General features: G+C 62.7%; 110 protein-coding genes, 2 tRNA genes and 6 pseudogenes (2 of these 118 cut by a window edge). 57 read left to right on the plus strand and 61 right to left on the minus strand.

Features of this window, described 5'->3' with window-relative positions; genetic code table 11:
- Both WJU18_RS22245 and WJU18_RS22250 read right to left on the minus strand, forming a co-directional pair.
- Positions 1-90, minus strand: partial view of an arsenate reductase ArsC gene (locus tag WJU18_RS22245; protein WP_011804684.1) — the 5' end (the start) only. The gene continues 405 nt to the left of window position 1, outside the view; only the first 90 of its 495 coding nucleotides appear in the window; the start codon lies at positions 88-90; the stop codon falls past the left edge of the window.
- 2 nt (positions 91-92) lie between these two features.
- Positions 93-431: an ArsR/SmtB family transcription factor gene (locus WJU18_RS22250; RefSeq protein ID WP_220638725.1), complete on the minus strand. Its 339-nt coding sequence runs from the start codon at positions 429-431 to the stop codon at positions 93-95.
- Positions 432-581: 150 nt separating this feature from the next.
- Here WJU18_RS22250 and WJU18_RS22255 point away from each other — a divergent pair, with 150 nt between their 5' ends.
- The 7 genes from WJU18_RS22255 to WJU18_RS22285 are packed head-to-tail and all read left to right on the plus strand — an operon-like array spanning position 582 to position 6,582.
- The gene (locus WJU18_RS22255; protein ID WP_011804682.1) at positions 582-1,148 is read left to right on the plus strand and encodes a PilL N-terminal domain-containing protein; all 567 of its coding nucleotides are present in this window, start codon (positions 582-584) and stop codon (positions 1,146-1,148) included.
- Complete coding sequence (locus tag WJU18_RS22260) at positions 1,145-1,780, plus strand: hypothetical protein (RefSeq protein WP_011804681.1); 636 nt, start codon at positions 1,145-1,147, stop codon at positions 1,778-1,780. Before WJU18_RS22255 ends, WJU18_RS22260 begins: the two co-directional genes overlap by 4 nt.
- Positions 1,781-1,796: 16 nt before the next feature.
- The gene (locus tag WJU18_RS22265; protein WP_011804680.1) at positions 1,797-2,522 is read left to right on the plus strand and encodes a TIGR03759 family integrating conjugative element protein; all 726 of its coding nucleotides are present in this window, start codon (positions 1,797-1,799) and stop codon (positions 2,520-2,522) included.
- Positions 2,504-3,094 carry a transglycosylase SLT domain-containing protein gene (locus tag WJU18_RS22270; protein WP_024767279.1) on the plus strand — a complete coding sequence of 197 codons (591 nt, stop codon included), beginning with the start codon at positions 2,504-2,506 and terminating at the stop codon, positions 3,092-3,094. The genes WJU18_RS22265 and WJU18_RS22270 overlap by 19 nt, the downstream gene beginning before the upstream one ends.
- Positions 3,091-3,639 carry an integrating conjugative element protein gene (locus tag WJU18_RS22275; protein WP_033961852.1) on the plus strand — a complete coding sequence of 183 codons (549 nt, stop codon included), beginning with the start codon at positions 3,091-3,093 and terminating at the stop codon, positions 3,637-3,639. Before WJU18_RS22270 ends, WJU18_RS22275 begins: the two co-directional genes overlap by 4 nt.
- Positions 3,640-3,643: 4 nt before the next feature.
- Positions 3,644-5,836 carry a type IV conjugative transfer system coupling protein TraD gene (traD, locus tag WJU18_RS22280; protein WP_023108452.1) on the plus strand — a complete coding sequence of 731 codons (2,193 nt, stop codon included), beginning with the start codon at positions 3,644-3,646 and terminating at the stop codon, positions 5,834-5,836.
- Positions 5,833-6,582 (plus strand): TIGR03747 family integrating conjugative element membrane protein, encoded by a 750-nt coding sequence (locus WJU18_RS22285; RefSeq protein WP_023108453.1) that lies wholly within the window; start codon positions 5,833-5,835, stop codon positions 6,580-6,582. Before traD ends, WJU18_RS22285 begins: the two co-directional genes overlap by 4 nt.
- 40 nt (positions 6,583-6,622) lie before the next feature.
- Here WJU18_RS22285 and WJU18_RS22290 read toward each other — a convergent pair whose 3' ends face one another.
- From WJU18_RS22290 to WJU18_RS22325, 8 genes are read right to left on the minus strand one after another with little or no spacing between them, the layout of a single operon-like run.
- Complete coding sequence (locus WJU18_RS22290; RefSeq protein ID WP_110159228.1) at positions 6,623-9,247, minus strand: AAA family ATPase; 2,625 nt, start codon at positions 9,245-9,247, stop codon at positions 6,623-6,625.
- A gap of 9 nt (positions 9,248-9,256) precedes the next feature.
- Positions 9,257-9,982 (minus strand): CBASS effector endonuclease NucC, encoded by a 726-nt coding sequence (nucC, locus tag WJU18_RS22295; protein WP_003050273.1) that lies wholly within the window; start codon positions 9,980-9,982, stop codon positions 9,257-9,259.
- Positions 9,983-10,020: 38 nt separating this feature from the next.
- Positions 10,021-10,923, minus strand: a complete 903-nt coding sequence (locus tag WJU18_RS22300) for a CBASS oligonucleotide cyclase (RefSeq protein WP_003090158.1) — start codon at positions 10,921-10,923, stop codon at positions 10,021-10,023.
- Positions 10,923-11,423: a type III CBASS phage resistance system CD-NTase-associated protein Cap7 gene (gene cap7 / locus WJU18_RS22305; protein WP_003090159.1), complete on the minus strand. Its 501-nt coding sequence runs from the start codon at positions 11,421-11,423 to the stop codon at positions 10,923-10,925. Before cap7 ends, WJU18_RS22300 begins: the two co-directional genes overlap by 1 nt.
- Positions 11,420-11,890, minus strand: a complete 471-nt coding sequence (gene cap8, locus WJU18_RS22310; RefSeq protein ID WP_003090160.1) for a type III CBASS phage resistance system CD-NTase-associated protein Cap8 — start codon at positions 11,888-11,890, stop codon at positions 11,420-11,422. Before cap8 ends, cap7 begins: the two co-directional genes overlap by 4 nt.
- Positions 11,887-12,801 carry an AAA family ATPase gene (locus tag WJU18_RS22315; protein ID WP_003050256.1) on the minus strand — a complete coding sequence of 305 codons (915 nt, stop codon included), beginning with the start codon at positions 12,799-12,801 and terminating at the stop codon, positions 11,887-11,889. Before WJU18_RS22315 ends, cap8 begins: the two co-directional genes overlap by 4 nt.
- 17 nt (positions 12,802-12,818) lie before the next feature.
- Positions 12,819-13,394, minus strand: coding sequence for a PIN domain-containing protein (locus tag WJU18_RS22320; RefSeq protein ID WP_003153636.1), 576 nt, complete (start codon positions 13,392-13,394; stop codon positions 12,819-12,821).
- Positions 13,391-13,861, minus strand: coding sequence for a helix-turn-helix domain-containing protein (locus WJU18_RS22325; RefSeq protein WP_003050245.1), 471 nt, complete (start codon positions 13,859-13,861; stop codon positions 13,391-13,393). The genes WJU18_RS22320 and WJU18_RS22325 overlap by 4 nt, the downstream gene beginning before the upstream one ends.
- A 203-nt stretch (positions 13,862-14,064) precedes the next feature.
- On the opposite strand from WJU18_RS22325, the gene WJU18_RS22330 reads away from it, so the two are divergent.
- The 16 genes from WJU18_RS22330 (at position 14,065) to WJU18_RS22405 (ending at position 28,117) form a co-directional block, all read left to right on the plus strand.
- Positions 14,065-14,448: an RAQPRD family integrative conjugative element protein gene (locus WJU18_RS22330; RefSeq protein WP_423455724.1), complete on the plus strand. Its 384-nt coding sequence runs from the start codon at positions 14,065-14,067 to the stop codon at positions 14,446-14,448.
- Positions 14,445-14,678 (plus strand): TIGR03758 family integrating conjugative element protein, encoded by a 234-nt coding sequence (locus tag WJU18_RS22335; protein ID WP_423455726.1) that lies wholly within the window; start codon positions 14,445-14,447, stop codon positions 14,676-14,678. Before WJU18_RS22330 ends, WJU18_RS22335 begins: the two co-directional genes overlap by 4 nt.
- Positions 14,679-14,694: 16 nt before the next feature.
- A complete protein-coding gene (locus tag WJU18_RS22340) occupies positions 14,695-15,054 on the plus strand; it encodes a TIGR03745 family integrating conjugative element membrane protein (protein WP_423455728.1) in 360 nt (119 codons plus the stop codon).
- 12 nt (positions 15,055-15,066) lie between these two features.
- Positions 15,067-15,477 carry a TIGR03750 family conjugal transfer protein gene (locus WJU18_RS22345; protein WP_423455730.1) on the plus strand — a complete coding sequence of 137 codons (411 nt, stop codon included), beginning with the start codon at positions 15,067-15,069 and terminating at the stop codon, positions 15,475-15,477.
- Positions 15,474-16,166 carry a PFL_4703 family integrating conjugative element protein gene (locus WJU18_RS22350; RefSeq protein ID WP_423455731.1) on the plus strand — a complete coding sequence of 231 codons (693 nt, stop codon included), beginning with the start codon at positions 15,474-15,476 and terminating at the stop codon, positions 16,164-16,166. Before WJU18_RS22345 ends, WJU18_RS22350 begins: the two co-directional genes overlap by 4 nt.
- Positions 16,163-17,071 (plus strand): TIGR03749 family integrating conjugative element protein, encoded by a 909-nt coding sequence (locus WJU18_RS22355; protein WP_423455732.1) that lies wholly within the window; start codon positions 16,163-16,165, stop codon positions 17,069-17,071. The genes WJU18_RS22350 and WJU18_RS22355 overlap by 4 nt, the downstream gene beginning before the upstream one ends.
- Positions 17,061-18,491 carry a TIGR03752 family integrating conjugative element protein gene (locus WJU18_RS22360; protein ID WP_009516218.1) on the plus strand — a complete coding sequence of 477 codons (1,431 nt, stop codon included), beginning with the start codon at positions 17,061-17,063 and terminating at the stop codon, positions 18,489-18,491. Before WJU18_RS22355 ends, WJU18_RS22360 begins: the two co-directional genes overlap by 11 nt.
- Positions 18,472-18,921 (plus strand): TIGR03751 family conjugal transfer lipoprotein, encoded by a 450-nt coding sequence (locus tag WJU18_RS22365; RefSeq protein WP_009516217.1) that lies wholly within the window; start codon positions 18,472-18,474, stop codon positions 18,919-18,921. The genes WJU18_RS22360 and WJU18_RS22365 overlap by 20 nt, the downstream gene beginning before the upstream one ends.
- Positions 18,921-21,812 carry a conjugative transfer ATPase gene (locus WJU18_RS22370; RefSeq protein ID WP_423455734.1) on the plus strand — a complete coding sequence of 964 codons (2,892 nt, stop codon included), beginning with the start codon at positions 18,921-18,923 and terminating at the stop codon, positions 21,810-21,812. The genes WJU18_RS22365 and WJU18_RS22370 overlap by 1 nt, the downstream gene beginning before the upstream one ends.
- 24 nt (positions 21,813-21,836) lie before the next feature.
- Positions 21,837-22,601, plus strand: coding sequence for a DsbA family protein (locus WJU18_RS22375; RefSeq protein WP_023098544.1), 765 nt, complete (start codon positions 21,837-21,839; stop codon positions 22,599-22,601).
- Positions 22,602-22,776: 175 nt separating this feature from the next.
- Positions 22,777-23,271: a RadC family protein gene (gene radC, locus WJU18_RS22380; protein ID WP_009518518.1), complete on the plus strand. Its 495-nt coding sequence runs from the start codon at positions 22,777-22,779 to the stop codon at positions 23,269-23,271.
- Positions 23,272-23,434: 163 nt separating this feature from the next.
- Positions 23,435-23,881, plus strand: coding sequence for a TIGR03757 family integrating conjugative element protein (locus tag WJU18_RS22385; RefSeq protein WP_009518519.1), 447 nt, complete (start codon positions 23,435-23,437; stop codon positions 23,879-23,881).
- Complete coding sequence (locus tag WJU18_RS22390; RefSeq protein WP_023108457.1) at positions 23,878-24,825, plus strand: TIGR03756 family integrating conjugative element protein; 948 nt, start codon at positions 23,878-23,880, stop codon at positions 24,823-24,825. The genes WJU18_RS22385 and WJU18_RS22390 overlap by 4 nt, the downstream gene beginning before the upstream one ends.
- A 9-nt stretch (positions 24,826-24,834) precedes the next feature.
- Complete coding sequence (locus WJU18_RS22395) at positions 24,835-26,229, plus strand: integrating conjugative element protein (protein ID WP_009518521.1); 1,395 nt, start codon at positions 24,835-24,837, stop codon at positions 26,227-26,229.
- The gene (locus WJU18_RS22400; RefSeq protein ID WP_009518522.1) at positions 26,226-26,585 is read left to right on the plus strand and encodes a hypothetical protein; all 360 of its coding nucleotides are present in this window, start codon (positions 26,226-26,228) and stop codon (positions 26,583-26,585) included. The genes WJU18_RS22395 and WJU18_RS22400 overlap by 4 nt, the downstream gene beginning before the upstream one ends.
- 14 nt (positions 26,586-26,599) lie before the next feature.
- A complete protein-coding gene (locus WJU18_RS22405) occupies positions 26,600-28,117 on the plus strand; it encodes a conjugal transfer protein TraG N-terminal domain-containing protein (protein WP_011804664.1) in 1,518 nt (505 codons plus the stop codon).
- A gap of 15 nt (positions 28,118-28,132) precedes the next feature.
- Here the strand turns inward: WJU18_RS22405 and WJU18_RS22410 are convergent, their stop codons facing one another.
- From WJU18_RS22410 to WJU18_RS22420, 3 genes are read right to left on the minus strand one after another with little or no spacing between them, the layout of a single operon-like run.
- Complete coding sequence (locus WJU18_RS22410; protein ID WP_011804663.1) at positions 28,133-28,510, minus strand: DUF3742 family protein; 378 nt, start codon at positions 28,508-28,510, stop codon at positions 28,133-28,135.
- 26 nt (positions 28,511-28,536) lie between these two features.
- Positions 28,537-28,995: a type II toxin-antitoxin system YhaV family toxin gene (locus WJU18_RS22415; protein WP_011804662.1), complete on the minus strand. Its 459-nt coding sequence runs from the start codon at positions 28,993-28,995 to the stop codon at positions 28,537-28,539.
- Complete coding sequence (locus WJU18_RS22420) at positions 28,995-29,312, minus strand: type II toxin-antitoxin system PrlF family antitoxin (RefSeq protein ID WP_038204260.1); 318 nt, start codon at positions 29,310-29,312, stop codon at positions 28,995-28,997. Before WJU18_RS22420 ends, WJU18_RS22415 begins: the two co-directional genes overlap by 1 nt.
- 298 nt (positions 29,313-29,610) lie before the next feature.
- Between WJU18_RS22420 and mobH the strand changes: the two genes are divergently transcribed.
- Positions 29,611-31,494 (plus strand): MobH family relaxase, encoded by a 1,884-nt coding sequence (gene mobH, locus WJU18_RS22425; protein ID WP_009518527.1) that lies wholly within the window; start codon positions 29,611-29,613, stop codon positions 31,492-31,494.
- 395 nt (positions 31,495-31,889) lie between these two features.
- Here mobH and lspA read toward each other — a convergent pair.
- Together lspA and WJU18_RS22435 are read right to left on the minus strand one after the other, a co-directional pair.
- A pseudogene (gene lspA / locus WJU18_RS22430) lies at positions 31,890-32,983 on the minus strand (signal peptidase II).
- Positions 32,980-35,379, minus strand: coding sequence for a heavy metal translocating P-type ATPase (locus tag WJU18_RS22435; RefSeq protein ID WP_009518529.1), 2,400 nt, complete (start codon positions 35,377-35,379; stop codon positions 32,980-32,982). The pseudogene lspA and the gene WJU18_RS22435 overlap by 4 nt, the downstream one beginning before the upstream one ends.
- A gap of 93 nt (positions 35,380-35,472) precedes the next feature.
- Here WJU18_RS22435 and cadR point away from each other — a divergent pair, with 93 nt between their 5' ends.
- Both cadR and WJU18_RS22445 read left to right on the plus strand, forming a co-directional pair.
- Positions 35,473-35,907, plus strand: a complete 435-nt coding sequence (gene cadR, locus WJU18_RS22440; protein ID WP_011804660.1) for a Cd(II)/Pb(II)-responsive transcriptional regulator — start codon at positions 35,473-35,475, stop codon at positions 35,905-35,907.
- A gap of 172 nt (positions 35,908-36,079) precedes the next feature.
- A complete protein-coding gene (locus WJU18_RS22445) occupies positions 36,080-37,969 on the plus strand; it encodes a cytochrome c/FTR1 family iron permease (RefSeq protein WP_315539553.1) in 1,890 nt (629 codons plus the stop codon).
- 211 nt (positions 37,970-38,180) lie between these two features.
- Here WJU18_RS22445 and WJU18_RS22450 read toward each other — a convergent pair.
- A pseudogene (locus WJU18_RS22450) lies at positions 38,181-38,830 on the minus strand (IS3 family transposase); the annotation flags it as partial.
- A gap of 61 nt (positions 38,831-38,891) precedes the next feature.
- Complete coding sequence (locus WJU18_RS22455; protein ID WP_011804656.1) at positions 38,892-39,551, minus strand: heavy metal response regulator transcription factor; 660 nt, start codon at positions 39,549-39,551, stop codon at positions 38,892-38,894.
- Between the two features lie 243 nt (positions 39,552-39,794).
- Between WJU18_RS22455 and WJU18_RS22460 the strand changes: the two genes are divergently transcribed.
- Genes WJU18_RS22460 through WJU18_RS22475 form a run of 4 tightly spaced genes read left to right on the plus strand, consistent with a single transcriptional unit; the run spans position 39,795 to position 43,522 of the window.
- Positions 39,795-41,687 carry a copper resistance system multicopper oxidase gene (locus tag WJU18_RS22460; RefSeq protein ID WP_423455741.1) on the plus strand — a complete coding sequence of 631 codons (1,893 nt, stop codon included), beginning with the start codon at positions 39,795-39,797 and terminating at the stop codon, positions 41,685-41,687.
- A gap of 25 nt (positions 41,688-41,712) precedes the next feature.
- The gene (locus WJU18_RS22465; RefSeq protein WP_005408883.1) at positions 41,713-42,693 is read left to right on the plus strand and encodes a copper resistance protein B; all 981 of its coding nucleotides are present in this window, start codon (positions 41,713-41,715) and stop codon (positions 42,691-42,693) included.
- Between the two features lie 37 nt (positions 42,694-42,730).
- Positions 42,731-43,216 (plus strand): DUF411 domain-containing protein, encoded by a 486-nt coding sequence (locus WJU18_RS22470; RefSeq protein ID WP_003090303.1) that lies wholly within the window; start codon positions 42,731-42,733, stop codon positions 43,214-43,216.
- Between the two features lie 33 nt (positions 43,217-43,249).
- Entirely contained in the window at positions 43,250-43,522 is a 273-nt protein-coding gene (locus WJU18_RS22475; protein ID WP_003097518.1) for a DUF2933 domain-containing protein, read from the plus strand.
- A gap of 302 nt (positions 43,523-43,824) precedes the next feature.
- On the opposite strand, the gene WJU18_RS22480 is transcribed toward WJU18_RS22475, so the two are convergent.
- From WJU18_RS22480 to WJU18_RS22500, 5 genes are all read right to left on the minus strand, one after another.
- On the minus strand, positions 43,825-44,109 hold the full coding sequence (locus WJU18_RS22480) for a CopK family periplasmic copper-binding protein (protein WP_187725748.1): 285 nt from the start codon (positions 44,107-44,109) through the stop codon (positions 43,825-43,827).
- A 544-nt stretch (positions 44,110-44,653) separates the two neighbouring features.
- On the minus strand, positions 44,654-44,944 hold the full coding sequence (locus WJU18_RS22485; protein ID WP_423455744.1) for a heavy-metal-associated domain-containing protein: 291 nt from the start codon (positions 44,942-44,944) through the stop codon (positions 44,654-44,656).
- A gap of 228 nt (positions 44,945-45,172) precedes the next feature.
- Complete coding sequence (locus tag WJU18_RS22490; protein WP_423455746.1) at positions 45,173-45,520, minus strand: DUF4148 domain-containing protein; 348 nt, start codon at positions 45,518-45,520, stop codon at positions 45,173-45,175.
- Between the two features lie 328 nt (positions 45,521-45,848).
- Positions 45,849-47,258, minus strand: a complete 1,410-nt coding sequence (locus tag WJU18_RS22495) for a heavy metal sensor histidine kinase (protein ID WP_043387413.1) — start codon at positions 47,256-47,258, stop codon at positions 45,849-45,851.
- Between the two features lie 2 nt (positions 47,259-47,260).
- The gene (locus WJU18_RS22500) at positions 47,261-47,944 is read right to left on the minus strand and encodes a heavy metal response regulator transcription factor (protein WP_038213848.1); all 684 of its coding nucleotides are present in this window, start codon (positions 47,942-47,944) and stop codon (positions 47,261-47,263) included.
- A 157-nt stretch (positions 47,945-48,101) separates the two neighbouring features.
- Between WJU18_RS22500 and WJU18_RS22505 the strand changes: the two genes are divergently transcribed.
- From WJU18_RS22505 to WJU18_RS22565, 13 genes and pseudogenes are all read left to right on the plus strand, one after another.
- Positions 48,102-48,440 (plus strand): hypothetical protein, encoded by a 339-nt coding sequence (locus WJU18_RS22505; RefSeq protein WP_423455748.1) that lies wholly within the window; start codon positions 48,102-48,104, stop codon positions 48,438-48,440.
- Positions 48,437-49,867 (plus strand): TolC family protein, encoded by a 1,431-nt coding sequence (locus tag WJU18_RS22510; RefSeq protein ID WP_423455750.1) that lies wholly within the window; start codon positions 48,437-48,439, stop codon positions 49,865-49,867. The genes WJU18_RS22505 and WJU18_RS22510 overlap by 4 nt, the downstream gene beginning before the upstream one ends.
- Positions 49,868-49,883: 16 nt before the next feature.
- A pseudogene (locus WJU18_RS22515) lies at positions 49,884-51,295 on the plus strand (multicopper oxidase family protein).
- A 33-nt stretch (positions 51,296-51,328) separates the two neighbouring features.
- Positions 51,329-51,826 carry a cupredoxin domain-containing protein gene (locus tag WJU18_RS22520; protein WP_038213835.1) on the plus strand — a complete coding sequence of 166 codons (498 nt, stop codon included), beginning with the start codon at positions 51,329-51,331 and terminating at the stop codon, positions 51,824-51,826.
- A 113-nt stretch (positions 51,827-51,939) separates the two neighbouring features.
- Positions 51,940-52,281 (plus strand): copper-binding protein, encoded by a 342-nt coding sequence (locus WJU18_RS22525; protein WP_349159956.1) that lies wholly within the window; start codon positions 51,940-51,942, stop codon positions 52,279-52,281.
- 91 nt (positions 52,282-52,372) lie between these two features.
- Positions 52,373-52,639 carry a DUF2933 domain-containing protein gene (locus WJU18_RS22530; protein WP_084217375.1) on the plus strand — a complete coding sequence of 89 codons (267 nt, stop codon included), beginning with the start codon at positions 52,373-52,375 and terminating at the stop codon, positions 52,637-52,639.
- 267 nt (positions 52,640-52,906) lie between these two features.
- A complete protein-coding gene (locus WJU18_RS22535) occupies positions 52,907-53,410 on the plus strand; it encodes a cytochrome c (protein WP_349159958.1) in 504 nt (167 codons plus the stop codon).
- A gap of 117 nt (positions 53,411-53,527) precedes the next feature.
- Complete coding sequence (locus WJU18_RS22540) at positions 53,528-56,131, plus strand: copper-transporting P-type ATPase (RefSeq protein WP_423455754.1); 2,604 nt, start codon at positions 53,528-53,530, stop codon at positions 56,129-56,131.
- A 105-nt stretch (positions 56,132-56,236) separates the two neighbouring features.
- A complete protein-coding gene (locus WJU18_RS22545) occupies positions 56,237-56,692 on the plus strand; it encodes a hypothetical protein (RefSeq protein WP_423455756.1) in 456 nt (151 codons plus the stop codon).
- Positions 56,693-56,767: 75 nt separating this feature from the next.
- A complete protein-coding gene (locus WJU18_RS22550; protein ID WP_423455758.1) occupies positions 56,768-58,075 on the plus strand; it encodes a TolC family protein in 1,308 nt (435 codons plus the stop codon).
- A 15-nt stretch (positions 58,076-58,090) separates the two neighbouring features.
- Positions 58,091-59,602 carry an efflux RND transporter periplasmic adaptor subunit gene (locus tag WJU18_RS22555; protein WP_423455760.1) on the plus strand — a complete coding sequence of 504 codons (1,512 nt, stop codon included), beginning with the start codon at positions 58,091-58,093 and terminating at the stop codon, positions 59,600-59,602.
- A complete protein-coding gene (locus WJU18_RS22560; protein WP_423455762.1) occupies positions 59,599-62,718 on the plus strand; it encodes an efflux RND transporter permease subunit in 3,120 nt (1,039 codons plus the stop codon). The genes WJU18_RS22555 and WJU18_RS22560 overlap by 4 nt, the downstream gene beginning before the upstream one ends.
- 208 nt (positions 62,719-62,926) lie before the next feature.
- Positions 62,927-63,817 carry a LysR family transcriptional regulator gene (locus WJU18_RS22565; RefSeq protein WP_196995157.1) on the plus strand — a complete coding sequence of 297 codons (891 nt, stop codon included), beginning with the start codon at positions 62,927-62,929 and terminating at the stop codon, positions 63,815-63,817.
- 31 nt (positions 63,818-63,848) lie between these two features.
- Here WJU18_RS22565 and WJU18_RS22570 read toward each other — a convergent pair whose 3' ends face one another.
- Entirely contained in the window at positions 63,849-64,142 is a 294-nt protein-coding gene (locus tag WJU18_RS22570; protein ID WP_035624306.1) for a helix-turn-helix domain-containing protein, read from the minus strand.
- A 119-nt stretch (positions 64,143-64,261) separates the two neighbouring features.
- On the opposite strand from WJU18_RS22570, the gene WJU18_RS22575 reads away from it, so the two are divergent.
- Entirely contained in the window at positions 64,262-64,897 is a 636-nt protein-coding gene (locus WJU18_RS22575) for a LysR substrate-binding domain-containing protein (RefSeq protein WP_035624309.1), read from the plus strand.
- 24 nt (positions 64,898-64,921) lie between these two features.
- On the opposite strand, the gene WJU18_RS22580 is transcribed toward WJU18_RS22575, so the two are convergent.
- Positions 64,922-65,911, minus strand: coding sequence for a GlxA family transcriptional regulator (locus tag WJU18_RS22580; protein WP_009516242.1), 990 nt, complete (start codon positions 65,909-65,911; stop codon positions 64,922-64,924).
- Between the two features lie 404 nt (positions 65,912-66,315).
- Here WJU18_RS22580 and WJU18_RS22585 point away from each other — a divergent pair, with 404 nt between their 5' ends.
- Positions 66,316-66,651, plus strand: a complete 336-nt coding sequence (locus WJU18_RS22585) for an isochorismatase family protein (protein ID WP_244889981.1) — start codon at positions 66,316-66,318, stop codon at positions 66,649-66,651.
- Positions 66,652-66,714: 63 nt separating this feature from the next.
- On the opposite strand, the gene WJU18_RS22590 is transcribed toward WJU18_RS22585, so the two are convergent.
- The 9 genes from WJU18_RS22590 to WJU18_RS22630 form a co-directional block, all read right to left on the minus strand.
- On the minus strand, positions 66,715-68,658 hold the full coding sequence (locus tag WJU18_RS22590; protein ID WP_423461073.1) for a tyrosine-type recombinase/integrase: 1,944 nt from the start codon (positions 68,656-68,658) through the stop codon (positions 66,715-66,717).
- A gap of 227 nt (positions 68,659-68,885) precedes the next feature.
- Positions 68,886-68,961, minus strand: a tRNA-Gly gene (locus WJU18_RS22595).
- An 86-nt stretch (positions 68,962-69,047) separates the two neighbouring features.
- The gene (lon, locus tag WJU18_RS22600) at positions 69,048-71,483 is read right to left on the minus strand and encodes an endopeptidase La (RefSeq protein ID WP_423455766.1); all 2,436 of its coding nucleotides are present in this window, start codon (positions 71,481-71,483) and stop codon (positions 69,048-69,050) included.
- Positions 71,484-71,715: 232 nt separating this feature from the next.
- Complete coding sequence (clpX, locus tag WJU18_RS22605) at positions 71,716-72,978, minus strand: ATP-dependent Clp protease ATP-binding subunit ClpX (protein ID WP_423455767.1); 1,263 nt, start codon at positions 72,976-72,978, stop codon at positions 71,716-71,718.
- A gap of 212 nt (positions 72,979-73,190) precedes the next feature.
- On the minus strand, positions 73,191-73,799 hold the full coding sequence (gene clpP, locus WJU18_RS22610; RefSeq protein ID WP_423455768.1) for an ATP-dependent Clp endopeptidase proteolytic subunit ClpP: 609 nt from the start codon (positions 73,797-73,799) through the stop codon (positions 73,191-73,193).
- A gap of 137 nt (positions 73,800-73,936) precedes the next feature.
- Complete coding sequence (gene tig / locus WJU18_RS22615; protein WP_423455769.1) at positions 73,937-75,250, minus strand: trigger factor; 1,314 nt, start codon at positions 75,248-75,250, stop codon at positions 73,937-73,939.
- 31 nt (positions 75,251-75,281) lie between these two features.
- Positions 75,282-75,367 (minus strand) — tRNA-Leu (locus WJU18_RS22620).
- Positions 75,368-75,514: 147 nt separating this feature from the next.
- Positions 75,515-75,688, minus strand: a complete 174-nt coding sequence (locus WJU18_RS22625; protein ID WP_423455770.1) for a hypothetical protein — start codon at positions 75,686-75,688, stop codon at positions 75,515-75,517.
- Positions 75,685-76,785 (minus strand): alanine racemase, encoded by a 1,101-nt coding sequence (locus WJU18_RS22630; protein WP_423455771.1) that lies wholly within the window; start codon positions 76,783-76,785, stop codon positions 75,685-75,687. The genes WJU18_RS22625 and WJU18_RS22630 overlap by 4 nt, the downstream gene beginning before the upstream one ends.
- A 237-nt stretch (positions 76,786-77,022) precedes the next feature.
- On the opposite strand from WJU18_RS22630, the gene WJU18_RS22635 reads away from it, so the two are divergent.
- Positions 77,023-77,325, plus strand: a complete 303-nt coding sequence (locus tag WJU18_RS22635) for a hypothetical protein (RefSeq protein WP_423455773.1) — start codon at positions 77,023-77,025, stop codon at positions 77,323-77,325.
- Between the two features lie 318 nt (positions 77,326-77,643).
- Complete coding sequence (locus WJU18_RS22640; protein WP_423455774.1) at positions 77,644-78,576, plus strand: LysR family transcriptional regulator; 933 nt, start codon at positions 77,644-77,646, stop codon at positions 78,574-78,576.
- A 44-nt stretch (positions 78,577-78,620) separates the two neighbouring features.
- On the opposite strand, the gene WJU18_RS22645 is transcribed toward WJU18_RS22640, so the two are convergent.
- The 5 genes from WJU18_RS22645 to WJU18_RS22665 form a co-directional block, all read right to left on the minus strand.
- Complete coding sequence (locus tag WJU18_RS22645; protein ID WP_423455775.1) at positions 78,621-79,583, minus strand: Bug family tripartite tricarboxylate transporter substrate binding protein; 963 nt, start codon at positions 79,581-79,583, stop codon at positions 78,621-78,623.
- Between the two features lie 34 nt (positions 79,584-79,617).
- On the minus strand, positions 79,618-80,745 hold the full coding sequence (locus WJU18_RS22650) for a CaiB/BaiF CoA transferase family protein (protein WP_423455776.1): 1,128 nt from the start codon (positions 80,743-80,745) through the stop codon (positions 79,618-79,620).
- Positions 80,729-81,883 (minus strand): acyl-CoA dehydrogenase family protein, encoded by a 1,155-nt coding sequence (locus WJU18_RS22655; RefSeq protein ID WP_423455777.1) that lies wholly within the window; start codon positions 81,881-81,883, stop codon positions 80,729-80,731. Before WJU18_RS22655 ends, WJU18_RS22650 begins: the two co-directional genes overlap by 17 nt.
- 73 nt (positions 81,884-81,956) lie before the next feature.
- The gene (locus WJU18_RS22660) at positions 81,957-82,961 is read right to left on the minus strand and encodes an acryloyl-CoA reductase (RefSeq protein WP_423455778.1); all 1,005 of its coding nucleotides are present in this window, start codon (positions 82,959-82,961) and stop codon (positions 81,957-81,959) included.
- 43 nt (positions 82,962-83,004) lie between these two features.
- Complete coding sequence (locus WJU18_RS22665; RefSeq protein WP_423455779.1) at positions 83,005-84,219, minus strand: CaiB/BaiF CoA transferase family protein; 1,215 nt, start codon at positions 84,217-84,219, stop codon at positions 83,005-83,007.
- Positions 84,220-84,537: 318 nt separating this feature from the next.
- On the opposite strand from WJU18_RS22665, the gene rpoH reads away from it, so the two are divergent.
- Entirely contained in the window at positions 84,538-85,479 is a 942-nt protein-coding gene (gene rpoH / locus WJU18_RS22670; protein WP_423455780.1) for an RNA polymerase sigma factor RpoH, read from the plus strand.
- Positions 85,480-85,543: 64 nt separating this feature from the next.
- Here rpoH and WJU18_RS22675 read toward each other — a convergent pair whose 3' ends face one another.
- The 5 genes from WJU18_RS22675 to WJU18_RS22695 are packed head-to-tail and all read right to left on the minus strand — an operon-like array spanning position 85,544 to position 89,725.
- Positions 85,544-86,155 carry an SCO family protein gene (locus tag WJU18_RS22675; RefSeq protein ID WP_423455781.1) on the minus strand — a complete coding sequence of 204 codons (612 nt, stop codon included), beginning with the start codon at positions 86,153-86,155 and terminating at the stop codon, positions 85,544-85,546.
- Between the two features lie 48 nt (positions 86,156-86,203).
- Positions 86,204-87,148 (minus strand): heme o synthase, encoded by a 945-nt coding sequence (gene cyoE, locus WJU18_RS22680; RefSeq protein WP_423455782.1) that lies wholly within the window; start codon positions 87,146-87,148, stop codon positions 86,204-86,206.
- Positions 87,145-88,356 (minus strand): COX15/CtaA family protein, encoded by a 1,212-nt coding sequence (locus tag WJU18_RS22685; RefSeq protein ID WP_423455783.1) that lies wholly within the window; start codon positions 88,354-88,356, stop codon positions 87,145-87,147. The genes cyoE and WJU18_RS22685 overlap by 4 nt, the downstream gene beginning before the upstream one ends.
- A gap of 6 nt (positions 88,357-88,362) precedes the next feature.
- A complete protein-coding gene (locus WJU18_RS22690; protein WP_423461074.1) occupies positions 88,363-88,998 on the minus strand; it encodes a hypothetical protein in 636 nt (211 codons plus the stop codon).
- A 46-nt stretch (positions 88,999-89,044) separates the two neighbouring features.
- Positions 89,045-89,725, minus strand: a complete 681-nt coding sequence (locus WJU18_RS22695) for an SURF1 family protein (protein WP_423461075.1) — start codon at positions 89,723-89,725, stop codon at positions 89,045-89,047.
- 69 nt (positions 89,726-89,794) lie between these two features.
- Here WJU18_RS22695 and WJU18_RS22700 point away from each other — a divergent pair, with 69 nt between their 5' ends.
- A complete protein-coding gene (locus WJU18_RS22700) occupies positions 89,795-90,031 on the plus strand; it encodes a twin transmembrane helix small protein (protein WP_423455784.1) in 237 nt (78 codons plus the stop codon).
- 106 nt (positions 90,032-90,137) lie between these two features.
- Here WJU18_RS22700 and WJU18_RS22705 read toward each other — a convergent pair whose 3' ends face one another.
- The 8 genes and pseudogenes from WJU18_RS22705 to WJU18_RS22740 form a co-directional block, all read right to left on the minus strand.
- Complete coding sequence (locus tag WJU18_RS22705) at positions 90,138-91,019, minus strand: cytochrome c oxidase subunit 3 (RefSeq protein ID WP_423455785.1); 882 nt, start codon at positions 91,017-91,019, stop codon at positions 90,138-90,140.
- An 80-nt stretch (positions 91,020-91,099) separates the two neighbouring features.
- A complete protein-coding gene (locus tag WJU18_RS22710) occupies positions 91,100-91,333 on the minus strand; it encodes a DUF2970 domain-containing protein (protein WP_423455786.1) in 234 nt (77 codons plus the stop codon).
- Positions 91,330-91,944 (minus strand): cytochrome c oxidase assembly protein, encoded by a 615-nt coding sequence (locus WJU18_RS22715; protein WP_423455787.1) that lies wholly within the window; start codon positions 91,942-91,944, stop codon positions 91,330-91,332. The genes WJU18_RS22710 and WJU18_RS22715 overlap by 4 nt, the downstream gene beginning before the upstream one ends.
- A gap of 17 nt (positions 91,945-91,961) precedes the next feature.
- Positions 91,962-92,075, minus strand: a complete 114-nt coding sequence (locus tag WJU18_RS22720; protein WP_423455788.1) for a cytochrome oxidase small assembly protein — start codon at positions 92,073-92,075, stop codon at positions 91,962-91,964.
- 20 nt (positions 92,076-92,095) lie between these two features.
- On the minus strand, positions 92,096-93,730 hold the full coding sequence (gene ctaD / locus WJU18_RS22725; protein WP_423455789.1) for a cytochrome c oxidase subunit I: 1,635 nt from the start codon (positions 93,728-93,730) through the stop codon (positions 92,096-92,098).
- 83 nt (positions 93,731-93,813) lie between these two features.
- Complete coding sequence (gene coxB, locus WJU18_RS22730) at positions 93,814-95,004, minus strand: cytochrome c oxidase subunit II (protein WP_423455791.1); 1,191 nt, start codon at positions 95,002-95,004, stop codon at positions 93,814-93,816.
- Between the two features lie 51 nt (positions 95,005-95,055).
- Entirely contained in the window at positions 95,056-95,520 is a 465-nt protein-coding gene (locus WJU18_RS22735; protein ID WP_423461076.1) for a DUF2244 domain-containing protein, read from the minus strand.
- A 134-nt stretch (positions 95,521-95,654) separates the two neighbouring features.
- Positions 95,655-96,580, minus strand: a pseudogene (locus tag WJU18_RS22740) (biotin synthase).
- 82 nt (positions 96,581-96,662) lie between these two features.
- Here WJU18_RS22740 and WJU18_RS22745 point away from each other — a divergent pair.
- Positions 96,663-97,394, plus strand: coding sequence for a phosphoribosyltransferase family protein (locus tag WJU18_RS22745; RefSeq protein WP_423455793.1), 732 nt, complete (start codon positions 96,663-96,665; stop codon positions 97,392-97,394).
- A gap of 35 nt (positions 97,395-97,429) precedes the next feature.
- Positions 97,430-97,894, plus strand: coding sequence for a tRNA (uridine(34)/cytosine(34)/5-carboxymethylaminomethyluridine(34)-2'-O)-methyltransferase TrmL (trmL, locus tag WJU18_RS22750; RefSeq protein WP_423455795.1), 465 nt, complete (start codon positions 97,430-97,432; stop codon positions 97,892-97,894).
- 87 nt (positions 97,895-97,981) lie between these two features.
- Here trmL and WJU18_RS22755 read toward each other — a convergent pair whose 3' ends face one another.
- Together WJU18_RS22755 and WJU18_RS22760 are read right to left on the minus strand one after the other, a co-directional pair.
- Entirely contained in the window at positions 97,982-98,434 is a 453-nt protein-coding gene (locus WJU18_RS22755) for a MaoC family dehydratase (protein ID WP_423455797.1), read from the minus strand.
- Between the two features lie 167 nt (positions 98,435-98,601).
- The gene (locus tag WJU18_RS22760) at positions 98,602-99,219 is read right to left on the minus strand and encodes an AAA family ATPase (protein WP_423455799.1); all 618 of its coding nucleotides are present in this window, start codon (positions 99,217-99,219) and stop codon (positions 98,602-98,604) included.
- A 44-nt stretch (positions 99,220-99,263) separates the two neighbouring features.
- On the opposite strand from WJU18_RS22760, the gene kefC reads away from it, so the two are divergent.
- The gene (kefC, locus tag WJU18_RS22765; RefSeq protein WP_423455800.1) at positions 99,264-101,138 is read left to right on the plus strand and encodes a glutathione-regulated potassium-efflux system protein KefC; all 1,875 of its coding nucleotides are present in this window, start codon (positions 99,264-99,266) and stop codon (positions 101,136-101,138) included.
- 7 nt (positions 101,139-101,145) lie between these two features.
- On the opposite strand, the pseudogene WJU18_RS22770 reads toward kefC, so the two are convergent.
- A pseudogene (locus tag WJU18_RS22770) lies at positions 101,146-101,837 on the minus strand (sulfite exporter TauE/SafE family protein).
- 198 nt (positions 101,838-102,035) lie between these two features.
- Between WJU18_RS22770 and WJU18_RS22775 the strand changes: the two are divergent.
- Entirely contained in the window at positions 102,036-102,686 is a 651-nt protein-coding gene (locus WJU18_RS22775) for a trimeric intracellular cation channel family protein (protein ID WP_423455802.1), read from the plus strand.
- A 122-nt stretch (positions 102,687-102,808) separates the two neighbouring features.
- Here WJU18_RS22775 and pcaF read toward each other — a convergent pair whose 3' ends face one another.
- Positions 102,809-104,011 (minus strand): 3-oxoadipyl-CoA thiolase, encoded by a 1,203-nt coding sequence (pcaF, locus tag WJU18_RS22780; protein WP_423455803.1) that lies wholly within the window; start codon positions 104,009-104,011, stop codon positions 102,809-102,811.
- 103 nt (positions 104,012-104,114) lie between these two features.
- Here pcaF and WJU18_RS22785 point away from each other — a divergent pair, with 103 nt between their 5' ends.
- A complete protein-coding gene (locus WJU18_RS22785; RefSeq protein ID WP_423455804.1) occupies positions 104,115-104,546 on the plus strand; it encodes a DUF1841 family protein in 432 nt (143 codons plus the stop codon).
- A gap of 138 nt (positions 104,547-104,684) precedes the next feature.
- Here the strand turns inward: WJU18_RS22785 and WJU18_RS22790 are convergent, their stop codons facing one another.
- Positions 104,685-105,356 (minus strand): c-type cytochrome, encoded by a 672-nt coding sequence (locus WJU18_RS22790; RefSeq protein WP_423455805.1) that lies wholly within the window; start codon positions 105,354-105,356, stop codon positions 104,685-104,687.
- 109 nt (positions 105,357-105,465) lie between these two features.
- Here WJU18_RS22790 and WJU18_RS22795 point away from each other — a divergent pair, with 109 nt between their 5' ends.
- From WJU18_RS22795 to WJU18_RS22805, 3 genes are read left to right on the plus strand one after another with little or no spacing between them, the layout of a single operon-like run.
- Positions 105,466-106,308 carry an AAA family ATPase gene (locus WJU18_RS22795; RefSeq protein WP_423455806.1) on the plus strand — a complete coding sequence of 281 codons (843 nt, stop codon included), beginning with the start codon at positions 105,466-105,468 and terminating at the stop codon, positions 106,306-106,308.
- A gap of 10 nt (positions 106,309-106,318) precedes the next feature.
- Complete coding sequence (locus WJU18_RS22800) at positions 106,319-106,582, plus strand: hypothetical protein (protein WP_423455808.1); 264 nt, start codon at positions 106,319-106,321, stop codon at positions 106,580-106,582.
- Positions 106,583-106,586: 4 nt separating this feature from the next.
- Positions 106,587-107,204 (plus strand): GNAT family N-acetyltransferase, encoded by a 618-nt coding sequence (locus tag WJU18_RS22805; RefSeq protein WP_423455810.1) that lies wholly within the window; start codon positions 106,587-106,589, stop codon positions 107,202-107,204.
- Here WJU18_RS22805 and WJU18_RS22810 read toward each other — a convergent pair.
- The 5 genes and pseudogenes from WJU18_RS22810 to WJU18_RS22830 all read right to left on the minus strand — a co-directional run.
- A complete protein-coding gene (locus tag WJU18_RS22810) occupies positions 107,201-107,641 on the minus strand; it encodes an acyl-CoA thioesterase (RefSeq protein ID WP_423455812.1) in 441 nt (146 codons plus the stop codon). The genes WJU18_RS22805 and WJU18_RS22810 overlap by 4 nt on opposite strands.
- A 13-nt stretch (positions 107,642-107,654) precedes the next feature.
- Positions 107,655-109,289, minus strand: a complete 1,635-nt coding sequence (locus tag WJU18_RS22815; protein WP_423455814.1) for an ATP-dependent acyl-CoA ligase — start codon at positions 109,287-109,289, stop codon at positions 107,655-107,657.
- Positions 109,276-110,010 carry an ABC transporter ATP-binding protein gene (locus WJU18_RS22820; protein ID WP_423455815.1) on the minus strand — a complete coding sequence of 245 codons (735 nt, stop codon included), beginning with the start codon at positions 110,008-110,010 and terminating at the stop codon, positions 109,276-109,278. Before WJU18_RS22820 ends, WJU18_RS22815 begins: the two co-directional genes overlap by 14 nt.
- A pseudogene (locus WJU18_RS22825) lies at positions 110,007-111,793 on the minus strand (ATP-binding cassette domain-containing protein). The gene WJU18_RS22820 and the pseudogene WJU18_RS22825 overlap by 4 nt, the downstream one beginning before the upstream one ends.
- Positions 111,790-112,208 carry the final stretch of a branched-chain amino acid ABC transporter permease gene (locus WJU18_RS22830; protein ID WP_423455816.1) on the minus strand. 637 nt of this gene lie beyond the right edge of the window, so the window shows 419 of its 1,056 coding nt (coding positions 638-1,056); its start codon lies beyond the right edge, outside the window; the stop codon is at positions 111,790-111,792. The pseudogene WJU18_RS22825 and the gene WJU18_RS22830 overlap by 4 nt, the downstream one beginning before the upstream one ends.

Here is a 112,208-nt window from a genome sequence, read left to right on the forward strand (position 1 = left end):
GCCTATGTCGTTGAGGATGCCTTCGGCGAGGATGGAGCGGGCCGAATTGCCCGTACAGATGAACAAGGCGTTGTAAGTGGTATCGGTCATGGTCAGCAGCAGGTCTTGGATGGAGAAACCTCGCATACGCCACCTTGGCAGCAATGCTCGGTCAGGTAACCGATCAGACCGTCCATGCGGCCGTACTCGGCGCGATAAATCAGGTTGCGACCCTGCTGCTCGATGCTGACGAGGCCAGCATGGGCCAGCTCCTTCAAGTGGAACGACAAGGTGTTGCGGGCCACGTCGAGCTGGTCGGCTAGCGTGCTCGGGGTCAGTCCGCCCGGCCCAGCAACGACCAAGGCGCGGAACACGCGCAGGCGCTGGGTGTGAGCCAGGGCGTTTAAGGCGGAAATGGCTTGATCTTCTTGCATGATTCGATAATACAACAAGTATTGAATCAATGTGCAAACCACGGTTGGGTTTGCGGGTTGCGCTATGTGTTGGACTGCAAAAGCGGGTAGCTCCGAGTTCGCATTCCTGACTGACCGCGCCGCCGCGCGCGGCCAAGGTATCGGCATCGCAACAGAAGAGCCGATGCCATGCCCGCAATCCATGTATCCCGGCACCTGGTCGGCGCCGGCCTCCTGGCCGCAGCCTTGGCCAGCGGCTGCGCGACCACCACGGCGCCGCTCGCACCCGATGCCATCGAGGAAGTCTCGGCCGCGCCCGAACCCGAGGCGCCCGAGTACATCCCGGTCGTGCGCTACGGCCGCTACACCCTGGTCGAGTTGGCACCCACGGCGGCGCAGCGCGACCTGCTGTTGCAGACCATCGACGTGTCCATGCCCGAGGATGCCCGCGCCACGGTTGGCGACGGGCTGCGGCATGTGCTCAAGCGCAGCGGCTATGGCCTTTGCGAGACCGCGCATGCCGTGATCGAGCTGTACGCGCTGCCGTTGCCTGCGGCACATCTGCACCTCGGCCCTATGACCTTGCGCGATGCGCTACTCACCCTTGCCGGCCCGGCCTGGGACCTGCACGCCGATGACCGGACGCGACAGGTCTGCTTCGAGCGGCACGGCCGCGATGCAGATGCCGATCCGGTTCCCGAACCACTCGCCACCGAGGCGGTGCAGACGTTCCCGCTCGCGGGAGGTCAGCCATGAACAACGCACCACGGCCTTCCCAGCGCTCGACCGCCGCCGTGATCGTGCAGAGCCTGCTCTGGCTTTGGCTGATCGGCCTGAGCGTCTTCGTTGCCCTGAACCACCAGGCGATGAATGGCCTGGCCGACCAGGAACGGGTGGATTCCGGCCTGCAGCAGCTCGAAGCACAGGTGGTCGGGCTGACCGAGACCGTACAGCAGCGGCCGGCTACCGCAACCGCGGCGGAATTGCAGCACATCCGGCAGGCGCTGGAAGCCCGCATCGCGCAGGTTGAACAGGCGCTGGGCGGCCATGCCTCCAACGACGACCTTCAGGCCCTGCGCGCCGAGGTCGAGCAGGCCAAGGCTCGCCAAGCGACGGTTCGTGCCGCTGTGCCTGCGCAGCCGCGCTCACCAAGCAAGGCCGCCGCCAAACCTGAGCCTTTCCCGTTGCCGCTCCGCATCGTGGGTGCCGAACTGCGAGCCGGCCAGCGCAGCCTTTCCGTTGCACCAGCGACGGGCGAGTTCACTGCCGACCAGGTTCACGTGCTGCTGCCCGGCGATGCGGTCGGCCCGTGGCGCTTGCAGGCGATCGAGGGCAACACCGCCGTCTTCCAGGCCGGCGAGCAGACCCGCCGTTTGGCGATTCCCTGACGGAGACCGTCCCGCCATGAAGCCCTCGATCTTGCTCACCCTGTTCCTGCTGGCCGCAGCGCAGTTGCCCGTCTGGGCGCAGCAGCCCGCCACGGCCCAGTCCCGCAATGCCCAGAGCCAGGAGCGTCCCGTGATCGGCCGCATCCTGGACGACCGCGTGGCGAGCGACTGGGGACTGCAACCGCAGGAGTGGGCGCGCTACCGCGAACTGATGGAGGGGCCGCTGGGCATCTACTCGCCCAACCTGGACCCGCTTTCCGCGCTGGGCGTCGAGGCTCGCTCCGATGAAGAGCGGCGCCGCTACGCCGAAATGCAGGTGAAAGCCGAGGCAAGGCGCGTCGAGAAGTTGCTTGCCTACCAGCGCGCCTACGACGAAGCGTGGCAGCGCCTGAACCCCGGCATGCAGCGAGTGAACCTCCCCGATGATCTGCCGACCGCCGCAGGCGTGCGCGGCAGTAGCCGCACGGCGGTGTTCGTCAAGGACGGCTGCGCGGCCTGCGGGCAACTCGTGCAGCGCCTGCAATCCTCGGGCGCCGAGTTCGACCTCTACATGGTCGGCAGCCGCCAGGACGATGCGCGCATCCGCGACTGGGCCAAGCGCGCGAACGTCGATCCGGCGCGCGTGCGCGCCGGCAGCATCACGCTCAACCACGACGGCGGCCGCTGGCTGTCGCTGGGCCTGCCCGGCGATCTGCCCGCCGCCGTGCGCGAAGTGAACGGCCAATGGCAGCGCCAGCCGTAGCCGTGTCCCTGCGCGCACTGATGCTCGCTGCCGGCCTGTATGCCGGTGCCGCCCTGGCCCAGGAGGTTCCGCCACCGGCTTACCAACTCGCTGCCCAGCGCGCAGGCATCTCCTCGACCGTGCTCTACGCCGTGGCCTTGCAGGAGAGCGGCATCCGGCGCAACGGGCGCCTGGTGCCATGGCCGTGGTCCCTCAACGTCGCCGGCCAATCGCGCCGCTTCGCCACGCGCGCGGACGCCTGCGCTGGCCTGCAGCAGGCGATGCGCGCCACGCCGCACACGCGCATCGACGCGGGCCTGGGCCAGATCAACCTTGGCTACCACAAGCACCGCTTCACCGGCGCGTGCGACCTGCTGGACCCGTACCGCAACCTGGCCGTTGCCGCCGAGATCCTGAAGGAGCAGCACACCCCCAGCGAGGACTGGCTGCTGGCGATCGGCCGCTACCACCGCCCCGCAGGCGGCGAGCCCGCCGCCCGCTATCGGCGCAGTGTGTCCCGCCACCTTGCCCGCGTGCAGGGCACGCGCCCAACCGCCGCGGTCTTCGCCGCGCGCCAGGAGACCTCCCCATGACGGAACCACATCCGGTCCATCTCGCGCTCACGGGCCTGCTCATGCTGCTGGCAGGCCTGCCGCTAGTCTCGCGTGCCGGCGAGCCGCTGATCGTGGTCGAAGACTGCGGCGGCACGTCGGCGCTGCCATACTACGAGGCCCTCAACCTCCAGCCGCGCGCCAATGCCTCGGCCCGGCCACCCATCCCGACGCCCCAGGTTCCCGCCACGCCAGTGGACGAAGCCGCGATGCTGCCGGTGCGCAGCGCCAAGCTCACACCCGGCACCGTCGCGCGGCGCGTGATCGAAGCACCCGGCCTGCGGCCGTTCGTGGTCATCGGCGACGACGAGGCGTCCCAGGCCTGGCTGCGCCGCCACGCGGACGCGTTGCGCGAGCGCGGCGCGGTCGGCCTGGTGGTCAACGTCGAGACCGCGCAGGGCCTGGCGCGGCTGCGCGCCCTGGTGCCGGGCGTACCGCTCGCGCCCGTGGCCGGCGACGACCTGGCCGATCGCCTGGGCCTGCGACACTACCCGGCGCTGATCACGGCCACCGGCATCGAGCAATGACGCCATGTCAGGCAAACAGCCGGTCGAGGTTCTGCTACGCCCAGCGGTGGAGCTATACACCGTCGCGGCGTGTGCAGGCGCCGCGTTTCTGTGCCTGGTGGCCCCATGGTCGCTCGCGCTGAGCCCTTCGATGGGCGTCGGCAGCGCCTTGGCATTCGGCGCCTACGGCGCGATCCGCTACCGCGATGCCCGTGTCATCCTGCGCTACCGGCGCAACATCCGCCGCTTGCCGCGCTACGTGATGACGAGCAAGGACGTGCCGGTCAGCCAGCAGCGGCTGTTCGTGGGGCGCGGGTTCCTCTGGGAGCAGAAGCACACCCATAGGCTGATGCAGACGTACCGGCCGGAGTTCCGGCGGTACGTCGAGCCGACGCCGGCCTACCGGCTGGCCAGGCGCCTGGAGGAGCGGCTGGAGTTCGCGCCATTCCCGCTGTCCCGGCTGCCCGCGCTCACGGGCTGGGACGTGCCTTTCAACCCCGTGCGCCCGTTGCCGCCTGTCGGTGGCCTGCCGCGCCTGCACGGCATCGAACCCGACGAGGTGGATGTCAGCCTGCCGCTGGGCGAGCGCGTCGGCCACTCGCTGGTGCTGGGCACCACGCGGGTGGGCAAAACGCGCCTGGCCGAGTTGTTCGTCACGCAGGACATCCGCCGCAGGAATGCTGCCGGCGAGCATGAGGTCGTCATCGTCATCGATCCCAAGGGGGATGCCGATCTCTTGAAGCGGATGTACGTCGAAGCCCAGCGCGCTGGCCGCGAAGGCGAGTTCTACGTCTTCCACTTGGGCTGGCCGGACATTTCGGCACGCTACAACGCGGTGGGCCGCTTCGGCCGCATCAGCGAAGTGGCGACCCGGGTGGCGGGGCAGCTCTCCGGCGAAGGCAACAGCGCGGCGTTCCGCGAGTTCGCATGGCGCTTCGTGAACATCATCGCCCGCGCCCTGGTGGAACTGGGGCAGCGCCCGGACTACATGCTGATCCAGCGCCACGTCATCAACATCGACGCGCTGTTCATCGAGTACGCCCAGCACTACTTCGCCAAGACGGAGCCCAAGGCCTGGGAGGTGATCGTCCAGATCGAGGCCAAGCTCAACGAGAAGAACATCCCAAGGAACATGATCGGGCGCGAGAAGCGCGTGGTGGCGCTGGAGCAGTACCTCTCCCAGGCGCGCAACTACGACCCGGTGCTCGACGGGCTGCGCTCGGCGGTCCGCTACGACAAGACCTACTTCGACAAGATCGTTGCATCGCTTCTGCCGCTGCTGGAAAAGCTCACCAGCGGCAAGATCGCCCAGCTCCTGGCGCCGAACTACTCCGACCTGGCCGACCCACGGCCGATCTTCGACTGGATGCAGGTGATCAGGAAGCGAGCCGTCGTCTATGTGGGCCTGGATGCGCTGTCCGATGCCGAGGTCGCCGCGGCGGTCGGCAATTCGATGTTCTCCGACCTGGTTTCGGTCGCAGGCCACATCTACAAGCACGGGATCGACGATGGACTGCCGGGTGCATCGGCTGGTGCGCGCGTGCCGATCAACGTGCATGCGGACGAGTTCAATGAATTGATGGGTGACGAGTTCATTCCGCTCATCAACAAGGGCGGTGGCGCGGGCCTGCAAGTCACCGCCTACACGCAAACGCTCTCGGACATCGAGGCCCGCATCGGCAATCGCGCGAAGGCCGGCCAAGTGATCGGGAATTTCAACAACCTGTTCATGTTGCGCGTGCGCGAGACGGCCACCGCGGAACTGCTGACGAGGCAGTTGCCGAAGGTCGAGGTCTATACGACTACCATCGTCTCGGGCGCGACGGACAGCTCAGACATCCGCGGCGCGACGGATTTCACGTCGAACACCCAGGACCGCATCAGCATGTCCAGCGTGCCGATGATCGAGCCGTCACACGTCGTCGGCCTGCCCAAGGGCCAGTGCTTCGCGCTGCTGCAGGGCGGCCAGCTTTGGAAGGTACGCATGCCGCTGCCGGCGCCGGACGCGGATGAAGTGATGCCGGCGGACCTGCAGCAACTGGCCGGGTACATGCGCCAGAGCTACAGCGAGGCCACGCAGTGGTGGGAGTTCACCAGCTCGTCGGCCTTGCAGGATCCGGCCTTGCCCGACGACCTGCTTGACGATGCCGCTGCGGCCGAGCCCGGCGCGGTGGCCACCGGCGCCGACGATGGCGCGGACAACGAGGCCGTGCCATGAAGGATGCCGCCTCGACCGCGCAGCGGGAGCAGAACAAACGCCAAGGCTTGATCGTCGGCACCATCACCTTACCGTTCCGGCTGCTCGGGGTGCTCATTGGCTCGCTGCTGTTCTCGATCGCGGTGGAGTGCGTCGGCATGCACCTGTTCTGGAAGGACCAGGGCTGGCGCCACTCCCAGCAGATGCTGCAGTACGAACTCGGGCACCTGTCCGACCACTTCACGCGCAGCGTGGTCGTGCAGGAGCCGGGGCGCACGGCGCACGAGCTGGTGGATACCGGGTACGAGTGGGTGTTCGTGCGCTCGGGGTTGCTGGAGCGCATGAGCCAGACCGCCGAGCGCGTCCGCTCGGCCAGCCACGGGCAGAGCCGCAACTTCCGCTACTACATCAGCCAAGTCTATGTCTGGGCCGAAAGCTACCTGATCGCTGCGGCCTTCACGACGCTCACCTTCCTGGTGCGCCTGCTGGTCCTGGTGCTCACGCTGCCCCTGATCCTCACGGCGGCATTCGTCGGCCTGATTGACGGCCTGGTGCGACGGGATGTGCGCCGGTTCGGCGCCGGCCGCGAATCCGGCTTCATCTACCACCGCGCGAAGGCCAGCCTGATGCCGTTGGCCGTGCTGCCTTGGGTCACCTATCTCGCTCTGCCCATATCGGTGCATCCTCTGGTCATCCTGCTGCCCAGCGCGGCGTTGCTGGGGATGGCAGTCAGCCTGACCGCAGGCAGCTTCAAGAAGTACTTATGAGGTGACACGGGCGGCACTGCTCTGCAAAGCCGTGTGCCGTTCATCGGTTCTGCAGGGTATCAAGAGCAGCATCCAACGCCGTAACCGCCTCGACGACCGTTCTTACCGTCGCCCGATCGAACTCATGATCGCGCTGAGCGTCGTGCACACCGCTATTGAGGTAACCCCATTCAATACTCGTACCGCTGACATTGAGCAGCCTGACCAACGCCCCTACGGCATCCGGCGCACCCGCATGTTGCGCCGCGATACGCTCGACGGCCGACCGCAACTTGGTGCATTTATTGTTCAGCTCCCAAGGCGCGCGGGGCCCGCTCAGCTTGATGTCGATCCGGCCGTCCGCCCGCCGACCCAGCCACGTCCACAGGCGGTCCGTCAGACTCTCCAGCGCCGGCCGGGCCTGGCGCAGTGCCTCGCGTTTCTCGTCAGCCGCCAACGCCTGCTGGGCCAGAAGAACATAGTTCTTCGCTGGCGGGTCGCTGTCGACCCGCAGTTCGTGCTCTCCCTGATGCGGGAGAAACTTGTAGCGCTTGATGGCCGCGGCGCGGCGCACGCCCAACTCCTGCTGGATGCGGTGCAGGAACTCCTCTGCGTGCGAGGTGAGGATAACCTGCTTGCCGTGGAGCAAACCGTCCTCGAAGAAGGTACGCCAGATGCCATCGCGATGGTCGTCGTCTATCGCATTGACGACGTCATCGAAGATGACCACGGGGCAGCCCTGCGCGAGGTTCTTGGCAAGCAGAATCGCCAGACCCAAGCATTTGATGTGCCCTTCGCTGAAGACGATCAACGCGTCGTAGCGCACGCCCGGCTCGCCGGCGAACTCCACCTCGATCTTGCCGTTCTCGGCCACGGGCAACCACAGCGCGTGCAGCAGATCGCCGGGCGGATCGGCCCGGTTGAATGCGTTGTAGAGATGGCGGGCTTGGTCTCCCAGCCCCTGTAGCAGAACCCCCGGCAGAGCGGTCAGGTATGCCTGAATCTCGGGTAGGAAGCCGTCGTAGGCGGCCTTGACCCGCTGATGGTGCACCACCACCGGCATTTCGTCCGTGGCCGCCTGGATTAGGCCGCGGTTCGCGTCGTCGAACTGGGCCACGGTTTGGCGGGCGGCCGCCAGCTCCTGATCCGCAGTCGTGCGCATGGTCCGCAGCCGTTCGATCTCCAGCTGATGCTGTTGCAGGCGGTCCCGCTCCTGGGCCATCGCGCCGCGCTGGGCATTCACGTCGCGCGCCTGCGCGTCGAAGCCTTCGATGATCTGTGCGATCCGTAAGAGGGCTTGCCAGGCGCGCTGGTCCCCATTCACCCAGCCGCCGAGCCAATTGCCCGCCGACGTGGGAGGCAGCAGTGGCAGGCCCGCGGCCTGCGATTCGGCAGGACAAGCGACCCCAGCCGCCGCCACCACGCGGCGCATTTCGTCCCACAGCGCTCGGACCGCCTCGCTCAACTGCGTCCGATGCCCGGCCTCTTGCTGCTGCAGGACGGCCAGTTGCGCGAGCTGCTCCAGGCCCATTCGCGCCCTGGCGAACGGGTCCTGTGCCACAGCGGCCAGTCCGGTTCCACATGCCGGACACACGGTCGCCCCGTCCGCCAACGCTTGCACGGCCTCGTAGAGCTTCGCGTACGACACCTCGCCCGCGCGTGCCGCGAGTTGCGCGGAAGACGCTTGCCACAGTCCCTGGACGCGGTAGGCCTCTGCCAGCAACGCTTGCAGGCGGGCCTGGGTCACCTCGTGAATGGCAGGCGGGTTGGCGTCCAGCTGAGCCTGGACATACGGTAGCCGTCCTTGCTGCTGCGGCGTACCCAGCAGCCAGTCCACGCAGGCTTGATAGGTCGCGCCAGGTGACATGCGCTGCGCCAAAGCTTGTTCCAGGCCCTCGACCGCTGCGATCTTCTGCGGGTAGGCGGCGATGGTCTGTTCGGAGTTCGCCAACCGCAGGCGACGCTGCGCCAGCTGCGCCGCCTGCACGCCGGCAAGCATCAGGTCCTGACCGAGCGAGGGGTTGAAGCCGCGCACGAACTCGCTGAACTGGTCCACGCCGAACAGGGTGGCGATGAGCTGGCGCTGATCGCTCGGGGTCCGCGCGGCGATTCGGGCGAAATCGTCGAGGCGGTTCTTCTCGATGAAGCAGAAGCGATACTCAGCTTCGTCGGGCTGGACGGCCTGCGCTTCGCCCGCCGCCGTAGACGACAGGACTGGCGCGACGTGGCGGCGCAGGCGAGCGTTGTTGCAGTACGTCCGCTGGTCGACCCGCTTGGCCTGCGCTTCGCTGATCGAACCGAGCATCGCCACTTCCAAGGCTTCGCAGAAGCTGCTCTTGCCGGTGCCGTTGGCACCGTAGACCAAGGTGATGTCATGGCTGAGGTCGAACGTCTCCTGCCGCATGAATCCTCGAAACGGCCCGACTTCGAGCTGGTGCAGTCGCCCGAGCGCCGGCCCGTTTTCGGGGCCGCGCGCGTCCCCGTCGTAGGCGACAGGCATCTGCGCCAGATGCGCGATGGCCAGCGGCGCCAAGCGCGTGGAGCGCCCCCGGCGTGCAGCACCGACCTCGGCCAGTGGCTGCAGGTGATCGAGCACCAGGTGCGCCAGCCGGCGCACGTCGTCGTGCACGTGCCGCTGCGCCAAGTGCGCCAGGAACCGGTGGTACTCCGAACGTATGCTTGCCACAGCGCCCCCTCACTTGGTCAACCACTGACCGTAAGCCTCCACATCGATCATGGGGACCGTTCCACTGAACTGAAGCTGCGCGATCAGCTTGAAAAGAAACGCGGTCGCCGGCTTGTTTTCGTTGGTGTAGCTGTACGCGCCGCTGGCTTGGTCATAGAAAAAGTGCCCGTGGGCGGCAACGCATCCGATGTCCAGACGCCCCTCGGTGAGGTTTGCGTTCAGCGCCTTGTCCATGGATGGACCCAATGCAGGACTCCATTCGCTCTCGAAGGTGAGCAAGCCACCCAGAATCGGAATCAACGGCTTCGCTGGGTAGGTCCCGCCAGCGTGCGGGATCGGCAGGCTCGTGCGGTGCAGCCTGCGCACACTGGCGACCTTCTCCTGGGCATAGGCCACAAGCCCCGCGTCAGCCGTCTGCTTGGCCTCGAAAACGGCGTACACGCTTTCGGCTGGAATGATCGTCTCGTTCTCGTAGGTGAAGATAAAAGGCGAATATTGCCGATCAAACACCACCACATCGATCTGCTGGCTGAAGTTCCCCAGGCTGTCCACCACATGCGCCTTGGCCGCCTGGTACCGTTTGGGCAGATAGGTATCCAGCATGTCGATCCAGACGTTCTCGCTCGCATCCCCCTTCGTACCCGGGTGACCGAAGGTCTTGCGTACTACGGACAAGCGCTGCTGGATGTCCTCATGCAGGGACGACAGGAGCTGGGAAAGCGACCACTGGGACATGCTGTACCTCGATGGGACGTGTATGGAAGCCGATGGAATCAGGACAGTGGGAACTTGGGGCCAAACAGTGCGCGCCAGGCGCGAAGCGCTTCGATATTGCGACCACGACGCGCGTGGTCGATGGCGATGCTTGCGTCTTGGCTCGCCTGGAACAGCAGCTGCTGCGCGCGCTGCTTGCGCGCGGCATCCATATCGTTGCTGATCGCCGGGCCAAGTCCGGCGGGATCCGGCCACTCGTCATGAACTCGATCGGCAAGCGTGGCAAAGAACGACTGGATCTCGCGATCGAACGATCCTCCCCAGCCGCCGTAAAGACACTCAAGGGCCATTACCTCGATCAGGAACGAGGGCTTCACCGGCTTCAGATCGCCGTGCTTGGGATTGTTGTTCCAGTACTTCACCATGCGCACGAGACCTTTCCACTCATTGGCATAGGCTTGGTGCGCTGCGGTCGCCTTGTCCTTATGGATCTCCGGGTCCGTCTTGATCCACTTTCCGGACGCCGTATCGGGGATCTCATACTGGTCGCCGGTGTCGAATGCGGGCACCGCATCCACGCTGACCACCCGGTAGTCCGTGTTGTCCTCCGCGTCGATGTGAACACCGAAATCCACGTTGATCGAGCGCGCCTGTTTGCGCACGGCCGCCGAACCGTATTTCTCCACCAATGCAGAGTGGAAATCATCCAGCACTACCGATGCGGCCTTGCCGTGGTAATGCTTCTCCGAGTCCTTCAGCACGAAGAAGATGTCGATATCCTTGAGCGGCTTCGTCTTCGTGTATCGAGCATAGGAACCGGTCAGGAAGCTGCGCGCAATGCCGAACTTGGTCTGCAGGTAGTCCCGCACTTCGTTCTGGCGTTGCGAGGCATTCTTCTGTTCGCGTTCGTTGAGTTCCAGACGCGACTTGAACTTGCGAAAAGCTTCATCGATCGACAGCATCAGCGTTGCCTCCAATATCCGGCCTGACCCGCCAGGCCGCTGTGTTCGACAGTCGAGCCTAGGCTCTGCTTGACCATTCCATCCGTCGAGCGATAACTTCCTTTGCTCCATCCCTCCACATCAGGTCGCCCTGGCTTTGTATCGAGCATTAACTTGTACTTGGCCTGCGATGGCAGCAGCCCAGCTTTCTTGATCGCGTACTTCAACTGCTCGGTATCTGTCCAGAAGCTGCCGTCGCCATCGGACCACCCATACACGATGTCGATATCCCATCGGGTCACGAGCTTGTCGGTTGCCGGGTTGTAGATCTCCAGAATCACCTTGCGCAGATCACCGGTCCCGAGCCACGTCTTGATGGCTCGGGTATTGCTCTCCCAGCGATCCGCAAAGTGCTCAGGGTCCAGCCCACTGAGCAGGATGATGTCTTTCAAGCTCTTGAGGATGTTGTCGGTCACATAGGTAACCGAGTGCGTGTACGAGTAGGTGGCGACGGTGCTCATGACTTGAGGAAACCTCCGAGGTCGAGCGACAGCGCTTGCCCAGCATCGGCCTGCGCCTGCGTGGCAATTCCTTGGCTCAAGTCCCGTGCAATGATGCGAGAACTGTGCTTTTTGAGCGCGCTTTGCACCCAGCCTAGCTGCTCCTTCGGACACGGCAGCGAGACTCCCCAGTCTCCCTTCAACGGCTCGAACCCCAAGACTTCTTCGTTGGCATCATCACCATCGATCGCGTCTTCGTCGAAGAGGCAGTAGATCCTGGTCCGTGGTCCATCGCATGTCGCAACGATGGGCGCGCTCTTGGGTGCCTGGTCGGCGATCAAGCTGGCGGCCACGCCCGTCACGGCCCTGAGTTCAGAGCGAGCCGTGCCGTCCTTGCCCTGAGTGAGCAGTTCGACAATGGCATCCCATGTCTGCAACGCATCGCGGTGCGGCGAGCTGCGAAACGTCCGGCTGACAACGGTGGTCATTTTTGCTTCCCTCCTTGAAGGCGCATTTGCTTTGCCTGTCGTATCGCACTGCGCAGGTGCTCTACGGAAAGCTTGTTCGGATCGATAGCCACTTGCGGGTCGGCCGCGAGGGCGTTGGCTACGACCTTGCGAATGGCCCGACCATCCAATCCGACGCACTCGCCAGCGCACGCGTCGAACTGGTGAGCCGAGGAAAGCTTGCCAATCCCCGGAAATGTCTTTGCCAGGCCATTCAGGCAGTCCACTAGGATCTGCTTGCAGGCATCCTTGCCGGGCAGTGGCACCTCCATCACCATGTCGCAACGAGATAGGAAGGCACTGTCGACGGCCTGTGGGAAGTTGCTGGTGGCCACGAACAGCAGATGCGGGTTGCGTTCGGCCAACATGTCCAACTGCACCAACACCGCGTCGGTGGCCCGGTGCACATCAACCGGGTTGGCTTCCAGGCTGAGCTTCGCTCGATCAGCCGCAAGCGTTTCGACCTCGTCCAGAAGGACGATCGTCGGGCCCGCCGCTGCGGATTCTGCGATCGATTGCGAGAACAGGTCTGCCACGGCGCGTTGAGTCTTTCCCATTGCAGAGCTCGTCAGCGTGTGAGGCTCCACTTCCAGCAATCGAAACTTCGCAGAAGAAAAAGATTCGGCCACACGATGCGCCAAGCCCCGTGCCAAGGAGGTCTTCCCAGTCCCCGGCGGGCCGACCAACAAGATCACGCCGTGCAGGGGGAGTACCGTGCGCTCCACCTTGGGGCGCACCGTGAAGTTGACGATCGCTTGTGACAGCAACTGTTTTTTGATGGCTTCGTCCATCACGATCGAATCCCACAAGTCACCCAGCGACTTATCCGGCAGCTTCCAGCTTCGATGGATGCCTTTCGGCAAAGTGGCGTCTGATGAAGGATTCTTGGTCATCCGTGGCTCTCGGCGGGTCAGAGAATGGTGCGATAGGTCGCCAGCACCTTGGTCGTTTGCACAAGGCCTTGGCGCAGCAGGATTTCGAGATAGCGGTCCACATCGATCGGCGGATGCTTGAGTTGGGCACGCTGGCGCTGCGCAGCCGACACTACGGCGGCCGCATCCAGATCCAGCAGGTTGTCCACAAACTCATCGGGGTGCTGCGATTCGATGCCGTACGGAGCCAGCAGATCGTTCGGGAAATCACGTTCGTTGAACGTCACAATCACGCTCGCACCGCAGCGAATCGCCGCAGCCAGGACGTGCCGATCGTTCGGATCGGGTAATGTCAGGCCTGCCACGAGCGCTTCGTAGCCCTCCACCAAGCCGTCCGGAATGGCCCTGTCCATGAGATCCGACGTCCTGTCGACCTGAACCCGGGTGAGATCGGGGCGGTTGATCAACAGATTGCGTTTCCACTCCTCATGAATGGCTTGGCTCCACCGCGCCCGGAAGCGGCCAGACAGGCCGAGCCACATCAGGAAATCCCGCAGTGGCGCGGGATATAGAACGCACGCGTCGTAGACGGCGGTGAATGGGGAATGCCTCATTCGTATCCCATTCCCAACTCTTGCGACTGCTGAGCGAGTTCGGCCATCGCCTGCTCACTGGCGCGCTCGCGCGCTTCCTTGTACTGCATCAGATCGGCGAACCTCACCCTGCGGTGCTTGCCGGTGCGATGAAATGCCAACACCCCATCTTCTAGCAGCTTGACGAAATGGGGACGGGACACGTTGAGCAAGTCCGCCGCCTCTTGGGTCGTCAGCTCTGCATGGACGGGCACCACCTTTACTGCATTGCCATCGGCCAACTCGGCCAGGATGTCGACCAGCAGGCGTAAAGCCGAGGTAGGCAGTTCCACCTGATGAGCCTGTTTGTGGTCATCAAAGATCTGGATGTGCTGCGTCTCGAACTGGGTTGCGAGGTAAGCCGCCAAGGCACGTTGACCCTGGACGGCTGCCTTAACCTCTCCCGCGGCGGGAAGGGTCATCTTGGATTGGGCAGTGGCGGTGGTCATGGGTAGCTCCTAAGCGAAAACGGTTGCAGAGCCGATCATATTCGAAACACTCGAAAAACGCAATAATCGAAACTCGACCCGGGCTTTTGTAGGTTCGCTCGCGGTATGCCCAATCCGGTCGTCCGCCAGTTCCTATTGTTTGCGGCCTAAAACAGCCCTGATCTCCACGATCACCCCATTGCTGATCACACAGGAATGGCGCGATGGTGGCTTCGATCTGGCTGCGCGCCGCGCATCGCGGCGTGCCCACTTTTCTCGTGACGGCCCTCCTGCTGGGTCAGTCCCAGATGGCCTTGGCCGAGTCTCCGGCACAGCGCCAGGAGCTGGTCGCCGCACTGCGCCAGCTCGACGCGCTGGAGCGCACCGTCGCGGACAGCGCCGCGCATGCCCCCATCCAGCCGGGCGAGCGCTACTACTTCGACTACCCGAGGCTGTTGGCTGACCTGGCGCGCGTGCGCGCTGGCATCCAGGCCCATCTCACACCGTCGCGCGCCCAGCCGCGCGACCCCTCCGAACTGGCCGGCGACTACCGCACCGAGCGGGCGTCCGAGCCGCTGCCGGCGACGACTGCGGAGGGCAAGCGATGAACGGCGCCCAGGTCTCGGCATTTCAAGCCAACAGCGGCATCGCGCCTTCCGCGATGGCGGTCGTGCTGGTCGGCGCCGTCTTCGCCGTGCTGCTCGTGTGGGGCGTGTGGGCCATCCGAACGGCCTACGTGGGGTGGTCCGAGAGCCGCCTCAGCCAGCGCCAGTTCCTCGGCGTCTGCATCCGCTTCGCCGCGATGTACCTCGTCCTGACCTTCTTCCTCCTCTCCTGACCTGAAAGGCCTGACCATGCCAAACCGCATCCTCACTTCCCGTCTTGCCCAGCGCGCCGCCGTTGCGCTGGGCGCCGCCGCGCTGCCCGCACTGACGTTCGCGCAGGGTCTGCCGCAGTTAGAGAACCCGACCCGTGGCACTGGCAACGGCATCATGGAGACGATCCGCAACTACGGCTACGACATCATCATGCTCGTGGCCCTGCTGGTGGTGGCGTCGATGTTTATCGGCGTCTGCTACCACGCCTACGGCACCTACGCGGAAATCCACACTGGCCGCAAGACGTGGGGCCAGTTTGGCCTCACCGTCGCCATCGGCGCAGTCCTGCTCGTGATCGGCATCTGGCTGCTCACCGAAGCCACCGGCATCCTGTAAGGCGAGGCCGGTATGTCCGAGCAGCAGCACGTCCGTGCGGACGGGACCGTGACGTTCCTTCCGCACCGGCTCAACCGCCACCCCGTTGTCGTGCGCGGCCTCACCGCCGACGAGCTGTGGATCTGCTGCGGCCTGTCCGGCGCCGCCGGCCTGCTCGTCGGCGCGCCGCTGTCCTGGATGTTCCGCACGATCGCCATCGCGCCCACGTTCATCGTCCTGGGCGTCGCCCTCGGCGTGTTCATCGGGGGCGGCATCCTGCGACGCCTCAAACGCGGTCGTCCTGACACCTGGCTGTATCGGCAGCTGCAATGGCGCATCGCCACGCGCCATCCGCTGATGGCGGGCTGGGTGGGCGGCCATGTGCTGATCTCGCGCTCCGGCTTCTGGACCCCCCGAAGGTCCATGCAACGGGGGGCGCGATGAGCCGGTTCAAGAACGAGATCACGCACCTGCAGGCGCACATCAAGACGCTTCGCCTGGGTGCTGGCGCGCTGGTCCTCGTCGCCCTGGTCATGGGCGGTGGCTGGTGGAGCGCCCCACGCGACCTGACCATCCACGTCCCACCCGACCTGCGCTCCGGCAGTACCCGTAAGTGGTGGGACGTGCCGCCCGAATCGGTCTATGCGTTCACGTTCTACGTGTTCCAGCAGCTCAACCGCTGGCCGACCAACGGCGAAGAAGACTACTCGCGCAACCTGCATGCACTCTCGCCGTATCTCACACCGTCCTGCCAAGCCTTCCTGCGCGCCGACTACGACTACCGCCGCAGCACGGGCGAACTGCGGCAGCGCGTTCGCGGCATCTACGAGATTCCCGGCCGCGGCTACGGTGATGACCCTACGGCGCGCGTGCGCACCGTGTCCGATCGCGACTGGGTGGTGACGCTGGACATCAGCGCCGACGAGTACTACGGCGCGGAGCATGTCAAGCGCGCCCTGGTGCGCTACCCCGTGAAGGTCACGAAGGTGGACATCGACCCCACGCGCAACCCCTTCGGCCTGGCACTCGACTGCTACGACGGCACGCCCCAGCGCATCAACGCCCCGGAACCGACGCGCCCGGCGTCAAGTGGCCTGTCTCCGCAAGCCCCTCAAGGAGGAACCACCCCATGAAGCACCCTGTACTCGCGCTGCTGGGGCTGCTGGCCGGGGCTGCGGCACCCGTTGCCCAGGCGGTGGAAATCCTGCGCTGGGAGCGCATGCCGCTGGCAGTGCCGCTGAAGGTCGGTCAGGAACGCATCGTGTTCATCGACCGGGACGTGCGCGTGGGCGTGCCCGCGGGCGTGGGCGAGCGCCTCCGCGTACAGAGCGCGGGCGGCGCGGTGTACCTGCGCGCCAGCGAGCCGATCGAGCCCACGCGGTTGCAACTGCAGGACGCCGACACGGGCGCGCTGATCCTGCTGGACATCGCGGCCGAACCACCCAAGGACGGCGAGGCCGAGCTGGAGCCGGTGCGCATCGTCGAGGGCAGCAGCACTCCAGCGCGCTACGGCGATCAGGCAGGCGGCGCCGACGATGCCCCAGCACGTGCCCAGGCAGGTGCTCGGACCGCGCGGCGCGAAACCCCGGTCCCTGTCGTCCTGACGCGCTTCGCCGCGCAGAACCTCTACGCGCCGTTGCGCACCGTGGAGCCGCTGCCGGGCGTCATGCGGGTCAACCTGCCCCGCGACCTCGACCTGGACACACTGATGCCAACGCTGCCCGTGCGCGCGGTCGCGCTCGCGTCGTGGCGCCTGGAGGACCAGTGGGTCACAGCCGTGCGCCTGACCAACGGCAGCGGCGGCTGGATCACGCTCGACCCGCGCGTGCTGCAAGGCGATTTCCTCACCGCCACCTTCCAGCACGAGGCGCTGGGCCCGCGCGGCACGCCCGAGGACACGACCGTCCTGTACCTGGTCACGCGCGGCCGCGGCCTCGCGCAGTCGCTGCTGCCGGCGATTCACCGCTTCGACCCTGCCCTGCATCTGCCGCAGCCGGACGGCGACGAGAACACCAAGGAGGCCCGCCATGCGCAGTAACGGCCTGCTCAAGTGGCTGATGATCCCTGTCGCCATCCTGGTGCTGTTCGTCGGTATCCGGCTGTTCTCGGGTGGAGGCAGCACGGCGCCACCCGCGGAGGACAACGGCGCCCAGCTCACGCCCGATGAAATGAAGGCTCTCGGCATCGAGGGCGATACCCCGCGCGACACCGTGGCGACCTTGGTGGCGCAGGTGAAGCAGTTGCGCACCGAGCTTCAGACCGCGCTCTCGGACAACAAGTCCCAGCGTGAAGAGAACCAGCGGCTGCGTCAGCGCGAAAACTCCATCGACCAGCGCATCAACTCGGCGCTCGAATCCGAGCGGTCCAACCTGCGCCGCGACCAGGAGCAGGCGGCCAGCGCGCGCCAGCAGACCGAAGGGCTGCTCGCCGACCTGCAGCGGCGCCTGGACAGCATCGGCGGGCGCGGCGGCGGCCATGCGGACCTGCCCGTGGGCTTGGGGCTGCAGGGCGGCGACGAGGCCGGCATGGAGGGCGGCGTGCGGTGGGTCGAGCCGGACCACGCAAAGCCCGCCGAGGGGCGCAACGGGGGGCGTGGCGCGAGCGGCGGCATGAGCTTCCCCACGAGCTTCGGCCCGGCGCAGAGCACGCTCGAAACCACCGCGGAAACCGTGGCCAACGCGGGCGCCCGCGCCGCCGGGGTCAAGAGTGCCAAGCCGGTCTATACCGTGCCGACCAACTCCACGCTCATGGGTTCGGTCGCCATGACCGCGCTGATCGGCCGCGTGCCGATCGACGGCACGGTCAATGATCCCTATCCGTTCAAAGTCCTGGTCGGGCCGGACAACCTGACCGCCAATGGCATCGACATTCCCGACGTGGCCGGCGCCGTGTTCAGCGGCACCGCCTCGGGCGACTGGACGCTGTCGTGCGTGCGCGGTCAGGTGCGCAGCATCACGTTCGTCTTCCACGACGGCACGATCCGCACGATCCCCGAAGACCGCGAGGGCAACCAGCAGGACAACCAACAGCAGAACTCTCAAAGTGGGGGCTTGGGCTGGATCAGCGATCCCCACGGCATCCCGTGCGTCAGCGGCGAGCGGCGCAGCAACGCCCAGCAATACCTCGGCTCGCAGGCCCTGATCACCGCGGCCGGTGCCGGTGTGGCCTCGCTCATCGAGAGCGACAGCGGCCGCATGTCCTATGTCGGCTCGGACGGCTCCATCGGCACCGTGGGCATCACCGGCCAGGAAGCGGTCGGCCAGATTCTGGCGGGCGGCGTGCGGGACATGTCGGCCTGGGTCAACAAGTTGTACGGCCAGGCATTCGCCGCCGTCTATGTTCAGCCCGGCGCCAAGGTGGCCGTCCACCTCGAAAAGCCGCTCGCCATCGACTTCGATCCCGAAGGCCGCAAGGTCGATCACCGCGCAGGAGAAAGCCATGCACTCGAACTTGACTAACCTGGCCCGTGGCCTGGCACTGGCCCTCGCCGTCGCGGTGCTTGGCGGCTGCGCCACCAGCAAGGAAAAGCTGCTGACCCACGGTGACCGCACGATGATGGACATCTGGCAGCAGGAGGCCGGCGACGGCGGTGGCGCAGCCGGACGGAACGCCGGCCGCCAGCTGCTCGACGCGCGCCAGAGCCTGCGTCGGCCCCTGACCGACGCCGACGTGCAGGCCGCACCTGTCGAGCAGATGCGCTACACGCGCACCGCGCGCAATGAGGTCCACCGCCAGTTCCAGCGCCTGCCCAATCCCGATCTCGTGATGTACGTGTACCCGCACCTGGCCGGCACCGATCCCGTGCCGGTGCCCGGCTACACGACCGTCTTCCCGCTCTACCAGCGCATCCAGTACGCGATGCCGGGCGAGCGCGTGGAGGACTACTGATGCGGTGGAAACTCCCATGGCCGAAGCTGGCCGGCGCCGGCTCCAGTAGCCCGGCCAGCGATGAGCAGCCGGACAGCTGGCAGCGCCACGTCGAGGCCTTGCGCCAGGCCGGCATCCCCGAACCCGGTTCGGCAGTCCACGGCCGCAAGCCAGCGACCGTGGCCGACGAGCAGGCGCTGTACGACGTTGCGCCGTCCTTCGTGGAACTGCTGCCCTGGGTGGAGTTCATGCCCGAGTCGAAATCGATGCTCCTGGAGGACGGCCAATCGGTGGCGGCGTTCTACGAGCTGGTGCCGCTGGGCACCGAGGGCCGGGAGCCTGGCTGGCTCGCGCATGCCCGCGACGCCCTGGAAAACGCGCTTCAGGACAGTTTCGATGAACTGGACGAGAACCCGTGGGTGCTCCAGCTCTATGCCCAGGACGAACCGAGCTTCGACCAGTACATGCAGACCTTGCGCGATTACGTGCAGCCACGTGCGCGCGGCTCGGCGTTCACCGAGTTCTACCTGCGCTTCTTCGGCCACCACCTGCGCGCTGTGGCCAAGCCCGGCGGCCTGTTCGAGGACACGGTGGTCACGCGGCTGCGCTGGCGCGGCCAGACGCGGCGCGTGCGCATGGTGGTGTACCGCCGCGCGAGCGGACAGGGACAGGCAAACCGCCGCGGCCAGACACCCGAGCAGATGCTGGGCATCGTCTGCGACCGCCTGTGCGGCGGCCTGGCGAACGCCGGCATCCAGGCCCGGCGCATGGTCGCGGCCGACGTCCACGACTGGCTGCTGCGGTGGTTCAACCCGCGCCCCACGCTGCTCGGGCCTGGGGTGGAGGACCGGGAGCGCTTCTACGCGTTGGCGCGCTATCCGGACAGTACCGAGGAAAGCGAGGCCGGCGAGATCGAGCTGGCGAGCGGGCGGGATTTCAGCCAGCGGCTGTTCTTTGGGCAGCCGCGCTCGGACGTGGCGCAAGGGGCCTGGTACTTCGACGGCATGCCGCACCGCGTGCTGATCACCGACCGGCTGCGCATGCCGCCCGGCACCGGGCACCTGACCGGCGAGACCCGCAAGGGGGACGCGATCAACACGCTGTTCGACCAGATGCCCGAGGACACCTTGATGTGTCTCACGATGGTCGCCACGCCGCAGGACGTCCTCGAATCGGACCTCAACCATCTGGCGAAGAAAGCTGTGGGCGAGACGCTGGCGTCGGAGCAGACGCTCAAGGACGTGCATGAAGCCCGCTCCCTGATCGGCAGCGCGCACAAGCTCTACCGGGGCACTCTGGCGTTCTACCTACGCGGGCGCGACGAGGCGGAACTGGATCGGCGCGGCCTGGACCTCGCGAACGTGATGCTCAACGCCGGCCTGCAGCCGGTGCGCGAGGACGACGAGGTGGCGCCGCTCAACAGCTACCTGCGCTGGCTGCCGTGCTGCTACAACCCCGGCCAGGATCGGCGCCGGTGGTACACGCAACTGATGTTCGCCCAGCATGCGGCGAACCTGTCGCCGGTGTGGGGCCGCGCCCAGGGCACGGGGCATCCCGGCATCACGATGTTCAATCGCGGCGGCGGCCCGATTACGTTCGACCCCTTGAACAGGTTGGATCGGCAGATGAATGCCCATCTGTTTCTATTTGGCCCCACCGGCTCGGGGAAGTCCGCCACACTCAACAACCTGCTGAACCAGGTGACGGCCATCTACCGGCCGCGGCTTTTCATCGTGGAAGCCGGCAACAGCTTCGGCCTGTTCAGCGACTTCGCGCGGCGCCTGGGCCTGACCGTGAACCGGGTCAAGCTGGCCCCCGGATCGGGCATCAGCCTGGCGCCGTTCGCCGACGCACGCCGGCTGATCGAAACGCCCAGCGACGTGCAGACGCTCGATGCCGATGCCCTGGACGAAGACCTGCCACCGGATGCCTCGGCCATGGAGGCGGATGAGCAGCGCGACGTGCTCGGCGAACTGGAGATCACGGCACGGCTGATGATCACGGGCGGCGAAGACAAGGAAGAAGCGCGGATGACGCGGGCCGACCGCTCGCTGATCCGCCAGTGCATCCTCGACGCCGCCGAACATTGCGTGGCGGAGAAGCGCACCGTGCTCACGCGCGATGTGCGCAATGCACTGCGCACCCGTGGCCAGGACCCGACGTTGCCCGAGATGCGCCGTGCGCGGCTGCTGGAGATGGCGGACGCGATGGACATGTTCTGCCAAGGCACGGACGGCGAGATGTTCGACCGCGACGGCACGCCGTGGCCCGAGGCCGACATCACGCTGGTCGATCTGGCGACCTATGCCCGCGAGGGCTACAACGCGCAGCTCTCCATCGCCTACATCAGCCTGATCAGCACGGTGAACAACATCGCCGAGCGCGACCAGTACCTGGGACGGCCGATCGTCAACGTGACCGACGAAGGTCACATCATCACCAAGAACCCGCTGCTCGCGCCCTATGTCGTGAAAATTACAAAAATGTGGCGCAAGTTGGGCGCCTGGTTCTGGCTGGCGACGCAGAACATCGACGACCTGCCATGTGCAGCGGAGCCGATGCTCAACATGATCGAGTGGTGGGTGTGCCTGTCGATGCCGCCGGACGAGGTGGAGAAGATCGCGCGCTTCCGCGAACTCTCGCCGGCGCAGAAGGCGCTGATGCTCTCCGCACGCAAGGAAGCGGGCAAGTTCACCGAGGGCGTCATCCTCTCCAAGAGCATGGAAGTGCTGTTCCGCGCCGTGCCGCCAAGTCTCTACCTCGCGCTCGCGCAAACCGAGCCCGAGGAGAAGGCAGAACGCTACCAACTCATGCAGCAGCACGGCGTCAGCGAGCTGGATGCCGCCTTCAAGGTGGCTGAGAAGATCGACCGGGCACGTGGCATCGAGTCGCCGACCCTGGACCTGCCCTGAATCTGCCGTACACCGGAGAACGCCATGGAACAGAAACGTCCTTCCATTCCGATGCAGGTGCAGGCGTTCCGCCGTCGGCACTGGCGGCCCAGCTGGCCTTGGACAGTGGCCGCAGCGCTGGTTGCACTGCTGCTGATCTGGCTCGTGTCCCGTTGGCCCGGGCAGTCCACGCCTCAGACTTCAGCGCCAGTCAGCGAGACGCAGGTGGCTGGGCCTCCGTGGCAGATGGGCAATCCGGAAGGACGCTTCACGCTGACGCTCTACGCGGACCTCGAATGCCCGTTCTGCCGGTCCTATTTCCCAGTGCTCAAGCGTTGGGTGGCCGGCAATGCGGACGTGGCCTTGCAATGGCATCACCTCCCGTTGGCAGCGCATGAGCCGGCCGCGTCCGCGGAAGCGCGCCTGGCGGAATGCGCGGGCCAAGCCAGCGGTCATGCCGCCTTCTGGCAGGCCGTCGAGTGGGTATATGCCCACACGCGCAGCGACGGTCAGGGCTTGCCCGAGGACCTGCGCTACCCCGACCTTACGCCACCCATCGAGCAGTGCATCGCGAGCGAGCGGCCCGACGCGGCGATTCGCGCCCAAACTGCGGAAGCCACGAACAGCGGCGTGACCGCCACGCCGTCGCTGCGGCTACACGATCGCGAAACCGGCAAGGCTATCCTGCTGCAGGGTCCGATCGAGGGCGATGCCTTGCTGTCGGCCATGGACATGCTCGCGGCCCGCGATCCCGCCGCCACACCTACATCGGAAATGCCTGCCGACGTCGTCGGCGACATGCCCAGGTAGCCCCGGTCTTCAAGGCTACGGCGCAGTCCGCTGCGCTGACCGCAACCCGTTCGCCTCGCATCCTGGCCGCGAACGATCACCGCTCCCGCGGTGATGGATGCACCTTGTTCGTTCCCCAGGAGGGCTTGCCCTCCCCGGGCGCGCGCCCTCCGATCTCACCATTTGGAGGTTCGCCATGTCTTTCGTCGTCAATGACTCCTGCCTGGAGTCGCTTTCCGCCATCGCTGCCCAGCACGAGGACTGGATCATCCAGCAAGCCATTGCACTGCTGGAGAAGCGGGTTTTCAAAGCGGGTCCGAAACTCCTCGACCCCACGGCCGTGCGCGACTACCTGCACGTGAAGCTGGTGGCCGAGCCCAACGAAATATTCGTCGCTGTATTCCTTGACAGCATGCATCAGGTGCTGGCCTACGAGCCGTTGTTCAGGGGCACGATCAACTCGACTTCGGTCTATCCGCGTGTCGTCGTACAGCGTGTGCTGGAATTGAATGCCGCTGCGGTGGTCTTCGCACATCAGCACCCCTCGGGCATGTCCGAGCCGTCGATCGCGGATCGCGTGCTGACCCAGCAACTGCAGGCCGCGCTGGCGCTCATCGATGTGCGGGTACTGGACCACATCATCGTCGGCCAGGGTGCCCCGTTCTCCTTTGCGGAGTCCGGCCTGCTGTAAGTGTTGCACTGCTTCGTTGATCAGCGCGGAGGCTTCGGCCTCCGCTTTTTCTTCGCGGCGACACAAGCAGGTATGCGGGGTGGCCGCGATGCGCATTGTTTGTTGGGACCGCATGGGGTTCGGCGTTTGACTATGGCCCTGATCAACTTCCGGGGCGCATGACATGCCAGCAGCTTTTACCCGGTTCGCACCAGGCTGGCGAACCCTTGGCCTGGCCGTGGCGCTGCCGGCGTCCCTGGCGGTGTTCAGCCCGGTCACCTTCGCCGCCGACGTGGTGGTCGTCACCGACGGCCACCACCCGGTCAAGACCATGGGCGGCGAACGGCTGATCGAGCTGGATGAAGCGCCGCGCATCGAGGCCGAGCTTTCGGCGAATCTGCCCACCGACCCCGACCAGGCGACAGCCCTGGTCAAGCGTCGGCTGACCCAGGGAGGCACTGACCTTCAGCGGCGCATCGCGACGGCCTACCAGGGCGTGACGGACGCATGGAGCCTGGGCATCACCGCCGTCCCGGCCGTCGTGGTGGACCAGCGCTATGTGGTCTATGGCGAGCCGGACGTGGCCCGCGCCATCGCGCGGATCGAACAGCACCGGAGGACCGAACCGTGATCCCCCCATTCGACCTTCTGCGCCGCATGCGAGCTGCTGTCGCGTCCGTGCTGCTGCTTAGCGCCACGGGCAGCTACGCCCTGAACACGGCAACCATCGTGGGTTCAGTGGCTTCGCCCGATTGCCTGGAATACCGGGTGGTGGGTATCTGCTACTGGCTCTATTGCACCTGGACCGGCTGCACGGTGCGTACCTCCGTCAAGGTCAGGCACTACATCCCCGATGCAGTGGTGTCGTCGTACTCGAACACCGGCGAGAACCCCTGGGTTGAAGTGCGCGCCATGAGCACGCCCAATCCTTCGGCCCAGGCCGGCGGGGACGGCACCACGAACGAGGATCATGAAAACAACCTCGCCAAATTCAAGAACAGCGATGTTATCGGCCATCCCGGCGGCGAGGTGTTCAACCAGTTCGCCTCGTCCTCCGGCTACTTCTGCCAAGGCGCGGGCACGGCCTTCATGCCGTATCTGCTCAGCACCCTGGACACGCTGGCCTGGCGCTACAACGTGCCCGAGATGGCCTACCCGGAGGCGTTGATTCCGGGCATGCGTGAGGTCGGTGCGCGCACCACGATGAACCTCTGGGGCAATGTCTATCCACGCGGTGGCTTCCTGCACCAGACCGACGACCACAAATCCGGGGCGGTGGTGGCCCAGCGCGCGGGCGATGTCGTCACGCGCCGCGGGCAGTTGCACGTGTACCAGCCACTGCTCGCCAACGCCCGTGACGGCTACTGGCCGGCCGGGGCGCTGGTCGAAGGCGATACCTCCACCGGGAAGTGGCAGGAGCTGACCCCTCGTCTGTCGAACACCTGCGTGGTCTTCCCCCACAGCGGCACGCTGACCCAGGCCCAGCAAGGCGACTACGCCTGGGCGCTGTGGCGGCCGTATGCCTGCTGCGAACGCCGCGGGCAGGTGTTCCTGGGCAGCGTCGATTTCCTCTGAGGTGCCACGATGAAGCGTCCTGAACCGATGAACCTTTCCGCCAAGGCGTGCTACTTGCTGCGCCCGACGGCGCTGGCCGGCACGCTCGCTCTGGTCTGCGGCCTGGCGTGGGCGCAGGTCGGATACCAGAACAGCGGCCCCGTCATTGGCGATGACGTCATGTACTCGATCGGAGGCGGCAGCGCGGTGTCCATGGGCCGCGCGGCTGGCATGCGCTCCATCGGGGTCGGCTTGGGGTGGAACAGCAACCTGATCTGCGGCGACATGAGCATCCAGACCACGCTGCGCAACCAGCTCAACGGCATCACGAACGGCTTCCAGCAGATCATGAGCAACGTGATCCAGAGCGCCACCAGCGCGGTGGCGTCCCTGCCGGCGCTGATCATTCAGCGCGCCGATCCCGGCCTGTACAACCTGCTGACCAACGGCGTGCTGCAGGCGCGGCTGGACTTCGACCGCTCCAAGCTGACGTGCCGCGCGATGGCCGAGAAGATGGCCGAGACGGCGGGCGGCCAGCTTGGCTGGAGCCAGATGGCCGAAGGCATGGCCCTGCGTGACGCGGTTGGCAGCAACGATGCCGTTTCGGCCGTCGAGCAGGCTGAGACGCGCCGCGGCAACGACGGCGTTCCCTGGGTGGGCGGCAGCAATGCCGGTGGCGCAGGCCAGTCCGCCATTCGGGTGGTCGGCGACGTCACCCGCGCGGGCTACAACCTGGTCAACGGGCGCGGCGTGACGGACACATCCTCCATCGCGCCCGCCAGTTGCGCGAGCCTGTCCTGCCAGACCTGGACGTCGCCGCAGCAGGCGACCGAATGGGCCACCCGGGTCCTCGGGGAACAGGTGCAGCGCACGTGCGATTCCTGCACCAAGACCGAGACGGTGCCCGGCGTCGGGCTGACGCCGCTGATCCAGGAGGAGTACGAAGCCAAACTGGAAGTCTTGCAGGAACTGGTTTCCGGCGTGCGCAACACCACCTTCGAGAACTTGCGCGAGGCCGGCAGCACGTCGCTGCCGATCACGCGCGGCGTCATCGAGGCGCTGCGCGACGAGCCGGACCAGGACCTGCTGGCGCGGCGCCTTGCGTCCGAGGTGGCGCTGTCGTCGGTGCTGGAGAAGGCCTTGTTGCTCCAGCGCACGCTGCTCACGGGAAAGAAGGAGCCCAACGTGGCGGCCAACGAGTTGGCGGTCGAGGCTGTGAACCACGAGAGCGACACGCTCGACCGGGAGATCCGCAACCTGAAAACGGAGCTGGAGCTGCGCCGCGAGCTGGCGAACAACTCGCCGATGGCGATCATCCAGCGCCATGGTACGCGCGCGGCCGGCTCGCGCGGCATCTACGAGGGCGATCCGGTGCCCGACCGCCTCGACCAGTTGCAGAAGGGCAATCCGGGAGTCAGGCCATGAGCGCAATGCGCATGACCTGGCGCCCCTTGCGCTGGCTGTTCAGCCGGCGCGCGGCGAAAGCACTGCTGTGGGCGGTGGTGATCGTCGCCGCTGCGGTGGGGGCCAACGTCGCCGGCATCTACCTGGTCGGGAGCGTGGCCGGCTGGGAGCGGTGGCTCGCGGCCGCATCGGGCTACTTCTTCGTGTGGCGGTTGTGCCTGTACGGGGCGACGGCCTATGGCTGGGTCTGGATGCGGCGCCGGCTGCTGGTACGTGAGGACGACGCCCAGGCGCGGCGCCGCCTGGTGCGCACCGAGGTCGCGGGCGTCGTCGCCATCGTGGCGCTGGAAGCCAGCCTGCTGATGCAGGCCGGTTGAGGGGAGATGGCGCGATGACGCTTTTCACGACCGACTACCTGGAGTACTACCTGACGCTGGTGTCCTGGATCGTCAACAACGGCATCTGGGCGGTGCTGGTATCCAGCGGGGTATTCGCGCTGCCTTTCGTCGCCATCATCGTGCAGGAGTGGTTGAAGGCCCGTGCGGAAGGTGCCGACGAGGGCAATAAAGGCGTGCTGAGCGCCGCCCGCATCGAGAACCGGGTCTTCGTCGCCATCGTGGTGGTGATGTTCGCCGGCATTCCGTTCATCGACGTGGACCTGAACACCATCCAGTACGACAGCTCGCGCTCGGCCCAGTGCCAGGTCAGCGTGCCGCAGCCCACGGATACCGGCTGGTCGCAGTCCTTCAGCACCATCAACAACCAGTCGGCGAAGGTGCCCGTCTGGTGGGCGTTCATGCATGCACTCTCGCGCGCCGTCACGAGCGCCTCGGTGGCGGCGATCCCGTGTGGCACGGACCTGCGGCAGATGCGCATGGAGATCGACGCCACGCGCATCGATGACCCGGTGCTGGCTCAGGAAGTAGCGGATTTCTCGCGGGATTGCTATGGGCCTGCACGGGCCAAATTGTTCATGCAGCGCCCTCAGCTCGATGAGCAGCAGATGCACGACGTGACCTGGATCGGATCGCGGTTCTTCACCGACACGAACGGCTACTACGACACGTACCGTTCCAGCACGCCGCGCGATGACTGGCCCTATGACAGCAACCGCGACGCCGGGCTGGCTCAGGTATCCAGTGGCGGTGGCTACCCGACCTGCAGGCAATGGTGGGCTGATGGCAGCAATGGCCTGCGGGCACGCCTGCTGGGACAGGTGGACCCGAGCCTGCTCAATCGGCTGGCGGGCTGGGCCGGGTTCCTGAGCCGGGCCGAGGTGGACGACTCGGTGATCCGCACCATCGCGTCGCCGAGGCAGCAGAAGTTGAACCAGGGCAGCGTCTATACGGACTACGGCGGCCAGATCGACAAGACCTTGCCGAACATCGTGACGCGGGCCACGGGAGACGTTGGGATGGCAGTCGGCGCGCTTGCGGCATTTCCCGCCATGGACGTTGTGAGACAGGCCCTGCCCATGGTGCTCGCCTTGCTCAAGATGGCGCTGGTCATCTGCATCCCGCTCGTGCTGGTTGTGGGCACCTATGACCTGAAGACGGTCGTCACGGTCAGCGTCGTGCAGTTCGCGCTGTTCTTCACGGACTTCTGGTTTCAGCTTGCGCGCTGGATCGATTCGACGATCCTGGACGCACTTTATGGCTGGGGGTTCGGCTGGAACCGGCCGCACACCAATTTCGACCCGTTGGTAGGACTGAACAACGCCTTCGGTGACATGCTCCTGATGTTCGTCACGGGCACGATGTTTCTGGTCCTGCCGACGTTTTGGGTCGCTGCCTTGGGGTGGGTCGGAGTTAAGGCTGGGGTGATTGCTCAGAACCTTGCTGTCGGCTCCAAGGAAGCGCGTGATAGCGCCGGGTCAGGTGCAAACAAGGTAGCCGGCAAGGTTCTGTGACGGACAGGCCAAATCTCAGTCATCGAACGGATCGTTCGGGTCGTGAGGGTCGAGCCGCTGGCCATTGGAAGAATACAGGCCAAAGCCCGCCTCGCCATTGCGCAGTTCATCCTGTTGCGCCCAGCGGTCGTCATCTCTAGCCGAATTGCCAGCCATCCATGCCGCCGCAACGCCCAGCAGTAGTAACACCGCCAGCCAGAAGGTGGTGTACAGCAGCACCCCGAGCGCAACCAGCTTGACCACCCACACGAGCGCGGTGGCACCGGCCGCCGGCATCCCCTTGGACACCAACCAGCTCGATACCCGGCGTTCGCCGCGCACGTAGGCACGCCATCCGCGACCCAAGGCGCGGCCGAGTCGTTCTGCGGTACTGATGCGGGTCGTGGTGGTCATGGTCGTCTCCTGCTACTGAGGGATGCCTATTCCAGTTTGCTCCAATCCTGCTTGCTTGCCTGTATCAGCGCGTGCCAGTCGTCTGGCGGGTTCCCGCGTCCGAGCATCTTCTCGAAGACGACATACGGGTCCGACTTGCTACCCGAAGACCGCAGGGTCTGTTCATCGTTGACCCAGGCGTACACGATGACCTTCGCCTTCGAGTCGTACCGGAAGAACAGCCGGAACCGCCTTCCGATTTTGGCCCTTCGCCAGTGGCGGTGGGCCGATCCCAAGGTATTGCCCTGACGGTACTCGTCGCGTGCCGGATCGCCTGGCACTACTTCCAACATCAACTGGCTCAAGGCCCGGAACAGCTTGACGTTGGCATTGGACTCGAAGCCTTTCGGGTCGTTCTCCTGCGCGCGCCTCGCGGCCGCTTGCAGTTTCTGCAACGGCTCAATCACGCAGTCGTGGAAGAGCAGCGTCCAGCCATGCCGTTGCATCAGAGTTCCACTTCCCCGTCGATCTCCTCGTCCAGGTTCACGCCATGGCCAGCATGCTCCAGCATGGCGCGGGCCAGATCCTCGGGCAGGCCTTGGACGTTCCGGCCAGCTTCGATGTCGCGGGCCAGCAGGCTCAGGAACGCGCCGATGGCGGGGTCCTCGTGCTCGGCATCGACACGGGTGACGACGACTTCGCTGCCCCGCAGATCGAACGCGAGCTTGCCGCCGGCATCAACGCCCAGCGCCTGCCGGATAGGCTTGGGCAGCGTGACCTGGCCCTTGGAGGTCAACGTGGCGACTTCGTGGATGGCAGGCATGGCGGCTCTCCTGATTGCGATACCCGCATGGTAAGGAAATTTCCTTACTTTGTCAATGTGAAGCCTCATGGCGCTCTCCCGGTCCAAGAATTGGCCCATCGTAGGGCGTGAACAGCCAGCCTTCCTGCATCAATCCGGCCCTGCCGCAACCCACATTGGCGATGGACGATCAGGACCCGTTGCTCTATACCCAAAGGCCGCAAAGGGTCGAAATGGCAAGGGAATGGAGTGCAAGGGGAAAGGCTCTATCCCCAAAAGGCAAAAAGGCCTCCCGCTCGGCCCCCGACAGGACACCCGCATGCTTTCTCTGTTCCAGCGAAAACGGCCCGCGGTCGCTGCCGCTCCGACGCCACCATCGGTCACCGACCTCCCGAAAGGGTTGATGCGGCCCGAGTCAGCCGCATCGCTGCTGGCCACCCCGCGCCGGCAGAAGCTGCTGGAGCACATCTGGCAGCGCACGTCGCTCTCACGTAAGCAGTTCGCCACCTTGTACCGGGCGCCCCTGGAGCGCTACGCCGAGCTGGTCCAGGCCTTCCCGGCCTCCGAGGCGCATCACCATGCCTACCCGGGCGGCATGCTGGACCACGGCCTGGAAATCGTCGCCTACAGCCTGAAACTGCGGCAGTCCCATCTGCTGCCGATTGGCGCCAGTCCCGAAGACCAGGCGGCGCAGTCTGAAGCCTGGACTGCCGCGGTCGCCTATGCCGCGCTGCTGCACGACATCGGCAAGATCGCCGTCGATCTGCACGTCGAACTGGCCGACGGCTCGCTGTGGCACCCCTGGCACGGCCCGCTGCACCAGCCATACCGCTTCCGCTACCGCGACGATCGGGAATATCGGCTTCACAGCGCCGCGACAGGTTTGCTCTACCGCCAACTCCTCGACCGTGATGCCCTGGACTGGCTCAGTGGCTATCCCGACCTGTGGGGACCGCTGCTCTACGTCCTGGCCGGCCAGTACGAGCACGCCGGCGTGCTGGGCGAACTTGTCGTGCAGGCCGACCGGGCTTCGGTGGCCCAGGAACTGGGCGGCGATCCGGCCCGCGCCATGGCTGCGCCCAAGCACGCGCTGCAGCGCAAGCTGCTCGACGGGTTGCGCTACCTGCTCAAGGAACAGTTGAAACTGAACCAGCCGGAAGCCTCCGATGGCTGGCTCACCGAGGATGCCCTGTGGCTGGTGAGCAAGACAGTCTCGGACAAGCTGCGTGCGCACCTGCTGTCTCAGGGTATCGACGGCATTCCAGCGAACAACACCGCGGTGTTCAACGTCCTGCAGGATCACGGCATGTTGCAGCCGACGTCCGACGGCAAGGCGGTCTGGCGCGCGACTGTGACCAGCACGACTGGCTGGTCCCACTCGTTCACCTTGTTGCGTCTAACGCCCACGCTGATCTGGGAGCCGCGTGAGCGGCCGGCACCGTTCCCCGGCACGGTGGCGATCGACGTGGCGCCCACGGACAAAGAGGCTGACGTGTTCACCACCATTTCGACGGCCGGCCCGCTGGCCGCCCCGGAAGGCCAAGAAGATCCACCAGGGGAAGGAGGTCGTTCATCTTCAGCTCCTTCGTCCAAGTTCCAAACCTTGCCGGACGTGATGGAAGACATGCTTTCGATGGTGGGTATCGGCGACTTACCCGCGATCGGGCAGGACGCGGCAGTGCTCTCAGAGCAGGTGCCTGCCGCACGTCCCGAAATACCAACCTTGCCCGCGTCACTGCCGTCGTCGCCTGCGCCAGCGCCCTCGATAGCGCATCCATCCGGGGAGCACTTCATGGCGTGGCTGAAACAGGGCATCTTGTCCCGCCGACTCATCATCAACGACGCAAAAGCGCTCGTGCATACGGTGAGCGGCACGACCTACCTGGTCAGTCCCGGGGTCTTCCAGCGCTATGCGCAAGAGCACCCGCAAGTCGGCGCGCAGGCTAAGCAGGAGAGCCAGCAAGACTGGCAGTGGATACAAAAGCGCTTCGAGAGGCTGCAACTGCATCGCAAGCAGCCGAACGGCCTGAATATCTGGACCTGTAAAGTCACCGGGCCTAGAAAGTCCCGTCACCTGCACGGATACCTTTTGGAAGATTCAAGCCTGCTTTTCTTAGAAACGCCGCCGAATAATCCCTACTTATCCCTGTTGTGTGAGACCACAGGAAGCGGACTTCATGAAAGCAATGAGGGTCAACATTGAAGTCCCCTCAAATACCTGAGCCACTCAGAAGTAGAGATTGGGGAACAGTTTGACACGGTACTCGACCGGTGGGATTCGGCCGAGGGCTTCATGGGTCGATGGTGGTTGTATCGGTGTAGCCAGTCGGCCGTCATGTCACGCACCTCCTGCAGTGAATCGAAGACGTAGCGGCGAAAGCTGTCAGCGCCCTTCGAAATCGGCAGGAGCGGACAGTCCTTAATGTAGCGGATACTCACCCTCCTCTTATGGAGACCAACTGCTGGCTCCGACGTTGGCTCAGCAAGCGATCCCATCGAAAGGTCACCAGCGGCATTCTCCAAATCAGTCTTTCTGGCTCCTGAGTTATGTGTCGATCACACCCGATACGCGCCTCATATTCCTTGACTTGTATCCGACTATGGAGTTTTCATAGGAATTTGTCCGCTTACGGCGACATCCCGTTTTCCTTGGTGCATGGTGGCCGAAAGCAAGCAGATCGCGCCAAGGGATATTGCAACGTCAGCCAAATTGAAAGCGGGCCAATGCGCTCCGTGCCAATGGAAATCGAGGAAATCGACTACAGCCCCTCGCAACAGGCGGTCAACTGCGTTACCCAGCGCGCCACCTAAGATCAGGCTATAACCCACGCCTTCCCATTTAGATACTCCTTGACGCAATAGGCGGATCAGCCAGATTGAGACTCCCAGCGCAAGCGCGGCAAAACCGAAACGCGCCCAGCTACCAGCACCAGCCAGCAGGCTGAATGCGGCGCCGTTGTTCTTCAAGTGGACGAGATTGAAGAAAGGGGTTACAGCGACTTGATCGCCATAGCCGAAAAAAGCGAGACGGCGGCCTTTGCGACCTGATCGCCAAATAGCACTGCGGCAGCCAAGCCGTACCAGATTCCGATTGCCCGCAGCCTCGTCAGCCTCCAGGCACTCGCCAGCATCGTCAACAGCGAACCAGCAAGCGCAAGGCTGCCGGAGGCGATGCCCCAGCCGGCCAGCACGTCGGCGGGAAAGTGCATGCCCGCAGCAATGCGCGACCAGCCGACCAGAACGACATAAGCAACTAACGCCAATCGGTGGCGTACACCTGTCAGCGGCCACAACGCCCCGGCAACAAGTGCGGCGTAAGTGGAATGACCGCTCGGCAGGCTATAGTGCTCCTCCACTGTGCCAAGCACGTGATTCAAATGGCCAAATACCGCTGCCGGTCGCGGAAAATCGAGCCAAAATTTCAAGATGGAGGCTATTGCAATCGCGATGCCGAAGCCGATCACGAATTGAAGAAGCTGCCGCCGAATTGCCAAGGCGTGATCGGCTGCTGCCGTTGATCTTGACCATGCCCACAGTCCGAGCATCACTAGGGGCGCAGTCCAGTAGTTGCCCAGGACGTTGCTGAAGATCCAGGCCAGCGGTATCAAAATCGGCGGCGTGGCCTCGTAGACGAGCTGAAACAGAGCGCTATTCAAGCCACCCCAATCGTAAAGAATGGCTTTCCAGTTCATCGGCGCAACAGCCTCAACCCGTTGCCGACCACCAGCAGACTGGCCCCCATGTCGGCAAACACCGCCATCCACATCGTGGCTTGCCCGGTGAAAGTCAGAATCAGGAACACCGCCTTGATGCCCAGCGCGAGGGCGATGTTCTGCTTCAAAACGCTAGCTGTTGCACTGGACAGTCGCACGAATGTCGGCAGCTTGCGCAGGTCGTCATCCATCAACGCAACGTCGGCGGTTTCGATGGCCGTATCGGTTCCCGCCGCCCCCATTGCAAAGCCGATGTCCGCACGCGCGAGCGCCGGGGCATCGTTGATGCCATCGCCCACCATGCCAGTTTTCCCGTCCGCCGACAGTCGCTCCACTTCATGCAGTTTGTCTTCGGGCAGCAGATTGCCACGACTGCGGTCAATGCCGACCTGACTGGCAATGGCAGCGGCAGTGTGCGGGTTGTCACCGGTCAACATAATGGCTTTGATGCCCAGTCGGTGCAGTTCGGCAATGGCCTGGCGGCTGCTGTCCTTCACCGTGTCAGCCACTGCGAAGAGCGCCCGCACTCCTTCCTGTCCCGTCAACATCACTACGGTTTTGCCCTCGGCTTCAAGCGCAGACACCCTGGACTCCAGATCTGGCGAACACATGCCCAGTTCCTCGACCAGGCGGTGGTTACCCAGGTGATAGATCTGCCCGTTGATGTCGCCACGAACCCCGCGCCCAGGCAGCGCTGCGAAATCGGCTACATCACGCGGTGTCAACCCATCGTTGACGGCTGCACGGGCCACTGCCAAGGACACTGGGTGGTCTGAACGGGCTGCGAGGCTGGCGGCCAGCAATCTGGACGCATCAGGATCGGCGTTGCCCCATGCAGCGAAATCAGTCTGCGCTGGCTTGCCGTGTGTGATCGTGCCCGTTTTGTCCAGGGCCAGCCATTTGAGCTTGTGCCCCTCTTCCAGATAGACGCCACCCTTGATCAGGATGCCGTGCCGTGCGGCAGCAGCCAGACCGCTCACAATGCTCACCGGCGTGGAGATCACCAGAGCACAAGGACAAGCGATGACCAATAGAACCAGCGCCTTGTAGATCCAGTCCAGCCACGGCACGCCGAATACCAGCGGAGGCACAAGCGCCACGGCAAGGGCTACCGCAAATACGATAGGCGTATACAGCCGCGCAAACTGATCGACGAAACGCTGCGTCGGCGCGCGGCTTCCCTGAGCCGCTTCAACGGCATGAATGATGCGGGCCAATGTCGATGCGCTGGCGGCAGCGGTGACGCGGAATTCAAACGAACCCTCCCCATTGATCGTGCCTGCAAACACGGAATCGCCCTCAGCCTTGTCTACCGGAAGGCTCTCACCAGTGATCGGCGCCTGATTGACGGAGGAGCGGCCTTCGACGATCAGCCCATCGAGGGCAATGCGCTCACCAGGTTTGACGCGAACACGGCTGCCCACGGGCACGGCGTTGGCGTCCACCGCAGCCCAACTGCCGTCCGCTTGTTGAACCAATGCGGTATCCGGCGCGAGGTCCATCAAGCCACGGATGGCATTGCGAGCCCGATCCAAGGACTTGGCCTCGATCACCTCGGCTAGTGCGAACAGCACCATCACCATAGCCGCCTCGGGCCAATGGCCTATGAGCATGGCCCCAGTGACCGCAATGGACATCAACGCATTCATGTTCAGGTTGCGGTTCCTGAGCGCAATCCAGCCCTTCTTGTAAGTCGTGAGGCCGCCAGTGAGGATGGCCACCACGGCCAGCGCGACCACGACCCAGTGGTTGCCGCCGTTGAGCCAGTACACAACCTCGGCCAGCGTTGCGGTGACGCCTGACACTGCCAGCGGCCACCAGTTTGTGCGTGCAGGCGCTTGCGCCTCGGCTGCCGAAGGGGCCGAAGAAGTGCGCACCTCGGCGTCGAAGCCGAGCGATTTCAGGGCTGCAAGCACATTGGGAAGTGCGTCGGGTGTATGTGCGACGTGCAGCCTGCGCTGGACGAGGTTGAATTCAAGATTCGCAACGCCTGGCACGCCGGCAAGCTTGCCGCGGATCAATGCCTCCTCGGTGGGGCAGTCCATCTGCTGGATGGATAACCAGGTACTTTGCTGGGCTGCCTTCTCATCCATCCGAACCGCTCGCATCCCGATGGCCGATAACGCGTCTTCGATAGGGCGCAACGAGGCAAGCTGATGGCTGACTCCCAGTGTTCTCTGCACCAGATTGAATTCAAGGCTGCTCACGCCCTGCACCTTTCCGAGTTTGTCGCGAATCAACGCTTCCTCGGTCGGGCAATCCATGTTCTCGATGCGGTAGCGCACCTGCGGCAACGCTGCTTCGACGATGTTCGGTTTCGGGTTGGGCACCACAACGGTAGAGCAGCCACATCCCTTGGAGCCACATTCACTCATGGCAACTCCTCTTGTGTAGATCTGAGGTTGATGATTTAACACTCTATAGTTACTATAGAGTCAAGTCCTTTTCCTTTTATCCCAATCCGCACCATGAACCTCCAGATCGGAGAACTTGCCAAACGCACTGCCTGTCCGGTGGTGACGATCCGCTATTACGAGCGAGAGGGGCTGCTGCCGCAGGCTCGCCGCAGCCAGGGGAACTTCCGCTTGTATGGAGAGGCGCATGTGGAGCGCTTGCAATTCATACTTCGCTGCCGTTCGCTGGACATGCCATTGAGCGACGTGCGAACTTTGCTGAGCTACCGGGATCGGCCTGCGCAGGATTGCGGTGAAGTCAACCTTCTTCTCGATGAGCGCATCCGGGAGGTGAAATCACGGATTGAAGCGCTGCGCGAGCTGGAACACCAGCTGGCCGATTTGCGCGATGCATGTTCCGGTGCCAGACCTGTCGAAGCGTGCGGAATTCTGCAAGGGCTGTCGGGATGCGCATGTGATGCGCAGGAAGCAACTGCTCCCGTCAAGTGACCAGTGGGCCGAGCCGATCATGCCATAACAACAGGCCCCGCCAGCTCCCTGATGCTGGCGGCCCGCAAGAACAATGAATTATAATCATTCGCATTTGTGATGCGAACTTTCTGCCGGTAAGGCCCTCATTCAAGCCCTGCGCATACTCTCAGCCGTTCTGTTCTCTTGGTTCATGGTCATCTCTGTCGCGCATGCCGATCCTCTGGCTACGCAAGACAAGGCTAAGCAAACCTGGCAATTGCTGGACTACCTAGCGGTCGATTACGGCGGCGCTGTGCGGGATGGCAAGGTTCAAAGTGCCAGCGAATACGAAGAAATGAAGGAGTTCGCCGCGACAGCGGGGCAGCAGATCGCCACATTGCCGAGCACGCCTGCACTTCCCGAACTGAAACGCCAGGCCACGGCACTGAGCGAACTCATCGCAGCCAAGGCCGACGCGAAGACAGTGGCCGACAGTGCCCATTCACTGGCGGCGGCACTGGTCAAGGCGTACCCGTTCCCGCTTTCCCCCTCCACGCCGCCGGATCTCACGCGCGCCAAGGTGCTGTTTGAAGCCAACTGCGCGGCATGCCACGGGGCGACTGGCCGGGGCGATGGCCCGCTCGGCGCAAAGCTGACCCCGCCGCCGATCGCGTTCACCGATCGCGGCCGGGCACGCTCGCGCAGCGTGCTCGCGCTCTACCAAGTCATTTCTCAAGGCGTCGCCGGCACGTCGATGCCCAGTTTCGCCACGCTCTCCGACGAGGATCGGTGGGCATTGGCATTTTTCGCCGGAACGCTGTCGCACGACGACGCCATGCGGGCGCGCGGTGAAGAATCCTGGGGCCGAGACGCCACCGCCAAAGCCGTCTTTCCCGACCTGGCGGCCGCTGCCACATTGACCGAGGCCGCCTTGTCCGAACGGATGCCACCCGACGCGGCGCGCGACCTGACCGCCTACGTCCGCAGCCATCCAGAAGTGACCGTCACCGCCAACGGCACGGGCGGGCTGGGGTTGGCCCGCGCACGGCTTCAGGAGAGCCTTGCCGCAGCGCGCGCAGGCGACCAGGCCAACGCGACGCGCTTGGGTTTGTCCGCCTACCTGGATGGTTTTGAACCACTGGAACCGGCATTGCGCGCGCGCAACCAGGCGCTTCTCACTGAAGTGGAAAACGCCATGCTGGCCTACCGCGGCGCACTTGCCAGTGGCAAGCTGGAGCAAGCCGACGCCACGGCCCAAAAGCTGGACTACCTTTTTGCCCAAGTCGATACCGAATTGGGGGCGGACAAAGCCGAGCCACTGACCACCTTCATTGCCTCGATCACCATCCTGCTGCGCGAAGGCGTGGAGGCGCTGTTGATCGTCGTCGGCATGCTCGCATTCCTGAAGAAAGCCGAACGGCGCGATGTTCTGGCCTACGTCCATGGAGGTTGGCTTACGGCGCTCGCGTGCGGAGGCTTGACCTGGGCCATGGCAACCTACTTCGTGAGCATCAGCGGCGCCAGCCGCGAGGTGACCGAAGGGGTGTCATCACTCTTCGCTGCTATTGTTCTGCTGAGTGTCGGCCTCTGGATGCACCAGAAGAGCACCGCCGGTAAATGGCAGGCATATCTGAAGGAGAAGCTCTCCGCAGCCATGACGCGCCGCTCGGCATGGGCGTTGTTCGCGCTGGCGTTCATCGCCGTCTACCGCGAGGTTTTCGAGACGGTGCTCTTCTACTCGGCCTTGGCCGGTGACGGCAATAACGGTGCATTGCTCGGCGGACTGCTGAGCGGGGTGGCCGCCCTGACTATCCTCGCATGGCTCATGCTGCGCACCAGCGCCCGTATGCCGATTGGAAAGTTCTTCAGCCTCAGCTCGATTCTGGTCGCTGTCCTCGCTGTAGTGCTTGCGGGCAAGGGAGTTGCGGGTCTTCAAGAAGCCGGTTGGCTGAGCGCCAGCCCGATCCATTGGCCACGCATCGAAGTGCTTGGGATTTATCCGTCGGCAGAGACCACCTTAGCGCAAGCCGTGATCCTCATCATTGCATTGGTCGGTTTTGCGCTGAATGCCCAGACTGCTCGCCGGTCGCAGGCGGCGTGATGTTCGGTGCTCCTGAATCGTTGGGCTCGAAACCATCGCACTGATTACCCCAAGGATGCTCTCCGCGTTGACGTCCACTTCCCATGATGCAATTCCGTCGCGTGCCAGCTGGCACGCCAAACAGCGTGACCCATTACCTAGTCCGCCCTGAACAATTCCGTTTTCAGGCAGCCGCAGTTGTTGGCATGCGAAGTTGGCGGGCAAGGGCGTCCAGGCGATGTTTGCTGTCCGTGGTCACCACGAACTTCCTGCGCCCCTTGGCCCGGATACCGTGGCGCTGCATCAACTGCCGAACCCGCTCCTTGCCCACCCGATGGCCTCGCGACAGCAGTTCCTTGCGCATGCGCGGCCAGCCGTATTCGCCACGCAACTGCGCGTGGATGGCCCGGATGTGCGCCAGCACTGCCTCATCGCCAAGACTGCGCCTGGGGCCTTGTCCAGGCCCGCGCCCAGATGCTTGCCAGCTGAAGTACCCGCTGGGGCTGACCTCCAGAACCTCGCACATCAGCGTGATCGGCCAACGTCTCTTCATCGACCTGATCCAGGCGTACCTTGCAACGCGTCCTGTGCAAAGTACGCCGCGGCTTTTTTTGCGATGTCGCGCTCCATCTTTACCCGTGCCAGTTCCGCTCGCAGCCGAGCGATCTCCCCCTGCTCGGGGGTCACCATCGCCACGGGTTTACCTTCTGCGGACATCCCCAACTGGCCTTTGGCATCGGCCCTGACCCAGTTCGTCAGACTGGCCTTGGGCATCCTCAGCGTCTTGGCCACCACCGACGCTGCCCGTCCACCCTTCACCTGCCTGACGGCCTCCTGCTTGAACTCCAGGGTGTACTTCCCTCTGCTTTTCACTTCATTCATCTCATGCTCCATACCGGCATTCTCCGGGTTGAGCTATGAACTCCGAAATTCGGGGGCAACCTCAGTATCCCATTCCACGCACGGTGTGAATGAGCTTCGGATTGAACGCATCGTCTATCTTCGCGCGGAGACGGCGGATGGCTACATCGATGACGTTGCTATCGCTGTCGAAATTCATGTCCCATACCTGCGACGCGATCAGAGAACGTGGAAGGACCTCCCCGTGGCGACGGGCCAGGAGCTCAAGCAACGCGAACTCCTTGCTGGTGAGATTGATGCGTTGGCCAGCGCGCGTTGCGCGCCGGCGCGCCAAGTCCAGCACCAAATCGGCAACCTGGATGCGATCAGGCTGGCTCGGAGCGCTTCCGCGTCGCAGCAGCGTCCGCACCCGCGCCAGCAACTCAGAGAACGCGAATGGCTTGACGAGGTAGTCGTCCGCTCCCAGTTCCAATCCCTTGACACGGTCGTCTACACCGCCACGCGCCGTCAGAAAGAGCACAGGGACCTGTTTACCGGCATCTCGAAGGGCACGCACGATGCGCCAGCCATCGACATCCGGCAGCATGACATCCAAGACCACCAGATCGTATGTCTCGCCCATGGCCAGGTGGTGTCCGTCCAATCCGTTGCGCGCCAGATCCACGACGAATCCCGCCTCCATGAGACCTTGGCGGACGTAATCCGCCGTCTTGTTCTCGTCTTCAACGACCAGCAGTTTCATCGCATGTCCCATGAAATCGCTACGGCGCGGAAAAATAGCCGCTCACGATGTACGCATTCATCCACTTTCAATCAGCAATTTACTGGTTGCCAGCTTCCACGAACATTACATGAATGTAATTCAGGGGTCATTCGATGGAAAGTGCCCAACCCATAGCATGACCTGCATTGCGTCGAACTGTGCCGCTCAGGATGGGGTGGCGTTTAGAACGACTTCCGAGTCATCTATGGAGGATTTCAGGCCATGCCGCCTCGTTCACCCTTTTTTATCGTGCCCACACAGGGCCTTTCTCGTCGGCGTTTCGTCCAAGGGTTAGCCGCCGGCGGCGTTCTCGCTGGGCTGTCCACGCCGGCGTTCAAGGCATTTGCCCAGCAAGGCTCCGCGACGCGCGGTGCCGCCCCTGTGCTGAAGGGCACCGAGTTCGACTTGGTGATCGCCGAATCGCCCGTGAACTTCACGGGCAAGCCAGGCGTGGCTACGACCATCAACGGCTCGCTGCCGGCACCGACATTGCGTTGGCGCGAGGGTGACACCGTCACAATCCGTGTAACCAACAAGCTGCGTGAAGCCACATCCATTCACTGGCACGGGATCATCCTGCCGTATCAGATGGATGGCGTGCCGGGCATCAGCTTCAATGGCATCGCTCCCGGCGAGACCTTCACGTACCGCTTCAAGGTTCAGCAGAGCGGCTCCTACTGGTACCACTCGCACTCCGGCTTCCAGGAACTCACGGGCATGTACGGGGCGATCATCATCGACCCCGCTGGCGCCGAGACCATCCACGCCGACCGTGACCACGTGCTGCTGTTCTCGGATTGGACCGACGAAGACCCGATGCGGGTGTTCACCAAGCTCAAGTCCCAAAGCGACTATTACAACTACAACCAACCTACCGTCTTCGACTTCTTCCGGGACGCCTCGCGCGAAGGCACGGCCGCTGCGATCGACAAGCGCAAGATGTGGAACGAGATGCGGATGAATCCGACGGATCTCGCAGATCTGTCTGCCGCCACGCTGACCTATCTGGCCAACGGCGTCACCCCCGCCGGCAATTGGACGGCGCTGTTCCGACCGGGTGAGCGCGTGCGGCTGCGCATGGTCAACGGTGCGGGCAACACCTTCTACGACGTACGCATTCCAGGACTGAAACTCACGGTGGTGCACGTCGATGGTGTTGACGTGGAGCCGGTGACCGTCGATGAGTTCCGATTCGGTCCTGGCGAAACCGTCGACGTGATCGTCCAGCCACGGGATGACGCTTACACGATCTTCGCCCAGGCGATGGACCGGACAGGCTACGCGCGTGCCACGCTGGCCGTGCGTGAAGGTCTTCAAGCTCCCGTGCCTGCCCTCGATCCGGTCGAATGGCTGACCATGAACGACATGATGGGCGGCATGATGGGGGGCATGGACCATGGCGGGTCCGGCCAGGCCATGGAGATGACCGGGATGACGGGCATGACCGGGATGACCGGGATGGGCTCGGGTTCGATGTCCGGGATGGATCATGGGGCGATGGCAGGCATGAATCACGGCGCCATGAACCACGGTGGCATGGCGATGGATCACAGCCAACACGCCGCGGCGGCGGAGGGACTGGCCGTGCCCAGCACTACTGCTCGCCACGCTCGCACCGAGTATGGTGCCAGCACGGACATGCGCGTTGACATGGCGCGCACCAACCTCGATGACCCCGGCATCGGACTGCGCAACAACGGTCGGCGCGTGTTGACCCTCGCGGATCTGCATACCCCGTCGGGGCCGCTGGACAAGAGAGGCCCCGGCCGGGAGGTCGAACTGCACCTCACGGGCAACATGGAACGCTACGCATGGTCCCTGGACGGGCTGGAGTTCGGAAAGTCCACGCCGGTGCACTTCAAACACGGCGAGCGGCTGCGGGTCATTCTGCACAACGACACCATGATGACCCATCCCATGCACCTGCACGGCATGTGGAGCGAGCTGGAAAGCCCCGACGGTCGCTTCCTTGCGCGCCGCCACACCCTGCCGGTGCAGCCGGCACAACGCATCAGCTTCCTGGTGACAGCCGACGCGCTCGGCCGCTGGGCGTGGCACTGCCACCTGATGTTCCACATGGATGCCGGCATGTTCCGCGAAGTCGTGGTGTCTTGAACCCAGCGCACAAGGAAGACCAAGAATGTCCAAAGCACTCCCCACTCGCGCACTGGCCACGACGCTTCTGGCCCTGGTAAGCGTCGCCGCCCAGGCACAAGCACAGAACGACCATGCAGCGCACGGCCAGGCCGACGCTCAAACGGCCGCGCCATCCACTCAGACCGTGGCTCCTGCCGCCGACCCGCACGCGGGTCACGCGACGTCGGCGAGCGGCTCGACCGCGGCCCCGGCCATGGATCACGGCAACATGCAGATGCAGGGCGGGTCGGCGCCTCCTGACGCCCGCGATCCGCATGGCTACTCCAATGGCCTGACATTGGGATCGGGCGACTACGCCGTACCCGGTGTGCCGCGGCTGATGCTGGCCGACGAACACAGGTTCTTTTCGTTGCGCGGCGAAACTCTGGAACGCCGCTTCACGCGCAAAGGAGACGACTCCACGGCCTACGACCTCCAGGCGTGGTATGGGACGACCTACAACAAGGCCGTCGTGAAGGCCGAAGGCGATATCGCCAAAGGAAAGCTCGAAGAATCGCGTACCGAGCTTCTCTGGGGGCACGCCGTCGCACCGTACTGGGACACCCAGCTCGGCGTTCGGGTGGATAACGGGGAAGGCCCGAGCCGTCAATGGTTGGCTTTCGGCATCCAGGGCCTCGCCCCCTACTGGTTCGAGCTGGAGGCGACGGGCTACGTGGGAAGTGGTGGACGTACGGCGCTGCGTGTCGAAGGCAGCTACGAGCTGCTGCTGACCCAGCGACTGATTCTGGAGCCTCGCGCCGAGTTGCAGTTTTATGGCAAGGACGACCCGGAACGCGGTATCGGCAAGGGCCTGGCCGAAGCGTCTGCTGGCTTGCGCCTGCGCTATGAATTCAGTCGCCAGTTCGCCCCCTATATCGGCGTGGAACGGGCGGGCAGCTTCGGACGCACCGCGGACTATGTGCGTGCCGAAGGCGGCCGTGCGCAGCAGACGCGCTGGGTGGCTGGCGTGCGATTCTGGTTCTAGAACCTAGCGGGTTTGATCATCTGATGAGAGGCGATCCATGAACATGCACTACGACAGAAGCCAGGGCAAAGTGCCGAGACGCCAGGCATTGATCGCTGGCTTGTTGGTGATGGCACTCGCAGGACCGAGCCTGGCGCAGAGCCGACCGATTGCCAAGGTCTGGAAGGACCCGAGCTGCGGATGCTGCAAGGACTGGGTCTCACACCTGCAAGGCGCAGGCTTCGATGTGCAGGTTCTCGACACCGGGAACACCGCAGCGCGCACGCGGCTGGGCATCCCGCAGAAGTACGGTTCTTGCCACACGGCGCAGATCGGCGGCTATGCCATCGAGGGTCATGTGCCTGCCTCGGACATTCAACGCTTGCTGCGCGAAGCCCCGCAGGCCATCGGCCTCGCGGCGCCCGGCATGCCGGTCGGTTCGCCCGGCATGGATGGTCCGGCCTATGGTGGACGCAAGGACGCCTACGACGTGCTGCTGATTGGGAAAAACGGTAGCAGCACGGTCTATCAGTCGCATCGCTGACCATCCATCAACCCTTCTCCGTGGAGATATGCCATGCAGCATCAGCACACACAGACCCCCAGCGATCGCCCCCGGTTCTGGCGATCGCGCTACGGCGTGGCGTTCCTCATCATCGCCGCTGTCGCCGCGTATTTCCTGCTCAAGGAGCACACGGCACATGTTGCCGGCTATCTCCCCTTCCTGCTGCTGGCGGCTTGTCCGCTGATGCACCTGTTCATGCACCGTGGTCACGGCCACGGCGGACACGATCATGCCGCGCGTCAGGGTAAGGAAGGTGCCGCAGCCTCCAAGGAGCAGAAGCAATGAGTCGAGGCACTCGCACCGTGCGAGCACGCGACGCCGCGCTTGTCTCCTTGCGCGCCTGCGGCCTGCTGCGATCACCAGACAGCGATGAGCAAGAAACGAGTCCAGCGCGTCTGTGACGGCGCCCTCTGTTGCCCCCTCTGCAACATTCGTACGGGCACCACCAACGTGTTTGTCTTCAGGCCCCGCCGAACCTCTCGCCCCAATGACCATCCGAGATGCTCGCGGCGCGCAATGCCGGTGGCCTCACAGCCCGTATGTAGACCTATAAGGCTGCGACACAAGCTCAGCCGAGTGCCGCTGAGTCAGCCGCGATGCCCCTTCTGAAGCAAAGAGTAGAGGCGTGCAACTTCATTGCTGGTGATGGCGATGTTCCGGCCGTCCTTCGCAACCACGGACGTACCGATCTTCTGATATGTCGCGCGGCCAAAACGGTCTTCCTGCGCCATGAGGCCGTCTTTGAAGATGTAGAGCGTTCCTCCATCGGCCAACGGAATCATCTCCTTGGCAGCCTGGACTGCGGCATCACCGGCGAACACCGGTGCGGAAAGCGCGCCCAACAGAGTGGCGAGGACGATATAAGACTTCATGATCAGCTCCTTTGTGAAACGACGGCAACTTGCGTCGCGTCATCACTGTAGGAGCTTGTCGCTTTCCAAGCGATTGCGCCATGATTACATTGCGTTAATGCGGCGTCCCCAAAGAGACAGGCTCTGCAAGCAGCGAACACACCGAAACGGCATGCTCCCGCCGAAAGCCCTTGGACCACCGGCTCGTCATAGGACTTCCCGCTCGCAGTAAATGGCCCATCCAAGGCGTGTTCACCGAGCAAGCCGGGCGACGTTGGCACACGAGCCCTGGGCCACTCGCACATCAAGCACCTGATTTTGGCCACGCGGACGGGGCTCTGCATGCGCGCCGTCAACCGAAGTAGTACAGCCCGAGCTGTTCCGTGCCCGAGCGCTCAGAGACATCCACGCGGCTGCACCACCTTGGTCGACGACATCGACTGAAATGCCACGGCCATCAGTTCAAGCTCCACCCGCGCTCTTTCAAACGGGGACACGCGGGTCAACGGTGGGCCTTGCGCCGAAGGAACGGTCGGCCAGACCATAGTAGTCCGCCCAGACAGGCTCACGTGAGCGTGCAGGCTCTTGCCCCGCAATCAGTGGCAGGAGCCGCAGCAGCCCCTCGCTTGACAGCGGATGCCGGCGCAGCAGCCGGCGCGTTCACCTGAGCGGGCGAATACCCAGCGTCGGCAATCGCCTTCTGGACGATGCCCGCGTTCGCATCGGTTGCCACGCTCACCAAATGGCGGCCCAGGTCGACCTGGACATCTGCACCTGGGTCGATGGTCTTGACCGCCTTGGTGATGGTGCTGGCGCAATGGCCGCAGGTCATATCGTTCACTTCGAATGCAAGCATTGGTTCTCTCCGTCAGTGGTTAGGTGCTGCTGACTCTAGACCTTGCCATCGTGGCAATGTCAAGTGTCAGTTTCTGGCCTCCCATCGAGGGCCCACTCCAAGCGGAGCAGACGCTGGGCTTCTCATCGAGCATCTCGTAAAGTGAAGCCGCCGCGGCGCTGCGCGGCGGCTTCATCTTGTACGAGGTTGGATGCTCTTCGGCTCTCCGCCGTTCGCCCTAACCGACAATCAGCCTCCACTGTAGAGCTGCATGCGTGCGTTCCGCTCCGCCGGCGTCTCGCTCAGCAGCTCGCGAACCACTTCTTCGCGCGTCTTGCCCGGTCCGGCACTGGGCCCCGGAGGCGGGTAGCTGCCCTCGCCGAAATTGAGGAGTCCCTGCTGTACCGCAGCCTCGGCCTCGGCTCGGACCTGCGCACGGGTTTTCTCGCTCTTGAAGTGATCCGCGTGAACGACCACGCCGACTTCGTCGCTAGTCGGATGCAAGTATTCAGCCGAGGCCATTCCCGGCAACCCCAGGGCGGCAGCCGCGGCTACGGCTGCAATCATGGAAGAGATGGAGTGGCTACGTTGAGTCATGATAGGAGTCCTTGTAAAAGTCGATGAACTTGCATCTCCCGTCCGCTTGGTAGGCGATGAGGAGATGTGTTCATCGTAGAGACCGCTACCCAACAGAAGCGGGACAGCACGGTGAGATCTCTGTCAGCTTTCCCGAGCGTGATAGCGCCACCGCTCCGAAGATTCGGAAGGCGAGATCAGGCTCAGCGACCAGGTGTTGAAGCGGCCTCTAGGACAAGTCACAACGCCGAGTTGGATACTCCAGCAATGAAGGCGCATGACACAGTGGAATGATTGGGCCAAGCCGCGCTATGCATCGCCCTCGCCCGATCCAATCACCCTTGGCACCTCAGGATTGTGGATGGGCGTTGCGATGGGGAAACCACAGCGTGAAGCATGTATGTCCTCGGGATGAGGCTGCGTCGACGCTGCCGCCGTGGGCCTCTGCAATGGCACGCGTGATGGCCAAGCCCAAGCCGCTTCCATCGGAGTCAGGATGGGCACGCGAGGGGTCGGCGCGAAAGAAGCGATCAAACAAGCGGGGCAGGACTTTGGGATCAATATCTTGCCCCGTGTTCTCCACCGCTACTGAGGTAGCGTGGCCAGTGCTCGAAATGCCGATTGTGATTGCGCCTGCATTCGGGGTGTAGCGCAAAGCGTTGGAGAGCAGGTTGCTCAGCGCGCGGCGGAACATCAAGCGATCGCCATCAATTTGGCCATCGCCGTGTAGCTGTAGTTGGATGGCTTTCTCCTCCGCTACCGCCTCGTAGAAGTCCAGCAATGCCTGGGCTTCCTTGCGCGCGGAGAACACCTCCTTGTGCGGCAGATCGACGCCGCGCTCAGTCTTCGCCAGGAACAGCATGTCGGACACCATGCGAGCCAGCCGCTGAAACTCCTCGGCGTTGGAGGCCAGGGTGTCACGATACGTCGCGGCGTCGCGCTTGGTCGCCAGCGCTACTTGCGTTTGGGTCAGAAGATTGCTGATGGGCGTGCGCAATTCATGAGCCAGATCGGATGAGAAGTCTGTCAGCCGCTGAAAGTCATCCTGCAGCCGATCGAACATGCGATTGAGTTCCTGCGCAAGGTCTGCCATTTCTACCGGCACAGCCCCTACTGGCATGCGCTCGGACAGCCTATGGCTTGTCACCACTGCGGCGCGTGACTTCATCTCGCGCAGCGGTGCCAACCCCTGGCGCGCAGCCAGCCAGGACAGTAAGCCGCATACAACGATGGCTGCGGCGACATACAAGGCCAAGCTGCTACGCAGACCATCCAGGAACTCGGTGTGGTGTTTGGTATCTGTCGCGATCAATACCTGCAGCGCCGATGCAGAGTAGCCCGAAAGCGATTGGAAGCTCAGCGTGTGAAACTCGGCATCGTGGTTGCGCCACACCCCAAATGTCCCCTTCGCATCGGTGTGGATGGCTTTACTACGCTGCACACCAAGCTCGGAATGTGAGGACTGAAAGACGGTCTCCTGATGAGCATCTTTTACCAAGACATAGAGATCATGGTGGTATCCCAAAGCGTCGCTCAAGCGGGAGCGCGCGTCGTTCACAGAATTGGCATTACCCAGAATTTCCTCGATCAACTGCCTCTTGTCCTCTAAAGCCATCTGATCGAGCACGACAAAATGACGCTGAGTCTCTGCCAGGAACAACAATCCCAGCCCGAGCACGACGATAGCCGCCACCACTGTAAAAAACAGGGTTAAACGGCGGGTCAACGAAAGCCTGCCCAGGCGCTGTTGTCGCTGCACCTTTATTCCTCCTCTGGTACGTCCAGCACGTAGCCCATGCCCCGCACGGTCTGGATGAGCTTGACGGCATGCCCCTCATCTATCTTCACGCGCAAGCGGCGCATCGCCACTTCGATGACATTGGTGTCGCTGTCAAAGTTCATGTCCCAGACCTGCGAGGCGATCAGGGAGCGTGGCAGCACTTCACCGTGGCGGCGCATCAGCAGCTCCAGCAAGCCAAACTCCTTGGCTGTCAAGTCAACACGCTTGCCGTTGCGGGAGACACGGCGACGCAACAGATCCAGCTCCAAATCGGCCACCTTGAGCATGGTGCCCTCGTTGCCGGCATGACCGCGCCGCAGAATGATCCGAACCCTGGCCAGCAGCTCCGCGAACGAGAAGGGCTTGACAAGGTAATCATCCGCCCCAAGCTCCAGCCCTTTGACCCGATCCTCCACTTGGTCGCGGGCGGTCAGGAACAGGACGGGCATCTCAAGGCCACGGTCGCGCAGGGACTGCAAGACCTGCCAGCCATTCAACCCCGGCAGCATGACGTCCAGGATCACCAGGTCGTACTCACCTTGCAAAGCCAGATGCAGCCCGTCTGCGCCGTTAGGCACAAGGTCCGAAACGTATCCCGCTTCGGTCAATCCCTGCCGGAGGTACTCCCCCGTCTTGGGCTCGTCTTCAACAACCAATATCTTCACGTTCGCTCTCCGTTCACAGCATTGAACGAGAGTGTGCCGAACTCAAAGCATCCTGACATGAAGATAACAACAATGTAATGCCCGGAACATCTGGGTGACAGGGTTCCCTCTCCAGAATCTTCACATTGTGAGATCAAAGATTCTTGCAGAGGAAACCATGATCACTTCTAATCTTTCGCCGTCTTTCAGGGCGTCCCTGCCCTGGGTTTTGGCGCTGTTCGCGGGGGCGTCTTTCGCTCAAGCCTCACCGCCGGAGGCAGCGTCGCAGCCCACACTGCTGACGACGCTGCAGTACTCATCGCCAATCCAGGCTTACCAAGGCTACGTGGAGCAGCCAGTGCAGTCCTGGCGAACAGCCAATGATCGCGTCGGGCAAATCGGGGGTTGGCGCACCTACGCCAAGGAAGCCAAGACGCAGGCGCCGTCGTCGCCATCCCAGGATGCTGCTCCCGTCAGTGATCCGCATTCGAGCCATCACGGTGGAGGCAAGCAATGATGGGATTGGGTACCACTCATGCCAGATTGGCCCTGTCCGGCCTTGGCTTCGCCGTTCTGACCGGATGCGCCAGCGTCAGCTTGGATCAGAACATCAGCCGCGTGAACGACGAAGCCAGCGCGTTCACCGAAGGCAAGCTCTCGCTCGCACGCAGTCAGGACGACCGCGACCAGCGCGCGCAAGCCGCTCAGGCCCTGCTCGCTCAGCCCGTGGGACAGAAAGAGGCCGTTCAGTTGGCCTTGGTGAACAGCCCCTCCTTGCAAGCTCTGCTGGCGCAGGGTTGGGCGGAGTCGGCCGACGCGGCCCAAGGAGGCCGGATCGCCAACCCGATCTTCAGCTTTGAGCGCATGGTCGCGGGCGACGAACTGGAGCTGGGACGTGCCTTGGCATTCGGCTTGTTGGACGTGCTGACGCTTCCAGCCCGGTACAACGTGGCGACCCGGCGCATCGAGCAGTCGCAGTTGCGCTTGAGCAGCGACGTGGTGGATCAGGTCACCCAGGTACGTCAGGCATGGGTGCGGGCCGTGGCCGCCCAGCAAGCACTCAAGTATGCCAAGCAGGTCTATGAAAGCGCGGAGGCCGGAGCCGAGTTGGCCAAGCGCATGCAAGGCGTTGGCAACTTCAACCGGATCACACGTGCTCGCGAGCAGGCCTTCTACGCTGACGCCGCCACCCGGCTCAGCACCGCAGGGCACCAGGCGACGGCCAGCCGGGAAGAGCTCGTGCGCCTGCTTGGGCTCGATGAGGCCCAGGCGCAAGCGCTTCGCCTGCCCGAGCGACTCCCCGACCTTCCCAAAGAGCCGCTGCAGCCGCAGGCTGTTGCCACGCAGGCCTCCAGAGCGCGCCTGGACATCTGGCTGGCGCAGGCCTCGTTGGATAGTGCGGCCAAGGCCCAGGGTCTGAACCTGGTGACCAGCTTCACTGACATCGAGTTGGAGGGGCGTCGCAATACCAGCTGGGATCGCGCCGAGGGCACCCGTTCGACCGCGCGTGGTTGGGAAATCGCCGTACGCCTTCCGATCTTCGATTGGGGCGGGATACAGCGTGATGCGATGAACGCACGGACCTTGGCCGCAGCCAACCAGCTCGAAGCCACCGTGCGCGCAGCAGGCTCCAGCCTGCGGGAAAGCTACTCGGCCTACCGCACGGCCTACGACGTGGCCCGCCACCACCGCGATGAAGTGGTGCCGCTGCGCAAGGTGATCTCGGAGGAAAACCAGCTTCGCTACAACGGCATGCTGATCAGCGTTTTCGAGCTGCTGGCCGATGCGCGCGATCAGGTCAGCGCCGTCTCCGCTGCCATCGACGCACAGCAGCAGTTCTGGCTGGCCGACGCCGCCATGCAGGCGTCCGTGATCGGACGCCCCACGAGCACCAGCCTGTCCGTCGCATCCAGTGCACCCGGCGGCGGCGACGCCGGCCATTGAAGCAAAGAACATCATCATGACATCCAGACGAGATTTTTTAAGTTTGCCGGCATCGCAGGTGGCGCTGTTGCGGCGAGCTCGGTCAGCCGTGTGGCGATGGCCGCCCTGCCTGAACCTGTCATCCAGACCAGTGCGAGCACCATGGCACCGCTGGTACCCAACTCAGGCCGGCCCTACAACCCTGTGGTCACGCTCAATGGCTGGACGCTCCCGTGGCGGATGAACCAGGGCGTCAAAGAGTTCCACCTCGTGGCCGAGCCTGTGGTGCGCGAGATGGCGCCCGGCATGAAGGCCCATCTGTGGGGCTACAACGGTCAGAGCCCCGGCCCCACGATCGAAGTGGTCGAAGGCGACCGCGTGCGCATATTCGTCACCAACAAATTGCCCGAGCACACCAGCATCCACTGGCATGGCCAGCGCCTGCCCAATGGTATGGACGGTGTGACCGGGCTGACGCAACCCGCCATCGAGTCCGGCAAGACCTTCGTGTACGAGTTCGTCGCACGCCGGCCAGGCACGTTCATGTACCACCCGCATGCGGACGAGATGGTGCAGATGGCCATGGGCATGATGGGCTTCTGGGTCACGCACCCGAAGGACAAGCATCCCTTGATCGACGTGGTGCAGAGAGACTTCTGCTTCCTGCTGAGCGCCTACGACATCGAGCCTGGCGCTGCGACCCCCAAGGTTGCCGAGATGACGGACTTCAACCTGTGGACATGGAACAGCCGCGTCTTTCCTGGCATCGATTCCCTGAACGTTCGGCTCAACGACAAGGTGCGCGTTCGCATAGGCAATCTCACGATGACCAATCACCCGATGCACTTGCATGGGCACGAGTTCGTGGTCACCGGCACCGACGGCGGGCCGACACCCAAGAGCACGCGCTGGCATGAAGTGACCGCCGACGTGGCCGTCGGACAGATGCGCCAGATCGAGTTCGTGGCAGACGAGGAAGGCGACTGGGCCTTCCACTGCCACAAGAGCCATCACACGATGAACGCGATGGGGCACGACGTTCCCACGCTCATCGGCGTGGATCACACCGGCCTCGCCAGGAAGGTCAACAAGCTCATCCCCGACTACATGGTCATGGGCGAGCGCGGAATGGCAGACATGGCAGAGATGGAAATGCCCATTCCAGACAACACCGTGCCCATGATGACGGGACAAGGACCGTTCGGTTCGGTGGAGATGGGCGGGATGTTCAGCGTGCTCAAGGTACGCAGGGACCAGCAGCCAGGTGACTACAAGGACCCCGGCTGGTTCAAGCATCCGGCAGGCACGGTCGCCCACGAATACACCGGCCCATTGGCGGAGCCAGCCCGCTTCAGCGCAGAAGGCGGTCAGTCCATGCCGCGCGAGCGCAAGCCCGCGACGCCAACCGAGGTCAAGGTGCGCAAGCCGACGTCACATGGTGCGCACTGATTTCTTCCCTTCGTTTTTAACTGGAGATCATCCATGAAGTTCACGCGATCCACCTTCTACCGCCTGCTGGCTGCCGCCGCGCTGACCGCTTCGGGGGCCGCCATGGCCGCAGGCAACCATGCCGGTGGCCACGGCCACGGTGATGGAGAGGAAACCGCCATCGGAAAGCCCGGTGTCGCCGCCAAGGCCAGCCGCACGATCACCATCGAGATGAGCGACACCATGCGTTTCACCCCCTCGAACATTCAGGTCAAGCAGGGCGAGACCGTTCGCTTCATCGTCAAGAACGCCGGCAAGGTCAAGCATGAACTCAGCTTGGGCACCGAGAAGGAACTGCTTGAGCATCTGGAGCAGATGCGGAAATTCCCGGACATGGAGCACGACGAGCCCGGCAAGGTCACGCTGCAGCCTGGCAAGCAAGGCGAGATCGTCTGGCAGTTCACCAAAGCTGGCGGTGTGAACTTCGCCTGCCTGATTCCCGGCCACTACGAAGCTGGCATGAAGGGCCTCGTTCAGGTCAGCAAGAAGTAGAACCACGCCGCTTCATCAAGGGGATGCACGGTGACTGTGTCGGCTCTCCCACGTCCTGCTGATCCGCAAGGCGGATCAGCAGACATTTTTCAACTCGCGCCCGTGAGGTAGTCATGAACAGCTTCAAGCAATTTCTCTCCGTTTCCGCCGTCGCGCTCGGCATTTTCCTGCCCATGAGCGGGATGGCCCAGACCACATCCGAATCGCCCAGGGCACAGGCCTCTCAACAAGCGTCGCTGACCGACGGTGAGATCAGGAAGGTGGACCTGGACAACGGCAAGGTCACCATCAAGCATGGCGATATCAAGCACCTGGACATGCCGGGAATGACCATGGTTTTCACCGCCAAGGACAAGGGACTGCTTTCCAACCTCAAGCCCGGGGACAAGGTGAAATTCATGGTCGTCAACGAAGGCGGAAAAATGGTCGTCACGGATATACGTCCAGCGAACTGAGGCGAACATGCGGAAGGCTGCAATGCGGATGAGGATGGTTCAGCAGTCCGTGTCCGCTTGCCCATTGTTTCCCGGTAGCTGAAAAATCACCATGCATCACGACCAATCCTCCCCCCATACCGATCGACGCAGTGGCTTCTGGCGTTCGCGCTACACCCTGGGAATGCTCGTCCTCGGTATCGTTGCCGGGTACTTCCTCTGGACCGAACACCGGGCCCATCTACAGCAGTGGTGGCCCTATGCGCTGCTGTTGGCCTGTCCGCTGATGCACGTATTCATGCACAAGGGGCATGGCGGACATGGCAACCAATCCCCTGGGTCCGACGAGGGCAGGCGGTCGAATTCCGACAGGGACTGACCATGGGCCGCGCGGGGTAGGCCTTATGCCTGCGTCTCTTTGACCGCTTCGCCTCTCTTCGGCCGTTCAGCCAGTCCGAACGCGGTTGCACACGCAACTGACATGCTATGCCAGCAGGAAGGGCCCACTGCATTCTCCGGGTCTGCCACAAGTGAGCGTGCCGCGCGCCGCACCTCCGTTCGCATGGGATCGCTTGGCTGCACTTGGGAACCGCCGGCGAACCGCAAAGTCGCATCCTGCAACACAGGTACCTGGAGGTGGCGAACCATGAAGCTGAAGCAGTTGGTCTGGATCACGACAGGACTGCTTGCTTTGATCGCCACAGCGGCAGGCAGCTACTTCCATCTTCTCAAGAGTGCTCCGCCAGCGGTTCCGCCCACCCGCAGCCTCCGGCCAGAAGATCCGCAGGTGCTGCGACTCGGCGCCACGATCTATGCACAGCAATGTGCGGCCTGCCATGGGGTCAAGGGCGAAGGCCAGCCCAACTGGCGAGACCGCGGACCTGATGGTCTCTTGCCAGCGCCGCCCCACGACCCCAGCGGCCACACTTGGCATCACCCCGATGAACAGCTGTTCGCCATCACCAAATATGGCTTGGCGAAGTTGATTGAGCAGCCCGACTACCGGACGGCCATGCCGGTCTACGACAAGGTACTGAGCGACGACGAGATCGTGGCCGCGTTGTCATGGATAAAGTCCCAATGGCCTCTTGAAGTTCGGCGCCGTCACGACGTGATCAATTCCCAATACCGCAAGTCGCTGAATCGATAACCAGCAACGCAACCGGATACTGCAATAGGCTAGACGGAATCGCTCGCCAGGATATTGGCTTGACCTTCACACAATGGCAAGGCTAATAATCAAGCCAGAATTTACGAAAGCACGGGTATGAACGACCACACGCACAAGCATACGCACGGCAAAAGGGACGCAGCTTCTTCGGTCGAACGTCCAGTAGCGACCAATGCTGCCGCCGCCATCGATGGCACACCAGGATTGGCTGGTTCCGCAGTTACCTACACCTGCCCGATGCACCCGGAAGTGCGGCAGAACCATCCGGGGCGCTGCCCCAAGTGCCAGATGCACCTGGTCCCTGAAGGGCAAGTTGCGCATGGCGACCACCGCCACCACGACCACCACGCTCACGTTGCTCGTGAGTCGGCTCCTGTGGCGCCTGCCGCCGCACCGCAGGAAGCGCCTGCCGGCACCACCTATACCTGCCCGATGCACCCGGAAGTGCGGCAGGACCATCCGGCGCGCTGCCCCAAGTGCCAGATGCACCTGGTCCCTGAAGGGCAAGTTGCGCATGGCGACCACCGCCACCACGACCACCACGCTCACGTTGCTCGTGAGTCGGCTCCTGTGGCGCCTGCCGCCGCACCGCAGGAAGCGCCTGCCGGCACCACCTATACCTGCCCGATGCACCCGGAAGTCCGGCAGGACCATCCGGGCAATTGCCCCAAGTGCGGCATGACACTGGAGCCGATCATTCCGCTGGATGAAGAGGACAACAGCGAGTTGAAGGATTTTCAGCGGCGCTTCTGGTGGACGCTGCCGCTTACTGTGATCGTCACGGTTCTTGCGATGTGGGGCCATCGCCTTGGCTTGTTCAGCATGGCAACGCAGACCTGGGTCGAATTGTTGCTGTCGCTCCCCGTCGTGCTCTGGACCGGATGGCCATTCTTCGTGCGGGGCTGGCAGTCGATCGTCCACCGCAGCCCGAACATGTGGACCTTGATCGGCCTGGGAACGGCCGCGGCATTCGTCTACAGCGTTGTTGCCACGGTGACCCCGGGTGTGTTTCCCGAATCGTTCGTGGCGATGGGTCGCGTCGCCGTGTACTTCGAGGCCGCGGTGGTCATTATTTCGCTGACCATGCTGGGCCAGATCATCGAGCTGAAAGCCCGCTCCCAAACATCGGCCGCGATCAAGTCCCTGCTGGGGTTGGCGCCGAAGACCGCCCGGCGCATCAATGCGGACGGCAGTGAAGAAGATGTGCCTCTCAACCACGTACACGTCGGCGATCTGCTGCGCGTGCGTCCCGGCGAGAAGATTCCGGTCGATGGCACGGTCACCGAAGGCAGCAGCGCGGTCGATGAGTCCATGCTGACCGGTGAACCCGTACCTGTGACCAAGCGGGTTGGCGACAAGCTGATCGGCGCCACCCTCAACACCAACGGTGCGCTGATCATGCAATCCGAGAAAGTCGGGGCCGCCACCATGCTGTCGCAGATCGTCCAGATGGTCGCATCCGCCCAGCGCTCCAAGGCCCCCATGCAACGCATGGCCGACGTGGTGGCGGGCAAGTTCGTCATGGTGGTCGTACTGGTCGCCATCGCCACGTTCTTGGTCTGGGGTCTGTTCGGGCCGGAGCCAAGCTGGGTGTTCGGGCTGATCAACGCGGTGGCCGTGCTGATCATTGCGTGCCCGTGCGCTTTGGGTCTGGCCACGCCCATGTCGGTGATGGTCGCCACCGGCCGCGCCGCGACGCAGGGCGTGCTGTTTCGCGATGCCGGTGCGATCGAGAAGATGCGCGAGGTGGACACCCTGATCGTGGACAAGACCGGCACGCTCACGGAAGGCAAACCCGCGTTCGACACGGCCATTGCGGCTCCGGGCTTCACGCCCGATGGCGTGCTGAGGCTGGCAGCCAGTCTGGACCAGGGCAGCGAGCACCCGCTGGCAGACGCGATCGTCAGCGCTGCGCGAGCCAAGGGCTTGCAACTGGCCAAGCCCTCCGATTTCGAGTCGGGCAGCGGCATCGGCGTGCGCGGAACGGTGGAGGGACGGCGCCTGGCATTGGGCAATACGGCACTGATGGAGCAGGAAGGAGTGGCGGTTTCTGCACTGCGGGCCGACGGAGAACGGTTGCGCGGTGAAGGCGCCAGCATCATGCACTTGGCCGTGGACGGCGTGTTCGCGGGCATCCTGGCCGTGACCGACCCCATCAAGGCCAGCACGCCCGATGCCATCCGAACCCTTCACGCCAGCGGTCTGCGCATCGTGATGGCGACTGGAGATGGACTTACCACAGCCAAGGCCGTGGGGGCCAAGCTCGGCATCGATGAAGTGCACGGCGAGGTCAAACCCGCTGACAAGCTGGCGCTGGTGGACAAACTGCAAAAGGAAGGCCACGTGGTCGCCATGGCGGGAGACGGCATCAACGATGCGCCGGCCCTGGCCAAGTCCGATGTGGGCGTCGCCATGGGCACGGGCACCGACGTCGCAATGAACAGCGGCCAGATCACCCTCGTGAAGGGTGATCTGCGCGGCATCGCCTCGTCCCGCGAGGTTTCCATCGACACGGTACGCAACATGCGGCAGAACCTGCTGTTCGCCTTTATCTACAACGGCATCGGGGTACCCATCGCGGCGGGCGTGTTCTATCCGTTCACGGGCTGGCTGCTCTCCCCATTGATCGCGGCGCTGGCGATGAGCCTGAGTTCTGCTTCTGTGATTTTCAATGCGCTTCGGTTGCGCGGCGTGAAGTAGCCCAGGATGATTTGGAGCCGCTATCAAGTCGAACAACTCGAAAATCAAGTCTTTAGATTGATTGACATCAATTCCACAACACAATCACCTGGCTAACATATCCTCATGATCTGCTTTAGACGCATCGTCACGCAATGGGGCCGCTGGATTGCCAGCGGTCTCGTCGTGACCTTGCTCTTTTCGCAGGTCGCATTGGCGATGTATGCCTGCCCCAAACTGGACTCGGACACGCACGTCGCATCAATGCAGATGGCAGGCATGGCCATGGAGGATGCCGCCAGCATGTCCGGTATGCCGGACTGCCACGCCATGCCGGGAACCATGGACGGTGAGGCGCCGCAGTTGTGCCGCGCACATTGCAGCGGCGATGGCAAGCCGGTGCCTTCATTGCAAGGCTTGGACGTCCAGACTCTCGCTGCCCAGGCGGTCTGGTTCGCGTACATGCTTCCGGCCGTGATCGAAGCCCACGCGGCAGCCGGGCAGCACGTCGCCTATGTCCCGCCCGACCATCGAGCGGGCTTTCCACCGATCTACCTCACGCTCCAAGTCCTGCGGAATTGACACGCCGATCCGTGCTCGCTGCGCAACCACGCGGCAGGCCATGTGATTTCGTGAACACCAATTCCGAGGACAACCATGTTTACTCCCTTTTTTGGCGCCCCCGAGGGGCGCCCGTCGGCGTACGGCCGAGGCACAACGCCGGCCTCGATGCGATTGCATCGTCTGAAAGCTATCAGCATCGCGTTGGCGGGCAGTGCGCTTGTCTCGCCTGTAGCCTACGCCCTCGATTTTGCTGAGGCACGCCTTATCGCGGAGCAGCAGAGCCCACGCATAAGCGCGCAGCAGTTGCAGGTCAACGTCGCCGAATCCGTGCAGAAGGCAGCAGGCTCGCTGCCCGATCCCAAGCTCTCGCTCGGCATCGAAAACTACCCCATCAGCGGCATGGATCGCTGGAGCATGACGCGCGAATCCATGACGATGCAGCGCCTGGCGCTCATGCAGGAAGTGCCCAACAGGGCCAAGCGCGACGCCCAGGTCGCCAGTGCGCAGGCGCGTGTGGATCGAGAGCGCGCGGCGCTGGTTTTGCAGCGATTGCAGATCCGCCAGGAACTCAGCCTGGCGTGGATCGCCGCGCAGGCGGTGGAGCAACGGGAGATACTGCTGACGGAACTGCTCGCGGAGAACCAGCGCCTGCAAGACAGTCTCCCCGCTCGCGTCGCCGGCGGCACGGCCCAGGCTGGCGACCTGTTGGTCGCGCAACAGGAGGCGCTGACACTCACGGACCGCCGTGACGATCTACAGCGGGACCGGGCCAAGGCCAGGGCCGCATTGCGGCGCTGGGTGGGCTCCAGGGCCGACGAAGCACTGCAAGGCGATCCAGGCCCGCTCACTCGCCCCGTCGCGCAACTGCGCACAGAACTGGCGAATCACGCGGAGCTTGAACTCTATCCGGCGATGCAAAGCATTGCCCGGGCCGAGTCCCGCGAAGCCCAATCAGAGACCCGCGGCGATTGGGCCTGGGAGATTGCCTATAGCCGGCGGGATCGCCGATGGGGCGACATGGTGTCATTCCAGGTGACATTCGATCTGCCATGGCAGAAGGATCGACGCCAAGTGCCCATGATCGAGGCAAAACGGCACGAGTTGGAGCGTCTGGACGCCGAACGCGAAGACGTGGCGCGGCGTCATTTGCAGGAGCTGGACGACAGTGCCGCCGAACTCCAAGCGTTGAACAGCCAGATCGACCGCCTGCAGACCGCCGGCTTGCAACTGGTACGGAACCGAGCGGCGCTTGCGTTGAGCAACTACCGATCCGCCAAGGGGGACCTGAGCGCTGTGCTCAGTGCACGCGCCCAGGTGCTGGAGACGCGCATGCGTCTGATCGACCTCGGAGCGCGGCGCGACAGCCTCGTCGCCCGACTGAACAGCCTGATCGCGGACTGAGTGGAGACCCTCGCCATGAACACCTCTTCGAGAAACATCCTTGCCGGCTTGACGCTGATTGCTGCCGGTATTGCCGTTGGATGGAGCGTCGCCCAATGGCGCGCCGGCCACCTCAGCGGCTCCCCCGCTGCCACCATTGCAAGTGCTCCGACCGAGCGCAAGGTGCTGTATTGGTACGACCCGATGGTGCCGACCCAGAAGTTCGACAAGCCCGGCAAATCGCCCTACATGGACATGGAGTTGATGCCGAAGTACGCAGATGAAGACACTCAGGACAGCACGGGCCTGAGCGTGTCGGCGCAAGCGGTGCAAGCCCTGGGCCTGCGTATAGCCGAAGTCGTGCAGGGCAAGATCGGCGCAGATGTGAACGTCGTGGGCACCGTGCTGCTCAACGACCGCGACGTCAGCATCGTGCAGGCGCGGACCGCTGGCTTCGTCGAGCGTGTCTACGCACGGGCTGCGGGCGACGTGATCGCAGCAGGGGCACCGCTGGCTGACCTATTGCTGCCGGAGTGGATCGCCGCACAGCGCGAGTTTCTCTCGGTTCGCGCGATGGGCGACGCACCCTTGACCGCTGCTGCCCGCCAACGGCTGCTGCTGCTCGGCATGCCGCAAGCCCTGATCGCCCAGGTGGAGCGTACAGGCGAGCCCAAGGGGCTGTACACGGTCACAACACCTCAAGGCGGCTTGGTGGCCGAACTGATGGTGCGTCAGGGCATGACGGTTGCCGCCGGGGAAAGCCTGGCCCGGGTGAATGGCTTGGCCACGGTGTGGATCGAAGCAGCTGTCCCTGAAGCACAAAGCGGGCCATTGCAGGTCGGCCAAACGGCGCAGGTCCGGCTGGCGGCGTTTCCCGGTGAAGTGCTCCAGGCGCGCATCGTGAGCATCCTGCCCGAAGCCAACCGCGAAACCCGTACGGTGCGAGTGCGGCTTGAAATGGCCAATCCCGGCCAGCGCCTGAAGGCCGGCATGTCCGGCCAGATCGCGCTCAAAGGCAACGAACAGCCCGCGCTGCTTGTTCCCAGCGAGGCGGTCATCCGCACCGGCAAGCGCGCACTGGCCTATGTGGTCGATGGACCCGGCAAATTCCATCCCGTGGAGGTCCAGGTGGGCGCGGAGGTAGGCGATCAACTGGTGGTCAACGGCGGGCTCGCGGCGGGACAGCAGGTGGTGGCCTCGGCGCAGTTCCTGATCGATTCGGAAGCCAGCCTGCGGGGCGTGCTGCCTGCAGGTGCCGCGGCGTCCGCGCCTGCATCGCCGCACAACGGGCACGGCACCTCGTCGCCACCGGCCGCGGCCACCAACGCTTTCGTGGTGCGCGGCGTGATCGAGGAGATGTCGCCCACCGAGCTGACGCTGGCGCACGAGGCCGTGCCGGCCCTCCAATGGCCGGCCATGACCATGGGCTTCAAGCTGAGCAGCCCGCAGCTCGCCGCGGGTCTTTCAGTGCGGCAGCAGGTGCGATTCACCTTCTCCAAGCAAGGTGAGGACTACGTGATCACCGCCATCGAAAAGGTGCAGCCATGATCGCCAAACTGATTCGATGGTCGGTGGCCAATCGCTTCCTGGTGCTGCTGGCCACCGCCATGCTCACGGCATGGGGCGTGTGGGGGGTTCGCAGCACGCCCGTGGATGCGCTGCCGGACTTGTCAGACGTGCAGGTCATCATTCGCACCAACTACCCAGGACAGGCGCCGCAGATCGTCGAGAACCAGGTCACCTACCCGTTGGCCACCACCATGCTGTCGGTGCCAGGGGCCAAGACCGTGCGCGGCTTCTCGTTCTTTGGCGACTCGTTCGTCTATGTCTTGTTCGAGGACGGAACCGACCTGTACTGGGCCCGCTCACGGGTACTGGAATACCTGAACCAGGTCCAGGGCCGATTGCCCGCCACGGCGAAGCCGGCCCTGGGTCCGGACGCCACAGGCGTCGGCTGGATCTTCCAGTACGCGCTCGTGGATCGCACGGGCAAGAACGATCTGGCGCAACTGCGTGCGTTGCAGGACTGGTTCCTGAAGTTCGAACTCAAGAGCCTGCCCAACGTGGCCGAGGTGGCATCGGTGGGGGGCATGGTCAAGCAGTACCAGGTCGTGCTCGACCCGATCAAGTTGGCGTCCTATGGCCTCAGTCAGGCTCAAGTCCGCGATGCCCTGATGGGGGCCAACCAGGAGACCGGCGGCTCCGTCCTGGAATTGTCGGGCGCGGAGTACATGGTCCGCGCGAGCGGCTACCTCAAGACCCTGGACGAGTTCCGGGAGATCCCCTTGACGGCACGCGGCGGTGTGCCGGTGCGGCTGGGGGATGTGGCGACGCTCCAGATAGGCCCGGAGATGCGGCGTGGCATTGCAGAACTCGACGGAGAAGGCGAGGTCGCCGGCGGCGTGGTGGTGCTGCGCTCCGGCAAGAATGCCCAGGAGACGATCGCTGCCGTCAAGGCCAAGCTCGCGGAGCTGCAGGGCAGCCTGCCGCCGGGCGTCGAGATCGTCACCACCTACGACCGCAGCGCGCTGATCGAGCGGGCCATCCGCAATCTCACGACCAAGCTGGGCGAAGAGTTTCTGGTGGTGGCGCTGGTCTGCGCACTGTTCCTTTGGCATCTTCGTTCTGCGCTGGTGGCCATCATCTCGCTACCGCTGGGCGTGATGACGGCGTTCCTGGTCATGCGCTACCAGGGCATCAACGCCAACATCATGTCGCTGGGGGGGATCGCCATCGCCGTGGGGGCGATGGTGGATGCAGCGGTGGTGATGATCGAGAACGCCCACAAGAAGCTGGAGGCATGGCAGCACGCGCACCCGGATCAACGACTGCAGGGCAAGGAACGATGGGACGTGATCACACAGGCCGCGGAGGAAGTCGGTCCTGCGCTATTCTTCTCGCTGCTCATCATCACGCTCTCGTTCATCCCGGTCTTCACCCTCGAAGCGCAGGAAGGCCGGCTGTTCGGCCCGCTGGCATTCACCAAGACCTACGCGATGGCTGCGGCCGCAGGGCTGTCGGTGACGCTGATTCCCGTACTCATGGGCTACTGGATTCGCGGGCGTATCCCAGATGAGCAGAAGAACCCCATTACCCGCATCCTGATTGCAGCCTACCGGCCAGCACTGGAGTGGGTACTGCGCCGGCCCAAGGCGACGCTGCTGATCGCCGTGCTGGCCTTGGCGACCACGGCCTGGCCCTTGGCGCGGCTCGGCGGTGAGTTTCTGCCGAGGTTGGACGAAGGGGACCTGCTCTACATGCCCTCGGCCCTGCCGGGACTCTCGGCGCAGCGCGCCACGGAGTTGCTGCAGCTGAGCAACCGCATGATCAAGACCGTACCTGAAGTGGACAAGGTGTTCGGCAAGGCAGGACGGGCCGAAACTGCGACCGATCCGGCGCCCCTGGAGATGTTCGAGACCACGGTGAAGCTCAAGCCCAGGGAACAATGGCGTCCAGGCATGACGCCCGAGAAGCTCGTGGAAGAGCTGGATCGTGCCGTGAAGATCCCGGGCCTGTCCAATATATGGATTCCCCCTATCCGCAATCGCATCGATATGCTGGCTACCGGCATCAAGAGCCCGATCGGGGTGAAGGTGTCTGGCAACGACCTGGGCGTGATCGATCGCATCGCTGCAGAGGTCGAGCAGGTCGCCAAGGGCATTCCCGGCGTGACGTCATCACTCGCGGAGCGCTTGACGGGCGGGCGCTACGTGGATGTTCAGATCGATCGCGTAGCCGCCGGTCGCTACGGCCTGAACATCGCCGATATCCAGGCGGTCATCGCCGGCGCGGTGGGTGGCGAAAACGTCTCGGAGACGGTCGAGGGGCTTGCCCGCTTTCCGATCAATCTGCGCTACGCGCGAGAATGGCGTGATTCACCACAACGGCTGGCAGAACTCCCCATCTTCACGCCGATGGGTCAGCAGATTACGTTGGGGACCGTGGCACGCATCGCGATCACCGATGGGCCGCCCATGCTCAAGAGCGAGAACGCACGGCCCTCCGGTTGGGTCTATGTCGATGTGCGCGGCCGTGATCTAGCCTCGGTGGCCAATGAACTGCGCGATGCCATCGGGCAGCAGGTCAAGCTGGAGCCGGGTGTGAGCATCACCTACTCCGGGCAGTTCGAATACATGGAGCGGGCCAATGCACGCCTGAAGGTTGTGGTGCCTGCCACCCTGTTGATCATCTTCGTTCTGTTGTACCTGACCTTCGCGCGTGTGGACGAAGCGGGCTTGATCATGGCGACTTTGCCCTTCGCGCTCACGGGGGGCATCTGGTTCCTGTACCTGCTGAATTACAACCTGTCCATCGCCACCGGCGTGGGATTCATCGCGCTGGCAGGTGTGGCGGCGGAGTTCGGCGTGGTGATGCTCATCTATCTGAAGCAGGCCTTGGCGGAACGTTGCCCCGATGGACGCGAACCGACGCGAGAAGAACTGCTCGATGCGATCCGGGAAGGGGCGGTGCTGCGCGTGCGCCCAAAAGCGATGACCGTTGCGGTCATCCTGGCGGGCCTGGTACCCATTGTTTGGAGCAGCGGCACGGGCTCTGAAGTCATGAGCCGCATAGCAGCCCCGATGCTCGGCGGGATGGTGACCGCACCGTTGCTGTCGCTGTTCGTGATTCCGGCTGCCTACCTGCTGATGCGTAAGCCACGCTAACGTTGCAACGCGGCAGGGCCTCACGACGAGGCCCTGCTGGACGCGAGGGATCAAGCCGCCTGCGCAGAAGCCGGGAGCATTTCTCTCTGGCAAGGACTTCCTATTGCATTGATCTTTACAAGAAAATAATCATCTGCTCATCACTCTGTCAGGGGTGACCTGAACAATGGTTAAGCAATTCATGCATTCAATCTTGGGGCACTGATCCATGGAATTGCGACACCTTCGTTGTTTTGTAGCCCTAGCAGAAGAGTTGCATTTCACCCGAGCGGCGGAGCGCCTGCATATCGAGCAACCCCCGCTGTCCCGAGCCATCAAGGAACTTGAGGATGAGTTAGGAGTGGTGCTCTTCGATCGAAATCGACGTGGAACTCTGCTGACCTCCGCGGGCGTCGCCTTTCTGCAGGACGTTCGCAGATTGTTTACCGTATTGGAACAAGCACGGGAGAACGTCAAAGCGGTAGCAGCGGGCTCACAAGGGAGCCTGCGCATCGCCGTATCCGACGGCGCGATTGATCCTCGGCTGTCGGCGTTCCTGGCCCATTGTCGCGAGGAAGAGCCGGAGATCGAGATTCGCCTGTCCGAAGTGCCCTTGGCCGAGCAAGTGCGAGGACTCCGATCAGGCGACTTCACCATCGGATTTGCGCACGCTGCCGATGTGGGCGAAGGCATCGTGGCCGAAACAATCTGGCAGGATCCATTGGTGGTCGCGATGCCTCCTAGGCACCCGCTGTTGTCGCACAAGAAGATTCCCCTGCACGAACTCGCCTGCCATCCTCTGGTGCTGTGCAACCCACAGGTATGCGAAGGCTACTGCCGTGAACTGGCCCGGCTCTTGCGGCCGCTGGAACGTGAACCCAACGTCGCTGAGCAGGTGTCTTCGCTCGACATGATGCTCACCTTGGTTGGCGCAGGCTATGGTGTCGGCTTCACAACCGCGGCCAGGATCGCAGTCAGCCAGCGTCCTGATGTCGTAGTCCGTCCCCTGGCCGTTGATTCGGCGGTGATCACCACCTATCTGCTTCGGCCCGATAGCGACGACTTGCCGGAGGCGCTGGAGCGATTTATCGTGCGCCTGCGCGAACACTCGGGTGACTGAGGGAAGGTGCTGCCCTTCGGAACGCTCGATCTCAGGCCTCGGTTGGATTGCGAAGATTGCTTTCCGTTGCCGCGATCAATTCGGCCGCACTGATCTTGAGCGCCATGGAAATTTTAAGTATGAGGGGGAGCGTGGGTACATGCTCGCCACGCTCGATCTTGCCCATGTGCGAGCGCGAAATGCCTGCCAGGGCTGCGAACTCGTCTTGAGCGATTGCTTGAGCGACACGCGCTGCGCGTACGGCCTGCCCAAACGCCATTGCTGGAGCGGACTCATACGTAGATGTGCCAGCGGGACGACCTGGCTGAATAGTGGGCTTCTGCATCAGCAGAAGCGTCGAATAATCCGCAAAAATTAACCACGTTAAAGTTATAGACGTTAAACTTCACTCTATTAATTCATGTTGGCTGAACCTGATCTGCTTTTTCGCTTTTATAGGCTCACATGCCCACCGTCATCAGCCAACCTCCCCATCTCAGGCTTGCGATAGCGCCAGGCGTAACGTCATCGAGGCTTTCGGACCTGCTTGCGCTCCAACGCGCCGAAGAGCCAGAGGTCACCATAGCGCTCCTTGAGGTCAGAGGTGACGAGATTCTTGCGGGACTGAAGGATGGCCATTACGACGCAGCGATGTCGCTTCAAGGAGCGACCGATTCGGCTCTCCATACACAACCCTTGTGGATCGAGCACATGGCAGTTGCTATGCCGTTGCGATCCTCTTTGATGGATCACGCCAAGCTCGCGATCGCCGATTTGCTGGATCACCCTGTCTTCCGCTGGCAGGCAGAGAGTTGCCCTTTGCTGGATCAGCGGTTGTCTTCACTTCCTGCGGTGAGGCAGCAGAGCACGCAGTACGTGGCTTCCTTCGAGATGCTGGCGCTCAAGGTCGCCGCAGGCTATGGCGTGGGAATCTCTACGCAATCGCGCATCGAGCGCGCTCACGGATGGGGACTCAGTATGCGATCGCTCGCCGACGGCCCCTACGAGGTCGTGACGTACCTCCAGCGGCCCTACGTACAAGCCACTCCGGCGACCGAGCGGTTCGAGCGCAGAGCGCTGCAGGTTGCAGTTACGATCTGATAGTGACAGGCGAGGCGGGCGCGATCAGCACACTGTCCTGAACCGGCTGCGGTACTCGGCCGGCGTGGTGCCCAGGGTCCTGCGGAATGCGCGGTTGAGCGCGTCAGTGGTATTGAAGCCGCAGGTTGTGGCAATCCGTTCAAGCGGTTCGTCGGTGGTTTCCAACCGATTGCGCGCCATCTCCACGCGCACCGATTCAATGTAAGCGGCCGGCGTCATGTTCAATTCCGTCTTGAAGATGCGGGTCAGTTGCCGATCGCTTACATGTGCCTGTTCGGCCAGTTCCGCGATGCTCATGGGCTTACCGATGCAGCGCATGATGTAGTGGCGCAGCGCATCCATGCGCCGGGTCTTGGACGCCGGTTCCAGCGAGGCACTGAATTGGCTTTGCCCACTCGGGCGCTTTAGGAACATCACCAGTTGGCGCGCCACGCGCAGCGCCAGCCGCTCGCCGAAGTCATCGGCGACCAAAGCCAACGCCAGGTCCAGACAGGCGGTCAGGCCGGCGCCGGTCCAGACATCACGGTCGCGGATGAAGATCGGGTCGGCATCCACCTTGACCTCCGGGTGCTCGTCAGCGAGTTGTTGCGCGGTGGACCAATGTGTGGTGACACGACGGCCTTCGAGCAGGCCTGCCGCAGCCAGGACATGCGCGCCCACGCACACGGACGCGAGGCGTCGGGTATGGCCTGCAAGCGCCCTCACAGATACCACCACCGAAGGCGCTACGACGGCGCGCACGCGTCGCTGCGCATCGACCTCGACCGCGCCCGGCACCACGAGGGTGTCGATCCTACGGGGGGCGAGGTCGGCGAATGTCGTATCGGGCAGTACACGCACACCGGCCGAAGTCATGACGGGCGCAAGCGTCGCAGCCGCCAACACCACCTCGTAGCCCGTCGGCTCGTCCATCTCGCGCTGAAGAAGTGAGAACACCTCGGCCGGACCGGTCACGTCCAGCAGATAGACGTGCTCGAACAGCACCATGACGATGAGGCGCTTGATGTTTGCCATGCTGCAAGCTCCGTGGGTGCCCGCGCACCGCAATGTCTGAATCTACATGTTAGATGACATTGCCGACATTCCGCTGCGCTTCTAGCATGACGAGGCGGTCATTTCTGATGGCCGGATCCTCCATTTCCCATTCAAGGAAGTACAACCATGAACTCCTCGACCACGCTGCGCCAGCTCAACGGACTGGACCCCACACCGGCCACGTTAGACGGTGCCACCTTGATCCTCGTGGACTACCAGAACACCTACACGCGCGGCGTCATGGAACTGGCCGGCTGGCAGCCGGCGCTGGCTTCGGCATCTGAACTGTTGACCCGGGCGCGCGCCGCCGGCACCAACAGCATCCATGTCGTTCACGATGGTGGAGAGGGCTCGCCCTACGACCTCGCCGCCAAGATCGGCAGATTCATCCCGCCGTCGCGCCGCTGTCCAACGAGCCCGTGGTCGTCAAGACGGCGCCCAATGCATTCGTCGGCACCGATTTGGGCGAGCGCGTTGAGGCGGCCGGTAACAAACAGGTCATCGTCATGGGATTAATGACTCACATGTGCGTGACGTTCACCGCCGAGGGTGCGTTTCTACGCGGCAACCAGCCCACCGTGGTGGCCGATGCATGCGCGACGCGGCCCATCCGAAGGGGCGTGGTGAATGTGTCGGCCGAGGTGCTGCATGAGGGCGCGTTGGCGACGATTGCCGATCTGTACGCCGTCGTGGTGCGCTCGGGCACATCGTTGCAATAAGGCGAAATGCAGTGGTCAGCGACAGGAATGGTGCCGCTGGCCACGGTACCGTCGAACCTCGGATTACGCCGTCTCAAGCATCGCAGCGCTGTCCACCAGCCGACGAACGCTCTGCTGGACGTCCTCGGGGATGAGCCTCGGCGGCAAGCCAGCCTCAGACGCACCTGTCTGCTGGTGGGTGGCCGCGATGACCCGGACGACCATGCCCAGATTGCTTGGCGTCACGATGTCGATGGCGGCACGATCACCCAGGTCCGGATGTGGCCGGGTGAGCATGCGATACAGATCCCACGAGTCCGCCCGCGGACATTGATTCATGAGCACCTGAGCCAGCTTGTGCTTGAGCGGCACCAGTTGCCAGTCGGGAACCCGCTGCCCCCGATTGCCCAGGCTGATGGACAGTAGCTTGCCGGCTTTCAGCTCCCGGTTGATCTGGTCCTTGGACTTTCCGGCCAGCTTGCCGAACAGCGGCACCGGCAGATTGTTCGGCGACTCGTACATGGCCAGCATTTCCTCGCGCTCCCGCTGGATTGCGGAGACTTCCGGCTCCGGAGCATGCGTCGGCGGTGGCGGCACCTGCGACAGCCGCTGGAACGTGATCTCGCCACTGTTCGGGGTCACGACGATGGGCGTGGCCACCATCGGCGGGACGCCAGGGGAAGCGGGCTCGGCCACCATGGGGACCGCGTCCACCACGTCCTCAGTTTCCGCCATCGCCGGCACCCCGTCGATACGCATCGTCAGATGCGCGCTGGCCGCTTCCACTTGGCCCTGTTCGAGCAGATCGAGACGATCCGCCCAGTCCTGCATCATCCGGCGGCGCGGCTCAACATACTTGGCGTGGTTGTAGGCCGAACTCACCTTGTTCGGGTCCGAGTGCGAAAGCTGCGCGTCCACCCAAATCTTGGGATAGCCGATCTCGTTGAGCGCCGTCGAGATGGTTCCGCGGATGCCGTGACCGGTCAGTTGATCCTTGTAGCCCATTCGTTTCAAGGCCGCGTTGAGGGTGTTCTCGCTGATGCGCTTCTTGAGTTCGCTGCGGTGCGTGAGCAGATGGACCTGAGCCGGCCTCATCACACCCAACAGGTAGCGCACGATCTCGATGGCCTGCACGGACAACGGCACGATGTAGGGCGGAACGTCCTGCGGGCGCTTGCCGGCCTTGCGCATCTCGTCCTGGAGTTGCTTGACGATCTGCGGCGGGATGATCCACAGGCCACGGTCGAGATCGAACTGGTCCGGGGTCGCCAGCCGCAGCTCGCCGGTACGCACGCCGGTCAGGAACAGCAGCCGGATGCCGAGTTGGGTCTGCCAACCACGAGGGTTGTAGAGCCTGAGCTTGTGCAGGAACTCGGGAAGCTCCGGAAGATGCAGGTAGGGGTTGTGGTTCACCGGGGGCTTGGGCTCGGCCACCACGTCCAGGTCGGAGGCCGGATTGGCTTCCAGCCCCTCCACGATGACGAGGGCATAGCGGAACAACTGCCCCAGCCAGGTGCGGACCTTCTCGGCAGTGGTGAACGCCTTGCGCTCCTCGATCCTCGCCAGGACGCCCAGGAGTTGGGGCCGGCGAATGTCGTAGATCGACATCTGCTTGAGGCTAGGCAGCACGTCCTTGTTGAAGATCCGCAGGATCTGCGACAGCGTGCTGTTCCTGCCCTCCTTGATTTCCTTGCGGCGATGCTCGACCCACGCATCGAAGACGGCCTTGAAGGTGTAGTCGGCCGCAAGCTTGACCGCGTGTCGCTTCTGTTTCCGATCGGTATGGGGGTTGACGCCCTTTACCAGAAGCGCCCGGGCTTCGTCGCGCAAGGTGCGCGCTTCGCGCAAACCGATCTCGGGGTAGTTCCCCAGGGAGATGCGCTTTTGCTTGCCGAGCCAGTAATAGCGCAAATGCCACGACTTGCCGCCGGTGCGGGCGACCACCAGGCCGAGGCCATCGGTGTCGGGGATGCTGTAGGTTTTCTCGGCGGCCTTGGCTTGCCGCACGGTCAGATCAGAGAGTGTCATCATCAAGCTCCTAAGTCTTGGACTTAGGCCCGATGCTGCTTGTCATCCCGATCCAACCCCAGCAACAACCCGGAACCGGCACGACCCGCATTCTTTGGCCTTGTTTTTGGCCTCAAAAATGGTGGCTGTCAGTGGACTTCCGTGGCTTTCGCTGGAATGAAAAAAGGAGCCGAAGCTCCTCTTTTCAATGACTTACAGACGTCAGTGGAAGTCTGTAGATCATAAATTGGAGCGGGAAACGAGGCTCGAACTCGCGACCTCAACCTTGGCAAGGTTGCGCTCTACCAACTGAGCTATTCCCGCGTTGCAAGCCTTGCAGTATATCCGAAATTTCGGGGTTTTCGCAAGGCCCGCTATCTTTTTCAACGTATCTTCAAAGTCCCCTGGCTTCAGTGTTTAACCGCTGTGCCGCTGGCGCGCTTTTTCGCTGCCACGGGCGCTGCTGGGGGCACTACGGGGGTGGCAGTCACCTCATCGTCCGTCAGCGGGGCAGGCTGGCGCTCCAGTGCGATCTCGAGCACTTTGTCTATCCACTTGACGGGGATGATCTCAAGGCCTTCCTTCACATTGGCCGGGATCTCCTGCAGATCCTTCACGTTCTCCTCAGGGATGAGCACCTTCTTGATACCGCCCCGCAGCGCAGCCAGGAGTTTCTCCTTGAGTCCGCCGATGGCCGTGACTTCTCCACGCAGGGTGATTTCACCCGTCATCGCGACTTCGCCACGCACAGGAATGCCCGTGAGCGCGGAGACAATTGCAGTGGTCATGGCGGCGCCGGCACTGGGACCGTCCTTGGGAGTAGCGCCGTCCGGCACGTGAATGTGGATGTCTCGCTTCTCGAAAACTTCATCCTTGATGCCCAGGACGCGAGCACGCGAGCGCACCACGGTACGCGCGGCTTCGACCGACTCCTTCATCACGTCGCCCAACTGACCCGTACGCTGCACGTTGCCCTTGCCAGGCATCGTGGCCGCCTCAATGGTCAGCAGATCGCCACCCACCTCGGTCCATGCCAGGCCAACGACCTGCCCGATCTGGTTCTGCTGCTCGGCGCGGCCATAGTTGAACTTGCGCACGCCCAGGTAGTCGTTCAGGTTATCGGCTGTCACCACCACCTGCGGCTTCAGCTGGCCCAGTTGCAAGCCCTTGACGACCTTGCGGCAGATCTTGGAAAGCTCTCGCTCCAGCGAGCGCACGCCGGCTTCGCGCGTGTAGTAACGCACGATGTCGCGCACGGCCGCATCTTCGACCTTGAGTTCGTTTTCCTTCACGCCGTTGTTCTTGAGTTGCTTGGGCAGCAGGTACTTGATGGCGATATTGGTCTTCTCGTCTTCGGTGTAGCCCGAGAGGCGAATGACCTCCATGCGATCAAGCAGCGCCGGCGGAATGTTCATGGAGTTCGATGTCGCCACGAACATGACGTCGCTCAGATCGAAGTCGACTTCGACGTAGTGATCACCGAAGGTGTGGTTTTGCTCAGGGTCGAGCACTTCCAGCAGCGCGCTGGAAGGATCGCCACGGAAATCCATGCCGAGCTTGTCGATCTCGTCGAGCAGGAACAGCGGGTTGCGCGTGCCGACCTTGTTCAGGCTTTGCAGCACCTTGCCTGGCATGGCGCCAATATAGGTGCGGCGGTGCCCGCGGATTTCAGCCTCGTCACGCATGCCGCCAAGGGCCATGCGCACGTACTTGCGGCCCGTGGCCTTGGCCACCGACTGGCCGAGCGAGGTCTTGCCGACACCGGGTGGGCCCACAAGGCACAGAATGGGGGCTTTCACCTTGTCGACGCGCTGCTGCACGGCAAGGTATTCAAGGATGCGGTCCTTGACCTTTTCCAGGCCGTAGTGGTCTTCATTGAGCACCTCTTCGGCATAGGTCAGATCGTGCTTGATCTTGGTTTTCTTGGCCCAGGGCAGGCCGACCAGCACGTCTATGTAGTTGCGCACCACGGTGGCCTCGGCCGACATGGGCGACATGAGCTTGAGCTTCTTGAGCTCGCCCTCGGCCTTCTTGCGTGCCTCCTTGGGCATGCGGGCGGCCTTGATCTTTTTCTCGATCTCCTCGATGTCGGCGCCTTCTTCGCCTTCTCCGAGCTCCTTCTGGATGGCCTTGACTTGCTCGTTGAGGTAAAAATCGCGCTGGTTCTTCTCCATCTGGCGCTTCACGCGGCCGCGGATTTTCTTGTCGACGTTAAGGATGTCGACCTCGCGCTCGAGTTGCTCGAACAGGTTCTCAAGGCGCGCCTTGACATCCGCCAGATCGAGCACGAACTGCTTGTTCTCAAGTTTGAGCGGCAGGTGGGCGGCGATGGTGTCTGCCAGGCGGCCGGGCTCGTCGATGCTGGCGATGGACGTCAGGATCTCGGGCGGGATCTTCTTGTTCAGTTTGACGTACTGGTCAAACTGCTGCATCACCGCGCGGCGGAGCGCTTCTACCTCGCTGCTGTCCTGCCCGGTGGCGGGCTCCAGCGGCGTGACGGTGGCCACGAAGTGGGATTCTCCATCTTCGATGTGAGTGACCGTGGCGCGCTGCTGGCCTTCGACCAGCACCTTCACCGTGCCGTCGGGCAGTTTCAGCATCTGCAATATGGTGGAAACGCACCCGACCTCGAACATGTCGGAAACGGAGGGCTCGTCCTTGGCAGCTGTTTTCTGTGCCACCAGCATGATCCGCCGGTCAGCGGCCATGGCGGTTTCAAGCGCCTTGATGCTCTTGGGGCGGCCTACGAAAAGCGGTATCACCATGTGCGGAAAGACCACCACGTCGCGCAAGGGCAACAAGGGCAGGTCGATCGGCGTGGCGGGCAAAGGCGTGGTACCGGACATGGAAAAATCCTCAAGGGTTGTCAGCCAGATATGGCCGCACAAGTCGCATTTTCAACCCGTTACGGGGTCGACGCGCAAAGTGATGCGCAAAAAGCCTTGCAGATAGCGCGGAAGTACGCGCTCCATTGCGGAGGAGCGTTCCGTGTCCATCCTGGCCCGCCCTCCCCTGTCGGAGGCAGGAAAGATCCTCACCCCACCCCCTCCCGCACGCGGGAGAGGGAGCGGGAAGGCATCAGGCTTTCTTGGCAGCTTCGCGATAAACCAGCAGGGGCGGCTGGTTCTCTTCAATGGTGTTTTCATCCACCACCACCTTGGCCACATTGCTGGTGGTGGGCAGATCAAACATGGTGTCGATCAGCGCCTGCTCCAGAATGGAGCGCAGCCCCCGGGCACCTGTTTTGCGTTCCAGCGCCTTGCGGGCGATGGCGTTCAGTGCAGAGGGACGGATTTCCAGCTCGACGCCTTCCATCGACAGCAGGCGGCCAAACTGCTTGACCAGCGCGTTCTTCGGCTCGGTCAGAATCTGCACGAGCGCATCTTCGGTCAACTCGGCCAGCGTGGCGACCACGGGCATGCGGCCAACCAGCTCGGGAATCAGACCGAACTTGATGAGATCCTCGGGCTCGATTTCCGAGAACACTTCGGAGATCGAGCGCTGGCGCTTGCTCTTGACGGTGGCGCTGAAACCGATGCCAGAGGCTTCCGTGCGCGCTTCGATCACCTTTTCCAGCCCGGCGAATGCGCCGCCGCAGATGAAGAGGATGTTCGTGGTGTCGATTTGCAGGAAATCCTGGTTCGGGTGCTTGCGCCCGCCTTGCGGAGGAACGCTGGCCATGGTGCCTTCGATCAGCTTGAGCAGAGCCTGCTGCACGCCTTCGCCCGAGACATCGCGGGTGATGCTGGGGTTGTCGGCCTTGCGGCTGATCTTGTCGATTTCATCGATGTAGACGATGCCGCGCTGGGCACGCTCGACATCATAGTTGCAGCTCTGCAGGAGCTTGCTGATGATGTTCTCGACGTCCTCCCCTACGTAACCGGCTTCGGTGAGCGTGGTGGCATCGGCCATGACGAAAGGAACATCCAGCTGGCGGGCCAGTGTTTGTGCGAGCAGGGTTTTGCCGGAGCCTGTGGGGCCGATCAGCAAAATATTGCTCTTGGCGAGTTCCACATCGCCGCCCTTGGCATCTTCCTTGTGCTTGAGGCGCTTGTAGTGGTTGTAGACGGCCACCGAGAGCGTGCGCTTGGCACGTTCCTGACCGATGACGTAATGATCGAGGTTGCCCTTGATGTCAGCAGGCGTAGGCAGATCGCCGCGCGCCTCGGCTTCAGTGGTGGCGGGCAGTTCGTCGCGGATGATGTCGTTGCACAGGTCGATGCACTCGTCGCAGATGAACACCGACGGGCCAGCAATCAGCTTCTTGACCTCGTGCTGGCTCTTGCCGCAAAACGAACAGTACAGCGTCTTCTCGCCGGAAGAGCCTTTTTTATCGGCCATTGAATGACAATTTGGTGATAGATGGCCGCATGATACCGAATGCGCTGCGGCAAAGAATAGGCATGTCGTTGCCATGGTGCAACGGCATAGCCCGCGTAGGGTGTTTGCTCCTGAGATTACCGACCCTCTCATTCCTCCCCTCCGGGGAAGCAATTCTCCCAGGAATGAGGGAAAAGACAGGGCGGTTACAGGTTACAAACACGCATGACAACTTACGGCCGCTTGTCGACCACTTGGTCCACGATACCGTAATCCTTGGCTTCGTCAGCGGTCATGAAGTAATCACGCTCGGTGTCGTGCTTTACTTTCTCCAATGTCTGACCGGTGCGCTCGGCGAGGATCCGGTTCATCTGGTCCTTGGTGCGGAGGATGTCGCGCGCATGGATTTCGATGTCGGTCGCCTGCCCGCGGGCGCCACCCAGGACCTGGTGGATCATGATCTTGCTGTTGGGCAGCGAGTAACGCTTGCCCTTGGCGCCTGCAGCCAGCAGGAAGGCCCCCATGCTGGCTGCAAAGCCCAGGCACATGGTGGAAACATCAGGCTTGATGAACTGCATGGTGTCGTAGATAGCCATGCCCGCTGTCACGCTGCCGCCAGGGGAATTGATATAAAGCGAGATTTCCTTGTCGGGATTTTCGCTCTCGAGGAACAACAGCTGCGCGACCACGAGGTTGGCGGTCTGGTCATTGACCTCCCCGACGAGGAAGACCACCCGATCCTTCAGCAGACGGGAATAGATGTCATAGGACCGCTCACCGCGGCCGGATTGCTCGACCACCATCGGGATCAGGCCGAGATTCTTGGTTTCAAGTGCGCTCATGAAAACTCCGTTGGTTCTGTTCCATGCAAATGGGGCTTGAAGCCTCAGGCTCAAGCCCCACGAATGTCAACTGACGTCAACTGACTCGGGCACCCGTTCAAGGCACCGGCTTCAGGCGGCCAGGCCCAAGTTTAAGCTCAGCCTTGTTGGCCCATCAGTTCGTCGAAATTCAGCTTCTTGTCGCTCACTTTGGCCTGCGCCAATACGTGCTCGGTCACGTTGTTTTCGATGACCACGGCTTCGACATCCGCCAGGCGACGGTTGTCGGCGTAGTAGTAACGCACCACTTCTTCGGGCTTCTCGTAGCTGGCAGCCATTTCCTCGATATGGGCCTTGATCTGCTCAGGCGTGGCCTGCAGGTTGGCGGCTTTCACGAGTTCAGCCACCACCAAGCCCAGGCGCACACGGCGCTCGGCTTGCGGCAGGAAAATGTCGTCGGGCAGAGGCATTTTCTCGACGTCCTTGAGGCCACGGGCCTTCAGATCAGCCCGGGCGCTTTCAGCCAGACGGCCAAGCTCTGACTGCACGCTGGCCTTGGGAAGATCCAGCTCGGCCTTGGCCACCAGGGCGTCCATCACGGCTTGCTTGTTGCGGCCAGCCACGCGGAATTTCACCTCGCGCTCCAGATTTTTCCGGATATCGGCGCGCAGGGCTTCCACGGTGCCTTCTTTCACACCCAGGGTCTTGGCCAGCGCCTCGTTCACTTCGGGCAGGTTGCCAGCCTCGATCTTGTGCACGGTCACCATGAAGTCAGCTGTCTTGCCAGCCACTTCCTTGCCTTGGTAATCCTCGGGGAAAGCCAGCGGGAAGGTCTTGCTTTCGCCGACTTTCATGCCGCGCACGGCATTTTCGAACTCAGGCAGCATCTGGCCTTCGCCGATCATGAAGGAAAAGCCCTCGGCCTTGCCGCCATCGAAGGGCTCGCCATCGATCTTGCCTGCGAAATCAACCGTGACGCGGTCGCCCTCTTCGGCGGCAGCGTCTTTGGCGCGCTGGGCAAAGGTGCGGCGCTGCTTGCGCAGGATATCAATGGTGCGGTCAATGGCTTCTTCGCCTACATCGGCGGAGACGCGCTCGACCTCAGCGGTCGAGAGATCGCCGAGTTTGACTTCAGGGAACACTTCGAACACGGCGTCGAAAGCCATTTCGCCCTCGGGCGCGCCTTCCTTTTCCGTGATGGTGGGCTGGCCGGCCACGCGCAGGTTCGCTTCGTTGGCGGCGTTGAAGAAAGCCTCACCCACCTTGTCGTTCATGACCTCGTACTGAACCGAATAGCCATAGCGCTGGGCCACCACGCTCATCGGCACCTTGCCAGGACGGAAACCGTCCATTTTCACGGTGCGCGCGAGCTTTTTCAGCCGTGCATCGACCTCGCCGCGAATCGTGTCCACGGGCAAGGTCAGCGTCATCTTGCGTTCGAGCTTTTCAAGGGTTTCCACATTCACGGCCATGATAATTTCTCTCTCGAAAGGAGTTGATTCCTGGTGCGCGGGGGGGACTCGAACCCCCACACCATTGCTGGCGTCAGGACCTAAACCTGGTGCGTCTACCAATTTCGCCACCCGCGCGGTATGTCTTAAATGATGCGGGCGGTCTGCTCGTGCTGCACGACCGCCCGACTGATTGGTTATCGGCGAACCAATTATTTTAACCTGAGAATCCGCCAGACTCAGCCACCGCCGTAGCAGCCGCCTTCAGGCACCTCTCTTGCTCCCTTAAAAACGTGTTTCGATGGCACCGATCAGATTCCAGGCATCGTCCACCACCGGGATCCATGGCCATTTGTCAAACGTCGTGCAGGGGTGGGCAATGCCCAGCGCCACCCGGTCGCCTACGGCAGGACTCTCCCCCGCCGGATCAAAGCGCAGGTAGGCGTGCTGGTCGTTCAAGGCATTGATTTTCCACCCCCGGGAGCGGCTTGTGGCATGACAACACCGCGCGGCGCCCAACGCTGGGCGGAAGGCATTTCCATATCGTGGGAGATATCGCGGCGCCCGCACGTCAGGAGGGCGAGGCCCGGCTCCGGCACCGACTGGACCATGGCCCAGACTTCCAGCGCCGGTTGCAGCGAATCGTGCAAACCCTCGCGCTGCTCCACCTGCTTGAGCAGGCGCCGGTAGGTACCGTGATCGTGCGTCACGTAGCAACCCGAGCGCAACACGCCCTGAAATGGCCGCGCCAGGTTGGCGCCTTGCAGCAGCGGCATCACCAGGTCAAAGACACCTGAGCCGCCTGCACTGAGGATAGGATTGTCCGAGGGAAGCCATCCCTGGGCATCGCAAGCCTTCGCGATCTCGATCACACGCCGCACCAACTCTGCCACTGCGGGCGCATCGTGCTCGGTGCTGCATTGGGCAATCAGTCCTTCATAGCATTCGATGCCGCCGAGTCTCACCGCCGGGGAAACATGGGCGGCCTGGGCCAAGGCGACCGCTTCTTCAAGGGTACGCACGCCGGTGCGTTGGCCGGGCACCCCCACTTCCAGCAGCACATCGAACACGCGCCTGCTGCCACGCGCTTGTGCCCATTCCTCGATGCAACGCAGTTGCGCCAAAGAGTCCACCAGGAACCAGACATGCAAGCCATCATCCCGTGCAAGCAAGGCATCCAGACCGTCCAGATCGGCGGGCGCCATGACTTGATTGGCAATGATGGCCCGACGCACGCCAGCCTCCAGCCCCACGGAGAGTTGATGGACCGTTGCGAAGGTCAGTCCCCAGGCGCCCCCTTTCAATTGCAGGTCGAACAGTTGCGGCGACATGGTGGTCTTGCCGTGGGGTGCGAACGCCACGTGGCGGCGCTCGACGTAATCCTGCATCCAACGCGCGTTATGGGCGAGCGCGGACTGGCGGATGACCGCCAGGGGGTACGGCAAGTCATCCGCAAGCACATTCCATCCGCGAGCAGCGATCCCGGAGGCGCGCAGAGGCTGCGCCGTCAGCGGAAAACTCTTGTGGCGGCTGTCGATCAGGAAATCCGGTTGCATCACTTGTCCTCTTTCTTTCGCCCATTATTTCCAGCCAAGAAAAGATATTGTTCCAGTTTGCTAGTGTTTACCCTAGCCTTTGAAGCGCAAACTACGTCTTACGGAGCCGGCCAAAGCCTTCCAAGCCAAAAGCCTCCTCCGCGGTGAGTCCGAAGAAAGAATGGGACTCAACGAAGAGAGGGCTGCCATGGTGGCGGTCTCGCTGAACCAACAGATTGAACTGAAAAGGAAAGAATCATGCAAGCCAAGAACATCGCTCTCGCTCCAGTGCTCGCCGCTGTATTCGCCGGTAACGCTTTTGCCGCCCAGCCAGTCTCTGGCGAAGGCCCTCTGTTCCAGAATGAAGTGGCCGCAGTCAGCACGGTCAGCCGCGCGGAAGTGATCAAGCAAGCGATTGCCAATCCGCCTGCAGCGGGCGTGAACACGGCAGTGGCCTACAAGGCAGATGCACCGAGCAACGTCAGCCGCGCTGAAGTGCGCAAGCAGACCCGTGACGCCATTGCTGCCGGCTACCAAATCAAAAGCGGCGAAATGAGCTGATAAAGGCCACCGCGGCCAAAGCGGGCCGCGGAGTGCAAGAGACGGAAACATCAACCATCCCGTCAGATTGCATCGCCAACCCTCCCCTGACCGGGAGGGTTTTTTTATTGCCAGGCCGTCCCAAGATAAAAATACCCCCTTGGGGGGCAGTGCACCATGCGAAGCAGGGGAGCGTGGGGGCCATTTTTTATTTTCATTGTTTTCCTAGCCGGCGAGCAGTCGCTACCATCAGGCCTCTTCAGGCTCGTAGGGCCGTGGTTCGAGGCAGACGCCTCGTCAGCCTCTCCTGATTCGGATCTGTGCACGAAGCGTCAAACAATGGATTTTGATATCAAGGACATGCAGCTCTTCCTGAAGATTGCCGATACCGGCAGTCTGACGCAAGGCGCCAAGGAAAGAGCACGCTCACTTTCCGCGGCAAGCGCTCGCCTGAAGCTGCTGGAGAGCCAGCTGGGAACAAAACTGTTCTATAGGGAGCCCGGCGGCCTGACACTGACCTCTTCGGGCGAGATGCTTCTGGCCCACGCGAAAAATATCATCAGAGAGTACGAGCTGACTCGCAAGAAATTTTCCGCGAAGCAGGCCCATGGCACCTCCCGATTGCGGATCCTGGCCAATGCCACGTCCATTGCGGAAATCGTCCCTGACATCCTGGTCTCCATGCTGAAGAGAGATGGAAATGTCAGCGTCGACGTATTTCCCAGGAATGCCAAGCAAGCGATCAGGGGCATCCTGGATTTCGACTCGGACCTGGCGCTGATCACAGGCGATGAAGATCTTTGCGGCCTCAACTCGATCAACTTCTTTACCGACCATATATCGGTGCTGTTTCCGTGGGAGCATGAACTGAGCTCTGCCCAAGCTCCCAGGCTGTCCGATATCGTGAAATACCCCCTGCTGGGAATCTATGGCAGCACGCTTACGGATTTCATCAGGGAGCATGTTGAAGCGTCCCGCTTGCATGCCGAGTTCAAGATCCTGATCGACAGCTTTGATCCTATCGCACGGCTTGCGGAAGCCAATGCAGGAGTGGCCATCATTCCAGAGTCCGTTGCGCAGCGTTTATGCCAAAAATACCGGACCAAGGCACTGCGAATCAATGAAGCCTGGGCTTTTCGGGAGCGGCGCGCCGTATTCGGCGACATCGACTTTCTCTCTTTTCATGCGCGAACCTTCCTCAATATCCTGATTGAAAAATACTTCCAGATAGATGCCAACTCCGTGGCCCTGGAAGACATGATCGAAAAATAGCCCTTGCCGCCGCCCCATTCAGGCCCCGCTCGTCCGCCCTTCCCTTACCCTTCCAATTGAGCGCCCGAGGCCTCCACCCGGTTCTTTTGCGACGCCCGGTCTTTCTTCAGGAACTCCTGAAATTCGGAGCCGTGCGCGCCGTCGACAATGTAACTATTGGGCGTCACAGCAGCCGACACGAACGAAGGATCCTTCAGCACCTCTGTGTAGACCGCCACCAGCTGTTTCCTGATCTCCTCCGGTAATCCCTTTGGGCCATAGGCGCCAATGGTGTATTTCGCACCAATGCCATCCAGGCCGTTTTCTTCAAAGGTTTCCACATTGGGAAGCGCGGACATGCGCTCCTTGGTGCCCACGCCCAGCCCTTTGACCTTGCCTGCCTTGATCTGCGACAGTGCAGCGCTGCTGCCTGTAAAACATACATCGATGCGTCCCGAAATCAAATCGGGAAACATGGCTGCGGATCCCTTGTAGGGCACGTGGGTCCAACTAATGCCCTGCATTTTTGCCAGCATCGCAATCGGCAGATGGGTGACTCCGCCGATGCCCGCCGAGCCGGCAATGATCGGGTTTTTCTTGGCGTACGCCAGAAACTCCTTCAGATTGCTGACGGGCAGATCCGACCGCGCGACAAGTACCAGCGGGACCTGGGCCAGCAAGATGATGGGTGTCAGCTCCTCTGGAACATAAGACAGCTTCTTGTAGAGAAACTGGCTCTGGGTGATAGGGGCTTCGGTTGAAATCAGGATCGTACGCCCGTCAGGCTCGCTGCGCGAAACCATCTGGGTGGCAATCATTTCATTGGCGCCAGGCTTGTTATCAATAATGATGGGCTGCTTGATGAGCTTGCCGGCCCGATCCCCCAATGCGCGCGCAAAGTTATCTACATTGCCGCCTGCAGAGTACCCGACGATGAACGTCCTTTGCTTGCCTGAATCATTGGCGTTAGCCATTGCATTTGCAAACGGCATCGTCAATCCTGCGGCAACCAGGGTCCTTCTTTTCATGAATTGTCTCCTTTGAGTAACGCTTGAAAGCGGCCTACCTTGCGTCCCAGCCTGCAATAACCTCTGTGGCTTGGGCAAAAACCGCGGATGGGGCCAGAGAAAACCTGCAGCCCTTGAAAACAGGGGCAGGAGCCGGCACGAACTCCCCATCACGCTGCGAAAATGTGCCGTGCATGGAAAGCTGAGGTGACGAAATCGCTTCGGCCATCTCGAGTACCGGTGATACGCAGGCATCCACACCCTGAAAAATCTCTGCCCACTCCTCGCGGGTTCGTGTGGCGAAGGTGTCCTCGAATGCCCGCCGTATGGCCTGCCAGTGGCTTTTGTCTTCGCGCGAAGGCAAATCGCTCAGTCCCAGCGTGGCAATCAGGTTGGCATAGAACTTCGGCTCCAATGCCCCTACGGCCACACGGCGGCCGTCCTTGGTCCGATAGGTGTCATACCAGGGCCGTCCGCCGTCCAAAGCGTTCGAAGCCCTCTCATCGCACCACTGCCCCATGTGCCGGCGGCTGTATATGAGCGACATCAGCACAGATGCGCCGTCGACCATGGCCGCGTCAATGAGTACACGTTGACGCTCGCTGCGCGGTTGGAACAGGGCCGCCAGCAATCCGATCAGGAGAAAGCAGGACCCTCCCGCAAAATCGCCTATGAGATTCAGGGGAATGGCGGGTTTTTCAGCAGGGCCTATCGCGTTGAGGATTCCGGCTACCGCGATGTAGTTGATGTCATGTCCGGCTTCGTTCGCGAGCGGCCCATCCTGCCCCCACCCCGTCATGCGGGCAAAAATGAGTTTCTCGTTGGCCTGGAAAATCTCAGCCGGGCCCAATCCCAGGCGCTCCATGGCCCCGGGGCGCATCCCTTCCACCAGCACGTCAGCTTTCTCGGCAAGCCGCAGAAACACTTGCCTGTCCTGCTCGCGCTTCAGGTCCAGCGAAACCCGGGTTCTGCCCCGCAGGACAGAACCATAGGTATCCGCCGCGCCAAGCGACGCGGGATTTTCAATCCGCACGATGTCTGCCCCCAGATCCGCCAGGACCATGCATGCCCAGGGCACGGGGCCGAGCGCCTCCAGCTCCAGTACGCGCAGCCCGCGCAAGGGTTTGTCTTCCGCCTGATGTGTCATGAGCGTCAGTCCGTCCGGCTCATGACCTGAAGGCATCGATCCCAGTCAACTCTCGTCCCTGGATAAGGGCCAGAATGCCGGGTGTGCCATCGGGGATCGAGAGCGTTTTCACGTCTCGGGCCATCTGCTCCAGTCCCAACTCGGCACTCAAGCCCATGGCGCCATGGACCCGCATGGCCAAAGCGATCGCCCGGTCGCAAGCATCCACCGCGTAGCGCTTGGCCATGGCCGACAGGCCATTGGCTCGTACGTCGTGGTCAATCGCCGACAGCGCGTTGTAGCAAAGCAGCCTCGATGACATGACCAGGGTTTCCATATCGGCCAAATCGACCTGAATGGATTGGAAAGCGCCAATATGCTTTCCAAACTGCTTGCGGACGCCCACATACTCCCTGGCCATATCCAGCGCTTTCTGCGCCAGATGGACCGCCATCAGGCCTACGGCGGGCCGGTTGGCCAACCAGGTGATCGTCAGAAGCCGTGCGGTGTTTTCATCATCAGGACAGATGTTGGACCGCGGCACCCGGCAATCGGTGAAAGACACCTCGCCGAGCGGAGCCTGGCACAAGCCATGCATTTCCACTTCTTCCGCGTCAAATGCGGATTCAGACCGGTCGACGAGAATCCGCCCCATGCGATAGCCGCCCTCCTCACGGGGAATCCGGCAAGTGATGTGAATGACGTCGCAGACCGTTGAGTTCGATATCCATTGCTTGCGCCCGTTGACGATGATGTCGTCTCCACGCCACTCACCCGTGGTCTTGATACCGCGCGGGTCTGACCCGCAATCCGGCTCGGTACTTCCGGTCGCTCCGATCAATGTGCCCTCGATCAACCTGGGAACGAACTTTGATTTCTGTTCCGGTGAACCGCCAAAATAGATGCGTGTGGTGGTGGCCTCATGCGGTTGCACGATGAGTCCCACCGTGGGGGGCATCTGCTCCATGACCAGGCCGTAGTCGAGCATCTTCATGCCCATGCCGCCGCCCTCTTCGGGTATCCGGGCGGAGGTCAAGCCGACATCGGCGGCCTTCGAAAGTATCTCGAGGACATCCTGCCGGGAAAGAGCCGTTCTTTTGCCGCGCGATGCCAGCAATGGCTGTATATGTCTTTCACTGATCTTTCTGGCGGCATCCACCAGCATCATCTGATCTTCAGTCAGCTTGAAGTCCATTTCATCTCCTGCTTCTGTATTCACCCCTACGGGCGCTCCCCCTACGGGCGAACGCTTCCCAAGCGGCCGATCTTCAAAGGTGCTTCTCGGTGACTTCCACGACGACCCGGCCCACCGTGGAGACATTGAAGAAGCTGTCCATGGTCCTATCCAGGTCTTCAAACGGAATGACCTTGGCAATGGCCTCCGCCTGAGTCAGCTTCAGATCGGCCCCCATTCGGTCCCAAAGCCGCTTGCGCTCAGGCATCTGTAGTTGGCGCGATACGTTGATCCCGAGAATGTCAACCGAGCGCAAGACAAAGGGGAGCACGGTCATCTTGGTGTCCACATGCACCATTCCGGCGATGGCCACCTTGCCATGGGGTTTGACGTTGGCGCACAGCCGATCCAGGAATTGGCCGCCCACGTTATCCATCGCGGCCGCCAGATAAGCCCCGCTGACCATGGGGGCTGGATCCCTCATGAAATCTTCCCGCAGGATGATCTTGCTGGCGCCAATCTTCCTGAGGTATTCGCTCTGCGCAGGCTTGCCCGATATGGCGACCACCTCATAGCCGAGATTGGCCAGCATATTGATGGCCAGGCTGCCAACGCCCCCCGTCGCGCCGGAGATCGCGATGGGACCACCTCCGGGTTCGACACCCGCCTTCTGCAACCGGTCAATGGCCAGTGCCGCTGTCAGGCCGGAGGTTCCCAGCACCATGGCTTCGAACAACGACAGCGATTCGGGCAACGGAACCACCCATTCGGCCGGCACCCGGGCGTAATCGGCGTAGGCCCCATCGTGCATGGTTCCCAGCTGGTAATTGGTGACCGCAACCCGGTCTCCCGGCTTGAATCGCTCATCGGAGGAGCGGACCACCGTACCGGAGAGATCCACGCCTGTGACGCAAGGCCGATCCGTCCGCACGTTGCGGCCCACGCCGCGGGCGGCCATGGCGTCCTTGTAGGTGATGGCAGAGTAGGCCACCCTGATGAGTACCGGCCCGTCATCAATTTCATTCAGGGCAAGCTGCTCGAACTTGCATACGGGCTGTCCGTCGATCGTGTGGACTCGAAACGCCTTGAAGTTTTCCATCTTCCTCTTTCTCAGAAAAATCACATCACAGGATGGATTTGAATCAATCATTCACAAAAACCACCCCGGATTGAATAAGTTCACTCACCTTTTCATCCGAGAGATTCATGTGTTTTTTCAAAAAACTTTCAGTATCTTCCCCAGTTTTTCTTCCGGCCCATCGTATGGATCCAGGTGTTCCACTAAGCTTCGGCGTGATACCTGCCAAAGTGACAGACCCCAGGTCGCCGTCCGGGACGTCAATCAACATATCCCTCGACTTGAAGTAATCATCATTAAAGATATCCTTCATCTTGTAGATTTTTGCGGCGGGAACGTCGTGCCGGTCCAGCATTTGCTGTATCGTGGCCGAATCTTTTCTCCCAACCCATTCCTGGATGAGCCCTTCCAGCTCGGATTCATGGCTGTTTCTGGCTTGCTGAGTTTTGTATTTCGCATTCTCGGCAATTTCAGGTTGATCCATGGCCAACGCCAAACGCCTGAAAATTCCATCCGCCAACGCTGCGATATGGATGTATTCACCATCCTTGCATCTGAAAATCGTGTTGGGTGCGCTGTTGGGCAAACGCGCCCCTGACCGGGTCTCCTCGATGCCCTTCTGGGCATAGGCAGGCACAAACGACTCCATGAAGCTGAAAGCAGACTCAATCAAACTGACGTCGATCACCTGTCCCTTGCCGTTGACGGCCCGTGCTCTCAAGGCCATCAGCGCGCCGATCACGCCATAGAGAGCCGACACGTAATCGGTCAACGGCATTGCCACACGCGAAGGCGGCCGGTCCGGTTCACCAATCAAATCACGCAGGCCGCTCATGGCCTCGCCAATCACCCCGTACCCCGGCCTATTCCGATAATTCCCAGTCTGTCCATATCCACTGATTCGAACCATGATCAACCTGGGGTTCAATCTGGAGAGCTCCTCAAAGCCAAGATTCCATTTTTCCATGGTTCCTGGCCTGAAATTTTCAATCAGAATATCGACATCAGAAATCATTCGGCGAATCAATTCCTGACCTTCACTCCTTTTCAAATCAATGGAAACATTGAGTTTGTTTCTCAGAATGCTGGCCGCATATAAAGATTTTCCTTCAGCATGATGCCCCAGACCACGAATGGGATCACCACCAGGTGATTCAATTTTTATAACTTCGGCACCGAAATCACCCATCAGCCGCCCACAGAAAGGGCCTGATGCTGTCGATCCGATTTCCAAGACTTTCAAACCATGCAAAGCACCAAAATCTTCCAAATGACTCATTTCCATCGCATGCCTTTTTTCCACTGCCTATGGAAATTAAAACATCGCACAAAAAAAATGGAAATTCGATAATTTGAGACGGCCACTTCCAATTGTTGGTAGTCCCGCCTGCCGGCCTGTACGCCTTTCGTCCGAGCACGGTCCACGTTGCCGGCCAGCACATGCTGCAAGCGGAATCCGCCCTCCTCCTACAGCCCTCTCGACGCAAAGGGACAAAAATTCAGGCGTACAGTGAACCCTGTCCAGTGAACTTTTTGACTTAGCACTCACTCCAACAGAGTGCTAAAATACCTGACTATGACTAAAGGACATTCCAAGATGAGCACAGCGGTTTCTGCCTCTGCCCCCAGTGCGGTGGCGCTGGCCAATCCATGGGCCGTCGTCCCGTCCCTGGGCAACCTCGATGCCTACATCACGGCCACCAACCGGCTGCCGATGCTGACGCATGAGGAGGAGCAGCGCTATGCCCGTGAACTGCGCGAGACAGGGAATCTGGAAGCAGCCGGAAAGCTGGTGCTGTCGCACTTGCGGCTGGTCGTTTCCACCTCTCGCCAGTACCTGGGCTATGGCCTGCCCCATGCCGACCTGATTCAGGAGGGCAACGTGGGCCTGATGAAAGCCGTCAAGCGCTTCGACCCTGACCAGGGCGTGCGCCTGGTGAGCTACGCACTGCATTGGATCAAAGCCGAGATCCATGAGTACATTCTGAAAAACTGGCGCCTTGTGAAGGTGGCAACCACCAAAGCACAGCGCAAGCTGTTTTTCAATCTGCGGTCCATGAAGCAAGGCTTCAAGGCCGAGGACGCTGAACAGGAGATCACTTACCGTGACAGCCTGTCCGACGCCCAGATCGACGTGGTGGCTCGCGGGCTGAACGTGAAGCCCGACGAGGTGCGCGAAATGGAAACGCGCCTGTCTGGCGGCGATGTGCTGCTCGACCCGTCACCCAGCGACGACGGTGAGCAGGCTTTCGGCCCCATCGCGTACCTATCGGATGCCAACCACGAACCCACGGCCATGATCGAATCGGCCCAGCGGGACGTCCTGGCCACGGAAGGGATCGCGACCGCCCTGAAAGGCCTGGATGAGCGCAGCCGCCGCATTGTGACCGAGCGCTGGCTGAACGTACGCGACGATGGTTCGGGCGGTATGACGCTGCACGAGCTAGCCGACGAATACGGCGTGAGCGCCGAGCGTATCCGCCAGATCGAGGTGGCAGCCATGAAGAAGATGAAGGCAGCTCTGGCGGAATACGCCTGAGCCTTGAAGGTCCGAAGAAAAGCCGTCCACTGCCTGAGGCAGTGGGCGGTTTTTTCTTGCCCGATCAGGCGCCCTTGAGCAGCAGCTTCACGTCGTCCGCCAATGCTTGGGCGCCGCTGCCATAGCGGGCGTACAAGCGCAACTGGCCTTTCTGGTCGTAGACATAGCTGGCAGCTGTGTGATCCATGGTGTAGCTGGTGGGAGTCTTGCCGTCTACCCGCTTGAAATAGATCTTGAACGCCTTGGCGGTTTCTGCCAGCTTCTCTGGGGAAGCGGCATACAGAGCGACAAAGCTGGGATCGAAGCTGCCCATGTAGGCCTTGAGCACTTCAGGGGTGTCGCGCTCTGGATCGACGCTGATGAAAATCCCCTGCAACTTGTCGCCATCGGCCCCGAGCAGCTTCTTGGCCTCGGCCAATTCGGCCATGGTAGTGGGGCAAACATCCGGGCATTGGGTGTAGCCGAAGAAGAGCACGACGACCTTGCCTTTGTAATCGGCCATGGTGCGAGGCTGACCGTTGAAATCGGTCAATTGGAAATCCTTGGCGTAGTCGGCACCCGTGAGATCCACGCCATGAAATTGAATCTTGGCGTCCGAGCACGCGCCCAGGAAACCTGCGACGGGCAACAGCAGGCCCGCGGCGGCCATGCTTTTCAAGGTTAGACGGCGTTGCATGAAAATCCTCGATTTGACTTGGTGGCCTATAGGCACCAGGTTAAGAAATCAGATGAAGTAGTGGTCCACCAGGAGCGCCGCAAACAGCAGCGCCAGATGGATCAGCGAAAAACGGAAGGTCTTGCGCGCCAGCGCATCGGAGTATGCACGCCACAGTTTGAAGGCATGCCAGATGAAACCGGCGTTCAACACCAATGCCGCCGCCAGATACAACCAGCCGCTCATACCGTAGATGAAAGGCAGCAGGCAGGCAGCCAGCAGGATGAAGGTGTAGAGCAACACCTGCAGCCGCGTGAACTCGTTACCGTGGGTCACCGGCAGCATCGGCAGACCGCTCTTGCGGTAGTCTTCGACGCGGTAGAGCGCCAACGCCCAGAAGTGAGGCGGCGTCCAGAGGAAGATGATCAGGAACATGATCAGCGCCTCAGGGCCGACCTGGTCTGTCATGGCCGCCCAGCCCAGCACGGGGGGCATGGCGCCTGAGGCGCCACCGATGACGATGTTCTGCGGCGTCAGGGGTTTCAGGATTACCGTGTAGATCACCGCATAGCCCACAAAAGTGGCGAAAGTCAGCCACATGGTGAGAGGGTTGATCCAGACGTACAGAATGGCCGAACCCACGGCGCATAGCGCTGCCGAAAAGCTGAGGGCCTGTTTATCAGAAAGTTCTCCGCGCGCGGTCGGCCGCCACGCGGTTCGCTTCATTTGGGCATCGATGCTTTTCTCGATCAGGCAGTTGAAGGCGGCTGCGGCACCGGCAACCAACCAGATACCGATGCAGGCCACGGCCATCCTGGCCAGCTCCGGGCCGCTGGGCAAGCCGGGCACGGCCATCACCATGCCGATCAAGGCGCAGAACACAATCAACTGAACCACGCGCGGCTTGGTCAGTACATAGAACTGGCGCCACACCGGCATGGAAGACACCGAAGCGCCAGGAGCGGCAGGCGCTGTGCTGTTGATGGGTGAAGGAGCAGGAGCTCGCGTATTCATGGGGTAACCTTTTGCAGCACGCCTTGTCCGGCTGGTTGCAATGCATCATTTGCGGCCATGCGGCGGCTGGCGCACAAGGCCCAGGCCAATACGGCCAATAGTGCGGCAGCACCGCCTGTATGCGCCAATGCGGCAACCAGCGGCCAATCCAGCACGACGTTCGAAAGGCCTGTGAGCAGTTGCAATGCCGCGAGCAAACCTATCCAGCGCCTCTGAGCCGCCAGACGGCCCGCCCGGTGCAGGCGCCATACCAGCATGCCCAGCACGATGAACACCGTGTAGGCGAACAAGCGGTGCGTATAGTGAATGGCTGTGAGCGCCGAGAAATCCAGGCCACTGCCGTCGCGCAGGAAACCGAGCGGACGCCACAGTTGAAAGCCCTGAGCAAAATCCATCTCCGGCCACCAGCCCCCCTGGCATTGCGGGAAGGTGTTGCATGCCAGCACCGCGTAGTTGGTACTGACCCAGCCTCCCAGGGCGATCTGCACGCCGACCATCACCGCGGCCAGCCACAACAGCGCACGCAGGCTGCGGGAAAGCTGCTCGCGCACCGCACCTGCGGTTTGCCGGTATTGCTCGGCTTGCACGGCCAACAGCACCAGAAGGCCCGCTCCGCCCAGCAGATGCAAGGTGACGATGGCTGGAAACAGTTTCATGGTGACCGTAAGCGCACCGAAGGCACCCTGGGCACACACCCACAGCAATGTGAAGGTCGGCCACCAAGGGTGAAGCGTGTGCTTCTTCCTCATCGTCTGCGAGCCGTGGCCCGAAGACGATGAAGCACTATTTTCTCTTCGCCATTGCAGCCAGGTCGTCAAAGCCAGCACGATGATGAGCACACCAACCCCAGTGGCCAAATAGCGGTGCACCATCTCAACCCAGGCCTTGCTGTGTGTGACAGGACCGGTAGGCATGGCGGTTTGCGCCGTGGCGATCTGCTCGCGCGCGCCAACGGGACTGGCATGACCATAGCAGCCTGGCCAATCGGGGCACCCCAGACCGGAATCGGTCAGACGAGTGAAAGAGCCGAAGAGAACGAGATCGAAAGTGAGGAACAGGGTCAGCAAGGTCAGCGCCTTCAGGCGCTGGCCGGGGGCGGCGTTACGGTTGCGCAGCCAGATCCAAGCCAGTGGCCCAAGCGCGATCACCGTCCCCATGCCCATCAGGCGCAAGGCGGGTGAGAGGTTGTAAAGCGCGGTCGTATCCATGAAGAACTACCTGCCCGCCTCGTCCCATCCGGCGGAGGCTCGCATCAGGCGCTCCAGGTCGCGCTTGGCTTTGGCGGCGCCAGCCATGTCCATGGCAGCGGGAAAACGCATCATCCAGTGGCCCGCAGGATCGACCACGTAGAGGTGCTCGGGGAGTTGGTGGCCAGAAGCGGGCACCAGCCACTTGGCCAGTTCGTCGGCGGGCACACGCAACACGGTGGCATTGGTCAGGGCGGGACGCAATTCGTCGGGAATACGCTCGCCGTCGCTGACCAGCCAGAGCCAATCCAGGCGGTCCTTGTCTTTGCCCAGGCTTTCACGAAGCTGGCGCTGAAGATACAGGTTCTGTTGGCAGCCGGCGTCGCAAGCCCCTCCGGCCACGCTGATCAGCAGCCATTGCCCTTTGAGCGAGGGCAGTTGCAGCGCGTGGCCGCTCAGGTCGGTGGCAGCCAGAGGCGGTATTTCACGCTGCGGATTCATCAGCTCGCCGAAATTGCGCCGCCCTTCGGGCCGGATGACGTAGTAGCTGAAATAGGAGGCGATCACCGGGAGTGCGCACACCAATGCAACTGCCAGCATCTTCCAGCGGCCGGCGCGCGTCCGCTGGGCGTCCTGCGTGGCGGCGTCTGCCGGTATGGGCATGGAATGCACGGTGAGCCCGAGCGGCTCGTCCTGGGGAGGGCGTGGTTCAGGCACGGCGGGAGTGTATGAGAGGTCTGACAATTTGAAACCAGAGAAAAAGCAGGCCGATCAGTGTGCAAAGGCCAAACCACTGAAAGGCGTAGCCGTAATGCTTGTCCACCCCCGTGGCCGGCTGCGGCCAGTCGCGCAGCAACCCTTCGGATGGCTGGCCGGTCTGGAGAACGGTCACGCTGGCCAACGGCAGGCCCGTTTCGCCTTTGAAGGCATCCAAGTCGAGATTTTGCCGGATCGTACCGCGGCCATCCTGCCCAAGGGCATAAAGCCGTGGCGGTGATGATGCAATACGTCCGGCCACGAGCACTTCGCCCGCAGGGGTTTCGATGGGTGGCAAGGCCGTACGGTCAGTAAAGCTGCGCGGCGCCCAGCCCCGCACCACCAGTACCACGGTCCCACCAGCGGCAAGGCGTAGCGGGGTCAACACGTCAAAACCCTGGCGGCCATCCATCTGCCGGTTGTCGAGATAGACCGTGTGCTCTGGTAGCCATGTGCCGCGCAGGGTAATGGCACGGTGCAACAATTCGTCTGCCTGGGCTGGCGTCAGTATGCGAGCGAGGGTGTTCCCCTCCAGCGCGGGCTGATGCTCGCGGCTGACGATGGCAGCTTGCAGCGCCTCCTTCTGGGCCGCGCGCGCCAACTGCCACCGGCCGAGCGAGAATGTCGCTGCCATGCCGATCACCGCGCCCACAAGCACCAGCCAGAACCGCCACGTACGCCTGCTCACAGGATAATCTCTCCCATGAAGCAATTATTGGTTGGCATCGCATTTATAGGCATCATCGGCAGCCTGGCCTCGGCGCTGTTTTTCATGATGCGAGGCAGCAAACCCGGTGAAGGGAACGACCCCAAGCGCGCGAATCGCATGGTGCGCGCGCTCGCCATGCGGGTGGGGTTGTCGGTACTGCTGTTCATTTGCGTTCTGATTGCCTGGAAACTGGGATACATCCAGCCCACGGGAATTCCACAAGGGCAGTGATTTTTCAATGCGCGGACCACCAGCGTCCGCCCGCCCCGGCTCTCCCCGGTCAAATCACAAAAAAAGCGCCTCCTGGCGCTTTTTTTGTGATGTCTGCCAGAACAACTTACATCCAATAGACAAGGATGTACAGGCCGAGCCAGACCACGTCCACGAAGTGCCAGTACCAAGCCGCGCCCTCGAAACCAAAATGGCGCTCTGGAGTGAAGTGACCCTTCATCAGCCGCAGAGTGATGAACAGCAGCATCAGCATACCCACCAGCACGTGAAAACCGTGGAAGCCGGTCAGCATGAAGAAGGTCGAACCATAGGCGCCGGAACTGAGCTTGAGGTTCAGTTCAGTGTAGGCATGATAGTACTCATAGCCTTGCACGCACAGGAACACAATACCCAACAGCACGGTGAGCCACATGAAGGCAATGGTGCGTCCACGGTTGCCCACCTGCAGGGCGTGGTGAGCGATGGTCAGCGTCACGCCGGACGTGAGCAGCAGAGCGGTGTTGATAGTGGGCAGCCAGAAGGGACCCATCGTCTGGAAAGGTTCGACGATGCCCGCGGGTGAAGCCGTGGCGCCAGGAGAAACGCTGGGCCAGACCGCTTTGAAATCAGGCCAGAGCAACGCATTGTCGAGGCTGCCGAGTATCGGCACCGAGTGGGCACGAGCCCACCACAACGCGGTGAAGAAGGCGCCGAAAAACATCACTTCCGAGAAGATGAACCAGCTCATGCTCCAGCGGTAGGACAGATCGACCTTGCGGCCGTAGAGCCCGCCTTCGCTCTCTCGGACAGATTGGCCAAACCATTGATAGAGGACAAAGAGCCACCACAACAGGCCGAGCAAGCAGACGTACTTGCCCCACGCCGCCCCGTTGATCCATTCAGCCGCGCCGAAGATCAGGAAAAGCAGCCCAATGGCCGCCATGACCGGGTGACGCGAGGGTTCCGGAACGAAGTAGTAAGGCGTCTTGCCGTGGGCGGTGGTACTCATGTTCTAGTTGCTCCTGTACTTTCGTACTCTCTCGTATTCAATGGCTGCGGAAGCAATTTCCGATTTTATGGTTTTGATATTCAGGCAGTCGCCACAGCCCACCTCACGGCGAACAACAGCACGCCGATGAACACCAGCACGCCCAGCAGGGCCGCGATGATCAGATGAAGAGGATTGGCTCTCGCCAGATCGTCCTGGTATTCGCTGTTCTTGCGTACGCCAAGGAGCCCCCAGGCTACCGTACGCATCGAACGCCAGAAAGAGGGCTTGTGCACGATCCGTTGGCCGTTTGCAGAGGCTGTTGGACGAGTCATGCGTCCCCTCCCTTGGCGACGTGGGCAGAAGCATCGGCGGCACTGGTTGATTCCGGCGCTGGCGGCTGCTTGGCACCCACCTCGAAGAAGGTATAGGAGAGCGTGATGGTGGTCACATCCTTGGACAGCCGCGGATCAATGATGAACGCGACCGGCCACTCCTTCTTTTCCCCCGGATCCAGCGTGTACTGGTTGAAGCAGAAGCACTCCAGCTTGTTGAAGTAGGCTCCCGCCTGGCGAGGCGCGTAGCTGGGAATGGCCTGGGCCGCCATGCGGCGGTCCTGCACGTTCTGGAATTCGTACATCACCGTGGCGAGCTCGCCTGGGTGAACCGTCATGGAACGCTGCATGGGCTTGAAGTGCCAGGGGCCACGCGCATTGGCATCGAACTCGACTGTGATGGTTCGGCTGGTGTCGACCTGCGTATTGGCAGGACGCCCGATCCCGCCATTGCCCGGCACCTGGCGCTCCACGAGCGTCAGGATGTTGACACCCGTTGCCTCGCAGATGGCCCGGTAAATCGGGATCATGGCATAGCCGAAGCCGAACATGCCGGCCGCGACTATGGCCAGCTTGCCCACCATCTTGATGTTTTCGTTCTTGATACCCATGGACTCGACGACCGTCCTCAATGGCCCATCAGGATCATGCGCACGATGAACCCGACGAAGAACACCAGCGCGATGGACCCCAGGATCAACCCCAGACGCCGGTTGCTCTTCTTCTGCTCAGGTGTCGCCATGACTTGAAGCTCCACTTGGCTTAGCCAATGACGCGCGTGGCGGTGGCATCCAGCTTGGGCGGATTTTCGAAGGTGTGGAAAGGCGCAGGCGACGGCACTTCCCACTCAAGGCCTTCTGCACCCTCCCAAGGCCGCTGAGGCGCTTTCTCGCCCACGCCGCGCATGGTCGGCACCACCACGAACAGGAAGAAGTACACCTGTGCGAAGCCGAAGAAGAAGGCGCCAACAGAAGCCAGCATGTTGAAATCAGCGAACTGCATGGGGTAGTCGGCATAGCGGCGCGGCATGCCGGCCAGACCCAGGAAGTGCATCGGGAAGAAAGTGACGTTGAAGGAAATCAGCGACCACCAGAAGTGGATCTTTCCGCGCGTTTCGTTGTACATCACGCCAGTCCACTTGGGAGCCCAGTAGTAGTAGCCCGCAAACAGCGCGAACAGCGAACCCGCCACCAGCACGTAGTGGAAATGGGCCACGATGTAGTAGGTGTCCTGGATCTGCGTGTCGATCGGCGCGACGGCGGGGATCAGGCCGGTGAAGCCACCGAGGGTGAACACGAAGATGAAGCCCACCGAGAACAGCATCGGCGTCTCGAAAGTCATGGAGCCGCGCCACATGGTGGCGATCCAGTTGAAGATCTTCACGGCCGTCGGCACGGCGATCAGCATGGTGGCGTACATGAAGAACAGCTGCCCGGTCACCGGCATGCCGGTGGTGAACATGTGGTGCGCCCACACGATGAACGACAGGATGGCGATAGCCGAAGTGGCGTACACCATGGAGGCATAGCCGAACAGCCTCTTGCGGGCGAAGGCGGGGACCACCTGGCTGATGATACCGAACGCCGGCAAGATCATGATGTACACCTCGGGGTGGCCGAAGAACCAGAAGATGTGCTGGTACATCACCGGGTCGCCGCCGCCGGCGGGGTTGAAGAAGCTGGTGCCGAAGTGGCGGTCAGTCAGCGTCATGGTGATGGCGCCAGCCAGCACGGGCATAACGGCAATCAGCAGGTAGGCGGTGATCAGCCAGGTCCAGCAGAACATGGGCATCTTCATCAGCGTCATGCCGGGAGCGCGCATGTTCAAGATAGTGACGATGATGTTGATTGCACCCATGATGGAGCTGGCGCCCATGATGTGCATCGCGAAGATGCCCGCATCCATCGAGGGACCCATCTGCAGCGTGAGGGGCGCATAGAGCGTCCAGCCAGCGGCAGGCGCGCCGCCAGGCATGAAGAAGGAGCCCACCAGCATGAGGCCGGCCGGGATCAGCAGCCAGAAGCTGAAGTTGTTCATGCGCGCGAAGGCCATGTCGCTGGCGCCGATCTGCAGCGGGATCATCCAGTTGGCGTAACCCACGAACGCCGGCATGATGGCACCGAACACCATGATCAGGCCGTGCATGGTGGTGAGCTGGTTGAACAGCTCGGGGTTGACCAGTTGAAGCCCTGGCTCGAACAGTTCAGCACGGATCAGCAGCGCCAGCACCCCGCCCACCATGAGCATGGTGAACGAGAACAGCATGTACAGCGTACCGATGTCCTTGTGGTTGGTGGCGAAGACCCAGCGGCGCCAGCCGGTAGGCGCATGGTGGGCATGATCATCATGCCCGTGGTCGTCATGACCGGTGTGGGAATTTGGAAGTACGGCGCTCATGTGACTGCTCCGGAATAACTGTTCAGTAATTTGTGCGTGCTAGCTGTAGGGCTTATGGGGCTGGGGCTAAGAAGCTTTCAGCCTCACGAGGGGAACTTGCCCTCGCGCGCGGCCTTCATTTCGGCCGGCTGCACAATCTGGCCAGTCTTGTTGGACCAATGGTTCTTGGTGAAGGTCACCACGGCCGCCAACTCAGTGTCAGACAGCTGTTTCCATGCCGGCATGGCGCCATTGTTGCGGCCTTCAAGCACCACGTGCATCTGCTCGGCCGGGCTGCCCAGAACGATCGGGCTGCCGTCCAGCGCCTTGATGGCGCCGCCGCCCTTGCCATTGTCCAGATGGCAAGCCGCGCAGTTGGCCGCGTAGACTTTCTCGCCACGTGCCACCAGATCCGCCAGGTTCCATACCTTGCTCGGGTCATCAGCCAGGGCTTGCAGGCGCTTCTTCTCGCCGTCCACCCATGCCGTGTAGTCTTCAGCCGACAGCACCTTCACGTGGATGGGCATGTAGGCGTGCTCCTTGCCGCACAGCTCGGCGCATTGGCCGTAGAAATCACCGACGCGTTCGGCCTTGAACCAGGTATCGCGCACAAAGCCGGGGATGGCATCCTGCTTGACGCCGAAGGCAGGAACCATCCAGGCGTGAATCACATCGTTGGCGGTCGTGATGATGCGAATCTTCTTGCCCACGGGCACCACCATGGGGTGGTCGACCTTGAGCAGGTAGTCATCGCCTTGGGGGGTGCCGGCGTTCGACAGGGCGCGGTGCGAGGAATCGAGGGTGGAGAGGAAAGAAATGCCTTCGCCTTCACCGTTGATGTAGTCGTAGCCCCATTTCCACTGATAGCCGGTGGCCTTGATGGTGAGGTCTGCGTTGGAGGTGTCTTTTTGCGCCACCACCAGCTTGGTAGCGGGCAGCGCCATCGCGATGACGATGAGAAAAGGGACGATGGTCCAGATGATTTCAACCGTGACCGATTCGTGGAACTTGGCGGGTTTGGCGCCCTTTGACTTGCGATGCTTCCAGACGGAGTAGAACATCACGGAGAACACGGCGACGAAGATGACCAGGCACAGGATCAGCATCATCCAGTGCAGGCTGTACTGCTCGCCAGCGATGAGGGTAACCCCAGGCGTCAGATTGAGCTGATGGACGGCCGGACCGCCGGGCAGGTCATTGACCTTGGCCGCATGAGCGGCGGTCGCTGCCAAGGCTGCTGCCAAGACAGCCGCATGGCGCGAAACACCGGCCAACCTGTTTGAAATGCTCTTCATCGTGTTCACGTTTTCTTGAGTCTCAACCACACAATCTTCGCCCGCAAGCGGTCAGAACCGGCCGGCCTGATTGCTTTCCCGCAACGCCCTGCGTATCTCACCCGCCAGCAGAGGACGCAAGTCGGGTTGTATGTAACGCCCCAATTTCACCCTCCCGCCTGGGCCGCAAACCTCGATCAAGGCTTGTGGCCGCTGACATGATTCGATACGCACTTGTGCGCAACCGAATTCCATTCGCTCCCGCTTACCGGCGCATTCCTGCTCCACGATCAACCTTCCACCGCGCAACGACACTGTTTCGCCGTCGGCCGCATGCCGTGCATAGGCCAGAAAAGCCAAACCCACCGCCAGCAACTCAATGCCGGCAAAGCCGATCACCAGCTTCGCTCCCAGTGCCCAGAACCAGACACCGATCAGCAACGACACCAGGCACAACGACGCGTAAAGCAGCATCAGCTGCCGCGGCGTAACGCTGCAATTGCGCCTGAGCCGCCAATCGAATGCCTGATCAGTCACTTGTGCGAAACGAAATGCTGATGCAGCCTGCAAGGCCCTCTCCAGTCAACCGCTGCACGAAGGAATCCTCCGCGCGCATTAGCCAGCGAGTTTAACCCACTCGTAACCCCTCTCCCCTTGCACGTGGACTTTTTTCAAGAGGGCTTCCTTCGTTCGCGCAGCGCGGCCTTCATATCGTCCAGAGCGATCTCGGTGTGAGCGCTCACCGCCAGGCGCGGTGCAGGCTTGAGCGCGTGCCCGTAAATGATCTCGAAACTGAGCGCGAGCGGCCCATGAGAGGCAGGCTGGCGCAGCTGTCCGCTGAGCTCTTTCTGAAGCCGTGCCCGCCATTGGCGGCCTCTCAGGGCAGGAAAGCGCGCCACATTCAGATTACGGCCCAATCCGCGCAATTCGGCCAACAGGCGCTCCGGCGTCTGGAAAGTCAAGGTGATGCGCTCCATGTCCATGACCGGCTCCGTAAAACCGGCGGCCACGAGTTGATCGCCCCAATCGTGCATGTCGGTGAAGTCCTGCGCCGGCGGCGGCCAGCCCAGCCGGGCATAGAGATCCCTTAGTTCGCGCAGTGTGTCAGGGCCAAGGCAGGAGAACATGACGAAACCGTCAACCGCCAGTGCGCGGTGCCACCCTGCCAGCAGCCGCGCTGGATCGGCTTGTTGGTGAGCGAGCATGTTGGCCCACACCATCTGCATGGCACCCTCAGGCGGCTCCGCCACGGAGGTGGGTGCGCCGGCCCTCGAGGCGGAGCGTGCCCGGCCGAAGCGTTGCCACCAGCGAGGCGTAGGCTCTTGGGCTTCATCGGGTACGGGGCGGGTGCGCGGTTGGACTAGAAAACTTTCTGCCCCAGGATAGTGCGCGGCCACCAACGCATGGCCCTGCATGCCCCCCGCTCAGGCTCCCAGTCGGCCCAGCGCGCCACCGGCAGGCGAATGAATGGCAGACGTTCGGCCATGCGCCGCGCCACCTCTTCGTGGAGCCATGGGGCACTGTCGGCACGGGCAGCCATGGCCGCCCAGCGCTCGGCAGCCAAGGGATCAATACTGGGGGGCTGGATATCGGGCATGAAGGTTGGAGCTTGGAACGTATTGACGTTCTCGCGTCGGATGACGGGATCCAGGCGCAGGACGCAGTATATTGACCGCCCCATGCCTTTACCCACCCGATCGAGCATACCGCTTGCACCTCCGCGCCGCAGGGGCCACCTGGAAAGCTGGCTGCCCAGCCGGTGCCATGTGTGCCATGCCTGGCCTGCCGCTCCGCTATGTGGTAGTTGCATTGCCCAGTTCGGGCGCATCCAGGCGCGCTGCGAATGTTGCGCGCTGCCGCTGGCCGGGGGCGCCAAGGTGTGCGGCGCCTGCCTTCGCGAGCCGCCGCCCATGGACGCCTGCCTGAGCGCGGTCACCTACCAGTGGCCATGGACGGAATGTCTCGCACGCTTCAAGTTCCGGCAGGACACAGGTCTGGCGGGTAGCCTTGCCGCCCTGCTCCTGCGCACGCCAGGGGTGGCGGTCGCGTTGGCCAAGGCAGATGCGGTGTTGCCGCTGCCGCTTGCGCCGGAGCGGTTGGCCGAGCGCGGCTACAACCAGGCGCTGTTGCTGGCACGCAGCCTGACGTCCCGCGGTCTGCTGACCGACGGGCTGCTCCGCACGCGCCACACGCCGCCGCAACGGTCGATGACACGCGAGCAGCGCTTGAAAAGCCTGCATGGCGCATTTGCCGCCAATCCTCTGCGATCATCGATCTTGCGGGGCCGCCGCATCGTGCTCGTCGATGACGTGATGACCACAGGTGCGACCCTGGGCGCTGCCGCCAAGGCACTGCGCGAAGCCGGAGTGGCGCACGTCACGGCGCTGGTGGTGGCTCGCACGGGTATTTAGGGTGCATCATCGCCCCGCCCCTTTTCTTCCTTCCTATGTTTCATATCGTCCTCGTAGAGCCCGAGATTCCACCGAATACCGGCAACGTCATCCGCCTGGCGGCCAACACGGGCTGCATGCTTCACCTGATCGAGCCGCTCGGTTTTTCGATGGATGACAAGCACATGCGCCGCGCCGGCCTTGATTACCACGAGTATGCGGAGGTCCGCCGGCATGCGGATTGGCAGGCGTTCATGGATGCGTTGCAGCCGGATCCAGCGCGCGTGTTCGCGCTCACCACAAAAGGCGAGCGCACGGTGCATGACATGCGCTTTCAAGCGGGTGATTTTTTTGTTTTCGGCGCCGAGACACGCGGGCTCAGCCCGGCCCTGCTGGCGACGTTCGGCTCCACGCAGCGCCTGCGCCTGCCCATGCGCGAGGGGCAGCGCAGCCTGAATCTATCCAACGCGGTCGCGGTGACGGTGTTTGAGGCTTGGAGGCAGACGGGATTTGCCGCCTGAGTGGGTAGGCGAGCAAAAAGAGGCGCAGGGGGCAGGGCAGGTTTGAAACCTGCCCCTATGGGATGGGAAGAGCCCTGCCCGGCTCGCTCAGACGTAGTAGCGCGAGAGTGACTCTGCCACGCACACGGGCTTGCCGGAGCCTTCGCGCTCAATAGTGCAGAGCCAAGCCATCTGCGTGCCGCCTTCGATCGGCGTGGCGCTCAGCAGATTAACCCGCACACGCAGCCGGCTGCCCGAGGGCACAGGCGCCATGAAGCGTACCTTGTTGAGCCCATAGTTGATGCCCATGCGCACACCCTGCACGCTGATCGAGCGATCGAAAAAGCCGGCCAGCATCGACAGCGTGAGATAGCCGTGCGCGATGGTGGCGCCGAAGGGGCCTTCCTTGGCACGCTCTGGATCGACGTGAATCCATTGATGGTCGTCTGTCGCGTCAGCGAACTGATCGATATGCTGCTGCGTGACGGTGTACCAGTCGGTCACCGTGATTTCCTGCCCTGCGCAGGCCGCTAGTTCGTCTAGGGTTTTGAAAGTTTTCACACTAATTTTCCACAATATCCATAGCGTTGCGCACTACCTACGCCGCACTAGAGACAGAAATTCGAAAAGCCGCGGAGCAGGCTATTCCAGGGCACCCGCGGAGCTGGCTCCGCCAGGCCGCTGGGCGCGTCCCCTGGGGGAAGGCGCGTCAGCGACTCAGGGGGTCGTCATCTTTCAAGCCATTCACGGATGCCGTGCCATTGTTCCAGATCGCGTTCCACACGGCCGGGTGCCACGTCGAACAAAGTCAGCCCGCGCGCTGCCAGGTGCACGTAGTTCTGTGTCTGGCGCAGCATGCCGATGACCGGCAGGCCCAGGCTGGCGACAAAGTGCTGCAGCTGGTCGGCGGCGATGGTGCGCTCGTCCACACGCATGCCCACAAGGCCCACGGCGGGTTTTCCGCCTTGGCGCTGCTCGGACACCTGATCGAGAAACTCACGCGTGGCGTAGATATCGAAAATGCTTGCCTGCAACGGCACCAGCACCTTGTCGGCCAGACGCAGCACATCCTTCAGGCGCTTGCCATGCAAGCCCGCAGGCGTGTCCAACACAACGTGGGTAGTGCCCTTGGGTGGGCGCACCACTTCTTCGCGCGCCACGTCCCAGGAGGCGATGGTGCGCGCGGCCCCGGGACGCAGGCCCAGCCACAGGCGGGAAGATTGCTGCCTGTCGATGTCGCCCAGCATCACTGCGTGGCCCTGGGCGGCAAAATAACCCGCGACATTGGTAGCCAGCGTAGATTTACCCACGCCGCCCTTTGGATTGGCAATGATGACCACAGGCATTGGAATGTTTCCTCCTGAGATTCGATTTCCGGTATGTTAGCGGCATGCACTCGCCTTCCACCTGGATGCTCTTCGGGCTCGTCTTCCTCGGCGCAGCCGTCATCGCAGTTCCACTCTTCACCCGGTTGGGGCTAGGCTCGATCATGGGCTACCTGGCTGCAGGCATCGTCATCGGGCCTGGCTCACTGGCCTTGGTGAGCAATGTTGACGACATTTTGCACTTTGCCGAGTTTGGCGTGGTGATGATGCTGTTTCTGGTGGGCTTGGAGCTGGAGCCGCGCCGCCTGTGGACGCTGCGGCGTCCGATTTTCGGGTGGGGATCGCTCCAGGTGGCCAGTTGCGCGGCAGTCATCGCTGGAGCGGCCACGCTGATTTTCGGCGTTCGATGGCAGATTTCGCTGGCGGCGGCGCTGGGCCTGGCGCTTTCTTCGACCGCGGGCGCGCTCCAGGTCATGCAGGAGCGCAACCTCATGCGCACCAGCAGCGGCGAGGCCGGCTTCTCGATTCTGCTTTTCCAGGATGTGGCCGCCATTCCTATCCTGGCCCTGCTTCCGCTTTTGGGCGGAAGCGAATCCCACGGCGGCGGCTGGCTAGAAGCAGCACGTGCCGTGGGAGCCGTGCTGGCAATCCTGGCCAGCGGGCGCCTGTTGCTCAAGCCGCTTTTGCGCTGGATTGCCCGCAGCGGCACCCAGGAGATGTTCACCGCGGCCGCCCTGTTGTTCGTGGTGGGGGTGTCGGCCTTCATGGAAGTGGTGGGACTCTCGATGGCACTTGGCGCCTTCCTGGCAGGGGTGGCGCTGGCCGACAGCGAATACAGGCATGAGCTGGAAACCGATATTGAGCCATTCAAGGGCCTGCTGCTCGGCCTGTTCTTCATGGCCGTGGGCATGAGCATCGACTTTGCCGTGTTGCTGGCATCCCCGTTCAAGGTGCTGGGCATCGTGCTGGGTTTCATGCTGACCAAGCTCACGGTCATCGCCCTGCTGGCACGCGTCATGCGGTTGCCACGCGAGGAGATACCGATTTTCGCGCTGCTGCTCGCGCAGGGCGGTGAATTCGCGTTCGTGGTATTCCAGACTTCCGCCCGCACGGACGTCTTCTCGGCAGCCACCGCTTCGCTGCTGACGGGCGCGGTGGCGCTTTCGATGCTGCTCACCCCCGTTCTACTGCTGATCGTCGACCGCAAGGTGCTGCCGCGCTTTGCCCGGCCCAAGGCCAGCATGAGGGAGCTGGACGAACCCCAATCGGCGCCGGTCATCATTGCCGGCTTCGGGCGGTATGGGCAGATCGTAGGCCGAACGCTCCTGGCGCAGGGCCTGCAAGTCACGGTGCTCGACCACGATGCCGATCTCATACAGCAGACACGCCGTTTCGACTACCGCGTGTTCTATGGCGATGCCACCCGGCTTGATCTGCTGCGCACGGCAGGCGCGGCGACGGCTAAAGTGTTGGTGGTCGCCGTGGACGATGCCGAGCAGGCCGTCAAGATCATCGAGCTGGCCCGCGAGCAGTTTCCGCAGCTGCAGATCGTGGCTCGCGCGCGAGACGTGACGCAATGGCATCAAATCCGCGATCTCGGGGTGAATTTCATCCAACGTGAAGTGTTCGAAAGCAGCCTGCTGACCGCCCGTGAAGTTCTGGAAGCGCTCGGCATGGCGCCCGATGAGACCTACGACCGCGTGCGCAGCTTCCGTGAGCACAACATGCGTCTGCTGGAACTCGTTCACCCGGTCTACAGGGACGAAGAAGCTCTGCTGGCACTGACGCGGCGCGGCCGGCGCGAATTGCAGGATCAGATGGCGGCCGACCGGGCAGAGCGCGTGGAACGCATGGCACGGGAGAAAGCCAGGGAAAGCGCCGCTGAGCCTGGTGCTCCGCAGCAGTGGGTGGCCGAGCCCGAGGCGCCCAGCTCCCCGTGAAGGGAAATCAGATGGGAAACATGTCCCACACCAGCTTGACGCCGGTGAGCAGCATTCCAACGTAAATGAAACGGTAGAACAGCTTCTGATCGATCCGCTGGGCAACTCGAATACCCATCCAGACCCCCAGGGGCGCGAAAGGCAGCAGTGCCAGCGAAGTGCTCATGTTGCGCCAGTCCAGCAAGCCCAGCCAGGCATAAGGAATCCATTTGGCCAGGTTGACGGCGAAAAAAGGTACGCCATGGTGCCCGTGAACACCATGGGAGATAGTCCAAGCGGGATCACATAGGCGTTGAGCGGCGGCCCTCCCGCGTGCGCCACGAAGCTGGTGAAACCCGAAACGCCAGAAAGCAGCACACCCGCCCAGCGCGGCGGCACGCTGCCGGCCTTGGGCTTGAGGAGCAGGCGTTGGGCCAGAAACAGCAGCGTGAACACGCCCACCACGCCAGCCACCCAGCGTGCCTCCAGGAACTTGAACGACAACGCTCCAATCACCAGGCCCACCAGCGCCCATGGCAGCATGAACTTCAGCAGGGCGCGATCGATATGCTTGCGGAAGGCCGCGATGCCAATCAGATCCATGAAGAGCAGCACCGGCATCAGGATCGCCGCCGCCTGGGGCACGGTCACGGCCAGGGCCATCAGAGGCACGGCCAGCGAGCCGAAGCCGGCGCCGAAACCACTCTTGCTGATGCCCATGAGCAACACCGCCGGAATGGCGGCAGCGTAAAAATGCCAGTCAGTGATGATCGGAAGGCTCACGGAAATCGGACGGAGAACAACGTAAACACGTTCTACGTTCTAATGCATGCGGAAGAAGGCGCCACTGTACCCGGTTCAACTTTTTCCGGCTGAGCCACGGCCGAAAGGCCCACCCCATGGGCACAATAGCCGCCCATGGACTTCCTCGACCCGCTGCCGCCCGCCTGGGGCGCCCATCTGCGCATGGCGCTGGAACTCGCCGCCACGCTGGCGTTTGCGCTCTCCGGGGTGATCAAGGCGGCTCGCAAGCGGCTGGATGCCGTGGGGGTGTGTGTCGTGGCGTTCGCCGCGGCTTTTGGCGGCGGCACCTTGCGTGATCTGCTGCTCGATCAGCGTCCGTTTTTCTGGGTCCGGCACATCGAGTTTCTGTGGGCCACCCTGGCTTTGTGCGTGGCGGCCATGTTTTTCATGCGCCAACGCGATCTTCAACCCACCGAGCGAGCCATTCTTTGGCCTGACGCCATCGGGCTGGGGCTGTTCACTGCCGTGGGTGTCGATCTGAGCATCTCGCTGCAACTTCCCGCGCTGATCGCGGTGCTGATGGGGGTGACCACCAGCGTCTTTGGCGGCGTGCTGCGCGATCTTCTTTGCAACGAAATCCCCGGGGCGCTAGCCGATCACCGGCCCTATGCGCTCTGGGCGTTTCTGGGAGGTTGGGTGTATGTGCTGCTGCTCACCATCGGCCTGCCGGGCTGGGTGGTATTGACGGTCACCGTCTCGCTGACGGCCGGGTTGCGCATGCTGTCCGTGCGCTATGGATGGCAGTTGCCCAGTTGGAGGGCGTGATCGGCTGAGGCCAGCCCTCCCCTACATTCAGACTGCACAAATATAGATTCCGCAGGGCGTGCACGAGGTGCGCACTTCGTGCACACCCTGCGGGAGAGAGACAGGAAGGCGGAAAGCGCCGATCAGACCTTCTCAAGGATCACCGCGATCCCCTGGCCTACGCCGATACACATGGTGCACAGCGCATAGCGGCCACCTTGCGCGTGCAGGCGGTTGACAGCCGTGGTGGCCAGACGGGCGCCGGAAGCACCGAGCGGGTGGCCGAGGGCAATGGCACCGCCCCAGGCGTTGACGCGCTCGTCATCGTCTTTCAGGCCGAGCATGCGCAGCACCGCAAGCCCTTGGGCAGCGAAGGCTTCGTTCAGCTCGATGACATCGATCTGATCCAGCTTGAGGCCTGTGAGCGCCAGCACCTTCTCGGTGGCCGGTGCCGGGCCGATGCCCATGACACGTGGCGCCACGCCTGCGGTCGCCATGCCCACCACGCGCGCCTTGGGCGTGAGGCCGTATTTGGCAGCACTGGCCTCGTCGGCCAGCAGCAGCGCGCAAGCACCGTCATTCACGCCGCTGGCGTTGCCGGCGGTCACCGTACCATCGGGCCTGACCACGCCTTTGAGCGCGGCCAGTTTTTCAATGCTGGTTTCACGAGGATGCTCATCCTTATCAACCACCAGCGGATCACCCTTCTTCTGAGCAATGGTGACGGGCGTGATCTCGCGTGCCAGGTGGCCCGCTTTCTGTGCCGCCACGGCGCGCAGTTGGCTGTTCAGGGCCATCTTGTCCTGTGCTTCGCGCTCGATCTTGTAATCAGTGGCTACGTTCTCCGCCGTTTCAGGCATGGAATCAACGCCATACTGGGCCTTCATCAGCTTGTTGACGAAACGCCAGCCGATGGTGGTGTCATAGACGGCGTTGGCGCGGCTGAATGCGCTTTCGGCCTTGGGCATGACGAAAGGCGCCCGGCTCATGCTCTCGACGCCGCCGGCGATCATCAGCGTGGCCTCCTCAGCCTTGATGGCGCGCGCCGCGCTGCCAACGGCATCCAGCCCGGAGCCGCACAGGCGGTTGATGGTGGCGCCCGGCACATCGATCGGCAACCCTGCCAGCAAGCTGCTCATGTGGGCCACGTTGCGGTTGTCTTCGCCAGCCTGGTTGGCACAACCGTAGAGCACGTCCTGCACGGCCTGCCAGTCCACTTTGGGGTTGCGCGCCATCAGCGCCTTGATGGGAATGGCGCCCAGGTCATCGGTACGCACGCTGCTGAGCGAGCCACCGTAGCGGCCGAAAGGCGTCCGGATGGCGTCGCAAATGAAGGCTTGTTTCATGGAAATCTCCAGCTTTGGGTTTGTTGAATGCAAGATGCTTCAACTCGCGATGTTATGCGATTGGGCGGCGGGCAGTGGCGAGGCATGCTACTCTCACGGCCCTATGTTCAGCCCAAGCCAAGCCGATGTCCGCCGCTTTTTCTGCGGCGCCTGGGCCAAATCACGTGCCAACCAGCCCATGGAAGCCATTGAAACCCTGGCCGCCGGCTGGATCGCCGAGCACCCGGAATGGCATGCCGATTTTGCCGATGCAGAAGCGGCCGTGGCGCGCAACTATGGCGACGGATCCGTGGGCGGCAATCCGTTTCTGCATGTATCGATGCACCTTTCCATCAGTGAACAGTGCAGCATCGACCAGCCGCGCGGCATCCGGCAGGCGATGGAGCTCCTGGCAGCGAAACGGGGAAATCTGCACGATGCCCACCATGAAGCCATGGAATGCCTGGGCCAGATGCTGGCCGATGCGCAAAGCAAACGGCAAGCCCCCGATGGTGAAGCCTATGTGGCTTGCGTGCAGAGGCGCGCTACCCGATAGCCACAAGGCGCGCCCAGAAACCTCTTCACCGCACCTGTTCACGCACTAAAACCAGCGCTGAAACAACAAAAAGCCCGCCAATGCAAGCGCACGTGCGGGCTTCGGATCAGGATTGAACGGGCTTTTCAAGCCCGGCGCTTACCTGAAGCGGGATTGAGGGATAGTCTTCAGTTCACTATCAAGCGAGCCAATGTAGTTGGCCATGGCCTTCAGCTCCGCATTGGAGAACTGCTTGGCCATGCCGGCCATGACCGGGTTGGCGCGGCCCCAGGTCTGGTGGCCATTGTCCTTGTAGGACTTGAGGGCCACGTACAGGTAGTCCGGGTATTGGCCCGCGATCTTCGGGTAGCTCGGATCGATAGGCTTGGAGAAATTGTCACCGTGGCAGGACACGCAGGCGCCCTTTTGCAGCAGTTGCGTGACCTGGGCGCTGGGCGCGGGAGGTGTTGCCGCAGGAGCGCTTTCGCCCTCGGTGCGGCCGCTTTGCTCATAGTAGGCAGCCACATCCGCGATGTCCTGCTCCGTCAGCGAGCCAGCGATGGCGCGCATGCTGGGGTGCTTGCGATCGCCTTTTTTGTAGCTTTCAAGCACAGAGGCAATGTACTTGGCATTCTGGCCCGAAATTCGGGGTACCTTGTAGACCTCAGGGAAACTGGACTGATAACCCTTGATACCATGGCAGCCAATGCACATGGCAATCTTTCCGGCACCGGCTTGTGCGTCACCAGTGACACCCTGGGCCTGGGCCGGAAAAGCCGCCACGGCGGCAAGAGTCAGTGCTGCGAACATCGGGGACAAAGCTTTTTTCATTTTGCGCGCACAATTCACGTTGGTTTGATCCGGATCAGCGGAAGATTGTAATCGACCGTCTCTGGTGCCCCTTTTATTGAAATCCCTTCGTTCTGCTCTCTTATCCGACATGAAATTTCAAGGCTCCGAGAACTACGTCGCCACTCAAGATCTGATGCTGGCGGTCAACGCATCCATCACGCTCAAACGGCCTCTGCTGGTCAAGGGCGAACCGGGTACCGGCAAGACCATGCTGGCCGAGGAAGTCGCCCAATCCCTGGGCCTTCCCCTGCTGCAGTGGCACATCAAAAGCACCACGAAGGCGCAGCAAGGCCTCTACGAATACGACGCCGTGAGTCGCCTACGTGACTCGCAACTGGGCGACGAACGTGTGAAGGACATCCACAACTACATCGTCAAGGGTGTGCTGTGGCAGGCCTTTACGGCCGAGGAACCGGTGGCGCTGCTGATCGACGAGATCGACAAGGCCGACATCGAATTCCCGAATGACCTGCTGCGCGAACTCGACCGCATGGAATTCCATTGCTACGAAACGCGCGAGCTGATCAAGGCCAAGCACCGTCCGCTGGTGTTCATTACCTCGAACAACGAGAAAGAGCTTCCTGACGCCTTCCTGCGCCGCTGCTTTTTCCACTATATCAAGTTCCCGGAAGCCGAGACGATGCGCCAGATCGTCGACGTGCACTTCCCGAAACTCAAGCAGGAACTGCTCGCCGCCGCGATGAAGGTGTTCTACGACGTGCGCGGCCTGCCTGGCTTGAAGAAAAAGCCCTCCACCAGCGAACTGCTTGACTGGCTCAAGCTCCTGGTGGCCGAAGACATCCCCCTGACCGCACTGCAAAGCGCTGACAGCAAGGTTTCGGTGCCTCCCCTGGTGGGCGCGCTGCTGAAGAACGAGCAGGACGTCACCCTGTTCGAGAAGCTGGTCTTCATGAACCAGCGCAATCGCTGAACAGGCAGGTATGGCAAAGCCGCCCATGCAGGAGAACCGAACCCCGGCTGTTGGCGAGATGCTGCTGCAGGGCGTCAGCCAGGCCGTGGGTTTCGTGGCAGGCGCCTTGCTGGGACGCGGGCTCGGCTTGCTGTTTGGCTGGAATGCCTTTGCTCCGGACGGCTATACGGGGCCGGCCATGCTGGGCATTGTGCTCATCGGCCTTGGAGGCGGCGCCGGTTTGCAGTTGGCGCGCCGCTGGTACACCCGCCGCCAGTCCCGCCAGGGACCTTGACCGCATGACACTCCAAACTCCGCCTTTCGTATCTCCTGTAACCCTACGCCTCAATGGCGTGCGCCTGGAGCCACTCGCGCTCAGCCATGAAGAAGGCCTGGCCGAAGCCGCCGCCGATGGCAAGCTCTGGGAGCTGCGGATCACTTCCGTGCCGGCACCACAGGAAACGCGTGCCTACATCGAAACCGCCCTGGCCATGCGTGAGGCGGGCAGCCGCTTCGCCTTCGCCGTGCGCGATGATGCCAGCGGCAAAGTGTTGGGCAGCACCAGCTACCACGACATCGTGCCGGCGCTCAAACGGGTGGAGATTGGCTACACCTGGTACCGCCAGAGCGTGCAGCGCACGCACGTCAACACCACCTGCAAGCTGCTCATGATGGGCCACGCCTTCGATACGCTAGGTTGCGCCGTGGTGGGCTGGCGTACCGACAATTTCAACTTCGCAAGCCAGCGGGCTATTGAACGGCTGGGCGCCCGCAGGGATGGCGTGATCCGCCACCATGCCCTGCGGCGCGACGGCACCGTGCGCGATACCGTGATGTACAGCATGGTGGCCGGGGAATGGCCTGAAGCCAAGGCCCAGTTGCTATATCTTCTGAACCGCCGGCAAGATAAAGACTAGAAAGCAGCGCTGTGCAGCCGGGCAATGGCATCCCGGATATCGGCGGGAACCTCCACGGCCTGATGGCTTTGCAGCGAGGTCGTCACCAGCACTTGCCGCATCTGCATGCGCACTTCGCCATCGGCAGCGGCGACGCAGCGCGAATCCAGCGTGATGGAGCGTGTCCCCAGGCGCTCCACCCGCAGTTGCAGCAGCACCTTGTCGCCCATCCTGCTCACTGCGCGGAAATCCGCCTCCAGGCGCACCGTGGGCAAACCGATGCGCCGATCCATGATCAGCTTGTGAAAACCCACGCTCAGTCCGTCATCCACCCAGTCTTCCACCAGGCCATTGAACATCACGAAGTATTGCGGGTAGAAGACGATGCCCGCGGGATCGCAATCGGAAAAACGGATGAGGCGCTCGCGCGAGAAGGCACCTTGAGAAGACTCGTTCATAGGGGCACCTTGTTCATGCACGATTCGCGGCCGCATGCGCGCCAGATCGGGCGCCGCCGGGCAGGCGGTCCCAGGTGGTGGGCGTGACGCCGCGCTCGCGCAGCTTGAATTTCTGGATTTTTCCGTTCTCCGTGCGTGGCAAATCTTCCACCACATCGATATACCGCGGAACGGCGAAGTAAGGCAGGCGCGATTCGCAATAACTTGCCAACTCCCGTGGATCGAGATGCTCGCCAGGGCAGGGAATGAGCGAGGCCATCACCTCATCTTCCGCCAACTCAGACTGTACGGGGTACACCGCCACGGTAGCCACTGCAGGGTGGCTCTGCAGTACTTGCTCTACCTCGTAAGAGGAGATGTTCTCACCGCGCCGGCGAATCGCGTCCTTGGTCCGGTCAATGAAGCGAAAGGCCCCGTCGTGTTCACGCACCACGCGGTCGCCGGTATGGAACCAGCCGCCCCGCCAGGCTTCTTCGGTCTTGTCCGGCATGTTGAAGTAGCCGCTCGCGAAGACATGGGGCTCGCTGGCACGCAGGAGCAACTCCCCGGCTTCGCCATCGGGCAGCTCCGCATCGCTTGCATCGGCCACGCGTGCTTCAAAGCCAGGCTGCAGCCACCCCATGACGCCGCCGCGCGGCGCATCAGGGCGGCTGGCAATAACGAAATTGGTCTCGGTGGAGCCATAGCCTTCGAGCAGTTGCACGCCGGCACGTTGGCGAAAGGCCTGTCCTGCCGCAGCGGGTACGCCCGGCCCGAGGCCAATGCGCACGTGGTGGCCGCGCTCCCCCTCATTTTCAGGCTGCGCCAGCAGAATGGGAACCATGGCGCCCAGCAGGTACACCACCGTGGCGCGGCACTCACGCATGACCGGCCAGAAGCCCGAAGCGGAAAAGCGCGGCAAGTACACCACTTCGGCGCCCGTGAGTGCGGCCTGCGCATAGGTGTTCAGCGCGTTGATATGGAAAAGCGGCAGCGTCGTCGCCAGGACATCGCTATCACCTACTCCCAGTATGCGAGCCGTATGGGCACCCCACCAATAGAACTGCGCATGCGGGCAGGTCACCCCCTTCGATGGGCCGGTGGTACCCGAGGTGTAGAGGATCGCCAGCAGATCCTCCGGTGCGATGTCCGCCGCTGGAGCGCCTTCCACGTCTCTGCCTTGAGGAAAGGCCACGCCACGCAGCCCCCCTGCCGAGCCAATGGCGCTTTCGCCCACCAGCCAGAGCGTCTGCAGCGCGCACTGCGACAGATCCGCGGTTTGCAACCGTCCGATGAAATCCTCATCGATCAGAAGCAGCTTCGCCCCGCTGTTGGCCAGGAAGTATTGAATCTGCGGTCCCATGGCGGCGGTGTTGATCGGCACCGCCACGGCCCCCATCCAGCCGCAGGCCAGGAAGGTCTCGATGCATTCGATGCGATTGCCGCACATCAGCGCAACCCGGTCGCCACGCTGCACACCTGCCTGTCGCAAAAGGGCCGCACGCCGCGCCACCGCAGAAGCGGCTTCGGCATGGGTCCAGTGCGTATCGCCGATCGTCATGGCGGCGCGGCCGCCGAAGAGCGCGGCCTGGCGGCGCAGCATGTGCGGCAGCGTGCGCTCCGATGCGGGCAGCACGTTGTAGCCATTACCCAACTCAGTCATCTTCATCCGTGGCTCCGCCCAGGTAAGTTGCCTGCACACGGGGGTCATTGGCCAGCGACTGCGACTCGCCATGCAGCGCGATCTCGCCGGTCTCCAGCACGTAGCCTTCGTCCGAACTCTCCAGCGCAGCCCGTGCGTTCTGCTCGACGAGCAGGATCGAAACACCGTCGTCCCGAAGCTTGCGCACGATCGTGAGGATGTCGCGCACAATCAGAGGCGCCAAGCCCAGGCTGGGCTCGTCGAGCATCAACAGGCGCGGCTGCGACATCAGTGCGCGGCCGACCGCCAACATCTGCCGCTCGCCGCCCGAGAGCGTATTGGAGCGCTGCGACCGGCGCTCGGCCAGGCGCGGAAAGCGCGCATAGACCTCGTCGAGACGCTGCCGCAGGGCCTGGCTTGAAAGGCGCTTCGAGTAGGCCCCCAGTTGCAGGTTGTCCAGCACCGTCAGTTCCCCAAAGAGCTCGCGCTTCTCGGGTACCAGGCACAGGCCGCGCTCCACACGCGCCTCGACATCCAGCCCGTGCAAGTCCTCGCCTTCGAAGCGCAGCACACCCTTGGAAGGCAGCAAGCCCATGGTGGCGGCCAGCAGCGTGGTCTTGCCCGCGCCGTTGGGCCCGATCACGGAAATGATCTGGCCGGCGTTCAGCGAAAGCGATACGCCGCGCACGGCATCCACTTGCCCATAGGATACGTGCAGGTCACCAATCTCCAGCATGGGCGTGCTCATACAACGCTCCCCAGGTAGGCGGCTTGCACGCGCTGGTCGGCACGTACCTCCGCAGGTAGGCCCTCTATCAGCTTGGAGCCGAAGTTCATCACCACCAGGCGGTCCACCAGTTTCATCACGAAGTCCATGTCGTGTTCCACGATAAGGATGGTCACGCCCTCGTCGCGCAGCTTCCGGAGCAGATCGCCCAAAGCCATCTTTTCCTTGCGGCGCAGGCCGGCAGCGGGCTCATCCAGCACCAGCAGCACAGGATCAGCCGCCAGTGCACGGGCGATTTCCAGAATGCGCTGGGTGCCCAAAGGCAAGCTGCCGGCCAGTTCGTGCGCGCGGTCTGCCAAGCCGATGCGCTCCAGTTGGCGCATGGCCTCATGCAGGATCTGGCGCTCTTCTTCGCGGTCAAGCCGCAGCCCGGCCTTGAGCATGCCGGCGCGGGTGCGCGAATGAGCGCCCAGGGCCACGTTGTCCAGCAAACTCATGTGCGGGCGCAGCTTCACGTGCTGGAACGTGCGCGCCAGGCCCAGGCGCGCCACCTCGCGCTGCGGCATGCCCGAGATGTCGCGCCCCAGGAAAGTCACCTTACCCGCGCTCATAGGCAGGGTACAGGTCAGCAGATTGAACATGGTTGACTTGCCCGCGCCGTTCGGCCCGATGAGGCCGACGATCTCGCCTGCGTTCACATCAAAGCTCACGTCATTCACCGCGATCAGGCCGCCAAAGCGCCTGACGGCCCCCTGCACCGAGAGGATGCGGGCACCGCGCTCAGGCAACTGCCGGTGCGGCAGCGGCACTGCGGGCGGGGTCAGTTGATCGGCCGACCCTGGGGCATGCAAACGGCCGCCCATGACGCGGCGCAGGAATCCCATCAGCCCGCCGCGCGCGAAGTGCAGGAGCAGGATGAACAGCGCCGCGAAAGTAATGGCCTCGAGTTGCCCGGCCCATTGGGTGATCAGCGGAAGCACATCCTGTAGCGTGTTTTTCGCCACCAGCACCAACGCGGCGCCTACCAGCGCGCCCGCCAGTTGCCCCAGCCCCCCGCCACCGCCATCAGCAGGTACTCGATGCTGACGCGCACGTCGAACGGCGCCGGGCTCACGAAACGGTTCATGTGGGCATAGAGCCAGCCGGCGATGCCCGCCAGGAGGGCCGCCAGCACGAACAGCGCCAGACGCACCTTGTAGGCATCGGCCCCCACGCTGGCCAGCAGCACCGCACCGCCGCGCAGGCCGCGAATGGCCCGGCCGGGGCGCGAGGCCAGCAAGTTGTAGCTGAAAAGAAAGGCCAGCCCCACGATCACCCAGATCAGGTAGTACATGGTCCGCGCATCCGACAGCGAGAGGCTGCCGATGGACAGCGGCGGGATGTTCGACAACCCCGTGTGGCGGCCCAACGCATCCACATTGCCAAACAACATCGCAATCGAAAGACCCCAGGCAATGGTCGAGAGCGGCAGAAAATGTCCGCCCAGCCGCAACGTCAGCATGCCGATGGCGAGCGCCGAGAGGCCCGTGAGCGCCAGCGCGAAGACCAACCCGAGCCAGGGCGAAAGCCCTTGCGCCGTAGTCAGCCATGCCGTGGAGTAAGCAGCGATGCCAACGAACGCCGCCTGCCCGAAGGAGGTAGCTCCGCCCACACCAGTCAGCAGCACCAGACCCAAAGCCACCAGGGTGGCGATGCCGATATCGTTGAGCAGCGAGACGCTGAAATTGCCCAGGACCAGTGGCGCGAACGCGATGGCAACCACAATCAGGCCAATCAGCAGCCGGAAGCGAAATACGGCACTCATTGGTCCACCTCTTCTTCCTCTTCATCAGCTTGCGGCATCAGGAAAGAGCGCAACATCAGCACAGGAATGAGCAGGCTGAACACAATCACGTCTTTCAGCGCCCCGCTCCAGAATGAGGCGAAGCTTTCCACCAGGCCCACGGCGATAGCGCCTATGGCGGTCAAGGGATAGCTCACGAGGCCGCCGATGATGGCCGCCACGAAGGCCTTCAAGCCGATGATGAAGCCTGAGTCGTAATACATGGTGGTCACCGGCGCGATGAGCACACCAATCAGGCCTGCCAGCAGCGAGGCGCAACCGTAGGCCAGCATGGCGGTGCGCGCCGGACGGATACCCACCAGCCGCGCCCCTATGCGGTTGACCGCCGTGGCACGCAGCGCCTTGCCCGCGACCGTGCGCTCAAAAACCAGGAAGA

Source organism: Ottowia sp. VDI28, from assembly GCF_049532675.1.
Lineage (GTDB): Bacteria > Pseudomonadota > Gammaproteobacteria > Burkholderiales > Burkholderiaceae_C > Ottowia.

Excerpts from the sequence above, each read along its gene's own strand:
- WJU18_RS22255 (WP_011804682.1), top strand. The coding sequence starts at position 582 with ATGCCCGCAATCCATGTATCCCGGCACCTGGTCGGCGCCGGCCTCCTG.
- WJU18_RS22260 (WP_011804681.1), top strand. The coding sequence starts at position 1,145 with ATGAACAACGCACCACGGCCTTCCCAGCGCTCGACCGCCGCCGTGATC.
- WJU18_RS22265 (WP_011804680.1), top strand. The coding sequence starts at position 1,797 with ATGAAGCCCTCGATCTTGCTCACCCTGTTCCTGCTGGCCGCAGCGCAG.
- WJU18_RS22270 (WP_024767279.1), top strand. The coding sequence starts at position 2,504 with ATGGCAGCGCCAGCCGTAGCCGTGTCCCTGCGCGCACTGATGCTCGCT.
- WJU18_RS22275 (WP_033961852.1), top strand. The coding sequence starts at position 3,091 with ATGACGGAACCACATCCGGTCCATCTCGCGCTCACGGGCCTGCTCATG.
- traD (WP_023108452.1), top strand. The coding sequence starts at position 3,644 with ATGTCAGGCAAACAGCCGGTCGAGGTTCTGCTACGCCCAGCGGTGGAG.
- WJU18_RS22285 (WP_023108453.1), top strand. The coding sequence starts at position 5,833 with ATGAAGGATGCCGCCTCGACCGCGCAGCGGGAGCAGAACAAACGCCAA.
- nucC (WP_003050273.1), bottom strand. The coding sequence starts at position 9,982 with ATGTCCCAGTGGTCGCTTTCCCAGCTCCTGTCGTCCCTGCATGAGGAC.
- WJU18_RS22300 (WP_003090158.1), bottom strand. The coding sequence starts at position 10,923 with ATGCTGTCGATCGATGAAGCTTTTCGCAAGTTCAAGTCGCGTCTGGAA.
- cap7 (WP_003090159.1), bottom strand. The coding sequence starts at position 11,423 with ATGAGCACCGTCGCCACCTACTCGTACACGCACTCGGTTACCTATGTG.
- cap8 (WP_003090160.1), bottom strand. The coding sequence starts at position 11,890 with ATGACCACCGTTGTCAGCCGGACGTTTCGCAGCTCGCCGCACCGCGAT.
- WJU18_RS22315 (WP_003050256.1), bottom strand. The coding sequence starts at position 12,801 with ATGACCAAGAATCCTTCATCAGACGCCACTTTGCCGAAAGGCATCCAT.
- WJU18_RS22320 (WP_003153636.1), bottom strand. The coding sequence starts at position 13,394 with ATGAGGCATTCCCCATTCACCGCCGTCTACGACGCGTGCGTTCTATAT.
- WJU18_RS22325 (WP_003050245.1), bottom strand. The coding sequence starts at position 13,861 with ATGACCACCGCCACTGCCCAATCCAAGATGACCCTTCCCGCCGCGGGA.
- WJU18_RS22330 (WP_423455724.1), top strand. The coding sequence starts at position 14,065 with ATGGTGGCTTCGATCTGGCTGCGCGCCGCGCATCGCGGCGTGCCCACT.
- WJU18_RS22335 (WP_423455726.1), top strand. The coding sequence starts at position 14,445 with ATGAACGGCGCCCAGGTCTCGGCATTTCAAGCCAACAGCGGCATCGCG.
- WJU18_RS22340 (WP_423455728.1), top strand. The coding sequence starts at position 14,695 with ATGCCAAACCGCATCCTCACTTCCCGTCTTGCCCAGCGCGCCGCCGTT.
- WJU18_RS22345 (WP_423455730.1), top strand. The coding sequence starts at position 15,067 with ATGTCCGAGCAGCAGCACGTCCGTGCGGACGGGACCGTGACGTTCCTT.
- WJU18_RS22350 (WP_423455731.1), top strand. The coding sequence starts at position 15,474 with ATGAGCCGGTTCAAGAACGAGATCACGCACCTGCAGGCGCACATCAAG.
- WJU18_RS22355 (WP_423455732.1), top strand. The coding sequence starts at position 16,163 with ATGAAGCACCCTGTACTCGCGCTGCTGGGGCTGCTGGCCGGGGCTGCG.
- WJU18_RS22360 (WP_009516218.1), top strand. The coding sequence starts at position 17,061 with ATGCGCAGTAACGGCCTGCTCAAGTGGCTGATGATCCCTGTCGCCATC.
- WJU18_RS22365 (WP_009516217.1), top strand. The coding sequence starts at position 18,472 with ATGCACTCGAACTTGACTAACCTGGCCCGTGGCCTGGCACTGGCCCTC.
- WJU18_RS22370 (WP_423455734.1), top strand. The coding sequence starts at position 18,921 with ATGCGGTGGAAACTCCCATGGCCGAAGCTGGCCGGCGCCGGCTCCAGT.
- WJU18_RS22375 (WP_023098544.1), top strand. The coding sequence starts at position 21,837 with ATGGAACAGAAACGTCCTTCCATTCCGATGCAGGTGCAGGCGTTCCGC.
- radC (WP_009518518.1), top strand. The coding sequence starts at position 22,777 with ATGTCTTTCGTCGTCAATGACTCCTGCCTGGAGTCGCTTTCCGCCATC.
- WJU18_RS22385 (WP_009518519.1), top strand. The coding sequence starts at position 23,435 with ATGCCAGCAGCTTTTACCCGGTTCGCACCAGGCTGGCGAACCCTTGGC.
- WJU18_RS22395 (WP_009518521.1), top strand. The coding sequence starts at position 24,835 with ATGAAGCGTCCTGAACCGATGAACCTTTCCGCCAAGGCGTGCTACTTG.
- WJU18_RS22400 (WP_009518522.1), top strand. The coding sequence starts at position 26,226 with ATGAGCGCAATGCGCATGACCTGGCGCCCCTTGCGCTGGCTGTTCAGC.
- WJU18_RS22405 (WP_011804664.1), top strand. The coding sequence starts at position 26,600 with ATGACGCTTTTCACGACCGACTACCTGGAGTACTACCTGACGCTGGTG.
- WJU18_RS22410 (WP_011804663.1), bottom strand. The coding sequence starts at position 28,510 with ATGACCACCACGACCCGCATCAGTACCGCAGAACGACTCGGCCGCGCC.
- WJU18_RS22415 (WP_011804662.1), bottom strand. The coding sequence starts at position 28,995 with ATGCAACGGCATGGCTGGACGCTGCTCTTCCACGACTGCGTGATTGAG.
- WJU18_RS22420 (WP_038204260.1), bottom strand. The coding sequence starts at position 29,312 with ATGCCTGCCATCCACGAAGTCGCCACGTTGACCTCCAAGGGCCAGGTC.
- mobH (WP_009518527.1), top strand. The coding sequence starts at position 29,611 with ATGCTTTCTCTGTTCCAGCGAAAACGGCCCGCGGTCGCTGCCGCTCCG.
- WJU18_RS22435 (WP_009518529.1), bottom strand. The coding sequence starts at position 35,379 with ATGAGTGAATGTGGCTCCAAGGGATGTGGCTGCTCTACCGTTGTGGTG.
- cadR (WP_011804660.1), top strand. The coding sequence starts at position 35,473 with ATGAACCTCCAGATCGGAGAACTTGCCAAACGCACTGCCTGTCCGGTG.
- WJU18_RS22445 (WP_315539553.1), top strand. The coding sequence starts at position 36,080 with ATGGTCATCTCTGTCGCGCATGCCGATCCTCTGGCTACGCAAGACAAG.
- WJU18_RS22455 (WP_011804656.1), bottom strand. The coding sequence starts at position 39,551 with ATGAAACTGCTGGTCGTTGAAGACGAGAACAAGACGGCGGATTACGTC.
- WJU18_RS22460 (WP_423455741.1), top strand. The coding sequence starts at position 39,795 with ATGCCGCCTCGTTCACCCTTTTTTATCGTGCCCACACAGGGCCTTTCT.
- WJU18_RS22465 (WP_005408883.1), top strand. The coding sequence starts at position 41,713 with ATGTCCAAAGCACTCCCCACTCGCGCACTGGCCACGACGCTTCTGGCC.
- WJU18_RS22470 (WP_003090303.1), top strand. The coding sequence starts at position 42,731 with ATGAACATGCACTACGACAGAAGCCAGGGCAAAGTGCCGAGACGCCAG.
- WJU18_RS22475 (WP_003097518.1), top strand. The coding sequence starts at position 43,250 with ATGCAGCATCAGCACACACAGACCCCCAGCGATCGCCCCCGGTTCTGG.
- WJU18_RS22480 (WP_187725748.1), bottom strand. The coding sequence starts at position 44,109 with ATGAAGTCTTATATCGTCCTCGCCACTCTGTTGGGCGCGCTTTCCGCA.
- WJU18_RS22485 (WP_423455744.1), bottom strand. The coding sequence starts at position 44,944 with ATGCTTGCATTCGAAGTGAACGATATGACCTGCGGCCATTGCGCCAGC.
- WJU18_RS22490 (WP_423455746.1), bottom strand. The coding sequence starts at position 45,520 with ATGACTCAACGTAGCCACTCCATCTCTTCCATGATTGCAGCCGTAGCC.
- WJU18_RS22505 (WP_423455748.1), top strand. The coding sequence starts at position 48,102 with ATGATCACTTCTAATCTTTCGCCGTCTTTCAGGGCGTCCCTGCCCTGG.
- WJU18_RS22510 (WP_423455750.1), top strand. The coding sequence starts at position 48,437 with ATGATGGGATTGGGTACCACTCATGCCAGATTGGCCCTGTCCGGCCTT.
- WJU18_RS22520 (WP_038213835.1), top strand. The coding sequence starts at position 51,329 with ATGAAGTTCACGCGATCCACCTTCTACCGCCTGCTGGCTGCCGCCGCG.
- WJU18_RS22525 (WP_349159956.1), top strand. The coding sequence starts at position 51,940 with ATGAACAGCTTCAAGCAATTTCTCTCCGTTTCCGCCGTCGCGCTCGGC.
- WJU18_RS22530 (WP_084217375.1), top strand. The coding sequence starts at position 52,373 with ATGCATCACGACCAATCCTCCCCCCATACCGATCGACGCAGTGGCTTC.
- WJU18_RS22535 (WP_349159958.1), top strand. The coding sequence starts at position 52,907 with ATGAAGCTGAAGCAGTTGGTCTGGATCACGACAGGACTGCTTGCTTTG.
- WJU18_RS22540 (WP_423455754.1), top strand. The coding sequence starts at position 53,528 with ATGAACGACCACACGCACAAGCATACGCACGGCAAAAGGGACGCAGCT.
- WJU18_RS22545 (WP_423455756.1), top strand. The coding sequence starts at position 56,237 with ATGATCTGCTTTAGACGCATCGTCACGCAATGGGGCCGCTGGATTGCC.
- WJU18_RS22550 (WP_423455758.1), top strand. The coding sequence starts at position 56,768 with ATGTTTACTCCCTTTTTTGGCGCCCCCGAGGGGCGCCCGTCGGCGTAC.
- WJU18_RS22555 (WP_423455760.1), top strand. The coding sequence starts at position 58,091 with ATGAACACCTCTTCGAGAAACATCCTTGCCGGCTTGACGCTGATTGCT.
- WJU18_RS22560 (WP_423455762.1), top strand. The coding sequence starts at position 59,599 with ATGATCGCCAAACTGATTCGATGGTCGGTGGCCAATCGCTTCCTGGTG.
- WJU18_RS22565 (WP_196995157.1), top strand. The coding sequence starts at position 62,927 with ATGGAATTGCGACACCTTCGTTGTTTTGTAGCCCTAGCAGAAGAGTTG.
- WJU18_RS22570 (WP_035624306.1), bottom strand. The coding sequence starts at position 64,142 with ATGCAGAAGCCCACTATTCAGCCAGGTCGTCCCGCTGGCACATCTACG.
- WJU18_RS22575 (WP_035624309.1), top strand. The coding sequence starts at position 64,262 with ATGCCCACCGTCATCAGCCAACCTCCCCATCTCAGGCTTGCGATAGCG.
- WJU18_RS22580 (WP_009516242.1), bottom strand. The coding sequence starts at position 65,911 with ATGGCAAACATCAAGCGCCTCATCGTCATGGTGCTGTTCGAGCACGTC.
- WJU18_RS22590 (WP_423461073.1), bottom strand. The coding sequence starts at position 68,658 with ATGACACTCTCTGATCTGACCGTGCGGCAAGCCAAGGCCGCCGAGAAA.
- lon (WP_423455766.1), bottom strand. The coding sequence starts at position 71,483 with ATGTCCGGTACCACGCCTTTGCCCGCCACGCCGATCGACCTGCCCTTG.
- clpX (WP_423455767.1), bottom strand. The coding sequence starts at position 72,978 with ATGGCCGATAAAAAAGGCTCTTCCGGCGAGAAGACGCTGTACTGTTCG.
- clpP (WP_423455768.1), bottom strand. The coding sequence starts at position 73,799 with ATGAGCGCACTTGAAACCAAGAATCTCGGCCTGATCCCGATGGTGGTC.
- tig (WP_423455769.1), bottom strand. The coding sequence starts at position 75,250 with ATGGCCGTGAATGTGGAAACCCTTGAAAAGCTCGAACGCAAGATGACG.
- WJU18_RS22630 (WP_423455771.1), bottom strand. The coding sequence starts at position 76,785 with ATGCAACCGGATTTCCTGATCGACAGCCGCCACAAGAGTTTTCCGCTG.
- WJU18_RS22635 (WP_423455773.1), top strand. The coding sequence starts at position 77,023 with ATGCAAGCCAAGAACATCGCTCTCGCTCCAGTGCTCGCCGCTGTATTC.
- WJU18_RS22640 (WP_423455774.1), top strand. The coding sequence starts at position 77,644 with ATGGATTTTGATATCAAGGACATGCAGCTCTTCCTGAAGATTGCCGAT.
- WJU18_RS22645 (WP_423455775.1), bottom strand. The coding sequence starts at position 79,583 with ATGAAAAGAAGGACCCTGGTTGCCGCAGGATTGACGATGCCGTTTGCA.
- WJU18_RS22650 (WP_423455776.1), bottom strand. The coding sequence starts at position 80,745 with ATGCCTTCAGGTCATGAGCCGGACGGACTGACGCTCATGACACATCAG.
- WJU18_RS22655 (WP_423455777.1), bottom strand. The coding sequence starts at position 81,883 with ATGGACTTCAAGCTGACTGAAGATCAGATGATGCTGGTGGATGCCGCC.
- WJU18_RS22660 (WP_423455778.1), bottom strand. The coding sequence starts at position 82,961 with ATGGAAAACTTCAAGGCGTTTCGAGTCCACACGATCGACGGACAGCCC.
- WJU18_RS22665 (WP_423455779.1), bottom strand. The coding sequence starts at position 84,219 with ATGAGTCATTTGGAAGATTTTGGTGCTTTGCATGGTTTGAAAGTCTTG.
- rpoH (WP_423455780.1), top strand. The coding sequence starts at position 84,538 with ATGAGCACAGCGGTTTCTGCCTCTGCCCCCAGTGCGGTGGCGCTGGCC.
- WJU18_RS22675 (WP_423455781.1), bottom strand. The coding sequence starts at position 86,155 with ATGCAACGCCGTCTAACCTTGAAAAGCATGGCCGCCGCGGGCCTGCTG.
- cyoE (WP_423455782.1), bottom strand. The coding sequence starts at position 87,148 with ATGAATACGCGAGCTCCTGCTCCTTCACCCATCAACAGCACAGCGCCT.
- WJU18_RS22685 (WP_423455783.1), bottom strand. The coding sequence starts at position 88,356 with ATGGATACGACCGCGCTTTACAACCTCTCACCCGCCTTGCGCCTGATG.
- WJU18_RS22690 (WP_423461074.1), bottom strand. The coding sequence starts at position 88,998 with ATGCCCATACCGGCAGACGCCGCCACGCAGGACGCCCAGCGGACGCGC.
- WJU18_RS22695 (WP_423461075.1), bottom strand. The coding sequence starts at position 89,725 with ATGGCAGCGACATTCTCGCTCGGCCGGTGGCAGTTGGCGCGCGCGGCC.
- WJU18_RS22700 (WP_423455784.1), top strand. The coding sequence starts at position 89,795 with ATGAAGCAATTATTGGTTGGCATCGCATTTATAGGCATCATCGGCAGC.
- WJU18_RS22705 (WP_423455785.1), bottom strand. The coding sequence starts at position 91,019 with ATGAGTACCACCGCCCACGGCAAGACGCCTTACTACTTCGTTCCGGAA.
- WJU18_RS22710 (WP_423455786.1), bottom strand. The coding sequence starts at position 91,333 with ATGACTCGTCCAACAGCCTCTGCAAACGGCCAACGGATCGTGCACAAG.
- WJU18_RS22715 (WP_423455787.1), bottom strand. The coding sequence starts at position 91,944 with ATGGGTATCAAGAACGAAAACATCAAGATGGTGGGCAAGCTGGCCATA.
- WJU18_RS22720 (WP_423455788.1), bottom strand. The coding sequence starts at position 92,075 with ATGGCGACACCTGAGCAGAAGAAGAGCAACCGGCGTCTGGGGTTGATC.
- ctaD (WP_423455789.1), bottom strand. The coding sequence starts at position 93,730 with ATGAGCGCCGTACTTCCAAATTCCCACACCGGTCATGACGACCACGGG.
- coxB (WP_423455791.1), bottom strand. The coding sequence starts at position 95,004 with ATGAAGAGCATTTCAAACAGGTTGGCCGGTGTTTCGCGCCATGCGGCT.
- WJU18_RS22745 (WP_423455793.1), top strand. The coding sequence starts at position 96,663 with ATGCCTTTACCCACCCGATCGAGCATACCGCTTGCACCTCCGCGCCGC.
- trmL (WP_423455795.1), top strand. The coding sequence starts at position 97,430 with ATGTTTCATATCGTCCTCGTAGAGCCCGAGATTCCACCGAATACCGGC.
- WJU18_RS22760 (WP_423455799.1), bottom strand. The coding sequence starts at position 99,219 with ATGCCTGTGGTCATCATTGCCAATCCAAAGGGCGGCGTGGGTAAATCT.
- kefC (WP_423455800.1), top strand. The coding sequence starts at position 99,264 with ATGCACTCGCCTTCCACCTGGATGCTCTTCGGGCTCGTCTTCCTCGGC.
- WJU18_RS22775 (WP_423455802.1), top strand. The coding sequence starts at position 102,036 with ATGGACTTCCTCGACCCGCTGCCGCCCGCCTGGGGCGCCCATCTGCGC.
- pcaF (WP_423455803.1), bottom strand. The coding sequence starts at position 104,011 with ATGAAACAAGCCTTCATTTGCGACGCCATCCGGACGCCTTTCGGCCGC.
- WJU18_RS22785 (WP_423455804.1), top strand. The coding sequence starts at position 104,115 with ATGTTCAGCCCAAGCCAAGCCGATGTCCGCCGCTTTTTCTGCGGCGCC.
- WJU18_RS22790 (WP_423455805.1), bottom strand. The coding sequence starts at position 105,356 with ATGAAAAAAGCTTTGTCCCCGATGTTCGCAGCACTGACTCTTGCCGCC.
- WJU18_RS22795 (WP_423455806.1), top strand. The coding sequence starts at position 105,466 with ATGAAATTTCAAGGCTCCGAGAACTACGTCGCCACTCAAGATCTGATG.
- WJU18_RS22800 (WP_423455808.1), top strand. The coding sequence starts at position 106,319 with ATGGCAAAGCCGCCCATGCAGGAGAACCGAACCCCGGCTGTTGGCGAG.
- WJU18_RS22805 (WP_423455810.1), top strand. The coding sequence starts at position 106,587 with ATGACACTCCAAACTCCGCCTTTCGTATCTCCTGTAACCCTACGCCTC.
- WJU18_RS22810 (WP_423455812.1), bottom strand. The coding sequence starts at position 107,641 with ATGAACGAGTCTTCTCAAGGTGCCTTCTCGCGCGAGCGCCTCATCCGT.
- WJU18_RS22815 (WP_423455814.1), bottom strand. The coding sequence starts at position 109,289 with ATGAAGATGACTGAGTTGGGTAATGGCTACAACGTGCTGCCCGCATCG.
- WJU18_RS22820 (WP_423455815.1), bottom strand. The coding sequence starts at position 110,010 with ATGAGCACGCCCATGCTGGAGATTGGTGACCTGCACGTATCCTATGGG.